This is a genomic window from Bacillus cereus group sp. MG1 (assembly GCF_040460035.1).
GTDB classification, from domain to species: Bacteria; Bacillota; Bacilli; order Bacillales; family Bacillaceae_G; genus Bacillus_A; species Bacillus_A cereus.
In genome coordinates this window covers 115,343-230,685 of record NZ_JARVGY010000002.1, presented here as the reverse complement: position 1 = coordinate 230,685, position 115,343 = coordinate 115,343, and the positions used below count along the sequence as shown (strand labels likewise).

The window sequence follows — 115,343 nt, the reverse complement described above, 5'->3', positions numbered from 1 at the left end:
TGATTTAAACAGATTTAAAAAATCCGTAAAAATGTTCATAAACGAAAATACATCCGAACTAAATAAGAAGTATACACTTAATCTCATCGCCATCATGCTAACGAAAGAGAAAATCATACTCCCAGTTGCCCACTTCATCCATTGACCATTCTTTGTAATTAACGCCATAACCATAACGATAACACCTAATATGAATGAGATAGAAAAAATATTTACTCCTACTTTAAAAGCTGGTGCATACATACCCTCAATTTTTTGTATAATTGATGACCCAAATGAATCGTCTTTTCCTGTCGCTTTTTTTCGATTATTTAATCCTTCTTTAAAAGATGACGAAACATCATTTCCTTTTAATTCATTAAAATCCACTTTTACAGATGCATGAGCTGTATGTAAAGGTATCAGTACTACGATCATAAAAACAAATATACATAAAACACCAATCATCCTTTTTTCTCGCTTCACAACACATCACCCGCTAATTTAGGCTTAACGCTCTTTAATTTGATTTCATTTCCTTCCGCAACGTAACGCAGATCTGCTGAATAATAAATATTCGCTTTTGTATATGCTCCCATAATCGCATTTGCAATTTCTTCTTTTTCCACTGCTACATATGTTTCATTTTCATTGTAAAACCCAATTTCAATTCGATTAATATTATTATTTAATACTGTTATATGTAACTCTTTTAAGCTATTCAAACGATTTCCTAAACCACAAACTAGCTTAAATACTTTGCTCGCAAGTGTTGGTGGCTTAACATATGTCGTATTAAAATGAATAGTTTCATCATCTATAACACCATCTTCCTCGACTGCGCATGTCATAATGAAAGAATGATTTTGTTTTTCAATTTCTTGTAGACTTAACTTGCGATCAATGACATATTTCAGACTTGTTGATAGATCTTCTATATATTCATCTAAATCAGTATTAAAAATTTTAACCTCTGAGAATTCTGGGAAAATCATGTAAGCGTGCATGTTAGAACTACTTTTACTTACACGTAATACCTGTACCTGTTTCTTTTCATAGCGCACCGTCTGTTCCAATTTTTTTACTACATTGTTGCTTATATGATCTATTATCATATTTCATCAACCTCCAGTAATTTTAATAAAATAATTTTTTACAATCTCATGTATATAAAGCATTGCAATATTTGCTGAGGTCTCGAAACTCATATTTTATGATTAATAATCACTTTAATCTTAAAACATCTTAATATTACAATGACGTACAATTTTTCATTATAGTCGAATATTCTTATATGGTGAATCGTTCTGTTTCACTCATTTGTATAAAGATAAAAAGATATTTTATCCTTATACAAATGAGTGAGACATACTGTATTTCACGCTATTTATCTAAGAAAATAAAACTAGGAAATAGATTTTATATACGCACTAGTTATCTATGATTCCATTCAAATAATGTATAAAAATTAAGCAAATTCCCTTCAAATTCTAAATATATTCATGCATTTCTCCTTTTTTTTTTAGAATTACAAACTATCAGAAGTACATATCAAAACAGACCAATAAATACCATTGTAAACATGATTTTTACTCTCTATTCTGTAAATTAACTGTACTCAAACTATTCATCTTTGAATCTATTTTTTCATTTTTCTTCTACTTGTTAATTTTGAATAAAGTTCTGTCCCTAAACTATTTTCTATACGCATAATTTTTCTTACCAGATTTCTAATTGCAATAAAAAAGGAAGATCCAAGTATTCATATCACTTAGTTCTTCCTTTTCCCCTGTATAAACTACCATCACATAATTTACATCGTATTTCTTCATTCGTACTCTCTAATAACTTATCTATATTAATCAATATATCATCCGGCTCTTTAGAATACTCTTTTGGTTCAACTAATACTATTCAAACATTATTTTTTTCGTTTTTCATGTTATGAATCATAAATGATCCCACCTGCAACTTGAAGACAACATAAAAAGGAATTCTTCAAGTCGATTAAAAATGTGCATAACAAAATAAGCTATATATGCACTAATCGGCTCAAAGAAGCCCTTTCACAATTGAAACAAGAACACAACTTGCTTCTGCAACTCAACCACAACACATAAGGCGTGGGAATAAACGGAATTCAACGAATAACAATATACCTATATATTATACAATTTAGATTTTGGTATCAAGAATTTTTTTTATTATCTTTAGTTATTTATCAGATGTTGTAAAATTAATAACATTTTCTAATAAGTTAATCCCAAGATCAGATATTGTAATATTAATAGAAATCCTCAGAAAGTTTCATTAATAACGATAAATAAAAGACGCCAACTAGCGTCTTTTATTTACTCTTCTATATTTTGGTTTTTCAATAACTTAAATTTCTACCTATAAAATGTACTCCTCGTACCATTTAGCTTTTTTAGTTTCCATTTTACTCTCTTTTTCTTCATCTCACTCTTGTATTTCTTCGTACATACGCTGCCTTTCTTTGTTAACAGCTCTAACTTGATCGTAATCGTAGTCAATCGATTCCCTTTCTTCTGTTCTACGCTGTATTTCTTCGTACATACGCTGCAGCTCCTTGTAAGCTGCATCTCCCTCATCGTAATCAATTAATTCCTGTTCTTCGCCTCTAATTTGTCTTTTTCGCTCTTCTCTCTTTTGTTGTAGTTGATATCTTCTATATGCCTTTTTATCAGTAATTTTTTCACAGTCGTGCGCTAGCTCCTTCGTTTCGTCATGTCCATGTCCGCAAAAATCGTTTGGAATTATAGCACTAGATTTCTTAACAGATTCAGGATTAGAGTCTTCATGTTCTTTGTTTGCCTTCTCCTCTTTAACTACAGTATTACTAAGACCATCTTGCTCTTTGTTCGTTACATTTCTATTAGAATCAAACTTTATAGTCATTGAACCGTGTCCACCGTGACCTAAGTATATGTAGATAGAGAACAATTTAGTTGTTTCGCTGGATCCAGGCTTTCCTGCTATCTCTATGACTTTGTCCGCAGACATTCCAACTTTGATTCGATTATACTGTTCTAGTGATACTGTTGATCCGTCTTCATGTACATCTTTATAATGCGGATATTTGTCATTAGTTTCCTCATCTTTATTCTTAGATTCATCCACTTGTTGTACCTTTTTTTTCTTCTCAGGTTCTTCTGTACCCTCTTTAACCTTAGGCGGATTGGACTTCTTCTCTTCGATCTTAGGGGGATTAGACTTCTCCTCTTCGACCTTTGCGACTTCTATAGAGTCTTGTTTCTTATATGGCTTGTAATCCCCATCTTCCTTTGCAGAGCAGGCGCTGAAAATTGATACAGATGTTGCACTTAATAAAAGTAATTTCTTTAATAATTTCGTATTAAATTTCATAATATTATTCCCCCTTTACATATATTAAATTGCCACCATGCTTCCTCCTATAAACGTTATCCTTTCCCTTCGCACATAGACTCTTATATAACTTTGCGTAAGCCTCTTCGATATTCATTACAGATCACTTTTTGGCTGTAGTACTTGTACACCCCCATAACATTTCAAGTTGATTAGTGTCACCAAAAAGTTACCGTCTTTTTCATTATTCGCACTCTATTTTTATCAAATGTCTTAACTGCGTATCTTATGCTACGGAAAGAATCATATATTAAATGTACTTCGTTATTTACCTTACTCCATTGACATTCCCACGGCTAAAGCCGCAAGTCCTACACCTTACGGTGTAACGGATGGGATTCTTGAATGACTAAGCATTCGCAGTCCATTTCTGTTTTGAACAGCCTTCAAGATGAGGGTGTGCCATCACCCCTCCTAAGACAGACCATATAGGTTCTTAGGCTGATTGACTATTACCGCCAATCACAGTTGCGTAGCGGATATTCATCGCCCCAACGATATCACGATGTTTCTTAAACCCACATTGACACTTGTATTTTCTGTCTTGCGCCTTGTTCTTTTCAGAACATTTCGGACATGTTTGACTTGTATAAGAAGGATTCACATATTCGACCTTTATGCCAACTAATGTCGCTTTGTACTCGATGAATTGTGCTAAACGATGGAATGACCAAGTGTGTAGATTCTTTTCGTTTTTACGGCTTGTTCGTGCCGTCTGTCTAATGTTCGTTAGTTGCTCTAATCGAATGACAGAAATATTATTATCCGTTGCAAAATCAACGATTCCACGACTTACTTTGTGGTCTTGGTCTTGCATCCATCTTTGTTCTTTATCATCAAGTTGACGAAGGGCATTCAGTTTCTTAGCTTCTCCTAATTTCTTGCGAACACTGCGAAACTTACGTTTCATAAATTTGTTTTGCCTACCGTTCCCGAAGAAACAAACTTTATCATCATCTGTGATGGCTACCGCAGGAACTTTGAGACCTAAGTCTACTCCTAAAATCTTTGTTCCCGTTTTTTCGTTTGTAGGAATCGTGACAGATATTTGAGCAATCCATTTAGCAGATTTCTTCGTGATACGAAGTGTGCCTAACTTGTGCTTCAACAATTCGAAATTGCGATTATATTTGTCGATTAATAAAGCGCGAACCTTTAAACGAGTTGACTTTCCATTTACCATAAACGGAATTGAAATGTGTGTGAAGTCAAATGAATAGTTTTGGTTATTCCATACACAAACAGGTCTTTTTAGAATCGGAACGATTTTGTATTTACTCTTTTTCACCTTTGTAGAAAACACACTTTTCGCATCTTTAATTGCTTGATTTTTCACCGCACTTGGGATATTGGCCTCAATATCCTTTGTACTTTTCTTCGTGCTTTTCTTTGCTTCAACCATTTCAGATACAAGAGCATTAATGACTTTTATATACTCGTGGCTACTTTGTTCCAATAGCATGATTTGTTCTTTTGTTGGAAGCAATTTAACTTTAACCGTGATGGTTTGTGGCACAAGTTTCACCCCCTCGTTTTTTGATTTTCCACATAATGTTTTATTGTCTCACTTGATACACTTCCAGCAGTAGAAACAAAATAAGAACGCGTCCATAGGCTCGGCAAGTGTTGAAGATGTGAAAATTCTTCTCTCAAACGTTTTGATGTCACTCCTTTAATTTTTGCCATTGTATCAGCAGGACTAAGTGTTGGTGGTGTATTTAAGAACAAGTGAACGTGGTCTTTGTCGCATTCCATTGCAACAATAGAAATATCCAATCCTCCCCATATTCCTTGAACCAACTCCTTGAAACGTTCTTCTACTTTTGTGTTAAGAAAACTCTTTCTTCTGTATCGCGGGCAAAACACAAAATGATAGTTAATTAATGACACGGTTGTTTTGGTTCTTCTATAATCATTCATCATGTTTACGTTTTGTATCAGTTAGATTATAAAACTGCAATACGAAAGATAAAAAAATAAAAGGTACCAACATTTTGATACTTAGAGTGCCAACCTCACTTTCATCCCATGCCTAAAGGCGAGGGGCTTTCTCGTTCGGGAAGGGCTGTAATTACCGGCCAAACGTTCAATAAGTGATATGTAAATTTTTTTACCTTTTCACTATATGAATTACTTTATATTACATTATAATAATGTTATTTCAGTCTTTTAGAAAATATTGTTAATCTATTCAACGTTGATTTAAAGTTGTTAAAAAACGAATAAGTGGAATTCTTAACGAATAGAGATGAAATTTCGTTTGCTAATTCACGTAATTTTCACACATTAAAACGCTGCATGTTAATATTTGTTATATAATGAAACCAAGCCTTAAGTAAGATAGTTTCCCTGTTACGAGTAATGAGATAGTTTGTTTCACCTTTTTATATTATCTAAAAAAGAACTTGTAGTGATGCCTACAAGTTCTTTTTGCATTTTTTATCATTTTAATCAAGGAGACACCTACCAAAATGAAGGTGAATCAAATGATGATTAATAAAGCCTATAAATTTTGAATCTACCCACATCTAGCACGAGCAATTCTAGGCAACAAAGTTAATGTTATCTCTTTTCTATCAAGCGAAGGTTTTATAGTACCCTCAGAACGAAATTTTGTGCTAACTTTTACCCATCCAGCTCATTTTTTCGTTTTAAAATATTTCAAAATATGAGCTGGATGGGTACGTATAGTGACCTCCACTTAATTATCAGAAAAACCTTAGCCTCTAATTGCATACACGCTAATTACGATGATTTCCCAATTCCAGCACCATAATGAATCTCTCCTTCTCCTCTTTTCATCAGTATTGATAGGTAATAGATGGGCCAGTCACAAAAACAGGTTGTGAAGAAAGTCTTCTTCACAACCTGAGAGTAAGTTATATATCCAAATATGACCTGTTCTTTTAAGTATTTAGTCTTTTATAATCTGTTAAAATCGATATAACTAGAGTCATAATAAATCCACTGACCTGTTCCAATTCTTAGCCAACCATTCTTTTCTTCATATACTGTAACTTTTTCGCCTTTACTTGTCTTTCTAACAATAGAATAGTTTGTACCTGACCCGCTTCGAACATTTACCCCAATACCATTAATTTGAGCCGTTCCAACTACCTTTTCAACACTGCCATTTTCAATTACTTGTAGCATATTTAGAATGAATGTTGCTGTTTCACCACGAGTTGTTGTTCCTTTAGGGTCGTATTGATTTTCACCCTTACCTTTGACAATACCTAAGCCATACAATCTTTGTACATCTTCTTTATAGCTAATTTGGTCTTTGTCTGAGAATGGTAGGTTTACAACTGGTCCCCATATACCTTTATACTGTAAAGCCTTGTTTACAATAATTGCTGATTCTTCTCTTGTAATAGGTGTGTTTGGGTCAAAATAACCATCTCCTCTACCTTGAATGATACCTGCACTTGCAGTACGTTTAATACCATCTCGTAAAGTTGAATTTGCATCGTTTAGGTCTTTAAATGAAGCATCTCCAGCTGGCAGGTTTAGAGATTTAGAGATTAATTGAGCAAATTCGGCTCTTGTTATCGCTCTATTGGGTGCGAAAACTCCGTTTCCTTCCCCTATCATAATACCCCTTCTATTTAATTCTCGAATAGCTTCTTCATACCAACCTCCTGTAATGTCATCTTTTGGTTGATAAAGATTATTATAATATCCCTCAACGCTATTTACGAATACATCCCATTGCCCATTATTAATCATGTTAGCAGGGCAGATTTTACCGCTCCATTTTTGGTGTTTTACAATGTTATTTAACGGTACACCAGTTTCTTTCATTAAATAAGCTACAAGTTTCTTAGCGTTATCTACTGCTTTACTGTAGTTTCCGTCACTGTTAACTGCGATTTCAATTGCAATAGATTCTCTATTACCTGGACCATCACCGTCTCCTGCGTGCCATCCGTTCTCGTTTAATGGTAGATGTTGATAAATCTCTTTATCGTCTACTGTAAAATGCCACGATGCAGCTCGGTCCGTGTTACCTACTGCTTGGTTATATAGATATTGAGCATGGTTTCTAGCACCTGCTCCTACACTTGTATTATCAGTCTCATGAATTGTAATATACTTTGGACTCATGTAGTTTTGAGGACGAATATTATCGTTACCTGCTGGAACAATCCATTCAGTGAATGGAACACCGTTTATTGTACTAGAGGTGCTAGGTGATATGGGAGACAGACTACGTTTTGTTCTGTTTGAATTGTTAGGAACAGTTAATGTACCTGTTTCTTCATGAATACCTTCTGAACGTTGAAGACTGTCTGTTTTTTTCTTGTCGACAGTACCTCCACCACGTCCATCTACCCCTTCAAAACTAGCTTCAATACTTTTTAAAGCTTGTTCATCTGATGTTGTTTTACTTTGTTCCTGAACGTTTATAGGTTGCTTACTGTTTACTGATTGTTGTTCCTCTGCGAACGATACCAATGGTGAAGATAATACCGTTAATCCTGCCGTGAATGCTACTACTTTTTTATTAAATTTAATGTTCATTTTGAATTTGGTATACCTCACTATTTTAATAGATATACCTTCCTCCTCATGCTTCTTTTAGTGTGAATAATAGTTTAAATAATGGTAGCCTGAACCCTCAAAATAACGGATTGATTTTACATTTCATATGACAATCCGACATCTATAAGTCCTACTTGAAATGTCAATACTTTAGAATTATAACACAGCACGGTTGCAGTCATCCCAGGACTCTTACAAGTAATCTCCTAATCTTGTACATAATGATAGTATGAATCTAAAAAAGGGGCATTATCACATCGCTATCAATCTAAGGTTTTACACTACCCATAAAGTAAAAAATACGTTATCCTTTCTGTGGAATTATAGGAAAGGATGGCATATTTTTTCTTTATGACTCTTTCGATTCTTGACGAACTTCAACCGATTGCTGAAGAATTACAGCAGCATATGTCTCCTCATGTTCTATAAAACCTAGTCAAAGAAAAAGGATTTGTACAACGAAAAAGTAAATATCAAGCACAGGAGTTAGTTGCTTTATATGTATGGCTATTATATACCAAACGTACATTCAATGGATAGTGACGTAACACTTTATGTATGTCGAACAATTAAGATAGCTCCTTGCCATCCCTTTTTCAAAGCCAATTCATCTCCCACCTACTCACTAGGCTTTGACCCTTCACGCTCCTTGAGGAAGGAGTCTTCTTGGCTAAAATGATAAATTATACTATTAAATTCTTAACAGTTATTATTATGGAATCGACAATTGCAACAAATTTTCTTCTCTAAATCTCTGCTTAAAGTGCTGGGATTTTTATTTTTGCACGTGCATTTCCTTTTCTTCTTCACACGTTTCAGATAACACCAATAGTAAAGATTAGGTCCTTCATGTCCCATTGATCGTCTATACAGAGTTTTAATTAACTTGCTACATTCCGGACGTTCTTCTATATCATATTTCACGATATTTCCACCACTTAATACTACACATGCGGCTTCCATTACATACAGCATCCCAACTTATTCTTTTATTATTTTGAAAGTACTGTTGAAACGATTGAAGGTTAATATAAAAACATATTATCTTTAAGTCCACTTATAAAAATAAGTGGACTTTTTTATATAAAAATTATTAGAATTTTCTGTATTGATTTTCTAAAGTTTTATTCAGAGGTTATTATTATCATATTCAGAATTATATAAAAGTGTCAAAAAGATAGATATATGCAAAAAATGGAATATGTGAAATTAGGGATGGGGAGTGTTATTTTTGAAAAAGAAAGTTTTATCTTCAACACTAGCTTTATCTATGGCTTTAGGGACATTTGCGACATTAGGTACGCCACGTACATATGCAGCAGAGCAAAAAATTCAATACAACCAAGAATTCCAGACACCATCTTATATGGGGGAAGAGTGGAAAGCGCCGAAAGGACTAGATAAAAAAGAAACGGTGTTCGAGTATTTAAAAAGTAAGAAAGAAATGTTTAAATTAGCAGGAAATATGGAAAAGCACTTTGAAATTGTATCTGAAGAGAAAGATGAAAAGACAAATACAACGCATGTGAAATTAGTTGAGACGCATAACAATGTGCCCGTTTATGGATCGGATCAAACGATTGCACTTGATGAAAATAACAATGTAAAAGCATTTTTTGGACAGGTTGTTCCTGATGTGGCTGGTAAAAACATCCCCGCTGAACCCAACATCTCACAAGAAGAAGCTGAGAAAATTGCAAAAGCAGATATCGAGAAAGAAATTGGAAAAGTAGAGGATTACGATAGTATCAAAAAAGATTTATTTGTATATGAGAAAGACGGCAATTACTACTTATCATATTTAGTAAAAGCTTCTATTTCTAAGCCAGAACCAGGATATTGGCATTATTTCATTAATGCGACAAATGGAAATGTTATCAATAAATATAATGCAATCGATCATATGGAAGGCTTCGGTTATGGCGTACTCGGACAAAGAACTTCATTTAAAATTGAGCAAAATAAAGCAGGTTCATATCATTTGTTGGATGGTACACGAGGGAATGGAATTCATACTCTTGACGCAAGAAATTCCTCTGTACCATGGCTGTATGAGGAATGGGAAAGATCTCGCTTCACAGGTTGGGAAGTAGTAAGTGAATCAAAAATGTTCCAGGATAAAGCTGCAGTTGATGCCCACGTAAATACAGCAAAAGTATACGATTATTTCAAAAAAACATTTGACCGTAACTCGTTTGATAATAAAGGGGCAAAATTAATTTCAACTGTTCATGTCGGCGATCAATGGAACAATGCAGCTTGGAATGGAAGTCAAATGCTATATGGGGATGGGGATGGCGAAATATTCTTACCGTACTCCGCAAGTTTAGATGTTATTGCTCATGAGTTAACGCACGCAGTAACAGAGCATTCTGCGAATTTAGTATATGAAAACGAACCAGGTGCATTGAACGAATCTATATCTGATATTTTTGGAGCGATGGTAGACCGTGATGACTGGCAGCTTGGTGAGGATATTTATACACCAGACACCGATGGGGATGCGCTCCGCTCTTTAAGTGACCCAACATCAATTTCAATTCCACCAAGTCCAATGCATGATTTTCCAGATCATTACCCAGATCATTACAGCAAGCTTTACACTGGTGAGTTGGATTACGGTGGTGTTCATATTAACAGTAGTATAAACAATAAAGCGGCATATTTAATTGCTGAAGGCGGAACACATTATGGAGTATCAGTAAAAGGCGTTGGCCGCGAAGCAACGGAGAAAATTTATTATCGTGCACTTACAAAATATTTAACAGCAAATTCGAACTTTAGCATGATGCGTCAAGCTGCAATTCAATCAGCAAAAGATTTATATGGTGAGAACTCGAAAGAAGTACAGGCAGTAACGAAGGCTTATGATGCAATTGGTGTAAAGTAAGATTTGAACTACTCACCACTTAACGCCCTTACGGACTTTTTGAAGTGGGAGATTCCTGCGAACACCGGTGTATCCACCGGTTATCTTAGCAGGCTCTACCCGTAGTCCCTACGGTGAGAACATAAGTATTTTGTACGTTAACGCACCACACTCCCTACTTTAGCTTGGTTTTCGCAACTTCGGCAAGCATGGGGCGATAGAACGTTGAAGATTTTACGGTTGCAACGTTTTTCTGCAACCAACCTCATATCTTCAGTTTTCGAAGAGCAATCTGTACAAGTAAATGATAGCAAACATGTTGGCTTATGCCAACCGACATTCATCTCCCACCTAAAATTGGTGTTTCACACCTTCACATTTTTGAGGAAGGAGTCTTCTGTCGGAAAACGATAAAAAAGATCTGATATTATTATGTCAGGTCTTTTTTATATCTTATTTTTTGACACCTAAACTCACTATGAGAAACTATATATATGTAAAATGATAAAGACATTCATATAGCTAGGACCCTCAGCTTGATAATATGGTAAAATGAACTCCTTTTGCAGCATGAACAACACAGTTTGACGGCATATGTGAAATCATTAAGGAGGAAAACAAATTAACTCGGCCGATAAAAGAACTGATTGAGAACATGTTATTATATTCTTTATTATCTGAAGTAAAAATACTAATTACATATTAATAAGATGGTTATTTTCTCTTTAGCTATTTTAAAGTTGTTGGTATTGACCAACAAAATAGTGCTGCTATATATATATGTCTTATTCATATTATTTTATATTTTAAATCTATATCTTTTTGCTCCAAATGTCCTTCAGTAAGTTCATCAATCTTATCTACATGTTACAAAATCTTTTCATTATGAGTAATAATAATTTTGGTTTAAGGAATATGAAATAAATTATTAATTACATAATCTGCTGTTTCCCCATCTAAATAATAGTAGGTTCATCTAAAATTAAAATGGGATATTTTTCAATAATACACATAATATAACTAATATTTGTCCATCCGATAAATTCATTCAATCTTCGGATATAACAACATCATTTATTCTTTGAAATTGAATATAATTACTTAGATTTAATTTTTGAATAGAATTTTGTGTTTTTAAATGATTATATCTAATATCGTAATAATCTAAATTCCCCAAAATCCCTTCTAAAGAGCACTTCATCTTGAAGCATTAACCCGATTTTCTTTCTAAATTCATCACTCTTCTATTGTTTAACATTTTGCCTATCTATTAAAATATCACCATTATCAGGATCAAGTATTTTTAATAGCAAATCAACTAAAGGCGATTCCCCACTACCACTTTTTCCAGTAATCACAATACTTTCATGTTTATTAATATCTAAATTTAAATTTTATCATTTTAGCCAAGAAGACTCCTTCCTCAAGGAGCGTGAAGGGTCACAGTCCAGTGAGTAGGTGGGAGATGAATTGGCTTCGAACAAGGGATGGCAGGAAGCCATCTTAATTGTTCGACATATAGAAAGTATTACTCCACTACCTATCGAATATACGTTTGGTGTATAATAGTCATATACCGAAATGGAGGTGAATTAAATAATGATGAATAAAGCCTATAAGTTTCGTATCTATCCAAATCAAGCACAAGCAATTCTAATTAACAAAACGATTGGGTGTTCTCGTTTTGTATTCAATTATTTCCTATCCTTATGGGATCATGCATACAAAGAGACAGGAAAAGGCTTGACCTATGGTACATGCTCTGCCAAATTACCTGCCATGAAGAAAGAGCTTGTTTGGCTAAAAGAAGTGGATAGTATTGCGATTCAGTCGTCTGTTCGCAACCTTGCGGATGCTTATACGCGCTTTAAATCTAAGAAGAACAACGTACAATCTTATACCACAAAACAAACAAATGAAAACATTGCCGTTGTAGGGAACAAAATAAAGTTGCCGAAACTAGGCCTTGTTCGATTTGCCAAAAGTCGCGAAGTAGAGGGACGTATTGTAAATGCTACAGTTAGGAGGAACCCTTCTGGTAGATATTTTGTGTCACTATTAGTTGAAACAGAAGTACAAGAACTTCCAAAAACACATTCTTACATTGGAATAGATGTAGGACTAAAAGATTTCGCTATTTTGTCAGATGGAACACACTATGAAAATCTGAAGTTTTTTCGATCATTAGAAGATAAGTTGGCGAAAGCACAGCGTGTGCTTTCTAGAAGAATGAAAGAATCTTCTCGCTGGAATAAACAACGAGTAAAGGTATCTAGAATTCATGAATACATATCAAATACTAGAAAAGATTACTTGGACAAAATTTCAACTGAAATCATCAAAAACCACGATGTTATCGGTATAGAGGATTTGCAAGTATCGAATATGTTAAAGAATTATAAGTTAGCAAAAGCAATTAGTGAGGTATCTTGGTCGCAATTTCGATCCATGTTAGAATACAAAGCAAAATGGTATGGCAAACAAGTCATTGTCGTATCGAAAACATTTGCTTCCAGCCAATTATGTTCTTGTTGTGGATATCAAAATAAAGACGTTAAAAATCTAAACCTACGTGAATGGGGCTGTCCTTCTTGTTGTACACACCATGATAGGGATATTAACGCAAGTATCAATCTAAAAAATGAAGCGATAAGGCTTCTAACCGCAAGGACTGCGGGGTTAGCCTAATCAATTAGAGTTCGATAGAACTCTTTACTTAGGAATCCCTCACTTCTAAACGAAGTGAAAGTGGGGTTAGTTCAAAACTATTAACTATAATATACCCTTTCAAGAAATTTTAAAAAGGTTGAAGTAGCCAAAAAATATTTTCCGGAATAATTAGATTAATTTCTCTTTTTTGTATATTTATGTTAAATTATTGTTATCACTACAAATTTATTGAATAATTTTAATACTCTCCCCTTTATACTATGGTAATATGTTTTTCACAATACATATTACCACTATAATTGCAAACATATATAAACCCATATTTAGAATTTTTAAGATTCTTTCATAGCATTAAGATATTTTTTACCTTTTAGTTTGTTTATTCTTAATTTTTAAACTAAAATAATATATATTGGTAATAATTAAATAAAATTCCAATAATTATAGGAAGGAGAAAATTATGAAGAGCATTGTATTATTTGATGGTGATTGTAATTTCTGTAATCAGAGTATTCAATTCATTATTAAGAGGGATCCTAAAGGATATTTTCAATTTGCATCGCTTCAAAGTGCATTAGGTAAAACATTATTAAAAAGGTATGAAATAGACGAAACAATAGACAGCATAGTATTAATAGATAAAAATAATAGTTATATTAAATCAGATGCCATACTAAACATTTGTAGAAATTTAAAAGGTATATGGAAGATTTTCACTCTTTTTATATTAATTCCAAGGCCGATTCGAAACTTTTGCTATGAAAAATTCGCAAAAAATAGATACCGATGGTTTGGTAAACAAGAACATTGTATGTTACCGTCACCAGAAGTAAGAAAAAGATTTCTGGATTAATTCCGAAAATCTTCAAACTTTATATTATATTGTTAATCTTATCAAAATAAATACGCTATTCTTTCTTGCAAATTAAAGGAAGGAATAGTGTTTTTTTAACTTTTTTTACAATATTTTCAAATCCTACTTTACTCTCTAATTCTCCGTTATATCCCAGCGTGGATGCTCCTGTAATATAGTCAATTTCTACGAACTTATAATATTCTATCCCTAAAAAAATATCTCTAGAAATTACCGAAAGTGAACAAACATGTTTTTGTTAATACATATCCACCTTTTTACCCCTTAAGTCACCTTCGAACTTTACATGGAACAAAAAAGAAGAGAGATTTCTCCCCTCTTCACCAACAAAGGGGATTAAAATGTGTGTGAAGTCAAATGAGTAGTTTTGGTTATTCCACACACAAACAGGTCTTTTTAGAATCAAAACAATTTTATATTTACTCTTTTTCACTTTTGTAGAAAACACACTTTTCGTATCTTTAATCGCTTGATTTTTAACTACACTTGGAAGGTTGACTTCAATATCCTTTGTATTTTTCTTCGTGCTTTTTTTCACTTCAACCATTTCAGATACCAGTGTATTAATGAGTTTAATATAATCAGAACTACTTTGTTCCAATAGCCTAATTTGTTCTTTTGTCGAAAGCACTTTAACTTTGACCGTGACATTCCCAGCCGTAATAATAAAATAGGAACGTGCCCACAGGCTTGGCAAAAAGCACGAGATGAGAAAACTATTCTCTTAAACGCTTCGACATCACTCTTATTAATCACCTCAATAGTGTATCAATATTATAATAGGAATAGCATCCAAAAATCTCCCTAACAATATAAATCCTCCCTCTCCAATTCCCCTTAATCTGAGCAATTGGTACATCCTTACTGTTCTTTTTGTTTTTATCATCACCTTTTCAAATCATCTTCATATGTTGTATATAGATATCTCCTTTCGAATTGCAATGATGCCTCTTTCAAGTCCTAATGTACGCCGTACAAAGAGCACTTTTGAAAAGTGCTCTTTGTACTTTGTAATACACTCCCTCTATAATAAAGTAATTTTAATGTATGAATAATTTACAGCTGCCTTGTAGTATGAATTGTAACTATTTGCACACACTATAATTGGAAGGCTTGAATCATTGTCATTGAAAAATGTTCAGCGCTTCCGCTCCTTAAGAGAACAGTCTACGCAACTGTTCTCTTTTCCTTTTTTACAAAAAAAACAGGACAAGCACAGTTAACTACGCTACGATTAATTGCATTGCAACATTCTCATCGTTTCCTCAACAATTTCTCAATATTTTTCAAGGACAATAGCACACTTCCTCAACCTTAATAATATCTTAATATTAAATACTGCAAGGAGGCGCTAGAAAATGACTTGGTTCATTATTTTAGGATTTATGCTTATTTTAAGTATAGGCGGCTTTCACCCACATAGTATTCATATCATTTTCAAAATAGATTCAGATACAAAAGCTATGCCAAATTGGTCTTTCGTTAATAAAATAAACTTTCGAACATTTAAAGAGTTGTTAAAAAACCCAAACAGGAATAAATTCAAAAGCCTTACCATAGGAGAGCTGTTTATCCCTTTAAGTCTATTCAATAAATTATTTGGCAAAACATTAATTTTTTTAATCCTATTCTTCTATTCTCAATTCTTAAACTAAATATAATATGAGATGAGTAAAAGAATAGCAGTCGCCGACCATAACAAACAACAGACCACCTATTACAGACGGTCTGTTTTAAAACAAATTGACTATATCAATAGAATAAGGATACCTTAATTATTCAGAATATTCTTATTATTAGTGAAAAAAATCGTAGTTTCATATAAGCTATCTATTTCCTGTTATTATCAGATTAAGCCTTTACAGAGAAAAGGGGGATATTATGACTGTTCAAGAAAAAAGTAATAAGCAATTGATGGAATTATTAAATGAATGGTATGAAAAAATTCGTTTATATCATGTAAAAGAAGCAAAACAAACACATCTACAAGTAAAAGAAAGCTTAAAAGTAATAGAAACTGATCCATATTTATCATTTTATTACTCACTACTAGATTTTAGATATAAAGTCTTGGTAGATGGAGTGAGTATTACAAAAGATTCCTTTAAGAATATAGAAAAACTCCCTAATATCGAAGAGGAATATTTATTTTTATCTTATTATTATTATTTCTTTAAGGCAATCCACTTTACAATTATAGCAAATTATAATGAAGCGAAAACACATTATGAAAAGGCAAAGAAACTTTTACCCTATATACCTAACGAAATAGAAAAAGCCGAGTTTGAATATAGAGTTTCAACTTACTGTTATCAATCTTATCAACCATTTAAAGCGATTCAGCATGTAGTAAAGGCCAAAGAAATATACCTAGACCATGTAGGTTATGGAATCAATATTGCTTTATGCGACAATGTATTTGGTTTAGCATGTATAGATCTAAGAGAATTTGAAAAAGCGGAAGAATGTCTCAATACGGTTATTGATGTTTTTAATAAGTATGATGAAGAACATTTATTATTAAGAGCACGTTACAATTTAGGCTGGTTATATAATATTCAAGATTTATATCCATTGGCGATCCGACAAAGTTCTGAAATTATAAATAAAATACCGAATCATTTTAAAGCATTATTTGTCTTAGCAAGAGCATATTATAAATTAGAAGGCATTGAAACAGCTAAATCATATATCGAGCAAGGAATAAACTATACGAATAAAGCAGGAAATGAGGAATATAAGCACCGTTTTGCAGTATTAAATGAACTACTCACAGAATTACCTAGAATTAAACTAGAAAAAGTAGTGACTGATGCAATTTCTTATTTTGAAAAAGAAGAAATGTGGGATTGTGTAAAAGAATATGCAGAGGTTTTAGCACTTCAATTTTATGAGGCAGATAACCATGTTAAGGCAAGCAAATATTTCTATATTAGCAGTAATGCTGGTAAGAAACATTTGAAAAAAGGAGCGTTAAAGTGATGAAAAAAATAAAAAAGATTGTATTAAGTATGGTAGTAATAAGTGCATTAGCATGTGGCATGAAAAGTTTACATTCACCTCAACAATCTTCTTCTAATGGTGGAGATACACCAGCACCAACAATACCTAGTGTCTCTGTAGAAGTATCTATTGATTAATGTAATACATTATTCTTGGTTTTAAAATCAGAAAATTCAATCTTTTAATAAAAAACATTGAATACAATGGATAAAATATTGAACCCTTAGTCCGAAACAGATTTGTTTCGGACTATTCTCGTTACTATAATTATACGTAGAATAGTAGACTAAAACTTCCACTTAGTCCTGTTCTGTAATTTCTTCTCTTTTTGAAGTAAGTCCTTTAACTTTTTTAAATAATCGATTTCCATACGCAAACATTCATTTTCATCTTTTAATGTCCCTATACCCCCTTTAATAGTTGCATTATTTAACTTTGATCTTATCTTTTCCATAGCTGGACCCCCTTTCTTCTTTTTATATTGGAATTCTACGCCTTTTAAATCATATATTTCCCTTTACCTACGAACTATTCCAATAAATTCTTTAACACAAACAATTAATTTATTTCATGTGTTTTTATTTTATTTCTCAAAATTTGAGATATATCTTTTGAAAAACCCCCTGTATTCCTTCCATATTTATCTCTCCTAAATAAATCGTAATACATATTATACCCAACAAATTTATAAGCTTTAATCTTATTTTTAACAAAGCCTTCTTATTTTAAATAGACATAACACTTCATACTGTCAACTCCCCCTATATTGATAAATATGAAACATCTAATTTATTTGACATTTCAATGACTTATGACAGGAAAATATATACATTAAATTAAACCTAATGTATCTTTGGTTTGTAAGTCGTAGTTAGTTGGCCAACTTTCAATACAATTTAATACTTAAAAATAAGGAGGATTTAAAAATGAATCAAGTATTAAGGAAAAGTAAGAAAAAAATGATGTATCTAGTCGGCTCACTTCTAATTTCTCTATCAATGTTTTCAACTACAAGTTTTGCAGCTACAGAAGGTGCTGTAAAAAGTGTTACAAATAGTAGTTATACTGGAATTACAGCTGATATAAATCTACCAAAATCGGTTGTTGTTAAGGATGGATATGTGAATTGGTACTTAGGTATTGGAGCATCTAAAGTTGAAGGTGGTATTTCAAAAACACCAAGTGGATATAAAGTGTTTCTTAATTCAGGATATAATGAATCAGGTCAAAACAATAAGTATTGGAACACACAATATGATACATCAATTAAAGATGGTGATCGAGTAAACATTAAAATAATTAATAACGGCAATGGTACGGTTACTATGTATGTAAATGGAATCCCTAGATATGCAAATCAGCCTGTATATGGCTCATTTTCTCAATACGAACCAGTAAAAATGGTTCAGGGCGTTGAAGATACTGGACGTAATTCTTTTAGCCAAGCTAGTTTTTCAAACGTACTTCTAAGAACAGATACATCTGGAGCTACCTACAAAAGTTGGAACGGTTCAATTTCTTCCTCATTTTCTAAACACGGTACTTATGGTAACAGTTTCACAGTTTATTCTCAAGTGCCATTAAGCGCAAGTTTACGCTAAAATTGTTCTTGTATACGAATAATTTTGTGAAAAAGGTAGCTGTACTTTTGTACAGCTACCTTTTTCATATGGTGAATTTTTAATAGATATTGTATCAGACATAAGTTACATTCTTCATATTTTAACTTCTTTGAATTCAATAATACTTAATCAGCTTGTCTTATTACTTCACTTAACGTATCGAGATACAGCTTATAGCAACTACAACACGCTTTATTATTAATAATACCACTCTTCTTAATTTAACTTTAATTCCATTGCATTGATTTTTTAATAATAAATATACAACTTAGTAATGATAATAGATATACAATAAGAATAATATACAACTGTTTTGGTTCAATGCTATCGATATAAAGACTCATAATTGGATATGACCAAGGAAACAGTATCCAATAGTTTGTATGCGAGATAAAAAAGCTACCCAACCCGCCTATAACCCCTACTAATAATGAAAGTAACGGGATTTTATAAAATATTATATTTATTAAAAAATGTAAATTCACAATAGTTAAAGAGCTAATCACCATAAAAAGTATAGAAAAAATTAATCTTTGATAAACAGTCCCAAGATTATCAACCGTTAATACTATAGGTATACTAGTTATGACTAAAGCACATATTAAATAACCAAAAGTAATTATTAAGCAAAACAAAAACTTATTACTTAATATAGTTTTTAAAGTGATTCCGTGATAAATAGCAGACATATATCCTTTTCTTCTGAACTCGTTTACAAAAGAAAATGACACTAATAGACCTATTGCAATAGGTAAAAATAATCTACAAAAAAGACTTAGAATCGCTATATGCATGAAAACGCCATCTTTTGATTGAGATGATACAGTTAGAAAGATTTGAAAACTAATTGGTATCAACAGAAATACTAGTAACAGGATATACAATCCATTATGAAGACTTTTTTTATATTCACCTAATATACCCACTTATTTCACCCTTTATTATTCATATGTATAATATTTAAAACTCACAGCTAATAACATAATTCCTAAAATATAGATTGAAGAACTTGCAAGATATATTAAAATAGTTGTTTCTTTCATCATTACATCACTTACTATATTCAATGCATAAAATATTGGAAATGTCTTTGTGAATACTACAGGAAATAATCCATAAGTTACGCTAAAAAAAATCCAAATAACTGACAAGGACGCCGCAAGAATTCCCTTTTTTATAATCAAATGAAAAAGTAATTGAGAATATGGTATTGCTAAAGATAGAATTGTACAAAGCATCAACATTTTCAAAAAATAAAGTATAGATATTTCATATCCATTTATAAAAATATAGATACCCATAACTGAAAAATTTAAAATATTAAAGATTAAATAAAACAGTATAAACAATAAATTTTTAGCTACCAATAATTTAAATTTTGAAATTGGCTTTGTATAGATAATGGCCCAAGTACCATATTTATTTTCAGAAGAAATGATAAAATACCACATACAAGCAGAAAAAATGCTTAATGTTAGTGTATTAAAGTTTACTGTAATTGCTATAAGATTGGTAGATTGAAACATATCGGGATTATTCTTGTTAAAAATAAAATAACTTATACACAAAAAGCTTGATAATAATGAAAAAAACAAAGAAAATAACAATAATTTTCTCCCACCAATTTTCCTCATCTCACTATTCACACTTTTAAAGATAAATTGCATTATGATAGTAACTCCTTTTGTTTAGTTAAAGATAAAAATACTTCCTCTAATGTTAGCTTTTTAGGGCTAACTTCAAAAATATCTATATCATTTTCAATTAATATTCTGGTTAAATTAGGAACACTATTTTGATCTATCATTAGTTTGAATACCCCTTCTTTTTCTATGCTATAAGGTATATCCTTTGTATTTAAAATCCTTTCTGTGGCAGTAGTGTCATTAACATGAACAATATATTCTCTAGAAGTAATAATACTGTTTAAATTCCCTTCATAGAGTAAGTTACCCTTATGCAGTAATGCTATGTAATCTGCTATCATTTCGATTTCAGCTAAATTATGACTAGAAATAAATATTGTCTTCCCCTCATTTTTTACTAAATGAAGTAATAAGCGCCTTATCTCGTGTACTCCCTCTGGGTCTAATCCATTTGTCGGCTCATCAAGAATTAGTATTTTAGGATCATTAAGAATAGCAAAGGAAATACCTAGCCTTTGTTTCATTCCTAAAGAAAAATCTTTCACTTTTTTATCTTTTGCTTTATATATTCCTGTAATTTTTAATACTCTGTCTATTTCATCTAAAGGCTTATTAATCATTTTTTGTACATAGGCTAAATTTTCATATGCTGTCAAATTAGGATAGTAGGTAGGTGAATCAATAAAACAACCCACATTTTCAAATAATTCTTCTTTCCAATCTTTGATATCTTTATTATTAAATAATATCGTTCCTTTATCTAATGGAATTAATCCTAATAGCATTCGCATTGTTGTTGTTTTTCCTGCACCATTTGGTCCAATAAAAGCATATAAACTTCCTTCAGGAACAGATAAGTTTAAATCCCTTACAATGGATTGATTGTCAAAAGACTTTGTTAAATTTTTAGTTTGGATTGCTAATTTCATTTTGTTCCTCACTTTCTTATTCTCAAATAAAAGTAAGTATCTATTAAATTCTTGATCTATTAGATATTCTATTTACCCTTTACCTAATGTTTGCAATTTGGATTTAGAAAATATTTCTCGTTGTTTTAATTTTTTATCAGTAAGTTCATAAACTCTATCTACACGCTCTAAAATATTTTCATCATGAGTGATAATAATCTTAGTGGATGGTATGGCAAATATATTTTCAATAACAGCATTTGCCGTTTCCCTATCTAAATGGTTAGTTGGTTCATCCAAAATAAGAATCGGATATTCTTTCATGAACAATCGTAACATAGCCAACCTTTGTCTTTGGCCACCGGAGAAATTTGTTCCTCCCTCTGAGATTAAAATATCATTTATACTTTGAAATTGAATATAATTACTCAGATTCAATTTATCAATAGACTCCTGGATTTTTGAAGGATCATAATTTATATCAAAGTAAGATAAATTCTCAGATAAACTTCCTCTAAATAAAACTCCATCCTGAGTCATTAGTCCTACATTTTTTCTTAGTTCCTCACTGTTCCAATCTTTAATATCTCTATCGTCTATTAATATATTACCCTTATCGGGAGTATGCAATTTTAATAATAAGTTAGCTAAAGTGGACTTACCACTGCCACTTTCTCCAACAATAGCAATACTTTCGTTATTTTTAATGTTCAAACTTAAGTTTTCTATTATTTTTTTGTCATCAAAACTAAACGAAATATTATTAAATTGAATCGATCCTCTAAGAATGTTTACTTTAGTATCCGATCCATCTTTTTCTAGTTCCTCTTCCAAGATATCTAAAGTTCTTAATAAAAGTGGTTTAACTGAATTCCAATTTAAAATTGATCCTATAATTGTTGAAACCGGAGAAAATATAATACTAGATATAGCAATAAAGAAGAAAATATTACTTAAATCCCCTTCTCCTTTACTAAAATTATAAAATCCTACAGCAAGCATTATGATAATAAATATTGTTGATAGGGAACTATTAAATGATTCTAAAGCATTTTGTTTTAGCGCTCGTTTATGTACTGTATCTAAGTATTTATTATAATCTTTTTGCCATACAGATTTAATTCTAGAAAAAATCCCTGTAGCCTTTACATAATACATCGCTTTTAATGATTCATTAATTTTCCCTCTATGTTCTCCTAGGTAATACGTTTCGACTAAATTAGCATTATATATGAATTTCCCTAAGGAAATATTGATAAATAGGGAACTAGCAATAAAAAACATCAATATTAAAGTATAAAAAGTCTCAGTATATAATAGATACATCAATAATGGAATGATAACTACTATTGATATAATCATTTCAATTAGATCCTCTAAAATATATCCTCGTATTGATTCTAGGCTCATGATTCTTACATTTAAATCCCCTGCATGACGTGTAGTAATTTTTTCTATGGGGGTATTAAACATATGCTCAAAAACTTTTGTTGTACTTTTTCTATCAATTTCTTTCTGAAAGTTTACTTTTATAATAGAAGTTATAGATTTTATCCCTATAACAACGATTAAACTTCCCAAAATAATTAAAAGGTATCTTACATCCACTTCCTTTGAAGCATTCAAAATATCCATAAACTTTTTCAAAATAAAGGGGAAAGCAAGAATTGAGATTTGTGCTAACAATGCTAATAGTGCTAATAAAACAATCTGGCTAGGAGATACAAAATGATCAATATATCTAAGTAATATATGTTTTTCACGCCTTTTAGTATTTGGCTGTATATCTTTTTTGTTTTCTATTACTAGGATATAGTCACAGAACATTTCCTCAAAACTTCTTATATCAATTATCATCGGCCCTGCCTTAGGATCTACAATATAAAATTTATTTGCTTTAACCCTTTCAATAATTACAAAGTGATTAAAGCCCCAAAATGCTATCATCGGCTTTTGTATCCTTTGTAAATCAGTTATATTTTCTATCCTATATGCAGTTGCAGAAAGTCCATACGATTTACTAACTTTTTTAATATCCAACAAACTCCATGCCGATTTTTTATTGATAATTTTACTATTTCTAATTTCCGAAGCTTGTACTGCTGAACCATAATAATGCATAATCATTGCTAGACAACTAGGCCCACAATCAAAAGATGTCATTTGCGGTATAAATTTAATTTTCTTCCTTAACATATTTATCACCTATTCTAGGCATTAAAGTATAAAATGCTATTTAGTTTATTATCCTCTAACCTTTGTAAAAAATACAAAATACTTCCTAGCCCTGTAAATAATGCGATTTTATGAGGATTAAAATCTTCTATATCAAAATTATTCAAAAAGTTATTTGTTACTTTCATAACAATTTGTTTTTCATTGCGCTCGAGCATACCTCTATTTTCTAGCTCCAATAAAAAGTCTAGTTTCCCCATTAAACCATGACATAAACAATAATCACTATTTTCATGTAATGTACTTAAGATTTGTTTTTTAAAAAAAATTAAATCTGATTGTATATCCTCATTTTGATACGATTCTAAAATTTTAATTCTCGAGATTCCCATTCCACTAAATCCTTTACACCAGCTATCTGTATACTCATATTCACTCATACTCATTTTCTCACTTTTATGTATACCATGTATTACTCTATCGTACTTATTTGTTTTTAATATGCCTTTTAACTTATAAAATGCGAGAAGTTGTCCTGATAATCCATGAACAAACCCCTTTAATGAATCCTCTAAATTTAGAGTATCGTGAGCTTTCCAATATACAAATTCATTATGTGTTTGCATATTATTGACAATGTAGTCACCGAGATTTTCAGCCACTTTAAGCAATATTTTATAATTAGGATTAATTTGATAGAACTTAACTGCCGTTAAAATTAGACCAGCTGAACCCCCTAATATATCAAAATGCTTATCGCTATATTTACCTTTTTCAATATCAGAGTTGACATCCATAAATATTTGCAATATCAATCTTTCATCGATAGATGTTATATGTGGTAAATTTGTTAAATAGTAAGAAATAATTGCATTAACACCATTTACAAAACCATAATTATTTTTATTTTTGTTTAATATTTCTTGCAGGGCTTTTTGTTCAAGTTTATTTATAATTTCAATCTGATTAGGATCAGCATTATTTCTCAATAATGAACTTATTCCCAATAATCCATCATATATTCCACTATTCAAATGGTTTATCTCAAGCTCCCCTTGCCAATTTGTTTTTAATCCAATAAAATCTACAGCACCGTCTTTTGATATATAACTGCCATCAAGAATTTTCCCTGTAATTGCTTCCTTTATTTTATTTGTAGGTAAATTAGTTCGAAAATTAATTGTTTCCTTTACTGTATTCAGCTTATATAGATTGTCATTTTGATTAGAAAGGGATATTTCTATAATTTTTCTTTGTAATAAAAAGTCAGCATATGAAATTTTTTTAAATTTTGTTTCTAGATCTATTTCATTATTTGATAAACTTTCGCAAGACTCCCATTCATACTTATTAAAGAAATATGGAACATCATAGGATAATAGTGCCTCTATCTCTTTTTGAATAATATCTTTCCTAGTAGCCAAGTATATGTTTTTTTCAAGAATATTCCGCAAATATTTTATAGTCTTTAATTTATTCTCTAATAAATCCGGAACATTTAGTCTATCTAATAAAAGGGTATAGACTTTTGTATTTCGATATACTTTTCGATAATTCCATTTAGAAACACTATTTTTTAATATACACATATACTCCTCTTTGTTTTTTAAAACTGAGTTATATGCATTCTCAAAACCTTTAATAATATCATCTATATAATTATCATACTCGTATATATCATCGTTAAGAAACGGTAAATTCTGAACCGTATCTTCTACTATTGTCTCTTCTCTTATTTCAATTGGATTCGATGTAAATTCATTTTTTATTTTAATTGTTTTTACCAAAGACTTCATTACTCTCCCAATTGCACTGTAATCTCTTATTACCTCCCTACCTCCACTAAACCTTATAGGTAGCATTCTAGAATTTAATACTGAATTAGATAATATAAAACTACTGGTTTCTTCAGTAACACTTGGATTTAATGTACTTCCTAATGTCTCAAAATCAATTATGACTGGTGAGGATTGTTTAGCTATGATATTTTCATTATGTATGTCACTTCCATTAATCAAATACATTACCGAAAGCACTACACCTAAATTATAATAATAATCTTTAATTTGCTCATTAGATTCACATGATTCATGATTAATGTATTCCATATATCCATAATTTCTTTTATTAACTACTTGCGGAATAAAGATATCCGTATTTAAATCTTTATTCAGTTGATTAATTAAACTATGATATAGTATAGAATTTTTCAAATCGACTGGTTTTAAAATTACCTTATTATTAAATTTATCTTCTAAAAGAATTGTTCTCTTTCCATTATTATGGTAGTCACCTAGGTTAATAACTTTTTCTACATGCATAATATTAAAACCCGACATTTTATGAATTTCTTTTTGATCTTTTTCAAGAGCACCTTGCAACCAAATCATATAATTTATTTCATTTTCAATGATTGTAAAAATTTTTTCGTTTAATACGGGTAATATTTTAAAAAAATTCATATAAAATTTTTTAAAATGAAAGAAGTTCTTTGTAAAATACTTATATTCTTCATTGGTATCCATTCCTCTTAAAGCATTTTCTACCCTAAGTTTATTTATGTATACAATTAAGGATGGCCTTAATACTTGGTATAGTCTTTTTTCTAAATCAAACATTATCGATTCAGAAACCTTCTCAAAATTACCAAAAAAATCAATTTTATTTATTATCATATTTTTAAAGAATACTACATATGTTTGTATTATTTTTTGAAAGTTATAGTTTTCGTCATCCTTAATGACATCATTACATGAAAAACCCTCTAAAAAGATAACAAAATTTTTTTCTAGATATTCTTTTGTTACTAAAGAATGTGATCCATTATCTATTGTATTCAAAATTCCATGTGAATTATTTTTCATAATAACCTCTTCTTTTTATAGGTAGGAGAAACAGTTAGAAATTCATTCTCATTAAAGAGAGTAAGGCCTTTCGCCTTACTCTCTTTAACTATTAGTAGCATTTTTTACAAATTCTTTGTCCCATAATCGTGACACATGCTACAGGCACATTCCAAGGACAATCTTTAGTTAAAGTTTCAACCCAACCAGGTCCTGCTCCACCAACTAATTGTTCAATCTCTTCATCTTCTACGACTTGTAAATATTTTTCAGTTTCCATTTCAATACCTACCTTTTATTTTTTTGAAAATGATGTTATAAATTCAATAATTTACCACAACATTATCTAAAAACAATATACCATTAAATGTTAATAAAAAAAAGATATATTTATAGAAAAATAAAATAATAGGATATTTAACTATATTAATATAATTAAAGGAGACTCACTTACTATATCATTAAAATTTAAAGGCTATTTTCCAAGTTAATATTTTTAAAATTTTATAAATTTATTAATAATCAATGCTGTTTAATAATTTAAATAATTCTTCTAATACCTGAATAACGATTAAGAATATTAATTAAACTTGTAAAAAATAGATTTTCAGAAGATATAGCTCAAGAATATTTTACCATAAAATAGGATAATCAATTCTTTTTTTAATAGTATAATGCTTCGTCAGAAAATTTTAATCATGAATTGCAAAAAGCATGTTAAAAATAAAAAGATGAAATTGCAAGTATATTCACTTCACAATCCCATCTCTTCTAAAAATTGTATATCATCAACTCTCTTGATCCTCGCAATTCTACCAAATTAATAGCAACACATTATGTAGATATAGGTTTATACTATTCTACATTTAAATACATGTAATATTGCCTATACTTTGTTATTTTCATGTGAAACTAATTCACTATATATCTCTTTCTCTATATTTTTCAAGAGAATTTCCAACCTATTTTTTGTAGCTAGATTAAAATGTGGATTTAATTCTTTTATTATAAATTCAAGTATCTCAAAGCTTATGTAATCTCCTAATTCAAGTGAATATTGATCACCCAAGAAAGTTTTTAATTTTTTAGAGATCTCCACTTTATCTTTTTTGGTAATATTTACCCCATCCGATAACAAACCTCTCTTAGATTAGTCTTAAATACTAATTCAAAAAGTTTTTATAACATAATAAAAATATTTTGGAATTAATATAAATCATATAATGAAATTTTTACAAATAAATAAAAAATATACATCATAATCATTAAACAATATATTAAGCATCGTAAACATATATTGGCTCGTCATAAAGGCGTAAACATTTTGACCAATTTCCACATAACGTTTCCCATTCACCAGCAGGATATACTTCCGTACGCAATATATGAAGTGGTATACGTAAATTCAATAACCGACCACTAAGCGTCGTACGAGTAACTCCCGCTGGCATTAAAAACTTTGCTTCAATTACCTTTTTCAGTTCCATCAACGAGTATTCTGGATAACTCATCAATATTTCATTTGAATGAGGCCAGACCTCAGTATCATTTGAATGACGGCGTACCGTATACTCATGTTGATATAAGCTGACAATACGATGCCATATCTCTAAATGATTAAATAAATCGCTATTTAAATCCCTTGCATATAAAAAATGTACTTGTTTATTTGCTTCTGTAATTTTTGCAAGCAAACGTTTATTAGCAATAATCTTACCTGACCAAATTATTGTAGGTTCTTTCTTTAAATTATTTACCCATTCCCCCATTGGTAATAAATGATTCCAAGCACGAATTTTTATTTTTTCATCAGGTACTACCTGTACAGCAACGCGTTTACAACCTAATGCCATCATAGCCTTCATACGATGGGCACCATCAAGTAACAGATAATTACCATCACTAAGCTCAGATACTAAGGGAGGATTCCGTAAAACACCTTCGCTTTCCATTACACGACAAATTTGTTCCAATCTTTTGTGTTCATATGATTCATGAAAGCGAATTTGCTTGGGATGTAAGAGATCTAAGGCCGAAATAATTTCACTCATAAAAACAGCTCCTCAAATAATTACATAAATTCTAAGCTTATCAAATAACTAATTTTCTATAATGATTAGTCGTGTTTACCGATATTTAGCAGCTATTAGACAATTATTTCAAACTACGTTTAATAATTTTACTAGTCTTCTAATAAAACACCTATTTCCTTTTCCCTAGCCCTTTGATAGTAATAAGCAGCAATGGCTACATCAAAAATGGCCATACCCATTGGATTAAATAATATTGCTTTGTCATAAGGGAAGTTTTGCAGTGCTCCTCGGATTACAACGTCAGCAATTGATACTGTATCTTCTTTTTGTAAACCTCTTTCAAGGTGCATCCTTTCAACATCAGTTTTTTCACGACAGACTTCTTCCCAATTATCAACAACTAGGGATTTTGTATATTCTAAGATATCAGGCTTAAAATCACGAAGAGAAACATTGAGTAGTAGCGCTCCATCTTTAGGTTTCTTATCAATATAACCTTCTGCAGAAACAGTACAAGTAATAAAAATATCAGCATCATTATAGGCTTCTTCATAAGCATTAACCTTTTGAGTTTTAGAATAAATATCCTCAGGAATTAATTCGTCTTTAATTCCATTGATATCATATAGGTAAACACTTTCGATTTTATCGCCTAATAGGGCAGTTACCATCTTTAAATGCATCTGACCAATAGGTCCAAATCCAATAATTCCAACTTTAACATTATTTAAATCTCTTAACTTGGCAAACTCTCGAATCATTAACCCTGTTACAGAAGCTGTTCGTATTACACTGACCATTGCTGTATTAAGCGTCGCAAATGGTTTTCCAGTCATAGCATCATTTAATATAGTAACTGAATGAGCACGTTGAATACCTTTCTCAATATTCTTCGGAAAACTAGCTATCCATTTGATTCCTGAAACCTTAAATTCTCCTCCAATATAAGCTGGCATAGCAATAATTCTATTAGCCGGATCATCAAAACGTAAGTATGGCTTAATTGGCTGAGAAAAATCTTCTGCATCAAGACTTTGTACTGCCTTTGAAATGACATTTATTGTTTCTTCCCAATTAACACCCATTTCATTGATATGTTTAGTATTTAAATACATCATAATTGCTTCCTCATTTCTATATCATTTTTATAAAGAAACTAATTGGTCTTCTACTGATTTTTTTGTATTAAGCCATTCTACCCATTCTACGTTGTAAATAGTTGATGTGTAAGCTTGTCCATTATCAGGACACAAGAAAACAACATTAGGTGTATTTTGAACATCCCTATTTTCAAAATACTTTTGGATTGCATAATATGAAGTCCCTGATGATCCACCAGCAAATATTGCATGTTTATTAAATAGCTCATAACAACCTGCAACAGTATGGACCTCCGGTACAATCATTACATCATCAATCAATGCTTTTTTAACCATACCAGGTATCATACTGGCACCAATTCCTGGTATGTACCGTTTACGAGGCTTATCACCAAAAATAATGGACCCTTGACTATCTACCGCAATAATTTTAATATTAGGGAATTTTTCTTTTAATCGTGTAGATACCCCAGCGATAGTTCCTCCAGTACTCACTCCAATGAAGGCATAATCTAACTGTTTAAAATCATTAGATATTTCTTCACCAATTCCTTGATAATGGGCTTCAAAGTTATCAGCATTATTATATTGATTTGTCCAGTATGCATTAGGAATAGTATTTAAAAGTTCTTCCACCTTATTTAAACGCGTTAATAAATAGCCACCTGTTTCATCTCGTTCATCCACTTTAGCTACTTGATAGGAAGTTGCTCTCAAAAAATTCTCATAACTATCATTAATATTTGGATCAATAACTGGTATGAATTTCAGGCCGATATACCTACAAAGAGTAGCAAGAGCAACCGCAAAGTTACCAGATGAAGATTCGATAATTGTAGAATTTTCAGTCACTTCACCGCGACTTATTGCTGATTTTAAAATATGGTGAGCAGCACGCACTTTAACACTATTCATTAAATTGTGATATTCTAGTTTTGCATACAGATTAATCTTTTCATGCTCTAATTTAATCATAGGTGTGTTGCCGATTACCCTTTCTAAACTCTCTAATTTCTTGAGCATAATTTGCTTCCTTTCTTGGTTAAAATCTAAAAAAATAATTAAAGATAAATAGTTGTAAATGTTCTTTCGAATGTATTTCAAATAGAACTTATACCTGAAAGACAATAAATGCTAGATTCTTTAGTATCGATAAGCTAAGCACCATTCAAGTACTGCCATAGCACTATTTAGCTTGTTTTCGGCCTGGGTAAATACAATACTTTTCGGTCCATCAATAACTGTTGCTGCTACTTCTTCCCCCCGGTGTGCTGGGAGGTCATGCATGAAAGTAGCTTCCGGATATAAAGTCAAAATTCTCTCTGTCACTGCAAATGGATTAAAGGCATCTTTCCATAAAGGATCTATTTTGCTTGTCCCTGTTGTTTGCCACCTTGTTGTATATACAACATCCACTTCACTAGGTAACATTTTTATATCATGACATTCAATAACTTTAGCACCAGATAATCGTGCATATTCTTTTGATTTTTCAAGCACACTTGGAGACACTCCATAACCAGCAGGTGTAAAAAGATATAACTCCGTACCTGGAAAACGAGATAAAGAAAGAGCTAGAGCTGCAGCACTGTTATTACCTTCTCCCATATATAAAACCCGTAATCCAGCTATTTCACCAAATTTTTGTTTCATTGTTGTTAAGTCTGTTAGCGCTTGTGTTGGATGTTCTTCCGTACTCATTGCATTAATGACTGCCATACGACTTTGAGATGCCAGCTTTTCCATTTCCTTTTGACTATCTGCAGTTCTTGCTACTAGTGCATCCAGCATTCGCGAAAGTACTTGAGTAGTGTCTTCTATAGACTCCCCTGTATTTTCTTGCAAATCATTTGGACCATACGTTACAATTTGTGCACCCATCTTTAATGCTGCAACAGAAAATGCCGATCGAGTTCTAGTCGATGTTTTACGGAAGTAAATCCCAATTATATTTCCCGCTAATATTTGATTAGGTTGTGATTTACCTGTGGCAAACTCTACCCCACGAGTTACAATTTGGTTAATATCACTATCAGTAAGATCCTCAAGAGTAATTAAATGTTTTCGAATAGCCATTATTATATTACCTCCCTTTTGAATAATTGCATGTAACAAAAATGTATTTACATATGTATGTAAATAAAAACTACTAAACAGCTAAAGTAAAAATAATAGATTGGAAATATAATTCATGTGGATCCATTACCACACTTTTCTATAATTTTTTTTAAACTAATGTATAGCAGTTGATATATAGCCTATATGAACTCGAATACTATTTTTACTCAGAAATACTTACATATAATTCTATTGTTAGTCTATATTCCTATTTTTTATGATATAGCTCTGCTGAATATATTACACACTACAACACTAAAAATATACTCAAAATACAGAATTTTCAGCTTTCTCAATTCTTTCATCAATTTTCTGTCAATTCATACTCAAATTATCTTTTTTACTAATAATATACATACAATGTTGGCTGTTTCTTTTATAGCCCACTTCTAAAAAATCCACCCATTCAAAAATAACGTTTTCCGGATTGTCAGTTAAGATACAAATTACTGCTGCAGTCATTAAAGAGTCCTCTTTAAAAGAGATATACTCCTTCTACTGGCTCGCTATTTTTAGTTATGATAACCTCTTAATTGTTACAGCTATAACGCTAACAATTGTTATTGCAACCATTGATCTAAGTAAACAAACAATGAATGACATACTAATATATACACAAAGTAATCTATTAAGCGTAAAATGATTGCATCTCCAGCAAGTTTAATTACTTATTCAGATCTTTGCTTTTATAATTTTCAAAATTAAATTTCCGAAAATTTTCTTTCCTTAAGGAAATATCGATCATTTTAAACTATGTAAGAATGCTTATCTTCTATAAAGTAATTACACAAATCAACAAAGTCAATTTCAATTATTGATTCTGGAAAACTATCTAAAGAAGCACAACAAGAAAGCTTATAATCTTTACCAATAGTAAACTTTTTATAATAAACCTCATTAGATAGCATGTCACCATAAAATATTATATTTTTTTTAATAACAAAAGAGTTTAAAGGTATAGTTAGTCCTTTCCCTATCCATTTAACAAAGCTTTCTTTTATAGTCCATAATTCATAAAACACATCTAATTGTTGTTCTACATTTAATGAATTTAAATAATTAAATTCTTCCTCAGTAAATATATTTTTAATCATTGTAGTATCCATGGGCCGGACTTTTTCTACATCTATTCCTACTTCTTCCTCATGAATAGCTCCAACAACCCAACTTTCGGAATGCGATATATTAAAATGAAAATTATTTAACTCATCCACATAAGGCTTTCCGTATTCATTGTATTTATATTTAATATCTTTATTTTCTTTTGAGAAATTTGTAATAATTAAATATCTTATTATAATGTCTCCAATTAAGGCGCTATATTGGTCGGGCTTTCTTTTATATTTCTGTATTTTCATCTGCTTTTCTTTTGAGACCAAACTCATAAGTTTCTGCATAATGTTATGTTCTATATTTCCTGGCACACGTACCTTATATATATTCATTATTTCCTTCCCACCTAACTTCTTATATAAATATAAAAAACTCTCAATGAATAATTCCTATTTATTTTTGATTAGTAAAAAACATTTTCAGAGGATAATATTCTATTTTACATTCATATTTTCGACTTATTTTCTAACCTCTTTATGTCTATTATTGAATGGGCTCAAAGAAAAAAGTCTCATAATATGTTATACACGAATTTATGAGACTTTTAGAAAACTAATAGTGTACAATTTCAAATAATATTTCACCTATTTACATGTGCTAATAAGAGCATTTGTTTAAAACTCATTTTTATACTCTTTACCAACTCATGAATATGCGGTTTCTCTAACATACTCAGATGGGAACCTGGCACTTGCAAAGCGTATACTTCCCCTGATGTATATTCATTCCATCTGTTATAATCTACTAGTGGGTGAATGTCATTAATAGATGCATTAAATAGAAAGATATCTGCTTTTATTTTTTGTTTACAATTATATTTTAGGTATGCATATCTATTAGCTATCATTACTTTTAACTTATTCATCATTGGATCTTCAAAATTTTGCTGACAACTATTTTTATTCAATGTAAATTTTTTCAGTAAAGATTCTATTAATTGTTCTTCACTCATTTGCTCAAAACTAATTTTCTCAATCCCTAACTGATCATTGAATTTTTCCAATTCTTCAAAGGCATTCTTAATATTTAAACTAAGAATCTCCTTACCTTGTTCAATAGGATGAACATCAAGTAAACCTAGAAAACTAACTTTATCACCTAGTTCTTCTAATTTTCTAGCCATTTCAAATGCAACTATTCCTCCAAAAGACCATCCTAATAAGGCATATGGCCCTTCTTTTTTTACTTGTTTAATCTCTTCTATATATCTTACCGCCATTTCCTCTACAGATAAGTTTGAAAATCTATTATCATCATATCCTATAGATTGTAACCCATATACAGTCTTATCCTCTCCTAATTCTCTAGCCAAATCATAATAGTTTAATATGCCCCCTCCTTGTCCATGAACAATGAACCATTGACTATCCTTGTTTGTCCCATTTTGAATTGGAATTAAACACTCACTGTCTATTCCTTTATTCCTACTTATTACATCACTTAATTGTTCAATAGTAGCATTTTGAAATAATAAACTTAATGGCAGTTGCACATTAAACATTCTCTTGATATTTTCGAATAACTTTAATCCCTTAAGAGAATGACCACCTAATTCAAAGAAATTATCATTTATACCAATATTATTTACGCCTAATATACTACTCCAAATATCAATTAAACTACTATCTATGTCATTTCTTGGTGGTACATAATTACTATTGTCCAGTGTATTTAGCTTCGGTAACTTACTTCTATCTATTTTCCCATTTTGTGTTAATGGTATATTGTGAATTGGTATGAGTTGTTGAGGTATCATATAATGTGGTAACTTTGTTGCCAAATATGCTCTTACCTCTGGAATAGGAATATCTTTTTCTGTAACTACGTATGCACATAAATACTTTTCCCCAGCTTCATCTTCTTGATCTATTACTACGGCCGTTTTGATTGTCTCATATTTTAACAAACTCGCTTCTATCTCACCTAGTTCTATTCGATATCCCCTTATTTTTACTTGATGATCGACTCGGCCCAAGTATTCAATGTTACCATCAGGTAGCCACCTTGCTATATCCCCTGTTTTATATAGTTTCTCACCTCGTTCAAATGGATGATCAATAAATTTATCTGCTGTTAATTCTGTTCGATTGATGTATCCTCTAGCTAACCCTATGCCAGAGATACATATTTCACCTGGAACACCTATAGGTTGTATCCTATAAAATGAATCCAATATATAAATTTTAGTATTTAACAATGGTGAACCTATCGGTACGTTTTGTGTTGTAATTTCTTTATTACTCTCATATCGATAAGATGTACAACAAACTGTAGCCTCTGTAGGTCCGTATCCATTTAATATTTGGAGGTTCCCCCTAAATAGATGATCGTATTTTGCGAGTAATTCTGTTTTAATGGGTTCTACTCCCACAAGTAGCTTATTTAACACTATCTTCTGGTTATCTCTAACAAAATAATCATATATTTCATTTAATAAAGTAGGTGGAATATATGATAATGTAACCTGTTCTTCAAGAATAACTTGTACAAGTTTTGATACATCAAACTTCTCACCTTGATAAATAGTCATTCTTGCGCCATATATCAATGGGACAAATATCTCAAAAATAGTAACATCAAAAGAAATACTACTTGAGAATAGAACGTTATCAGTTATCCCTATATCTTGAGAGAAATCTTCATACATTGCACACAAAAAATTAGTCAAGGATCGATGTTCAATCATTACTCCTTTAGGTTGTCCTGTAGAACCTGATGTATAAATAACATACGCTAAGTTGTGAGGTTCTATCATCATTTGCATGTCTTCTCCTGGTTCTTCTTCAAAAGACATATCCATTAGATCTATTACATTACCTTGGAATTCTATCCCCTTTATAATAGAGTTTTGATGTACTAATACATGTGAACACCCACTGTCTGTCAGCATATATTCCACTCTTTGTTTTGGTAAGGCGGTATCAATTGGTAAATACGCCCCACCTGCTTTTAAAACACCTAATATACCTATAACCATCTCGATGGATCGTTCCATCATCACACCAACAATGGATTCTCTTTTAACTCCTTGGTCTAATAACCTTCTCGCCAACTGATTAGCTTTTATATTTAATTCATTATATGTAATTCCTTTTTCATTACATACAACGGCTATTTGATTAGGGTTCCGTTTTACTTGTTCTTCAAACATTTTATGCACTAATAAATGATTAGAATTTGAATTCTCTTTTTTGTTAAATTCATTCATAATACAATGTTCTTCTTCTATAGATAACATATTAATATTACGCAATCGTACTCTAGGGTTATTAGTTACTTCCTCAACTATATTTGTAAAATGTACCATTAACCTTTCTATTGTCTCCGCTTTAAATAACTTAGTACTATATTCTACTTTTAAATGAATGTTATTATCTATTTCCGTTGCTACTAATGACAAATCAAATTTTGAAACTGACTGCTTAAACGGATACGGTGTAAATTCTAATTCACCAATAGATATTGGATTCATATCCATGTTTTGAAAAACAAACATGGTATCAAATAATGGATTTCTACTTGTATCCCTATGCAAGTCTAAACCTTCTAATAGTTCTTCAAAAGGATAGTCTTGATTTTCATAAGCTTCTAATGTATTGAGTTTTAATCTACTCAAAAACTCAATAAACTCATCGTCATTTTCTAGATAATTTCTCATTACCAAAGTATTAATAAACATACCAATCATATGATTAGTATCAGAATGAGACCTTCCAGCAATAGGCGAACCTACAATAATGTCTTCTTGACCTGTGTATCTAGATAAAAGTATGTTATAAATGGCCAATAAAATCATATATGGCGTAGTACCAGTTTCAGTTGCTAGCTTATTTACTTTAAAAGTTAAATCTCTTCCCAAATTAAAAGAACAAACATTACCTTTAAAGCTTTGTATAGTCGGTCTTTGAAAATCGGTTGGAAAATTTAAAACCGGGAGTTCTCCTTTTAAAGTTGTTAACCAATAATTCTTTTGTTCACTAATTAGATTCTTATAGTAAGGTCCATTTTGCCACATCACATAGTCTTTGTACTGCACTCTCAATTTTGGAAGCTCATTTCCTTTATACAATTCTACAAACTCTTTTATTAATATCCCCATTGATAAACCATCAGATATTATATGATGCATATCTACTACAAGGATATGTCTTTCTTCTGCTATCCTTAAAAGCAACACCCTTAATAATGGAGGTTTTGATAAATCAAATGGACTTATAAACTCATGTATTAAATAATCCGCATCTTTTTCATTTACATGAACGTATTCAATATTGAAATCTACATTAGGCTCAATTTTCTGCACTAATTCCCCATCTAAAATTTGAAAAGAAGTTCTTAATATTTCATGTCTCTCAATTAAAGATTGAAATATATTTTCAAACTTATCTTTACAAATATCCCCTTCTACTTTAAGTATTGTGGGCATATTATAAGTTGTATTTGTACCATCTTCGAATTGATCTACTATAAACATTCTCTTTTGTGACGTAGAAGCTAAATAATACTCTTGTTGTTTTACAGGTTCTATGGAAATATAATTACTTTTTTCCATTTCTAATATACATTTTGAAAAATCAACCAAAATAGGAAACTTAAATAGGGATTTAATAGATAATTGCACATTAAATTCTTTATTAACGATAGAAATTAGCCTAGCAGCCTTTAATGAATGACCACCTATCTCAAAAAAATTATCCCGTATTCCTACCCTTTGTATTCCTAATACATCTTTCCAAATCTCAACTAATTTTCTTTCTGTAGAATTTGTCGGCTCTAGATGACTAGATTTCAAATTATTTATAGGTTGAGGTAATTTTTTTCTATCTATTTTTCCGTTTTGTGTTAACGGTATGTTTTGAATGGATATGATTTGTTGAGGTATCATATAATATGGTAACTTGGTTGCTAAATATGCTCTTACCTCTGGAATAGGAATATCTTTTTCGGTAACTACATACGCACATAAATACTTTTCTCCACTTTCATCTTCTCGCTGTATTACTACGGCGGTTTTGATTGTCTCATATTTTAACAAACTTGCTTCTATCTCACCTAGTTCTATTCGATATCCCCTTATTTTCACTTGATGATCAACTCGTCCCAAGTATTCTATGTTACCATCAGGTAGCCATCTCGCTATATCTCCTGTTTTATATAATTTCTCACCATGTTCAAATGGATGATCAATAAATTTATCTGCTGTTAATTCTTTTCGATTGATGTATCCCCTAGCTAACCCTATGCCAGAAATACATATTTCTCCTGGAACACCTATAGGTTGTAGCCTGTGAAATGAATCCAATATATAAATTTTAGTATTTAACAATGGCGAACCTATTGGTACGTTTTGTATTGTAATTTCTTTATCCCTCTCATATTGATAAGATGTACAACAGACTGTAGCCTCTGTAGGTCCGTATAAATTTAATATTTGGAGGTTCCCCCTAAATAGATGATCGTATTTTGCAAGTAATTCTGTTTTAATTGGTTCTACTCCCACGAAAAGTTTATTTAACGATATCTTCTGATTCGCCCTTACAAAATAATCATATATTTCATTTAATAAGGTAGGTGGAATATATGCTAACGTGACCTGTTCCTCAAGAATGACTTGTACAAGTTTTGGTACATCAAACTTCTCACCTTGATAAATAGTCATTCTTGCTCCATATACCAATGGGACAAATATTTCAAATATAGTAACATCAAAAGAAATACTACTTGAGAATAGTACATTATCACTTATCCCTATATCTTGAGAGAAGTCCTCATACATTGCACACAAAAAATTAGTTAAGGAACGATGTTCAATCATTACCCCTTTGGGCTGGCCTGTAGAACCTGATGTATAAATAACATATGCCAAATTTTGAGGTTCCATCGTTATCTGCAAATCTTCTACTTGTTCTTCTTCAAAAGGAATATCCATTAGATTTATTACACTACCTTGAAATGCTACTCCCTTTATAATAGAGTTTTGATATGTTAGTACATGTGAACACCCGCTGTCTGTCAGCATATATTCCACTCTTTGTTTTGGTAACTCGGTATCAATCGGTAAATACGCCCCACCCGCTTTTAAGATACCTAATATGCCTACAATCATCTCAATAGAGCGTTCCATCATCACACCAACAATGGATTCTCTTTTAACTCCCTGGTCTAATAACCTTCTCGCCAACTGATTAGCTTTTATATTTAATTGTTTATATGTAATTTCTTTTCCATTACATACAATCGCTATTTGATTAGGATTCTGTTTTACCTGCTCTTCAAATAATTGAGGAGCTGTTACAGTCTCACAAAGTAATGTTTTATGAACTCTAGTCGTATGATTGAAATCAAATAATATTTGATTCTTTTCTGTTTTAGGCATTACATCTAGATCCATTGCAGATTTATTTGGATCTTTCATTAATATATCTAAAATATTATATAAATGATTAACTATTCTACTAACTAATCCTTCACTATATAAAATAGAATTGTAATCCACTTGAACCTTTAACTGTTCTTCATTTTTCATAAACCTAATAACCATATCAGAGTTTATTTTATCTGTACTCTCATAACAATGAATATCATCTAACATTACTATTGTATTTAATAAGGGAAGATTATTACTCTCTCCATCTAGACTTAATAATTGAGTAAGTTTATTAAAAGGAAAATGACAATGTTCATTTGACTCTAAAATTGTTTCTTTAATTTTATATATTATTTCTTTAAAATTATCTTCTTGATTTATTTGAGTACGTAATAATAAAAAGTTGTTTTGAAAAACCGTCTCTTCTTGACCTTGTTTAAAAACTGGCATTCCAATTACTACATCATCCTTATCGGTATATCTACTTAAGAGATATTTCACACCTGATAATAAAATAGTGTACAGTAACATATCAGAATTATTGCTAATTGCTACAGCTCTCTTCGCAATATCCGATGGGAATTGACAATAATAACTTTCTTTAGAAGCCTGAATATTATTTAAAGACAGACAATCACAAGGAAATCTACTTAACTCAACATCACCTGATAACTTGTCTAACCAATATTCTTTTTCTTTTTTAAATTTTTCACTAGATAATAAAACCTGCTGGGTAAATTTATCAAGCATTTTTTCTTCCCACCATTCTCTATGATATTGATACTAAATACTACATATTTAGTGGTTATGTTCCCCATAGACCTATCCGTTTTATCATGAGGGGGCACAATCATACTCGTCATTGGGAGTCTTCTTCCTCAGTAATAAAACTCCCAATGACGACCAATTAGATTGCTACTTTAACGATAGAAGTTTCACATAAAGCATAGAAATGCACTTTTCTCTTACTCAGATACATCTCTTAATTTTTTCACTTCACAGATTTTACCCTATCTAGTATTTTCATAATTAACTCGCCCACGATGTCAGCTTGATGTAGTAAAAACATATGACCACCATTAACTGTTAGAAAATGAACCTCATTGCCCCATTCTACCCACTTCTTAGCCCCTTTTACTGTATAATTAGAGTCTGTTGTTCCACTAATAATATATAGGGGCGCTTTCAACAATGTTGTGTCATCATTTATATAATTCTCAATGGCACGAAAGTCTGATCGAATAACTGGAAGGATATAGTTTAAAAGCTCCTGATGTTGTAATACTTCATCCGGTAATCCTCCCAAAGACTTTATATAATCTATAAAGTCTTTATCATCTAAATGATTTGTTTTTCTTCTTATTTCCGGTGGATTCATAGCAGAGATAATAACATTTTTAGGATTTATGCCCTTACTTTCTAAAATTTGAGCCATACGGTGAACTATAATTCCTCCCATGCTATGGCCAAATAATGTAACCTCTCCCTCTAAAATTGGTTGCATCTCCATTAAATATAAATTAACAAGATCATCTATGTTATCAACTAGTGGAGAAAGATTAGGACCATGGCCTGGAGGATCAAATGAAATAAGTTTTATATCTTTCGGTAAATAATTCTTTAAAGGTAAAAAAGAATTCGAATAGCCCCCAGCATAAGGAACACAAACCAAATATTTGTTACTATTCAATCCTGGCGATAAATCTTTAATTAATTTTCTCAAGTGACTTCTCCTTTATTAAATAAAATTTTCATCAAATAGTTGTTTAATCAAACAAATTATCAATTTCTTCATCACTAAGGTTTAAGGTTTCAAAATCTGATGAAGTAAATTCTTTTGTTTGCATTTGACAACAGGATTGGATATATGTCTGTAGTCGTTCTAGATAATCTGAAAATAAATTTTCTACAAAATTCTTTTGAAAATGACTTGTACTAAATGTCACATGAATTTCTAAGCTTTTATTCTTAACCATGGCCACAATATCCAATAATGCAGTAATATGATTATCTTTTGATTGTTCACTGCCACTTTGATAATCAACAATAGTAAACCATCCATCCCCGAGAGAATTATCTATCTCTCCTAAATAGTTAAAACGAATTATATTTTGAGTTAAATCTTTGCAAGAAGGAAACTTCTCTTTAAGAATTCCATATCCAATTCCCTTATTAGGTCTTTTACGAACCTCTTCTTTAACACTCTTTATTTGATTAGCAATATTATGTGAAACTTGTAATACAATAGGATACATCGTTGTAAACCACCCTACTGTACGTGAAATATCAAGATGCTCAAATAATTCCTCTCGACCATGACCTTCTAACTCAAATTTAATTTGATCTTGGTTTGTGTATTTACCTAAATTTTCTGTCAACACAGCAAGTAACAACTCCATTGGTTGTGTATTGTAAGGCACATTTGCAGTAGTTAATAGTTTTCTTGTATCATCTGCATTCAATGTAACGGTAAGAGTAGTACAACTTTCAACAGTACTATTTTCTTTTTCTCTATTAATTTGAAAATTATTATCTAGCGTGTTATCTATGGATTCCCAATAATCTAATTCAGCACGTACTAAATTAACTCCTCGACTATTTAAAGCTTCAGACCAATCTTGGAAAGAGTTAGTTTTTAATGGTAGCGATGGAACTTCTCCTAAATAAAAGCTATTCAAACATCGGTTTGCATCTTCAATTAAAATACGCCAGGACACAGCATCAACAATAAGGTGGTGTGCAGTTAATAATAACAACTGTTGATCATTTGAAAGCTGGAATAAGGCCCCTTTAAATAATGGTCCTACATTCAAATTTAAACTTCCTTTTAACTCTTCACCTTTTATATGAACCTGATTCAAAGCCATTTCAATTGGAATTTCAGACAAATCAAACATGGTAACCTTAGAATCAACAATGGACATATCTTCGTCATAATAGAAGTAATCCTGCTTATCCTCATACCTTAACCGTAACAAATCATGATGATGCATGATCGTATTTAACATCTCATTAACATATTCTTCTTTAACCGGCTTCTTCAAAGACAGTAATACCGATTGATTCCAATGATGCGGGTTCTTAAACTGTTGATCAAGGAACCAACGCATAATAGGAGTAGGCTCTACCTTTCCTGTTACCAATGTTTGTGAGACTGTAACATCTTTTTGTTTAACTAACATTGCTGCCAATTCACTTACAACTGGATAATTTAGTACATCTTTAACTCTAACTTTCCATCCCAGTTCTTGTAATCTAGCGCTCACTTGGATCGCTTTAATAGAATCTCCACCTAAATGATAAAAATTACTATGCAATTCGATTCTATCAGTCTGTAATATTTCCTTGAGAACTTCACTAACCATTCCAGTAACATCTTCATCTACTTCTTCTAAATGAGTATGATTAGAACCGTTATTTAACATCGGATCTGGCAACGCTTGACGATCTACCTTTCCATTGATAGTAAGCGGTAGCTGATCCATATAGATAAAAAATGAAGGAATCATATAACTTGGTAGCATATGCGAAATAAAACTGCGTATTTCTATATTTTGAACACTGTCTTTCAAAACAATGTAAGCAACTAGATGATTTGAATTATCCTCACCTTGCCAATTCACCACTACTACATCTTTAACAGACTTGTGTTGTAACAGTGCATTCTCAACTTCCCCTATTTCAATACGATATCCTTTAACTTTCACTTGAGAATCCATCCGTCCTTGATACTCAATTAATCCATTTGGCAACATGACAGCTAAGTCACCACTTCGATACATCTTCTCACTCGAAATAAATGGATTGGATAAAAAACGTTGCGCTGTTAAATCCGGACGATTTAAATAACCTTTAGCTACCCCATCACCCGATATATAAATTTCTCCTTTTACACCAATAGGAACCGGCTGAAGATTCTTATCCAATAAATATATTTGAACATTATCAGCTGGTGTACCAATTGGTACGGATGCTCTTCGATCTAGATCTGGATCATAACGATGAATCATACATCCAACCACAGTTTCAGTTGGTCCATATTCATTAATTATTTCAACTTTACCGCTAAAAAGATCATATATCTTTTCGGCTACTGAGGTTTTCAAATCCTCTCCACCCACAATCAATCTGCGAAGAGATGAAACTCTTGGGGGTGAATAGTTATTTAACAATGCTAAATGTGAAGGCGTAACTTTCAACACTGTTACTACATTTTCCTTGAGTATTTTTGACAAAATAAACTCATCTTCATTATCATGATATATTACTAACAATAAACCACTTATTAAAGGAGTGAATATTGAAGTTACTGTTAAATCAAAAGAAACGGATGAATATAATGCAAAAACATCATTTTCACTACTAATATAGTTCTTTTTAGCCCAGGAAATATAGTTAACCAATCCACATTGAGTGATTACAGTTCCTTTAGGATTCCCCGTGGTTCCAGAGGTATAAATTATATATATTGGATCATTTGGTGCATTTACTAGGTTTAGATTGGCATTATCTCCTTCATAAAGTTTCTGATCACATATATTAATTTTCTCACCTAAATATTCTAAATTACCCTCATTTGTATAGTCAGTTAAAAGTAATGTTGTGCCGCTATCATTCAAAATATAACGAATTCGGTCCTCTGGGTAGGAAGGATCTATAGGCAAATATGTACCTCCAGCCTTAATAACTCCCCAAATTGCAATTACTATCTCAAGTGAATGTTTAGCTAGTATACCCACGACTTGACCATTTTTGACTCCTTTTTCTCGTAACTTTCTTGCTAACTGATTAGATTTCTTATTTAATTCAAGATAAGTCATTGATCTATCAGCATGTTGAATTGCTATTTTTTCTGGTGTCTGTTTTACTTGTTCTTCAAATAATTCTTGAATAGTTTTTTCTTTCGGATACACAACAGCTGTATTGTTAAATTTCTCTAACATAAACTTTTGCTCATCATCCGATAACAAAGATAATTCTTTTATCGATTGATCTTCATTACGTAAAACTTGTTCTATTAAAGCTAAAAACCTTTCATGCATACAATTGATTTGATCTTCTTCAAAATCCGCGACTTTATAATCATATTGAATTTCTAAACCTTCATCTGCCCATTCCTTAATAACTAACTGCAATGAATAGGCTTGGTAACCACTGTAAAACTCCACGTTTTCTAAAGAAAATCCATCAATAGTATTTTTAAGTTTTGTATTATAGTAATTCACACTATATTGAAATAAACCATCGTATCCTTTACTAGTCAATTGCAAGTCTTTTACCAATAAGTTATAAGGATAACGCTGGTGAAATAGACATTGTTTTATTTCATGATTTACTCTTTTAATGAAAGATAGAACACTCTCATCTTCATCCACATTTAATCGTAACGGCATTGTGCTAGTAAACATACCTACTATTTTCTTTTCTAGTACACCGGAACGATTTAGTACAGGAGATCCAATGATTATGTCTGATTGATCATACATTTTATGAATATAAATAAGCATAAAGGTTGAAAATAATGTATTCATAGATATTCTATGTTTTTGTATAAAAGACTGTAGAGCAACCGATTTTTCTTTTTCAATTAAAAATATCTTTCGTTTCCCTTCTAGAGAATGAGATGTTTTTGATAAAAAGAAATCTGGCAGATTCATAAATTTCTCATTCCAATAATTCTTATTTTTTACGTATCGAGGGGATTCCAGATATTTCTCCTCTGCTTGTAAATAAGACAGATAAGTAGATTCAACCGTATCATTTATATGCTCATCATTCTTTAACTTAGAGTAAAAATCGATAATTTGACTCGTCATAAGTTGGATTGTCCAACCATCAGCTATAATATGATGAAACTTAACAAAATAGGAGCTTTCTACATCACTTATTTTCAAGAGCACAAATTCAAACAGAGGGCCTCCTTTAAGTGGAATTTGTTTTTGAAATTCATCCTGGGCCCATTTTCTAGCTTCTAAACTTGGATTATGATGATTAGAAAAATCAATTAAACGTATTGGTGTAGGTTCAAATGGTGATATATATTGGTGGGGTTCTCTATGTTGTTGAAAAATCCGTAGACGTAAACCATCATTTTTCTTAATGAATAATTGAATTGCTTTTTCTAAAATTGTAAAATTAATTTCCCCATTAATAAGAACCATCCCTCCGATGTTATACATAGATGTGTTTGGATAAATTTGTTCATTATACCAAACTCTTTTTTGTGGATGCGTAAGAGAATGCTTTACAATTGTTTGTTGCATATTTCCACTTCCCCTCTATCCACATCCGTTGGTGTTTCCGGAAATTGTATATTAATATAGTGAGGATAAGGATTTATATTCTCAAGATTATGTTCTAAAATTAATATTCCATTTTCGTTGCTAGTTTCCTTAAATCCAGCTAATCGGTACGTAACAAACATCATACGGTTACGGTCAGTCTGTCGAAACTCAGCCAAAAAGCGTTTACCTGCCTGTTTTGTCCTTTCCATTAGATATGTGAGGAGTATAGTACCAACGCCACGGGACATTACACGACAAGACATGAGAAGAAGTTTTAGGCAGTCGGCTTCCTCCGTCCTTTTTACAAGTGTTAAACCAATCTTCCCATAGGAGCCATATTTGTCTGATAACTCACAAACTAATAATAAATAATCTGGATGATTACGATAATAGTTTAATTCATCATAATCATAGGTAATACCAGTCGAATTTAATTGATTCGTACGTACTGTTAACTCCTCTGCACGCTGCAAATCTTCCTCACGAGCCTCACTAATCACAAAATTCATCCCAAGTGAAGCTAAAAATTCTTCTTTTGGGCCTTCATATTCTTCTTCATCCTTCGTTCTCTTAAGATTTTCTAAATACATCAGTCTTCGACGACGTGAATCTTCTGTAATTCTTTTTGGTTGTAGTCGTGGCAAGTCTAATAACGACTTATATTCATTTACATGTATACACAGAATATCATTATGAACACTCTGTACTTCTTCTAATTCAAAAGGTTGGTCATCAATGAACGCAAAAGTATCAATACCTATGTTTAAATTTTTTCTAATTTTCTCAATGGAACTAGATTTAGAGTTCCAATGAATCTCCGGATATAAAAAATACTCTTCTATTCCAAATTCCCGTAATTTAGCTATTGCATCTTCGTAGTTATTTTTACTAGCAACTGATTGCAGTATTCCACGTCGATCTAATTCACATATAATTTCATAAATTCCAGGTTTTAAAGTAACTGTACCACTCTCTAATAAAACACCATCCCAAATTGTACAATCTAAGTCCCAAACAACACATTTAATTTCCTTACTCATGATAATGCCTCCTTTGTTTTATTCATTTTCACAGTTCCCATCTCCATCACTATAAGCTTATCTGCCAAATGAAAATATTGATCGTCGTGAGTAATAGCAATAATACATTTACCCTTCGCTCGCATTTGAGGTAACAATTCTTCATAAAAGAAGCGTCTATAACCAGGATCTTGATCCGCTGCCCATTCATCAAATAAAAGTATAGGTCGATCTTCCAAATACGTAACCAGCAATGCCAACCTTTTCTTTTGTCCAGTTGATAGTTGCGTAGTAGTAAAGCGCCCATTCTCAATGCCAACCTTGTCACTCAGTTGGAGAAGTTCTAAATAATGATCGATTTCTGCTTTCATTCCTTCTGTATTAATTCCATATAGCCTATCAAAAACATGAAAATCACTCAGGATAGCTGAATAGTATTGATTCAATTCCTCTGGAGCTATTTCTTTTCCATTTAATAAAATGTTACCTTCATTAGGTTCATATAACCCAGTAATCAGTTTTGATAAAGTAGATTTTCCACTCCCATTACCACCAGCAATAAAGACTATTTCTCCAGAATTAAACTCCATGTCTATTGGACCAATACCAAAACCAGTAAAATCTCCATCTTTATTCTTATACTTATAACTTACATTTTGTAGCTGCAAACAAATTGGCACATCTAAGTACTCTTTTGTTGTCGCGATTTGCTCATTTGCCTTTATATGATCTACACTCTTCACCATTTGTTGAATACGTTGCCAAGAAATACGTACATTTACGAGCTGAGGGATACCGCCCAGTATTTCATTAACTGGACCTGTCATATACAGAAAAACGATTACATAGTTACTTATCGTCTCTTTCGGCATATTAACAAAAATTTCTGGAAATACGAAAACTACAATACCAATAACAAAAATGAATAATAGTTCTCCCAGAACAAACACATTTGCAAATTTAATATCTCCTATCGTTCGTTTAACACGATAGTTATTACAGCTTTCATTCATAACTTCTCGAAAATCGTTTCGTTTTCCAGTATGAAGCCTAAGCTCTTTGAAACCATGCCTTAGATCACCAATCAAACGAAAATATACATTCTGAATATCTCTTGTTTCATTCCAAACTTTATCTGCTTGTCGTCCGATCAAAGAATATACCCCTGCAGTAATAAAGATGATACACAAGGATAGTAAAAAGGCATACATATTCATTACACCAAGATAGAGAAAACAAAATAGTAACGTTAATAAACTTGTTCCAGCAGTAACTAATAGATTGAGAGAACGAGAGATAACTTCCGTATCGTTATTTAATGTCGCCTCTATTCGGCCCTTCTCAATCAACTCCAATTTGTAATAAGGAGTCTGTAACAACTTATCTGTTAATTCCATCCTTTTTTCATAAACTAGCTCGTTTGTATACGATACAATGCTAGTTCTAATAATACGTTGTGAAAAGATATACATAACGATTCCAAGTACAAAGTAAAACAACAAGCCATTTTCCAAATTATTTGATCTAACAAACGTTTCATTAATCACAAAAATGAGAAAGGCATTACCAAATCCTGATATTAATCCCAAAACAATTAAAGTCAAAAGCGACTTTCCCTTTTGTCTTGGAAAACAAAGATTTAAGAATGTATGGATAACATAGGCCAAACCCACCCCAGCAATTGCATATATTGCAAGTACAACAGTTGAAGGAGCCCAAACTTTTATAAATGCCCACGGAAGCCCTCCAAACAAGAGATTTGGTAGTTGATAAAGTGCATAAATCATTAGCCCATATATCGCAACAACTAATACCATATGTAACCATGTTTTTCCCGTTGGTAATATAAACTTTCTTTTTCTAAAAATAATCTCCCTGATTAAATGAAATAACATGACCAATAACGTTAGTAAACACAAAGATGAGATCACAAATAAGGCTGTTCCTATTTGATCCGTTTTCTTATATTCATCATAGAGTAACGGTTTAACTTCTTTATCTATCATCATATTTAAAAGACTGCTACCGATATAGTAAGTGTAATTACTATTCAGATTTGCTAATACTACGACCCCTATCTGTTCCTCATCACGGAAACCAATATACGATGAATAATTTGGGTTACTTCCACCATGTGAAATTTCCCCTCCACCACTTTGATAGACCTCCCATCCAGCTGCATATGAAGCTCCATTGCTATCTGGGGCAACCTTTCTATTCGCTTTATGAGAATCGTTAATCAATTCCTCCGGAAACATCCTAGGCTTTTCAACCCCAAGCTGTAATTTTAACCATCTTTCCATATCATTTATATTTGAAATAAAATATCCAGCCGGTGTATTCCCCCTATAATTAGGAGCGTCATAGGGTAATGATTGTAAGAAATTACGCTTGTAACCTTGGGCCATGTTATCTAATGGGACCATCTCACGTCCAGCGTATGTACTCAATAAATCCAACTTTGATAGCACATGATCTTGAACATATCTTTCAAATGATTGATTAGTTGCCTTCTCGATTACTAAGCCTAATAGATCGTAGTTAACCGTAGAATATTCAAAACTGCTACCCGGCTCTCGGTTTAGTCCTATTGGCATAACATTTCTAATCGTTTTCTCAATAGAATCTTTGCCATTGGTTATAGGAATATATCCAATGGCCTTTTCCGGTATTCCACTAGTATGGTGTAATAAGTCATAAAGTGTAATTTCATAAGGTTTTCCTTTATACTCCATTTCAAACCATGAAACATATTTAGTTAAAGAATCACTAAGTTTAATTTTCCCTTCTTTTTCTAGCTGCAATACAGCTAATGCCGTAAAAGCTTTTGAAGTAGAACCTAGCTCGAAAAGCGTCTCATTCGTAACTTGACGTTTTTTGTCTGTATTGGCATAGCCATAATTCTTCTTATAAATCGTTTCGTTTCCTTTTACAATTACTACTGAAAGTCCAGGAATACCCGCTTGAGATATTTGTTCTTCTATATGCTTCTGTATTTTCTTCTCATTAAACTGTACCGTTTCCTGTGCTTCTACCTGTCGATAAGGGAGTCCTATTAAAGTCATTAAAATGATAAACTTCAACCATATGTTTAACTTCATATTTTTAGCCCTCTTTTAGTTAACTTGGATTAACTTTTCAATTTTCTTTTTAAATGGTTGCACAACATTTTGACCAATACGTTCAATTTCATGCTCACTAATCTGAGAAGTAATAAGAAAATAATTTGCCCCTATTTCCCAAAAATCGGTTAACGTCGAGATGACTTCCTCATAGCTACCAACAATAGAAATTGAATTAGATGGGTTAACTAAACTTAGACCTCCCCAAAGATGATCATCTATCCACATACTATCTTTTGTAATTAAATCTTTGTATCGGCGAAGTCCAACAGAATCTGCATTATCTAAAAATAGCTTAGTCATCCGCTTTAAGGCTGCTGGTGTTCTCTCAAGTAATTCATATGCTTCTTTATATGCTTCTTCCGAAGTCTCACGAGCAATGATGTCTACTAAAATAGCACCTGGAATTTTCTCGCGCCCATATTGCTTAGCGTAATTATTAACTGTTTGATAGTGTTCTCTAAGACTTTTGCGGTCTGTTGCATAAAGTATATAAGCATCACCATACTCTGCAGCTACTCTCATTGCCTCCTCGGAGGACCCCGCTACAAAGTAGCGGGCACTTCGAGAGAGATCTTCCTTTGGATAAATATCACTATTTTCTACTTGATAAAACTCACCTTTATAGCTAGTTACTCCTCGTCTTAATTGTTGTAACAGCTCAATATATTCTTTTGTCCTAGCATATCGAACATGGTGCGGTTCTGGTAATCCATCACGCGCAAGGACAAGCGAGGCACTTCCAGTTACAATGTTAATATCTGCACGATTACCAATTAAACTATTTAAAGTATTCAATGCTTTTGCTGTTACGGTAGGAAGCATCTGGTTTGTATTTTGCGCAACCAAAATCTTTACAAACTCCGTATTCATTCCAATCATAGACGCTGCTATCATTGGATCAACAGATGTTGGTGCAATGGAAACCAATACCGAGTCAAAGTTATTCTTCTCAGCTCTTTTAGCTTGATTAACATATTCCTCTAGAAGTTCTTTTGTTTGTGGTGTTGGAATAACAGGTAATCCCCAGCAAAACTCAACTTTTGACGGAACTACTTCTTTATTAATCATGTTGTTCCCCTCCCTTTACTACTTTCTACTTTTTAAAGCAGATAATGTATTTTTCATAACCGATTTCGCTTTCAATAACTCTTTTTTATTTGTTAAATTGTTATTTACTTCTTGATTACTTAAATATTTAGCAAGAGATTTAATTGACGTATGCTCATAAAGAACAACTATAGGTAAGTCTCGTTTAAAGGCCTCTTTTAATTTCACATTAATACGAACAAGATCTAAAGAACTCATTCCTAGATCGAAGAAATTATCGTAAATTCCTATTTCTTCGATTCCAAACATATCTTTTAATAATTCGTATAATTGTTGTTCAATTTCATTAGTTGGTGGTCTATACGTTGTGGAAACATCTAAACGATTCTGCTTTAATCTATTCTTACTTCCTTTTTCCAATAGTTCATTATAATAGTTGGCACCATTTAAAAGTTTCCAATGTAAATCTATTGGAGAAACCACGACTTGTTGTTGATTTCTATTGATGATACTACGGAATACTTTTAAACCCTCTTCTACAGTTACACCATCATGTAATACACTTTCCATATCCATATTAAATTGCTTTGCCCATATTTCAGCCGACTTAAGTGACATACCCACCTCTTGCCAATCTGGCCAATTAATAGCTACAGTGAACACTCCATCATGAGCCCGCTTATAAAACGCAAATGCATCTAAAAATTCATTCGCTGCATTATAACCACTCTGACCAAATTTCATATGATACGCCACATTACCAATTGATGAACATAATACGAAGAAATCAATTGGTTCATCTTTTAATAAAGCATCGAGTACTAGTGTACCTTTAATTTTCGGAGCTAAAATTTTATTATTAGATTCTTTTTCACGATTCATCATAATACCTAGATAATCAGCGACACCTGCTGCATGAATTACGCCATTAATAGAACCAAAACGAGATTTAGCCTTATCAATTGCCTGTTTCATATCATCTTGATTGGAAACATCAGAACTTAGGATCATGTATTCTGCACCTTGAGACTCCATTGTCAACAAATCAGAAATAACTCGGCTTACACGCTCGTCTTTATTTTCTAAGTACTGTTCCCATTGATTACGAGGTGGGAACTCTGAGCGGCCAATCAATATAAGTTTGACATTTTGTACTCTATTAGCTAAATCTTTTGCAATTTCAAATCCAATTCCACCAAGTCCACCAGTAATTAAATAAACGCCACCCTCTCGTAATCTATCAATTTCTACATCTTCTTCCTCAAAAGGACTTTGAATAATCGTTTGCGCCCATCGATGACGTCCTCGATAAGCTACAACTATATCAGTAGAATCCACAAAACTCTCCATTAAACCCGCTTCTTCAAACATTTGTTGAGAATCTGTATCCATATCAATGGTACGACATTTTATATTTTGAAACTCAAGATTGCATATTTTTGAAAAGCCTAGAATTGTAGCTTGCTCTGGCTTTAAGTTCAGCTCTGTACCTGTAACTTCAAACATACGGTCAGTAAAAATGTTTAACTGTAATGCTCCCTCATAATTAATTTTCCCAATTGCTTGTGCAATATAAAGTAACGAATAATATCCTTCATCCATTGATCGTTCAATTCTCTCTTGATCGAGAATAACCTCATTAACTGGATTAAAGCTCCAAGCATGTATAATCTTATTTGGTAATAAATCTTTTTGTTCTAATTCTGAAAATAGCATTTCATAATGCATTTTTTGAGATGGACATATCGTATATAAACCGTCGGATTTTTCAGAGAAAATACCACCTGTTTTAACTTCAATTACATCATGACCTTCTCTTTTTAATTTTTCTATCAGTCGATTGAATCGATTTAGATGATCATTGAAAATAAGCCATTTATATTTTTGTTCTTTCTTTATTTGTATAGATTTTAATGTTTTGCGTTCCCAAGAAGGCAAATAAAACCAGTCTTTAATATTAGCCTGTTTATTATGGCCTCTTGTTTCCTGAGTTAAACTCTGAGATTGAGTATTAAAAAATGGATCAGCTTTAAATCGTTTTTTCATGAAAGGATACGTTGGTAAATCTAATAACCTTTTATTCTCACTGTTATTAAAAGTATTCCAATTTATAGTTCCACCTTGCATCCATAACCGTCCCATTTGCTTGCATAAATGCTCGAAGTCATTTGATTTATCCAGAGGATGACGTAACATGTTTAAAGCCAATTGATCTTTACTTCTATTTAAATGTTTTAATACAAAAGTTGATAATGCATTACCTGGGCCAATCTCAAGGCAAATTACATTTTTCAAATGAAAAATTTCAGATAATCCCTTTGAAAATTGAACAGTACTTCGTAGATGCTGTGCCCAATAAGAAGGTGATGTGGCTTGATTTGCTGTAATCATTTCACCTGTAACATTAGATATATAAGGTATTTTAGGACTTGATAGTTTTATATTTCCTACAGCTTGCTCAAATGCATCTAGAACTTCATCCATCATTCGAGAATGGAAAGCATGCGAAGTAAATAGACGCGTTGTCTTTACTCCATGATTTAAAAGTAATTCCTCAATCTTATTGATTGAAAGTACAGTACCAGAAATTACTGAATGTTGAGAGGAATTTACAGCTGCTATATCTACATCATCTGTTATATAGGTTTGTAATTCTTCAACAGATAAATTTACACTTAGCATAGCGCCTTCTGGTACGCTATTCATTAACTTCCCTCTAATCATTACTAAATGTAATGCATCTTCATAAGACATTACTTCTGCTAAACAAGCTGCTACAAACTCACCAATACTATGGCCAAACATGACCCTTGGATAAACTCCCCAATTCATTAGAAGCTTGGCTAATGCATATTCAATAGTGAATAGTAGAGGTTGCGTCATTGAAGTTCTATTTAACTGTTCAGTTGCTTTATCCTCTGTCTCCTTTGTAGGATACAAAATATTTTTCATATCTATATCTAACCAATTTGAGAGTAAGGCTAAACCTTGATCAACGTGTTCACGAAATACAGGTTCATTTTCATATAAATCTCTACCCATATTGATATACTGTGATCCTTGACCTGAAAAAAGAAAGGCTAAAGGTCTACTCTCCATTGCGTTTGTTTTCTCTAGTCCCGTATCACCAAGTTTTTCTATGGCATCCTCTATTCCATTAGCAACTACAGCAGTTCTGTATGGAAATTCACGACGACCTTTTTGTAATGTATAAGCTGTATCAGATAGTGATATCTCTGGATTCTCCTTCAAATGCAATAATAGATCGTTAGTAGCTTTATCTAAGGATTCCTCTGTTTTTGCTGAAACAGTTAATAAGTTACAAGATTGTTTTTCAAAATTCTTAGCATTGTCAGGAACAGACTCTAACACTATATGTGCATTAGTTCCACCCATCCCAAACGAACTAACACCCGCTCTTCTTACTTCTTCTTTCCATGGGATAAGTTCCGTATTTACACGAAACGGATTTTTTCCAAAATCAATGCTAGGGTTTGGGTTATTATAATGAAGGCTCGGCGGAATTTTCTTGTTTTTCAAAGCTAAGACCGTCTTTATAAATCCTCCAACTCCTGCTGCAGCATCTAAATGTCCAATGTTCGTCTTCACTGATCCAATTAAAACTCTACCTGGTTCTTGCTTACCAAAAGCTAACTTCAATGCTTCTACTTCTATAGGATCACCTAGTTGCGTACCAGTACCATGAGTTTCTATATATGAGATTTCTTCAGGCTTAACGCCAGCTATTTCATGAGCCGATTTTATAACAGCAGCTTGTCCATCAACCCCTGGCGCTGTAAATCCAGCCTTATTGGATCCATCATTGTTTACTGCAGCTCCCTTAATAACTCCATGTATTAAATTTCCATCTCGAAGAGCGTCCTCTAACCTTTTCAGTACTACAATGCCAGCACCATTTCCACCCACTGTTCCTTGAGCATCCTTATCAAAAGCTCGACAATGACCATCTGGTGAGAAAATCATACCATCTTCATATAAATATCCTGTTTTTGTTGGATAAGTTATACTTACTCCCCCGGCCAAGGCTATGTCGCATCGTCCATCGATAAGATCTGCCCATGCGTTTTGAATAGCAACTAAGGAGGTAGAACAAGCTGTTTGTACTGTAATCGCTGGTCCTTTTAGATTTAATTTATAAGCCAATCGAGTAGCAAAGAAATCTTTTTCGTTTAACAACATTGCTTGGAAATCTTCTAATGTATTAGAAGATTCACTAGCAATAGAACGAAGCCAGTGGAAATTTGGTGATCCTCCAACATAAACTCCTGTATCCATATGAGAAGAATTAACCTCACCTGCTTGTTCTAGTGCTTCCCATGCGCATTCATGAAGTATTCGCAGTTGTGGATCCATCATTTCAGCTTCTTTTAGACTGTAATCAAAAAATTCATTATCAAATGCATCTACATCTTCTAAATACCCTTTAGATTTTATATAATTAGGTTTTTGAATCACTTCTTTTGGTATGCCCATCTCACTAAGTTCTTCATCTGTAAATGTACGAATGGATTCTATCCCTTGTTCTAAATTTGACCAGAATTGCTTAAGATTAGAAGCGCCTGGCATACGAACCGCCATACCAACCACTGCTACATCATTTTTATTCATAGATAAAAGATTTTCTTTCTTAACTTCTTCAGGTTGGTGTTCCATAGTATTATCACTTCTAAAGTAGGAAGCTTGATCATGAACCGTTGGGTATCGGAATAACATAGGCATTGTAAGTTCTTTTTCAAACTTGCTTCGTAAACGAGAGAACAATCGAACCATTTTTAAGGAGTTCCCTCCAACATCAAAGAAATTATCATACAACCCTACTTTTTCTACCCCCAAAACTTCCTTCCAAACATCAGCTACCGTTGTTTCAAGCTCATCTAGTAAATCATTTGGTTGTACTAACTTAGTAGGCTTAGGCAAAGCACGACGATTAACTTTTCCATTCGTAGTTAATGGCATTTCACTTAAAAGTACAAAATACATAGGTATCATATACGAAGGTATTTTGTCAGTAAGATAATAACGTAATTCATTTTGAGATATATCTTGATCAGTTAGTATATAAGCACACAGTTCTTGTTCCTCTCCAAAAGCAATAGATAAAACTACCGCTTCCTTCACATCCGCATGCTGTTGTAAATGATGTTCTATTTCTCCTGTTTCAATTCGATAACCACGTATCTTCACTTGATGATCACTACGACCTATATACTCCATTTCGCCATTTTCAAGAATACGGACTAAATCTCCTGATCTATATAATCTTTCACTTGGATTATAAGGATTCTGTATAAAACGTTCACTGTTTAGTTCAGGACGATTTAGATATCCCCGCGCAACTCCATACCCTCCAACATAAAGTTCCCCTTGCATTCCCTTAGGTGTAGGATTCATATGTTTGTCAAATACATAGCACGAATACGTAGGAAGAGGCACGCCTATAGCACTAAGATTATTGTGCATTTCTTTTTCTCCAATTTCCTTATAAGTAACATGTACTGTTGTCTCAGTTATTCCATACATATTTACTATGACCGTATTAGGTGAACGCTTAAACCAACTTTGCAGTAAACCTGGCTTCAGCATTTCCCCTCCAAATGTAAGTAACCTAATTTTAAAAGCAAGTTTAGGCATCTCTTCAACTACTTGTTGAAAAACATAGAATGCAGATGGAGTTTGATTCAATACCGTTACTCCCTCATCTGCAATCAACTGAGCAAGTTTATACGTATCACGGATTGTTTCTTTTGTTGCCAGGACAAGACGTCCACCATAAGTAAGTGATCCAAATATCTCCCAAACTGACATATCAAAACAGAAAGAATGAAATAGTAACCACACATCATTACTAGAGAATTTAAAACTATTTGGTTGATGCATGACAAGTTGTATTACATTACTATGTTCAATCATAACCCCTTTAGGACGTCCTGTTGTTCCAGAAGTATAAATGACATATGCTAAATTATTTGGGGCAACATCTACTCTCTCGAAATCTTGCATCGGTGTCTTATTAAGTTCTTCAATAAAAAGTATTGTGCTATCAAATTTAACTTTATCCTCAAATAAATTTGAGGTTATTATTACATTTGAACCACTATCTTGAAGAATAAAATCAATGCGTTCCTGCGGATAATCAGGATCAATTGGAACATAAGCCCCACCTGCTTTTAAAATACCAAGTAGAGAGATAATCATATTAAATGAGTAATCCAACATTACAGCTACTGGCGAATCTAAAGTTACACCTTCTTTTAGAAGAGCAAATGCCACTTTATCCGCACGCTCATTCAATTCTCCATAAGTCATCTCACTATTCTCAAATGTAAGTGCCACTCTCTCAGGATGCTTTTCAGCTTGCATCTCAATTAATTGATGAAGTGTTGTGTGTGGGAATGTAGCACTTTGATTTTGACCACCTTGAAGCAAAAACTTTTCTTCTGCCTCATCTAACATCTTAAGAGTTTGTATTGGTTGTCCTTCATCTAAAAGCATTGAATCTAATAGTTGTATAAAATGGTTAGTTATACTGGTAATAATGGATTCATCAAATAGATCTTCAGGCCACATCATTGCAAGTTTAATAGAATCGAAACACTCTATTGAGACGGTTAAATCATAGTTGGTCATTTCATTTACTTCATAACCTGAAATTCTTACACTTTCATCAATTTCTTTCAGCTGTTCTATATCAAGAGGATAATTCTCAACTACCATAATAGTGTCAAATGACACGTTTAAATCAACAATTGGAGTCGTTTCATATTCAGTTCTTCTTTGGACATCACTTTGAATTCTTTGTAAAAGATCTGAAACAGTCATTCTCCCATCAGCACTTACACGAAGTGGTGGTGTATTTATAAATAAACCTACCATTTCACTCAGACCGTGCATTGGAATTGAACGCCCGGATACTGTTGTACCGAATATTACGTCCTCTGAATTTTTGTACCTTTGTAATAATAGACCCCAGGCTGTATAGAATAATGTAGCCAATGTTACACCTTGATTACTTGCAAAACTTCGAAATCTATCACTTTGCTCTTTATCTATCTCTTTTACATATGTTTTTGCTTTTTTTAGTTGATTAGAATTTTTATTGGATAAATTTATTTGTTCAGTTAATTCATTTAAATATTGTTCCCAAAAAAGCTTTTGTTTTGATTTATCTTGTTTTTGTTGCCATAGTATATATTCTTTAAATTTCTTTTTATTTATAGATGATGGTACATCTCCCTTTATTAACTCTCGATATACCTTAATAAACTCTTGTAAAATAATACTATTACTCCAACCATCAAACAAAATATGATGATGACGTAAAACCATTTCATATTCGCCTTCGTTCAAATGGCACAGTTCGATAGAAAAGGGAACTGTTTGTAAATCAAAGCTTTCTGTATCATTAGATACTTTGCCATCACTATAAATAATGTTCGGAGTATGCTCTTTTAGTATAAGTTGTACAGGTTGTTTAACTTTTTCCCATCGAAAAATTGTACGCAGCATTTCATTTTCCCGCGTTACATAATTCCACGCCTCTTCAAACTTTGGAATATTAATTTTTCCAGTTAAGCAAAGTCGAAGTTCTTCATGATATAGCTTTCCTTCGGGTTCTTTCAAATAATGATAAAGAATACCTTCCTGCACTGATGTAAGGGCGATTACATCTTCAATATCTTCTTTATGAATCTTTACTGCTTTCCTCATTAACAGAACCTCCTACAAGTGTGGTATGGTGTGAATATTTATCGGAACCTAATAAGGCAAGTGCTTTTCTATCTATCTTTCCGCTATCCGTTAATGGCATTTCATTTACACGTACAAAACGGTTAGGTATCATATAATCTGGTAAAAATAAGCGAAGATATTTTTTTAACCTTTCTAACTCAATATCATTTTCTGACTCATAGAAAGCTATTAACTTAACTACCATCTCTGATTCTTGTCTTACAATTACCGCACATTGTAAAACTCCTTCACAAGACATTAAACACGATTCTATTTCCCCTAACTCAATACGAAGCCCATTAACTTTAACTTGAAAATCAATTCTTCCATGAAACTCAATATTCCCATCCGATCTTATTAAAGCTAAGTCACCAGTTTTATATATACGGGTATCAAGGGAATATTGTACAAACTTTTCTGCCGTTAATTGCGGCCTATTTACATATCCACGTGCTAATCCTATACCTGAGATACATAATTCTCCTATATGGCCTTCCGGAAGTTTATTACCATATTTATCAACAACAAACATCTCAATATTCTTAATTGGTCGCCCTATTGGAACGCTCCCTTCTGTAATCTCATGTGTCGGACAATCATAAGCAGTCACATCAATGGTTGCTTCAGTAGGTCCGTACAGATTAGTAAGAAGTGTACCATTAGAGAAATTTAGCAACTTATTAAAACGGTTTACATGTTGAGACAGTAGTGCCTCACCACTAACAAATACTTGTTTCAACGATTTTATTCGGTTAGTTTCACCTGTCACATCAAGATAGTGTAAAAATGCACTTAACATAGATGGTACAAAATGCATAATTGTCACGTCATTACTTTCAGTTGTCTCAATAATAGCCTGTGGAAACTTCTCCATCCCCGGCGCAAGAATACATACTTTGGCTCCAACTATGGCCCACCAGAACATCTCCCATACGGATACATCAAATGTATAAGGGGTCTTTTGTAATATAGTATCCTTTGAACTAATTGGATAAGCCTCTTGCATCCACTCAATTCGATTTATTAAGGCCGAATGCTCAATCATAACACCCTTAGGTTTCCCGGTTGAACCGGAAGTGTATATTACGTACACAAGATCAGAGGGTTTGTTAATACACTCTAGATTTTCACTCTTTCCTTCATAGGAAATCGAATCTAAAGCCAACATATCAGCCTTCAAACTATCTTGAAAACGATGTAGGATTTGCTTTTGCGTAAGTATTAATTTAGCACCGCTATCTTCTATAATGAATTGTAATCGTGATGATGGATGATTCGGGGAAAGCGGAAGATATGCTCCGCCCGCTTTCAATATCCCGAAAATTCCGACAACCATTTCGATAGATCGCTCTACCATAATACCTACAACTGTATCTGGACCAACTCCACCTTCACGTAAAAGACGAGCTAATTGGTTACTTTTTTCATTTAATTCCTTATAGGTTAATGTTTCTTTTTTAAAGATAACAGCAACCTCATCTGGCGTACGGACTACTTGTTCTTCAAACAGCTTTTGTATACATGTACTCATCCGGGTTGTATCACTCCTTTAGTTACAGGTATTTTTTCAATGGCACGTTTCGCTTTTTTAGCAAATCCCTTACCAAGTAATAGCTGATGAATCTGATTACTCCCCTCAACGATCTCCATTGTTTTGGAATCTCTAAAGCACCTTGATATTGAATAATTATCATTACAACCAAGTGCTCCCATAATCTGTACAGCATTCGTTGAATGCCTTGTACCTGAGCGCGATGCAAAATATTTTGCAATCATAATCTTTTCAGTAGCATCAGCTCGATGTTCATTTTTGGCCTTACAAGCTTCTAAACTAAGGAGTATAGAAGCTTCTAAATCTACTCCCATATCCGTAATCATATGTGAAATCATGCCATGATCAATTAGAGAGTTACCAAATGCACTTCTATGTAATACATGATTCCCACAGATTTCTAAACAAGTACGTAATACACCAAGAGCAGCAAAGGCAATTGAAATACGCCCAAATTCTAAAGCATACGGTGCAAGGTAAGTAAAAGCAAATCCTGGTCTACCAATGATATTTTCTAAAGGTATTTCTACATTATTGAATTCAATTTCTGCCAAATATGCAGCTTTAAATCCAAGCATGTCTCTTATATGAGTAACATTTACACCCGCACTATCTTTTGGTACTAAACAGGCAACTGGTTGTTCACCATTTAGTTTTCCAAATACCAAAAACACATCAGCAGCTGCACCAAAAGTGATCCACTTCTTCACTCCATTAAGTATTAATTTATCCCCGTGTTGATCGAAGTTCGTTTTAATCATATTTAAATCTGATCCTGCTCCAGGTTCAGTAAGGGCTAATGCAGCTATTTGATTACCAGATGCAAGTAATGGTAACCACTGATTTTTTTGATTTTCTGTTCCCCATTTTAAAATCGTTTCTGTTACCATCGTATGGACATTAAATAATCCCGAAAGAGAGACACTACCTCTTGCTATTGCTTCAGTAAATAACCCATACGTTACATAATCCCATTCTAATCCACCATACTCTGCTGGAAGTGTTCCACCTAAATAACCATTTTTAGCACAAGTCTTTATTATGTCTGATGGAATGCCCTGTTCAATCTCCCAACTATTAGCGTAAGGTTCTATATTTTCATAAACAAAATCCAAAAAATTCTGATACATTTTATATTGAGATGGCTCTAAGTATTGTTTCATGTCCATTACCGAACCATTTGCTTATTTCTTATAAAATTACCAATAGAATTTACAGACTTATAGTTATCCATATCTAAGTCATCCATAGTTACCTTTATGGCAAATTCCTTTTCAAGAAAAGTCATCAATTGGATTGCAAATAAAGAATTAACTAATCCTTCTTCAAAAATCTCAGTATCATCATTAAATTCAATACCTACATGATCTTGAATATACATATGAATAATTTGTTCTAAATTTTTATCTTGCATTTTATACACCCCTATTTGTAATTTTTAATTTTAATAAGCGTAAAAACCTTTACCACTCTTTCTACCACATTCACCTGCATCCACCATCTTTTTAAGTAATGGACAACATCTAAACTTTGGATCTTGATATTCCTCATAAAGTACATTCAAAGAATGTAATACTGTATCTAACCCAATTAAATCTGCTGTTTCTAATGGACCCATTGTATGTCCAAAGCATTTTTTAAATATATCGTCTACCTGTTTAGGCGTTGCTACACCATCCATTACAACCCAAGCCGATTCATTCATGAATAAGTGGGAGATACGGTTAGAAACAAACCCAGTCTGATCATTAACCACAATTGCATCTTTATCTAATTGTTTGAGGAAAGATTGAGCTTTTTCGACCGTTTCATCTGAAGTTAAATACCCTCTAATAACTTCTATAGATGGTTTCATATATACCGGATTCATAAAATGCATTCCTATTATTTTATCTGGACGCTTTGTTACTCCTCCTACTTTTGTTATTGAGATACAAGACGTATTGACTCCAAAAATTGTATCCTTTTTACAAATCTCATCTAATCTTCTATAGATCGGCTCTTTAATTTGCCAGTTTTCTGGAACATTTTCTACTATATAATCACATTCAGCCACTTCATCAAGATTAGTAGAGCTACTTATTAACGAAAGTACTTCTTCCTTATGCATTCTAGGAAATGCTTTATTAATTAGAGGAGCAAAGCGAACTGTCTCTAATATTTTCTCTTCCGCTATTTCTAACTGCTCTTCTGTAACATCAATTAATACCGTTTCTAGACCATGCAGCACTAAATCTACTGCCATGCCGATCCCCATTGTTCCAGCACCTACAATACCAATTTTCTTGAACATTTATCCATCATCGCTCCCTTAATATATTTATAATTTATATCTAAAAACTTTTACATTGAAGAACTCTTTGCAGGTAACGTTTTTGTTCTCTCTCTTTAATCTGTTTTTCAGTAAGTGCTGTTTTCATCATTTGGATTGCTTCTTCTACATCACTTTTCTCCACTGAATACCCCGAATTAATTTTTTCTTCCAATTGACTTTGGACCTTTTGAAATGGGAGTACTACCTTTTTCTGATAATCACTTAAATCTGTATTATAATTTTTTGTACTTACAACTACAGTTAAACACCCTGATATAACTTCTTCATAATCAGATTCTTGTAATGTAAAAGAATTTTTTGTATTTAGGATATCTTTCTCCCTTTCATAATTAAATGTCGATATAGCAGGGTTAATAGCTTGCAGAAGATACTTCAAGACTTCCTTTGGTCCCATTTCAATAGCTTTCATAGACCCTTGATTCATTAGATAGTGAATCATGTCCAACCATTTCACAGGCTTTATTAATTGTAAGTAAAGGTTTTCTCTTATATTTTCTACACCTTTATACATTGAACTATCATGATTCGCTATGACAGGTACTAATGGCTGTTTCATATCTATATTTTCTAGTACACTCTTATATTTTTCAGCAGCAGGTTGCATCATAGGAGAATGAAATGGCCCACTTAATTTAAGGGGGATTGCAATTCCCCCATGCTCTACTACCATTTCACAAGCTAACTGAACCGCAGAGTTTGTACCAGAAATTGATGTTTTATTTGGAGTGTCATAAGCCGATATATATACTTCCTGTCCCTTGGTTAACAATTCTGAACAAATACCTTCAACAATTTCTGGAGCAAGATTGTTAACCCATGCCATAGTTCCATCTATAGTCAATGCATAGCTACTCAAAATCGTACTACGTTCTTGTACTAATTTTAAGGTATCTGAAAATGCAATTGCTCCAGAAGCACATAGAGCTGTATATTCTCCCAAAGAATATCCAATCATTGCCTCTGGTTTATTGCCTATTTCCTGTTCAAAAACTCGAAAAGCTGCCATGCTAGTTGTTACTAAAGCAGTCTGTGAATTTTGTAACTTTTCAAGGTCAGCTTTGTATATCTTCTCCATACAAAGGGAAGCCATGTCTATTTTTAGAGTGTCACTTGCTTCTTCAAATATCTCACGTGCTACAGGGAAGTTTTCATAAAGGTACTTACCCATTCCAGAATAATGGGATCCTACGCCAGGAAACATAAATACAATATTCATCTTTTTATCTCCCTTTTTTTCATCTTAAGCTATCTTCAACTCTATCTAATAAAGCTCGTCCCTCTTCAGTTTTTCTTAAATTCACTAAATCAACTACATAGCGAATATCTGATACATCATTCCATCCTAAATCCAGTGCAAGATTCATATGCTTTAACGAAAGATCGATTCTATCAATTAATGAATAACCACATGAAAGTAAAAAATGATGCCATGCATTTAAATCTCCTATAGTACGAGCTTTTTGTACAAACTCACTAGCTTTATTAAAATCTGAATAGTATCTTAGTTGATGGTATGCGGTAAAAACGAAATTATCTAATTCGTTATAAGGAAACACATAAGCTGTATAGGTTTGAAGATTTGTGAATCCAACTTTTCCCGCTAGTTTAATAGATGGAATACGAAAATCCTCTGTCTTCCAATGTGGTGTTCTTCCTTGTTTTAAACAGTCATCCAAGAATGCTCTTGCAGCCAACCAAGCATACCCTTTACCTCGCTGGAATAAATCATAAGTATTAATTCCAATTTCCACATCAGTATCTGTTGCAAAAACCGATAAGCAACTAGTTACAACTTGTTCATGTACCATTACTACATAACCAAATCCATTTCGGATGAAATCCTGAGTTGACTCCCAAAAATCAACAATATCATCCCGTACCATTGCGAACTTTTTATCTGATAACATGTCGATTGTAATGCGTTCCACCGTTACCTCATCAGGCATATTAGGTTTAGATAACTTATTATAAGACTCCGGATCAAAAGTAAATGTTACTCGAGTGTAAGGTTTAGGAATAAACATTTGCAATTGTTCCTCGACAACCTGTTTCCATTTTGATTCGGGTAATAATTCAACCTGAAAAAAGTCATCCCCTATCTGCTGAGCCTCAGGTGCAATTACTTCTTTAATAAAAGTTGGTAGACTTGAAACAAAATTACTTGTAGGATCACCTAATAAATAAAAAATTTCTTGTTCTGCCCATACAAGTGCACATCTAGGGTTATTAGGATTATCCACATAAATATGTCCCTTATTGTAACCATGAGCTATACCATTAAGTATTGGATGGTTCTTATAATCAACGAGAAGTGGAGATATTTGTTTGAATTCATCCTTTTCTTTTACCAATTCATAAATCATATTCTTAAAAGTCCTCCCTTTTGAGAACAAGTGTGAAGTGCATGCTGCGCAATAATTGGCTGAAGTACCTGCGAGGTACCTTCAATAATTTCTAAAACCTTTGCTTCCCTAAATAAACGCTCAACAGGATATTCTCTTGAAAACCCGTTTCCACCAAACACTTGGACAGCGTCTGTGGCTACCTTCATAGCCATCTTTGAGGCAAAATATTTTGCAATGGTTGTTTCAATTACAGCATCAGTATGTCTATCCTGACGCTTTTTCCCAGCCTCTTGGCATAACGAACGAGCTGCTTTTATATTTACACTTGCTTCTGCTAAAATTGTTTGAATTGCTTCATATTCACATATATATTTATTTCCTTGTTTTCTTCTTCTTGAATAAGCTACCATTGCTTCTAGTGCTTCTTGAGCAATGGCTACTCCCGCCCAGGCAATACTATATCTACCATGATCAAGAGCTGTGTTAACTACATAACTCCATCCACCCCCAATTGGTCCTAACAAATTTTCAGCTGGTACCTTTACATCTTGCAAATGAATCTCAGCTATATGCGAGGAATTACTTGCTAACAGTTTACTCATTTTATTTGTAGAAACACCCGTCATTGACCGTTCAACAATAAAAGCGCTAACTTTCCCCTCACTAGACGCAAAAACTAAAAAACAATCCGCAATGTCAGCAAAAGAAATCCATTTTTTGTGCCCATTAAGAATAAAATGATCATTAACTTGTTTATAGGAAGTTCCAACCGCTTTTGCATCAGAACCAACCTCTGGCTCAGTTAGGGCAAATGAAAATAATAGGTTCCCCTTTGCCATCTCAGGTAACCATTTTCTCTTTTGCTCTTCAGTCCCCCACCTTTTAATTGACTCCCCTACTAAAGATACATGAACTGTAAGTAATTCACGAACCGAATTACAAGCTTTACCAATGATTTCAGTAAGACGACCATAATCTAAAGAATCAAGAGAAAGCCCACCATATTCTTTTGGTATCGTTGCACCCAATACACCATAACTTGAGATTTCTTGTATCACATCATAGGGAAGCTCTTCATTACTTTCAAACTCACTTGCTCGAGGCCGAAGCTTCTTTTCCGCAAACTCATCAACTACTCCCAGAATCTGTTCTGCATTACTCATACTGTAAAATTCCCATTCTTCTTTTTGTTAATTAGATCAACCATATTATTAATAGTAGAAAAGTTAATAATATCAAGTTCATCATTATCTACTACTATATCAAACTCCGTTTCTATGAAATTTAACATTTGCATAGCAAAGAGCGAATTTACATAACCTTTTTCAAATATGTTGTCATCATTAGCAACAATAGTTTCCTCTGCATTAAAAATAATAAGATTTTTTTTAATGTATTGACGTATTTTTTCATGATTATCCATGTAATTACTCCTTCTGAGACCTGGGAAATCAATTAAACTATATCCCAATTAAAATCAGTCTCTATTTTTATTTTTTCTTTCTCCTGAGTCGCAGATAAAACAAGTTCTTTTTCCTCACTTGTTAACATTTGAATATCTTTTAGACTAACATTAGGATGAGTTGTTATTTCTTCTAATAGAAGGTTAAATCGCCGTCCAAATTCTACTATTGTTGATTTATCAAATAAAGATGTAGCATATTCAAAAGTGAATTCATATATATCTTTATTTTCTTCAGCAATAAGAGTTAAATCAAACTTACTTGTTAGTGTATCTGTGTTTGTTTCCGTGCTAATTTCTAATCCATCCACAACTGTATGTTTTTCATCAGAATTTTGTAATACAAACATGACATCAAATAAAGCACTTCGGCTTAAGTCTCTAGAAAGATCTAATTTTTCCACTAACTGATCAAATGGATACACCTGATGTTCGAAAGCTTCTAACGTATCGTTTTTCACTTTTTTCAAGTGATTAATAAAAGATTGATCTGGATTTATTTGATAACGTAATGCAATTGTATTTACAAACAGCCCCATAAGAGGTAACAGATCAGCATGCGGCCTACCTGCAACTGGTGATCCTATAATGACATCCTTTTGTTCCCCATGCTTGTACAGAAAAATAGTGAAGGTAGCCATAAGTAACATAAAAGGTGTCGTATCAGTTTCTAGTGCTATTTTTTTTATTTTTCGAGTAATTTCCTTGTTTACTTGGAAATTATATTGTTCACCCTCAAAACTCTTTACAGGTGGTCGACCTCGATCATATGGTAATTCAAGAACTGGTATATCCCCTGAGAATAATTCTTCCCAGTATTTCTCATGGATATCAAATTCTTTAGAAGATAATAATTTTTGTTCCCACGCAGCATAATCTTTATATTGCAAACGATTTTCCGGCAATGTTTCCCCAGCATATAGGGCCTTAAAATCATTCATAAATATACTTAAAGACACGCCATCTGTTATGATGTGATGAAGGTCAATTACAAGTAAATAACTATTATCTTTTAACTCCTTTAGTCCAGCCCGCATTAACGGAACCTTAGAAAGATTAAATGGTTGCAACCATTCTTTATACTCTCCCTTTATCATTTCTAGCTCAAATGTTACCTGTTCTAATACTCTCTGTACTAACTGATCCCCCTGCCACTCAAACTGTGTTCTGAGTATTTCATGGCGTTTAATAAGCTTTTCAAAGACTAATTCTATCCTTTTCCAGTCCACCGTTCCTTTAAGAATAAAACAACTTGGTACATTGTATGTCATCTGTGCCCCATCCATCTCTTGTAATAACATCATTCTTTTTTGAGTCGATGAAACCGGGTATACCTCAGATTCCGGTACTATTTCTATATCTTGCAACCTATTTTCTTTTGAATTTTTAATAAAATGACTTAAAGTGCTTATTGTTGGATACTCAAAAAGATTTGCCAATGATAATTGCACGTTAAATTCTTTCCATATTTTAGCGTTGATTACAGTGGCATGAAGGGAATGACCACCAAGTGCGAAAAAATTATCTTCCACACCAATACAAGGATTACCTATAACTTCTTTCCATATATCAACTAGCTTTCTCTCCATATCATCGAGTGGTTTTACATAATTAGTAGTCTCCATCGATGGAAAAGAATCTATAATTACATTCTTTGTATTACCTTCTATAACAGAAAAAAGAAATGTCATTATTTGTTCAGCTAAATTTTGCTCGTATTCAGCAGCATGGTGAATTTTATCTGAAATGTTTACTATTCCTTCTTTAGTTACTGATTTTGTTAAGTGCATTTTTATCAATGATCCACGAATTACTCCCCAATTGGCAGCTGCTGTCTTCATAGATTCAGCGATAGTTTGGAAGTCAGAGTGATAACGCTCACCAAGAAACGAAAGCATTTTTGAAAACTTCACTCGGCCATCTACAACTTGACCTAAATGTGAGAATAACGGAACATCATTAAAGTCTAAATATCCATCTGTCTCTTTATTTAAATCAAACCTACTTATTAGTTTCGTGGCAAAAAGGTGCATTTGTGAAAAAATATGTTTTTCATCTTTTATATGTTTTATCCAATTTGACAAATCGGTTGTAATCGATTGTATGTCTGTGATTTCATCTTCAGTAACTTTTAAAGTACTTACTTTTTGATAACCCTTATGAAAAAGTTCTGTTGAAAGTTGTGCATTTTTAACCATAAAATATGGATCGGTAATAATTAAACAGTCTTCTTCGGGCTCATATCCTACAATAACAAATGAATGAACAATATGATTTTTTAGATAATTCTCATCCCAAGGAAGCCAGTATGCATTCATGGTTACCACCACAGGAAATCCCGAGTATAATTGTTCTAATATAATTTCAAATCCTTCATCGGATGAATCTGTATCAAATATAGTACTTTTTATACCATGATATTTTTCTAAATCACTTACAAAATAACCAGACTCTGTATATAAACCATCCCCTAGATTTCCATTATCGACAGGAGAAAAACCAAAATCCCATAATCTAGCGTACATTAAATAATGTTTACGCTTAAACCAATTAGCTAACGTAGCAATTACATCATCAATACAATTCTGTTCAGAACTTTTACAAGGCTCTACATCATATAAGATTGAAGAAGTATAATTTCCCATTTACTCACCTCTATATTTTTACCAACAGGAAAAACTATTGTAATTTGGTTATTTCTCTATACTAAGTTGACAGAGATATGTATATCTTCTTTAAAAAGCTATCAATTATTATTAACGCATTTCATATAAAGAATCTTATTTCTCGAATCACTTTTTTTTTAATCATTCTATAATAGGGAGGAGAATTCCCTAACTCATAGTCACCAGAATAAACACTAACATTCTAGAAAGCTAAGAGGGAAAGCTCCTTTAATCCCACAGTATAGCAAGTGTAAATTTAAACTCTTAAAAGTCGTGTTTACAATATGAAGTAATACTAATTATTTTTCTTTTCTGCTATATAAGCAGCTAGTTGTTTAATATTGCGTTTTGTATATGCAACTAAGTCGTCCGTATTAAGATTCTCGTTTTCTAAAGCAAGATCAAGCTCAATAGCTAGTAGAGAATTTCCTCCTAAGTCAAAGAAATCATCCTCTACACCGACAGCTTCAATCTTCAATATACTTTTCCATATTTCAACCAAACGAGATTCTAACTCATTACTAGGAGACATCATACTCTCCTCCTCATTCTTAGGTAAAGATCTAGGTGAAGGTAAGGAATGTCGATCAACCTTTCCACTTGATGTTAATGGTATGTTTTCAACTTCAACAAAGAAAGTAGGTATCATATAACTCGGAACTAATTTCGCAAGATGCAATTTCAAATCAGAAATGGATACAGGTGATTTTGCTACGAAATAAGCTACAAGTTTTTTCTGCCCATCTTCATCTTGAATGTCTACTATCACTGCTTCTTTAATTGCATGATGTGAAGATAAAGCATCTAAAATTTCCCCTGGCTCAATTCGATATCCTCTAATTTTTAATTGTTCATCATTTCTACCGAGGAATTCTATATTCCCATCAGGTAACCAGCGTGAAAGATCTCCTGTCCTGTACATTTTCTCCCCTTTTACAAATGGGTCTGGTAAAAACTTTTCTTCAGTTAATCTCATTTGATTTACATATCCTCTTGCAAGCCCTTCTCCCGCAATATACAGCTCTCCTACCGCGCCAATAGGCTGAAGTCTCTGTTTTTGATTAAGTATATAAAGCCTTACATTCGGAATAGGCTTTCCAATAGGAATAGTATTATAGTTTTCACTTTCTTGAAGTGAAAATGTACTTGCGATAACCGTCGCCTCAGTAGGACCATACATATTTTCTATTTGAGTCGATAGTCGATGCTTTTTAAATTTATTAACCACCTCATGTGTCAAAGCTTCACCCGCAAGTAATATATACTTTACTTTATTTAAAACCTGGCAATTTTCATTATTAAGTGTATTTACGAATGCTCTAAACATAGACGGTACAAAATTTAATAATTTTACATCATATTTATCTATAGTTCTTAAAATTGCTCTTGGGTTTCGATGTTCCCCATTGTCCATTATTACTAATTTACTACCTACTATGGTCCACCCAAACAACTCTAGAACAGATACATCAAATATATAAGGTGTCTTTAGTAGATACGTATCTGATTCATCCATAGGATATAAATGAGACATTGAGAATAAGAAATTCACAATACTACAATGTTCAATCATGACTCCTTTTGGTCTACCTGTAGAACCGGAGGTGTATAAAATATAAGCTAAGTGATTTGGTTTTCCAGTAACCTCCAGGTTACTTGTATCACCAACGTACAAATTTTCTTGCTTTAAATCAATAATCTCTCCTACAAATGGAATTTCACCTACGTATTTAGATTCTGTAAGTACAAATTGAGGATTACAATCCTCTAAAATATGTTCCATTCGACGCTTTGGATATTCAGGATCAATTGGTACATATGCAGCTCCAGATTTTAGCGCAGCAAATATAGCTATAATCATTTCTACGGATCTTTCCACAACGATACCAATTTTAGTTTCCTGATCTACACCTTTTTGTCTAAGAATACGAGCAAGCTGATTTGCTCGATTATTGATATACGAATAACTGTACGGTATATCATTTGAAATAACTGCGATTTCTTCTGGTTTAATTTCAACCTGATCCTCAAAAAATTGATGAACTAATTTACCCTGAGTAAAATCTAATTTTGTATTATTAAGTTCATTTAACATCCTTGTGGATTCACTTTTACTTAAAACATTAACGTCTTCAATTTTCGCTTCAGGATTAGCTACCATCCACTCTAGCGTATTTATAAAATGCATCATAAACCGCTCTATAGTTTGCGGATAATATAGTCCTGTCGCGTATTCCAATTCTAATCGCAGACCCTCTTCTTCCGGAAATACTTCTATACTCATATCTACCTTTGAAGCTTGATGCTTAATTTCGTATGATTTAAATGTAATATCTTTTATTTTTTCTGATGTTCTTCCGATATTCTGCATTACTAACATGACATCAAATACAGGATTTCGATTAGTATGATAAGCCATGTCTAACTTATTTACTAACTCATCAAATGGGTATTCTTGATATTGAAATGCTTCTAGCGCATTTTCTTTTATTTCATTTAAGAATTGAATTATCGTCTTTTCCGCTTTAGGATGATTTCTCATAGGTAGAGTATTTACAAACATACCTATGATAGGCTCAAGATCATGATGAATTCTTCCTGCAATTGGAGAACCTACTATAATATCTTCCTGTTGCGTATACACATGTAATACTATATTTAGTGACGAAAGAAGTACCATATATAAAGTAGCTTCTCTTTCATCCGCAAAGGATTTTAATTTATTAGAAAGTTCAGGTGTTAAATGGAATACTAATCTATCACCTTCAAAAGTTTGATTTAGCCCACGTGGCTTATCGGTTGGGAACATAAGAATTGGTAACTCACCTTTAAACTTCTCTACCCAATACTCTTCAATTTCTTTCAGCCCTTCATCATGTAAACGGTTGGTTTGCCAATTGGCATAATCTTTGTATTGTATTTTAATAGGCTCTAAGGCTTTGCCTGAATATAAATCTATAAACTCTTTTTCTAACTTCGCTAAAGATACTCCATCTGCTATTATGTGATGAAGATCAAATAGTAACAGATATTGATTGAATTCTAATTTCATTAAACCGACGCGCATAAGTGGAGCCCTATCTAACTGAAAAGGACGAACAAATTCCTGTATTAGCTCTTCAATTGTTGATCTATCAGATTTATATAAATGTTCAATTCTAATATCTAAACTATCATGAATAAATTGAACTGGTTCACCTTTAATAAATTGGAATGAAGTTCTTAATGATTCATGACGTTCTACTAATTCTTTGACACATTGTTCTGCCTTTATAAAATCAAACTCACCTTCTATTAACATTGCACCTGGTATATTGTAGGCAGTTCCTATTCCAGCAAAGCGGTTTAATATATATAATCTTTTTTGTGAAGAAGAAGCTTGATAAAATTCTCTATCAGGTACGATCTCAATTTGAGAATAATTTTTCTTCCCTTCATATTTCTCTATATACTCCGCTAATAGCATAATTGTAGGCCTTTGAAACATTTCACGTATAGGTACATCTACACCTAAACGTTTATATATGTGTGAAACAACAGAAGTAATTTGTAATGAATTACCTCCTAATTCGAAAAAGTTATCATTCACACCTATTTTCTCTATTCCAAGTACTACTTTCCATATCTCAGAGAGCATTTGTTCAATTTCATTACGTGGTTCAATAAATAAAGCTGTGGATTGCTCCCAAATTGGATCTGGAAGAGCTTTCCGATCTATTTTACCGTTTGATGAGATTGGAAACTGCTCAATCGGGATGATGTATGCAGGAATCATATAAAAAGGTAAATACTCTCTAAGGAATTGGCGTACCTCTTCTACTTTAGCTGAAGAATTCATAACAACATATGCACATAAAACCGGAGCATCTTCTCCCTCTTTTTTACGTGTAATTACAATAGCTTCACCAATTTCAGGATATCGTAATAGTTGCTTTTCTATTTCTCCCAATTCAATTCGTAATCCACGAATTTTGACTTGATCATCCATACGGCCTAAATATTCAAGATTTCCATCTGGTAACCAGCGTGCCAAATCTCCAGTACGATATACCTTGTCATCTATAATAGAAGAACCCTCTTTGTTGATTTGTATAGGAACAAATTTCTCCATAGTTAACTTAGGTTGATTTAAATAACCTCTTGCTAATCCTTCTCCTGAAATACACAATTCCCCAGGAATTCCAACGGGTTGTAATTGTTGATTATCACCCATAATATAAACTTTTTGATTAGCTAGAGGTCTTCCTATTGGTAATTGATTCATAAATTCTAACTCAGCGTGCTGAACATGATAACATGTAGAATCTACAGTTGTCTCTGTAGGTCCATAAGCATTTGTTAAATTTGGTCGGCAGTTTTCATTAAATAAACCAAGGAACTTCCGTGCTAATTTCGGTGGTAATTCCTCTCCAGCAATAATAAAATGTTTAAATGAATATTCTATTTTTTTATCTATAAAATTATTTAATAATCGAAGATGCATCGGCGTTCCATCCGCGATATTTATTTGCTTTTCTTGATAAAAATTAATTAGCTTCTGCCCATCAGTTCTTGCTTCCTCTGGTACTATAAATAAACTATTTCCTAATAAAAGCGCACCAAACATGTTTTGTACTGAAGCGTCAAACTCAAAAGGTGAAACTAACCCGATTCGCATAGAGGAACTATATTTATCATATATTTCATTTTTTAACCCGAATATTAAATTTACAACACTACGATTTTCAATCATAATTCCTTTAGGATTACCTGTTGTTCCAGAGGTAAAAATAACATATGCCAAATCGTAAGGTGTACTTACTGAAGGGAAACTAACCAATTCTGTTTTAAGTAGTTCATTAAAACTTACCATACTACAATCCTGGATTTCCCTTGTAAAATCTTCACTAATAACTTCTGGTTTTACTATACAAAGTGGAGATTTACATTCTTTTAGCATTGCCTCTATCCGTTTATACGGCAAATATATGTTAATAGGTAAATAAGCAGCCCCACTTTTTAAAATACCTAGCAATGCAATTACTGCATCAATTGATCGATCCATCATAAGGCCAACAATGTGTCCTTTTCCAATTCCTTTTTTATGTAGAGAACTGGCAACCAGATCTACCTTTTCTTTTAATTGAGCGTATGTTATTTCTCTTTTGTCATCAGAAACAGCAAGTTTATTTGGATTATGCATGACTTGTTCTTCAAATAACTGTATCACCGTTAAATGATGCGGGTAATCTAACTCAGTTTGATTAAATGTGATTAACTCTCTTATATCATTATCACTAACCCAATCTAAATCTATATGCGGCGTATTCGGTTGTAGTAAAGCTTGCTCTAACAAGTCTATAAAATGATGACCAAATCGCGTAATAGTAGATGTTTTGTATAGATGTTCATTAAAATACATATCACCTTCTATACACCCATTTACTTGACGGAAAGAGAATATAATCTCAGCATTGCTCTCTCTTAAATAATTTAAATCTTGAATTTCCTCTAGCAAAATTGCAGTACGGAATGGATAATTACGCCCCTCTGGAAGGTAGTTACTCAAAACCGGTTGTAAACTTTCCAATGGGAAATTTTGATTTTCTAAAGCATTAACCATTACTGTACTAACATGCTGGAGAATTTGTCTAAATGTCATATGTTCCTCAAGACCATGTCTTAAAACTAACAAAGTATTAATAAGGTTAGTATCACTGTCTTGTTTTAAAACAGGTGTACCAATGCATATATCTTGCAATCTAGTATATTTATTTAACAGTAAAGTAAGTCCAGCAGTAAGAATCATGTGCAATTGAAGATCTGATCCATTTGCTAACTTTAAAATCTTCTCGGACAATTCCTCTTTTAGTTTTATGCTAACATTTGATAAATTCACCTGTTTGTTTGATGTCCGGTAATCATAAGGGAAATGGCAATCAGCCAGTTCCCCTGATAAGTTTTCTAACCAAAATTCTCTTTCCTTTATTCGTTCATTTGCGGCAATTACTTTATCTTTATTCGCTATTCGTTCAACCATAGTTACTCACTCCTGACAATAATCAATTAAAAGTTAAAATCCCCAAAATCTACTGATACCTTAACTGGTTGCAGTTCTTGAATTTCTTGTTTAAATGAAATATCTTTTAATAAAATTTCAGGATGATCTACAATTTGTTCAAAAATCTCAACATAACGCTCACATAACTTTTGAACCGTGTCCCTAGTATATAAAGAGGTTGCATATTCCATAGTCAGTTCAATTGTATCTTCCAATTCAACCACTCTTAGCAATAAATCCATTTGCGCGCGCTTAAAGTCGTGATCATATGTCTTTAGTTCTAAACCATCGATAAACATATGATCTGCATCCATATTTTGCATAACAAATGAAACATCGAAAAGTGGGTTCCTATTATACGTTCCTTGAAGTCCTAATTGATTAACCAGGTCCTCATATTGACATTTTTGATGTTCAAACGCTTGTAAGACCTGTTCTTTTACTTCAAATAGGAATTGAGTAAACCTTTGTTCAGCTCTTGGATAGTTCCTTATCCCTAACATGTTTACAAATACTCCTATAATATCTTGTAAATCCGCATGTGGGCGACCAGTAATTGGTGAACCAATAACAACATCCTCTTGGCCAGTATATTTACCTAGCAAAATATTATATACAGAGAGCATTAGCGTATATAATGTAGTTTCTTCTTTTGCTAATAAACGCTTAATTTTCTTGGTAACATTTGAATCAATAGTAAAGGATATTTTACTACCTTTTAGATCTAATATTTCAGGTCTTGTATAATCAGTAGGCATTTTCAAGACAGGTACACCATCTTTAAATTGATCTAGCCAATACTGTTCATGTTTGAGAGCAATTTCTTTTTCTTTTTCACTCTGCTGCCATTCTGAGTAATCCTTATACTGTATTTTTAAGTTTGGTAATTTCTCTCCTGAGTAAAGCGCAAATAGATCTCTAACGAAAATATCATAGGAAACTCCATCGGTTACTATATGATGTAAATCAATAATTAAAATATGTTTTTGTTCTTCCAATCTAATTAACCCTACACGGAAATATGGAGCATTATTAAAATTAAATGGGCGAATAAATTCATTAATTATTTGTTCCACTTCAGATTCAAAGCCCTCAATTTGAGTAATATGGAAATCAGCATGATCATGAATAATTTGTACCGGTTTATCATTTTTCATTTCAATAGTAGTTCTAAATATCTCATGACGCTTAATTAATTGAGTGAACGCCTTTTCTAAACGTTCAATGTTTAATTTTCCATTTAAAAGAATAACGGAAGTATCATTATAAGCTGTACTTTCTGGATACAATCGGTGTAATACATAAAATCTCTTCTGAGCTGAAGAAAGCTGATAATGAGATTTAGGTTCAGCTGGAACAATAACATCAAATTCACTCTTATCTGCCCTTGAAATATAATTTGCTAGTTTCTCAATATTTGATAGAGTAAAGAGTTCTTTAATAGGAACTTCAACATTAAACTCTTTATGAATTTTTGAAACAATAGTAATAGCCTTAAGTGAATCTCCACCTAGTTCCAGAAGATCATCATGAACACCAACTTCTGAAACTTTAAATATATTTCTCCAAATTTTTGAAAGCTTTTCTTCTACCTCATTACGAGGTGCTACATATTCAGTCAAGAGTTGTGGTCTAGAATGGTATAACGTAGAATCTAATTCTTCTTCCTTCTCATCATTGAAAGAATTTAATAACACCCATTGATCAATACGCGCTTGCAGTTCTCCTGGAGAATGAATCAGTACTTCCCCTTGTTTCCATGACAGTGCTATATTAAAAGCCTGAACTCCTTCTTCAGGTGTCATAGATAATTCATGTACACTTGCACCTATCTGCATATCTTTTTCTTCATCTTCCCAGTATTTCCAATCACTCCAATTGACACTTATCCAAGGCAGGTTGGAATAACGATTTATATATTGTGCAAAAACATCCATGTATATATTTGAAGCAGCATATGATACATAACCTAATCCACCTAAGACCGCTGAAATTGAAGACATTAGAACACAAAAATCTAAATCTTTATTTCGTAAGCACTCTTCTAAATTGAGAAGACCATAAATTTTTGCAGAAAATTGTTCCTCACAGTCCTCTTTTTCAAGTTCCTGAATTAAATTAAAAGTCTTTCCACCAAGAATACCTGCACCATGAATTACACCATTAATCTTTCCAAATTTTTGTTCTGCCTTATGAATTGCTTCGTATAGTTGTGATTGATCTGTAACATCAGCAGCAAGTACATAAACTTTAGATCCCGTTTCTTCTATCTCTAAAACTTTACGAATTCTTTCCGAATACATCGTATTTTCCTTCAAATGCATATCCCACTCATCACGATTTGGCAGACCTGTACGTGTAAGAAGAACTAAGTTGGCTTGTACAGTTTGAGCCAAGTGTTTCGCAAGAATTGTACCAATACCTCCGAGCCCTCCTGTAATAAGGTAAACTCCATTCTTTCTTAAAGGCAGTTTCTCTTTAGCTGGTTGTTCTAGTTGTAAAGGCTCGTAAGTTTGAACAAATCTTTTATTTCCTCGATAAGCAATCATCTTATCATTCGTATTTGAAAGACATTCTTCTACTAATTGATTTATTAGCCTATTCTTCAATTCTTTGTTTACAGGTAAAACAACATCAATACTTGAACAAGAAAGATAAGAATACTCTTGCGGAACAACTAATGACGTTCCAAGTACAGTTGATTTTTCTGGAATTAATTCTTCATCACCAATCACTTGTTGAACACCATTTGTAATGATTTGAATTGAGATTGAATCAGAGATATTCTTGTCTCCTAGTGCCTGAGTTAAGTAGAACATTGAATAGAATCCTAAGTTTTGTTTACAATTTACATATTCAATTGAGGCTTGTCTTTCCTCATCCGTAATTCCCCACATATGAACTATTCTTGTAGGTAAACCACATATTTCTTGTACTTCATCCAATAACTTAACGTAATCTGTACGCTCTTCAGGATTTATAATGAAGCGATCGTTATTCTCCTTATTAAAACCAAAACCAGGTTCTACTGTAACTACTCTCTGCCCTTTATTTAATAAGTCCCTAACTAGTTCATTACCTAATCCTTCTTGATCTACAAAAACAATCCATGTCTCATTCACATCATGATTTGATTCAATCAATGTAGAACTTTTCCATTGCGGCGTATAGAACCATTCAGAAATGTTGTTATTCTTACTAATTTTAGATTGCTTACTATTAAGCTTTTGACCTAAATCATACGGATTACCTTGTAATTTATAAGATATTTTATTGAAAGAATACATTGGTAATGGGATACGTCTTCTCTTCTCATCTTTATAAAATTGTTCCCAATCTACAGAAATACCTGTTACCCACATTCGAGTGATGTGACTGAATAAGAAATACATATCTGATACATCTTGTTGAACAGATCGAACCGTATTAAATATTCTTTCATTACCATTTTCATAGTCTAAAAGGCGACTAGTAAGCCTACTAAGGTCATTTCCAGGACCAATCTCTATGAATAGACTTGTATTGTCCCTATTCAACTCTTGAATTCCATCAGAGAATCGAACAGTTCCACGCATATGTTTTACCCAATAAACTGGGTTTGTTGCTTCTTCAGGTCGTATCCAAGTACCGGTCAAGTTTGACAAATAAGGTATTTTAGGTTCTCTAAGTGTCAATGTACTCACATAGGAGGCATACTCGTCCAGGATTGAATCCAGTTCGTGTGAATGTGCTGCTCCTTCTATTGTTACTCGCATACACATTAAACGCTGTTTCTTTAATTCATTCTCAAAATCTACAATCGCTTCTTCTGTCCCAGAAACTATACAAGCTGGACCATTAACTACTGCTAAAGAAATGGTATGTTGATATTCTTTTTCAAAAGAATTAATCAAATGAATTAATTCCTCTTCTGGAAGTGGAACGCTAAGCATTACCCCTGCAGGAAGACTACTCATTAGCTGACCTCTTTTTACAACCAATTTAAGTGCATCTTCCAAAGTAAATACTTCTGCTAAACAAGCAGCCACATATTCGCCAAAAGAATATCCAATCATTGCTTCAGGTTTAATTCCCCAACCCATTAATAGTTTCGCAACTGCGTATTCAAACGCGAAAAGAATTGGTTGACTAAATTCCATTCTTTTTAATTTTTCCGTGGCCTCATTAATACTGAAAGTAGTTGGGTATAACACTTCTTTCATGTTTACATTCGTAACAGATTGAAGGATTGCAAAGCATTCATCCATAGCTTCACGGAAAATTGCCTCTTGTTCGTATAATTCTAACCCCATGTTTACATATTGCGATCCGTTCCCAGAAAATAGGAAGTTAATTTTAGGATGTTCCTCTTTTACATTTGCATATTGTACTCTTCTTCCGTCTGGCTGGTTTAATTGTTCAATCCCTTCTTGAGTACTGGTACAAACTAAAGCTCTCCTATGCTTGAATTCCTTACGTCCAATTTGCAATGTATAACTAGCGTCTGCCAAATTCAAATGAGGATTCTCTTCAAGGTGATTTCCTAAATTCAAAGTCATACGATCCAAAGCATCTTTCGATTTTGCCGAAATCATTAACATCTGGTATGGTCTACTATTTGAGGTTGCTTCAAGTTTTGGTGCCTCCTCCAAAATAATATGTGCATTTGTACCACCAATACCAAATGAACTAACACCTGCACGTAATGGTTTATTTTCCTCTTTCCACTCATTTAATTGTTGATTTACATAAAACGGCGTGTTTTCAAATCCAATTTGCGTGTTTGGTTTTGTAAAATTCACACTTGGCGGAAGAACCTGATCTTTCATCGCAAAGACCGTTTTAATTAGTCCAGCAACACCGGACGCTGCATTTAGATGGCCCACATTTGCTTTAACAGATCCAATTGGTACAGATTGTTTTTCATTAGAGTTAAACACTTCACTAAGCGCCTTGATCTCAATGGTATCTCCTAGTTTAGTAGCAGTTCCGTGTGTTTCAATATAGGAAATGGACTCAGGTTCTACATTTGCTTCATGTTGCGCCATTTTAATAACTTCTACTTGGCCCTCTACACTAGGTGCAGTGTAACCAATTTTCCGATTCCCATCATTATTAATCGCCGTTCCTTTTATTACTGCATGTATAGTATCCCCATCATTTATAGCTTCCTGTAAAGGCTTCAGAACAACAATCCCAACACCGTCTCCAAAAAGCATTCCATTTGCATTTTCATCAAAAGGACGACAATGACCATCTGAAGAAAATAGCATTCCTTCTTGGTAGGTATAACCTGCTTTTTCAGGTTGAGTTAATGTAATTCCTCCAGCTATAGCAATATCACAATGCCCCTGTAATAATGCTTGGCATGCATTATGAATAGCCACCAATGATGTTGAACATCCCGTAAAGATATTCATACTTGGTCCTTTTAGGTTAAATTTGTAAGAAATTTGAGTGCTTAGCGAGTCTTTGTCGTTAAGTAACGAAATTAAAAATTGTCCAGCTGGTTCATTTGCCTCTGAAAGAGTAGATAACACTTGCCAATATAAGTTAGGAGATGCGCCACTATATACACCAATTAGGCCCGGGTATGTCTCAATATTATATCCAGCATGTTCAAGGGCAGACCACGCACATTCATGAAATACTCGTAGTTGCGGATCCATTAATGATGCATCTTGAGGTGTATAATCAAAGAATGGAGCATCAAAATTATCAGTTCCCTCTAAATACCCTTTCGCTTTAACATAATTAGGGCTTTTTACTTCCATAGGATTCACACCAGATTCAATTAACTCTTCATCTGTAAAAAATTGAATAGACTCTGTTCCAGACTTTATATTATTCCAGAATTCATTTACATTCTGTGCTCCAGGAAAACGTCCATCTATTCCTATAATTGCAATATCGTTATCTTCTTTCGTTTTTCGATTAAATCGTTTTGTATGTTTAACTTGATTCTTTTGTTTATCTCCACTTAAGTATTTCGCTAAAGAACGAATACTTGGATACTCAAACATAACTCCAATTGAAATCTGTTTTTCTAATCTATTAATTAATCTCTCATGAATTTGAATTATATGAAGTGAAGTTGCACCAAGATCAAAGAAATTTTCATTTACATTTACAGTATCAACACTGTAAAACTCTTTCCAAATCCCTATAATTATTTCCTCTACTTCATCTTGATTTCTGAACTTATCTCCCGTTTTCGTTTGAGTTTCCAATTCAGAAATTCGTTTACGAGAATTCAGATTAATCCATTGATCAAAACGTTTATTTAAATCTCCTGAAGAAATAATTACCTGATTTAAACCACTTAAACCAAGCACACATTGGAATGTTTTTTGTCCTTCCTCAGATGTCATTTCAAGCGCTTCTATACTTTGAGCATTGAATATTTTATTAACCTGTTGAGCTCCCGTATACTGCCAATCTCCCCAGTTAATACTAGTCCATCGATTATTAGATGTATTACTCACTTTGTCTGAAAAACTATCTAAGTAAAGGTTTGCTGCTGAATAGGCTACAAAACCTAATCCACCCAAAATAGGTGAAAGTGATGAAACAAGATAACAAAAATCAAGATCATAATTACTCAATAACTTATCAAGAACTATCACACCATGTACTTTAGGAAGAAATTGCTCTTCACATTCAATCCTACTTATCTTTTCCATTGGACACTGAGCTGATTTAACACGTAAGACACCTGCAGCATGAATTACTCCATTTATGTGACCAAAATTAGCCTCGGCCTGATGAATCACGTTTCTCATCTGCTCTTCATCAGCTACATCTGCAACAGCTGTCATTACTTTTGCTCCCAATGACTCCAACTTCTGAATATGGTTAATACGTTGACATAATTGTTCATTTTCAATCTGTGATTGAAGAATTTCATCCCATTCTTCACGATCAGGAAGAGCTGTTCTACTAACTAATATTAGTTTAGCCTTTACTGTACGCGCCAAATATTCTGCTAATTTAAGGCCTACTCCTCCCATTCCACCAGTAATTAAATAAACCCCTTCCGATCGAATATTCGGAATTTTTGAAGCTAATTCATTTTCATTTATTACTAGCATTTCACTTACTTTTTCATCAGGTATAGGCTCATAGATTCGAATGTAACGAGTGTTATTTCGAATCGCTATTACAGTGTCAATAATGTCCGTTTGAATCTCAGAATATAAGTTTGATATTAATGCTTCTTCATTATCAGACAACATAAAATCTACACTACGGCATCTAATATTTGGATACTCTTGTGGAAATACTTTTATAGGAGCCAAAAGAGTAGATTTTTCTGCAATAATAGACTCGTCTCCTACTACCTTTTGCATATTATCCGTCATAACATTTATATTGATAGGATAAAGTAAATTAAATTTACTAATTGTCTTTGCAAGTGATATTAATGAATAGAATCCAGTATCTAAGGTCTCGATACCTAAATCCTTATTATCCACATTCCATAGGTGAACAATCTCCTCTGGTAAACACTCTTGTTTTTGTAGCTCATTAAATAACTGATAATAATCTTCTTGTTCAGTAGGGCATATTGTAAATTCATTTAAACTAATCTTTTTATATGAAGGACCCACACCGACTGTTATAACACGATGTCCATCTCTTTCAAGTTTTTCTTTAAGAGCTAAGCCTATATGCTCATTGTCTAAAAATAACAACCAACTTTTAGTAGATCCTTTAGTTACATCTACAATTTCTTTTTCCATCCAACCTGGAGTATAGAACCACTCAGCTATATTAGAACGTTTCTTTATCGACGTTTCTTCACTATTAGTTATATTTTGCTGTTCAGCTGGATCTATCCAATATCGTTTTTTCTCAAAAGGATAAGTTGGTAAGGCAATACGTAATCTATATTCCTCTTCATACAGTTTACTCCAATTAATTTCTACCCCTAACTCCCACGCTTGTCCCAATACCTCTAACAAGTCGTTTTGTAAAATAATCTGATTATTATTAATTTCAGAATTTAACAACTCTCCAATATGTACAATCACAGAATTAGGATCTACATCCTTAACTTGTGTTAGAAGTTCTACTTTTTCTCCATGCGTCCATTCTGTCTGTAACTCTGTATAGTTCTCAACTAATTGATTCAGGACATCTTCTGGCTTAAGAGATTTATTATAAATATCTGAAACCATTCCAACTAAGCCTGTACCAATAATGTTAGAAGGACGTACATCACATTCAATTAATACATCAATAATCGATTGCAAGCAGACGAAGAAGGTTAAATCTTCAACCAAGCTATCATCTGTTCCTTTAAAGAATGCTTCTTTCAATGCTTTTCCAGTATACATTTGGGCATCATTCATATTACGCTCAAATACTTTTAAGAATAATGGTTCCTTTTGGTATAGTTCTTTTACATTCTCAATAATTGATGAGTATTCGCTAGGTAACACAAATACCAAATCTGGATTTTCTTGCGTTTTCACGTGAAAATCTTTAACTGTTTTTAAATTGTCTATGGCGCTATCTATATCCTTACATAAGACCGCTCTTCTATACGAAAATGATCGACGGCCAGTTTGCAATGTGTATGCTACATCTGCTAATTCAACATCTTTATTAGATTCCAGATATTGAACCATATTTACTGTAGCATTATTTAAAGCTTCTTTTGATCTAGCAGAAAGAACCATTAACTTTTTCTCTCTAGTAGAAGCAGAACTTTTAACTTTAGGCGCTTCTTCTAATACAATATGAACGTTAGTTCCACCATATCCGAAAGCACTCACACCTGCTCGAAGAAGATCATTATCTTCACTTTGCCAATTCACCAAATCAGTATTGATATAAAATGGGCTATCTATAAAATCAATTTTCGAGTTAGGGCGCTTCACATTTAAAGTTGGCGGGAGTTGTTTATGTCTCATAGATAAAACTGTCTTTATAAGTCCCGTCACCCCTGCAGCTGTATCTAAATGACCTACATTACTCTTAACAGAACCAATTGCACAAAAAGATTTCTTGTCCACATCTTGAAACGCTCTCTTTAGTGCCTCTACTTCAATAGAGTCCCCTAATGGCGTTGCCGTCCCATGCGTTTCTATATAACTAATAGTAGAAGGATCAACTTCAGCAAAACTATGAGCTGCTTGAATTACTTCAGCCTGTCCCTCAACACTCGGTGCAGTATAGCCTACTTTTCGACCTCCATCATTATTTGCTGCTGATCCCTTAATTACACCATAGATTGTATCCCCATCAGCAATCGCATCTTCTAATCTCTTTAGTATTACCATACCTACACCATCACTAAAAACTGCACCCTGGGCTTCTGCATCAAAAGTACGTACTTTGCCATCCGGTGAACTTGTCATTCCTTCATGGTATTTATAACCATTCTTTTTAGGATACGTTATAGATACTCCACCTGCAGCTGCAATAGAGCATTCTCCAGTTAACAATGATCTACATGCAAGATGAATGCTCAAAAGGGATGTAGAGCATGCTGTATATAATGTAAAACTCGGTCCCTTAAGTCCCAGCTTATAGGATGTAAGCGTTGAAATTGCATCTTTATAGGAAAGAGTACCTGCCTCTGAAAACTCAACCACACTATCACTGTTTAATAATGGCGTGTGCTTCATCCAATTAAAATTAGTAGATGCTCCTACGTATAACCCTATTAATCCTTCATAATCAAATGGATTATAACCTGCCATCTCTAATGCTTCCCATGTTGTTTCCTGTAACATACGGATTTGGGGATCCATTATTTTCGCTTCTCTAGGTGTATAAGCAAAAAAGGATTCATCAAAATATTCTACTTCCTCCAAATACCCTTTTGCTTTCACAAAATTAGGATGTTGTAAAACATCTAAATTAACACCTTCTTTAATTAACTCATCTTCAGTAAATGTAGAAATTGAATCAACACCATTTTTTAGGTTATCCCAGAATTGGTTTATTTCATTTGCACCTGGAAATTTACCTGCCATTCCAATAATCGCTATTTCCAAACCAGTTTTACTATCATCTTGATGCTTCATTTTCACTTTCCTCCTATTTTGTTTAATTCGGATTTTCTATGCTTTACATACTCTTAGCTACAATACTTAGAGCTAATACTCCTATTTCATAAACTTAAGCAAAAGAAAAAACACATGAAATTACCCATAAAGTAGCTAAAGTGATTTACATACCTGACAGAAAACAAAAAATTTTAATTACGATTTCTATTACTGGATTTCAATGATATTTTGAGCAATCATTTTTATTCTAAAAACCCAATACTTTGGTAATAATTCTGTTAATATTACACTTTATGTAGTTAGTAACATATTCACAAGAAGTTTTCTTTAAGAAATTAATTTGTAGAGTAATAATTTTGTAGGGGATCTATGTTATAAAATTAAGCATACTTTTTCCAATATCATATAGAAAAAAACAAAAAAGTGACATACAGTGAATATTGAGAAATAAAATTCATTTATTCCATATCTAACCAAAATAGAACGAATTTTCAATTTTAAATTAGATTTTCTTGCATTTATAATTGCATTCTCTATAAATCATCTATGGTGAGCTTTTAAACTTTAAACATAAATGAAATTATATGTGAAATTTTTTAATTTAGATGAGGATCTATACGTGAATCCATTTCAGAGGAATTACATATGCTACAGATTTAATATTCTTCATAAAGTTATATACATAAACTAAATTCCTTCAAACGTTTTAAGAAAATATTGAGTATGAACATCGTTAGTGGAACGGTTCCTACCGAAGCCAAACTTATTTCTAGGATTGCTGACTTACAATTATGCATTGTACGACTCCTAAGACAGACCAAATAAGTTCCATATGCTACAGTACTGTTTATCCTTCCGTTATGTTTCGCTATGCACATACAATATTTTCATCTTATACCCATAACTAATGTCCTGCAGACGCTTTATATTATCTTCAAACCCACTATTTCACTAAACTGTAAAATTAAAACCACTAAATTTCCGAATAAACTGAAAACTCATGAGAAATTGACAAGAAATCTCAATAAGATCTTTTCAATATATCTTAACTTCAATCTCATGGAATCAGGACTCAATAATGATGCTATACGGGGGAATGTTCTACTAAATAGAATTACTAAAAGAGATATCTATAGAGAACCCAGATCTTAAAGAGAATACTTTAGATTTTGTTGAAGAAGTAGCGCAAAATGTAGAGCAAGGTGCAGCTGTAAACCCCTCCCTTCTTAGACGGGATAAAGCGGCTTTAACTGATATTAACTCAATGGGCGTTCATGGCTCCCAAGTTGCAGCTAAGATTGGCCAATTCATTAGTATAATAAGTGAATCTATTTCATAATTTTCGTTTTTTAAATTCTATTTTATTGTTAAGAATTAAAAAACGGTTCAAGAACAAACATATATAAATTTAAAAGCACCCATGGTGGGTGCTTTTTGCTTTACTATGAAATAAGTATCCAACTTGGAATATCACTTTTTGAGAAAATTCAACTACAACAGTACAACTAATTTTATATTTTTTTAATTTGTAAAGCCATCATTAAATAACCAAATAAAATGCCAGTGATATTAGTATGCTTGCTTAACATTACTAGGTTCTATGAGTTTAACATTTTGTATGTTTTGTAAAACTGATTTCCACTTTAATCTTTAAACATGTTTAGAAGTTTGCACCTTCTGGGATAATAAAAAAATTATTAACTGTATTTTCATATATGTTAGTAGCGATTTTGAATTCAAGATTACATATGGTAAAATAATAATGAAATTACATATAAAGGGAGATTGATATTATTGCCGATTTCAGAAAAAATAGTCATTTCCAAAACCGCGAGGGACTTATTTGTAAACCGAAATAATAGAGCATTATTAATTTACAGTCAGCATCCAAAAGAAAAATTTCCAATCTTATATAAATTGGCAAAAATCCATTTAAATAGTAATGCTAGAGACATTGATAAGGTATTTGAAACCCTTCAGCGGAAAGAAATATTATTATTAAATGAAATGCTAGGTAATGTTATTAACATATGTAGGAACGAATGGATTGGCGACGTTGATCCATATGCAATTATTGAAAATGAAAAGGAAAGAAAAACTTGCTCACTATGTAAACAAAAAAATAATAAATTAGTTTTTCATATAAAAAATAAATTTAATGGAAGAAGAATAAATGTTGGTAGTTCATGTATTAATGATTTTTCTTCTTTAGAATATCCTTCAGGGGTATCTAAGAAAGAAGTAATGAGAAGTGCAAATCAAAAATATAAATTGCAGAATTTAATTTTCATGTTCCCTGGTATTGAGGGCATTGTTAACAATTGGGAAAAAGAATTAGAAATTTATGAGATACTCATCCCTCACGAAATAGAACAGGAATACTTGGAAACAGGAGAAAAATTAAGGAATTCATATGATAATTATATTAACGGGAAAGTTAATAAAATAGATGCTGGAACCATAAAAAAATATTTAAATGACAGAAAAGAATTTTTGGCTAAAATGAGTAAATACGAAGAACTCAATAAAAATCAGGATTTTATTGTAACAAGGAAAATGGTAAATTGGTTACAGCGCAGGCATGATTTTAAAACAATTGAGATATTAAAAATTAAAGGATATATAACAAAAGAAAGTGCATATAAGGTTTTAGAACCCAATTTTATAGAGTCGTTAATACCAAAATTTAATCTACATTTTCAAAAAAATAATATACAAATCGTAAGTTATAATAAAGAGTATTCTTATTTTAAAATAAAGCCTTTCTATAACCTTAATTTTCATTTAAAAATAAGCTGTTCTAAATTAATAAGGACTTTTAGTTCATTAATATTCGATAATAAACCAAACATAGCTCCTAGTTTAAAAAATATCTTTCAAACTGCAGAATTATTTTCTGAGGTTGAACAAGAAATTGTGATTAATGAGCTGAATAGAATTAAATCCAATATAACTATGAAGTTACTTCATTTTGGGTATGATTACGACCATTTTGAATATAATGAATTAGACTTATTTGATAAGAGAATTAATAAATTTATCGTAGTAAAAATGAATAAATTCCTTGAAGAATTTAAGGGTGTCGCTTTTGGTCTAATGAATCCCAAGGAAATTGAAAAATATGTAGATTATGAGTTAAGTGGTAATTCAAAAGCATACACTCATGAAGAATTGTGGGCAATCCGTGATAGAAGAGATGATACGATCGAAGAAAACTAGAAGAAAGCAAGATATGTAGAATTCCTCATACAAAAAAAACAACTATTTTTTTTCTTCATCCTTGATTGAAGTATAAAAACAAATTTAGAAATATGCAATATTGCATAAAAATGACCTGTTACTCTTGCTATAATTTTAAATGTAAACTGTTGCATCCAACATTTTATAATTTTCTATATTCATTAATATAGAGACCCTAATCACAGGAAAAAGGGAAGAATATTGGTGGTTCTTCTCTTTTTCCTTATTTTTCAACTGTTGAAGCATATATTCTATAATATAAAATATGTTTATTAATGAAACCTGTTAAAGTACAAACTTTTAATTGGCAAACGAGAAATAAATAATTCATTATTATTTCTGCTATATTTAAAGGGCTTTTTTCTAATACAATAAGAAAAACAAAAAGAACTTGTAGAAATCACTACAAGTTCTTTTTGCTTTAAAGCGAATACACGGAACACATAAAATATCTCATTATTCATAATGGGGAAACCATATTGATTACGGCTTGATTCCATTATATAACAAATATTAACATCTAGAGTTTTAATGTTTGAAAATTATGTGAATTAATAAAAAAGGTCCACCTTTCCTCTAAAAATCTCATTTATTAATTTTATATAAACCGTTTTAAATCAACGCTGATATCATAATAAATGAATAAAATGTATACATAAATAAATAGAGAAAAATATAGGATTCTTATAGAAAGATATATATTTATTCGTCTCTCTTCTCTCTCTTCAATCATCATCTCTCTTTATATAGATGTCTCAAATAGAGATTAATATGTAATTTCTATATAACAAAGAAAAAAAGAGTAAACTAATACTCTCTTGTCCCATCATAAAAAAAGTTTGATTATTAAACCGCTAATTAATTTACATTTATCTTTGTTAATCTCGAACTTAACTTTCAATTTCCCCAAATTGAATTTTATTTTCATGTGTCCTACTCTCCTTTTCGATTTGAGAATTCATTTTAGTTAATCGGACACAGACATATAATTATTAAGTTGTTAGAGCATTTTTTATGCAAAAACAGTGTTTTAAGTGTATACTTTTTTCTATTTATACGAAATGTAAAGAGATAGTATAACTCAATGATTCAAAAAAATGAAAGTAAACAAATGGGTAAAAGTTTACATTGGAGTTTTCAATCATTTTATAACTAATTTTGTAATAAATTTCTCGATATGGATATACTTGTTAATTATAGTTTAAATATTCAAAATTAACAAAAAATAAATTATAATAACAATATGATGGTTATCCTTTTGTTTACTCCTTGTGCTAAAGATAAGATCGTGTTCCTGGATCTTATCTTTTTATTTTTGAATTTTAGATAAAAAAAGAAATCCTTAATAGCTTAAGGATTCTGCAACAAGAAATTTAATCTTCTGCTTTATAAATGGTCAATAATCCTTTGCCACGGAATCTATCGATTCTAAACTGACAGCAAACTTTCTATTTACTATATGATAATGTCACTTCAGATTCTTCTCCTGTAACTGTACAAAATCAATGTTTAAATTAATTAATTTTTCATTGTAATCAACCAAACAGAGTGTTTATTACTGAGCTTTACCCCTGATGAATTATCTGGATGGTTGGCATAATAATGGATCCAAGCTAATCTTGTATAACCTTCTACTAAATGATAAGGTGTTTTGTATCCTGAAAATTGTCTGCTATCTAATACAATAGGAGGGACACTCCATGTACCTTCGTTAAGCCAACTTTTTACTACGGAATTAATATGACCATAAGGACTTTTTTCAATTTTCCCATTAATGTTTTTTAATTCTCTGATAACTGGAAGATAACGTCCTTCTTCACCATATTCCCCAGGTTTTATTTGCAAAATAGCCTCAATATCCCACGTTTCTTGTTTGAAAATAACAGTAGTAAGATCAATATCTAAATATTCTTCTAGAACATCATGTTCATCAATAAAGGCGAACAACCACTGCTCAGCAACTTCCCTTGGAACAGGTACTCCACTTTCTTTTGCTCTCAATAGCCATCTTTCAAAACTCTTTTCATCTTGCCAATCTTTTTCATTCTTCTGACGACGTAATTTATTCCAAATACTATGCATTTTTACTCTCCTTGTTTCTTAGAAAGGAGCAAAATCAACTGCACTCCCTAAAGTGTTCGACTTCATTCTATTGTAACAGGCTTTCGCCATGCATGAGAAACATGAAGATCCAAAAAGTACACTTAATCCTCGAGCGACATCTCATACCGAGAATCGTTTCCGTACCCCAACTAGGGTATATTGAAATATAACTAATTACTTGTATAACTTATTTTATTAATCGATATTACATTACTAAAGGATGGCTCATATCAAAAAAGACACCTAATAATTCCTTAGCGTACGAAATTCGCGTTTTGTTGGTAGAACCTCTACATAATGAGCACAAAAAATGTGAGAGTATATTCACCCTCACATGTGTTTAAATTATTACTCAGGATATTTAGTTTGTTGTTCCATATGTTTTGCAACGTTAATTAAGGGTTGCATCTCCTTTAAAAAAGCATTTACATCTCTAAAGGAATCCATAAAATAATACTCATTAAACTCATCATAACAGCTAGTGAGTTCAATTATAATTCTAGGTGCATTCTTGTACTTAGGTTCAAGATAAAGCGTATTACATCGGCAAAGAATCGTAAATAATTCGTTAATTTTCCCACCTAGAATAAAGATAGCTTCATAGTTATCATCAAATGATACAATATGGCTAGCTTCATATTGAAACCGTCCATTTCTAAATATAGTTCCTGTAATTTCTCTATGCCTTATTGATGTTTCCACTGTCATAATCATCACCTCAAAGAAGTGATTCTATGCATGGCTGCTAAACACCTTTTACAAGATGGGTGTTTTTGCTCATCCTTCGAGAAATCAAGACTAAAATGAAAAATAAACAGAAAATATAAGGCTCTTACTTTGTGGATATGACCACAAAGTAAGAGCCTTATTTCATTAAATTTGTTCATACATTTTTCCTTGTAGTCTTTTGTTTTCATCCTTTAATCGCCTATTCTCGTACTCTACTTCCTTGATTCGATCCCGTAATAATTGAATCATTGCATCTTTATTTTCATCACTCATTTTCCGTTTTTCGAATTTTGGAGATACAGCTCGTTGCTGTTGTTTACGAAGCGTTTCAATTCGTTCACGAAGGGTAGTATGACTATACAAGTAAGACTTGGACACTTCTGCGAAGTCGGAGACAGAGTTGAAATTAATACGTCTATTCTCTTTAATCAGTTGTCTAATTGCTTTCTCAACCTTTTGTAGGGTTTCTTCTCGCTTCTTTTTAGCCAAGGCTACAATAGCATCTGTAGATCGTTTATGTTTCATGATGATACACCTTTTTCTTTAATAATTTGAGCATCAAAGAGAATTTTTTTAGCACTCTCCCCCCGATGAGACTTGCCTTCGACAAGTTGGTTTCTAATTTTGATGAGGTTATCCAATTGTTCCTTGGTTTTCATGGGGTTACAACATAAGGACAACCTTCCTTCTTCGAAGCCAGGCAAAACCCAAGTGGTACTCTTATAGCCTCGATATTACTGCGTATATATTCCCAATGGATCAAGTCTTCGTCCATGGCCATTTCATTTACTTGACCATTATCTAAATTTACACGAAGGAGAGGTCCTTTTTTCTTTTGTGCCTTTTCCCATTCTCGTCTCAATGTATCATCGGCTATCTTAGCATAGACTAGTGTCATTTCTGGTGTAGAGTGGGCAAACCATTTCATAATGTGAGTAAGATTCATTCCTAGATTAATCAGCTCCACACCTTTGGTGTGCCGAAAGGCATGGTTTCGAAAATGATAGATACTTTCATCTTGATCCACAATGTTGTATCGTTTAGCCAAACGATTTAATGCTCGTGATATATTCCCACTACAAAATGGGTTCCCCTTACGTTTTCCTTTTGTATGAACGAATAAGTATCGATCAGGATTATTTTCTATAGTTGACATATCTTTAGTTTGTTCAATGACAGCTTGAATAATTAGTGCTACATCTTTATCTATAGGAATACGATGTTGTTTAACATCAGTTTTGGGAATATCTCCTTGAAGATAATAGTTTCTGTTCGTATCAGTAATTAAGCAATTATAGTAACGAATATTGAGTATATCACTTATTCGCCATCCTGTAGCCATAAGTAAAATGATAACAGGAATATATTTCTTATCGCTATCTTTCATAGGGGGATTGAGTTCATCAGGATTATGACTTAATAACAATTCTAACTGACTCATTACTGAGTCAGGAATATATTTAATCTCATTTTCATTCCATCGTCTTTGTTTTGGGAAATCTTCCTTGAAGAACAAAGTGAAAACAGGTGTAGTAGGTGCTTTAGGATGTTCAGTACGTTGTAAGTAATCTATAAATACTTTTACTCCATACAAATAATCCGCTTTAGTTCCTTCAGATAAATGGCCCAAATTATGGTTAACGTATAATAAATATTGTTCAATATGTGATCTTTGCAAATCAGTGATACCGTTCCAATTAGGATAATATTTTTGTAAGAACACTATAAAGTGTTTGATTCCTCTTAATATTGTTTGCAATGATGAAAAACTACGTGAAACCGTTGTAAACTTAGCATACTTTTTAACAGCTTCCCTATAGGATGGATGAATATCATGAAATGATATTCGATATTCAGCTTTACTTTTAGAATAGCGTACATTAGGAATATTTCTTACATCCCATATATCTTTTTCAAACTCTTCTCTTATGTCATAGAAATCAAACAGAAATTGATACGCTCGATTAAAAAAAGCAATAGCTTTACTTGAAATCTGTCCTTTTGAATTTGTGATGTTGACATTCCTATTAATTAAATAACTTTTGTATTTCATAAGACCACGTTCATATGGTATCTCTATAAAACTATGGATGTTAGGATAATGTTTGTTTAAAAAAGCAGCTAAATGTTTAAACGTAAATGAATAACTTAATAGAGTTCCAATAGTTACACTTCTATTTAATATTTCTATTGCAAAGAAATATTTTAACTCTTGTCGAATATAGAAAGAAAATGATGTGAAATCTATTCTTTTTTTATTTGATCGCCAAGATTCTTTGCTATCATATACTTCGAAGAAGTTATCCCTTAAATCCCACACATCGTTTATCCGATACCCCTGTAATAGCTGCAGTAATTCATCTTTTTTCTCTAATGTAACCTTCGGTTTATAGGATGTATTACTTACTATATTCATGATTCTCCTCGTCGTTCATCTTTTTTCTTCATTGCTTTCTCCCAATCTTCTTGTATATCTTCCATTGTGGGATGGACATACATTTGCATAGTAGTCTGTATATGAGCATGTCCAGCGCGCTTCTGAAGCGTTTCAGGTCTCATTTCTCCTGTCTTCCATAACTCCGTTATGTTGGTATGACGAAGCATATGAGGAGTTACTTCCATTTTAGTTTTTGTTTTCAAACGTTTGAAAAGGGACTGTACGCTTGCATAATCAAGTGGAGTTCCTTTCCGATCCCCTGTTAGTTTGATGAAAACAAAATCTGAATCTATCTCATCTGTATGTATCTCTAAAATATACCGCCGGTATAAATCAGCCAATTCTTTTGAAATATCTAGAGTCCGAGGACTACATACCGTCTTAATCTCAGCGCCATTAATCAATTCTCCACGATCCTGAATATGTATTTTTCTAATCGTAGGGACAATATCGGATAAATGAAGTGAAAGTGCTTCACCAATCCTCATGCCAGTTTCATATAAAAGAACCAGTAGAAACTTATCTCTGGTGTTACAACAAGCATCAATTAAGATTTGTACTTCATCCGGGGACAGTACTTTTAATGTCTCTTTTGAAACTTTTAGTTTGAGTATCTTAGTATCTTTCATTTTATTCTTAAAGGTATGATGAAGAAATCCCTTGAAATTCCCCCTTGAAGCTGAAGATTGCTTTTTTAATCGTTCTGATAAAGTTATCGAGTAATCTTCATGCCTCATAAGATAATCATAAAAAGCATAAATCTTCTTTATCTGAAAAGACGTTTTCTTAAAGTACTTTATTTACGTTATTTTTTCAATATAGATATTTAGTAGATAAAGAAAAAAAAAGGAGCATTCCTGTTCGTTTAATACGTTCAGAACGCTCCTTAATTATAGTCTTGTTTTCCCGAAAAAGGGGAATAAGACAAAATATATCAAATAGATGTTATATATATATCTATACAAGATAATGGTACTGCAATGATTCAAGGAATAACCCGCCACATCTTAAAAATTTTCCATTTAAAGAAGAAATCTATCAGGAAATATGATAGGTTTTTTATTTTATTATATAAATGATTAGAAATGTTTATATAAGTAGTTAATTATGCTAAGCATCCAAGATACGATTTATCCTAGAAGGGGTACGGCAACGATTCCTTCATTATGAATATATAATATTCCTTATTTCATCGGATAAACGATAATTAATTTTCAACTGAAAACCAAAAATCCTTAAAATTTCTTCGCCATGTTTTTTCATGTTTTCATCTTGAAATCTATATGCATCCTTCTCATAGGGTAAACTTAGATATGATTCAAGATCCCCATCAATCGTATCAATCTCTTTCTCATCTTGGAATAGATTATTTTCAAATTGCCATGCATGACGAATCTCATGATACAGATTACCAATTAAATTAATGACTTCTGTAGGATTTCCTTTTACATCTTGAAAAAGGAATAGAAAAATTTTAATTTTCCCCTCTTCCCAAATGGTTAAGCCCGCCGTTTCTATTTCACCATTTAATATTTGTTCATAATGTTCTCTCTCTAAATCTGGCTTATTATCACGCTCTTTTTGAAGCTTTTCTCGGGTCTCATAAAAGTATATAGTGAAATTTAAAGACATATATTCTTCACCTAATAGCGCAATACATTTTTTAATTTTTATTTCTAAGCTCTTATTTATTTGACGTATATTTAATCCCACAGCTATTCCTCCCAAAATTCCTATCCAATTATTCTAATTATAACAAATAGTGTTCTATTATATTTTTTAATAAACAAATATTTCTTGAGATTTACCTGTTTACAAAGGTATATCTTTACAAACAGAAAGGGATTATGTACGAAACATTAGAATATCAAGTTTATAAAGGTGATTAAGTTTATTTTATAAACGTTTTTTCAATGAATACTTTTACAAACCTTCATTCTTAATTAACTCCAATGTTGTATTCAAAATCTTTTCTTTCGTTGATATGAATACTTATCTTTCAATTTTTATATCCTTACACCACATTTCTAATTCCATAGGAGGCATAATTATATTACAGGTATATAATTTCAAACCCTCTTTTTCTACTTCACCGATTTCAATATTATGAAGAAAATATGGTAACTGTTCATATGTAAATGTTTTTATTGGTTTTTCTTTTACATATCCCATACTATGTTTGAAATCTATTCTATAGCAACCGCTAAATTGAAAATCTACGTCGCCATTTTCATCCTTATAAGTTAGGTGTACCTCATCACCAAAGTAGTCGCATACTAATTTAGTAACCCATGCATCACAATAGTGTAACTTTTTAAATTCTGCTTGTATTCTCTGTACGTTCATTTTCGACCTCAATTCTTACTTTTTATATGGAATATGAGCATCCGGACTTTTATCATCTACTATACTACCGTTTACATCTAATGGATTTTTGTTCTCATCATATAAATATACATGATCATATTTTGTTACTTTATCTGGTGAATCTATCCTCATCCTTATTGTACCATTACCATTTCGAACATGAACAAACTCATTATTCTCTGCATATTTCCATCCTTCTGGAAGTTTTTCTAATATTTCTTTTTTAGACATATTGGGAAGGAATCTTTTCCGTATCCCTAAATTATCTTTTCAGGAAAAAGAACCTGCTTTCCATGGAAAACAGGTTCTTTTTCATAATTACTTCTCCGCTATACATACTTTTATTTTTTGTGCTCAAATAATTAAGATTTTCAAACAAAAAATTCCGAAGTGAAATCCTTCTTCTCTTTTGCTCAAAATAGATAGAGTATACTACAACAGTATTGGTTCTTTAATTAATGTTAAATACTCTATACTCATAGCATAATTTAATAACAAATTGATATACTCTTGATTTGGCTCTACACAGTGTATATTCTTCAAATATCCTTGCGTGTATAAACAAGAAGGTATAGCTACTGATAGCTCTTCTACAGATTCTAATAAAGGCATTATGAGCTCTAAAGCTTTCTGTTCATCAGTAGTTAAATTCGTATTAAAAAACTTCTCTATATATTCTTCTTGTTTCATTAACAGGATATCGTATCCAAAAGCTTGTAAACTATTAATAAATTGTTCCCATTTTAGCTGAATTGGATTACAAATATGCATGGTTTTATTTACTGTATTGGCCTTATAAGATAATTCAGTAATAGCTAAACTTCCATAGTCTACAGGCGTTAAATCTACATACGTATTGACGTCAGGAGCTATGCTAGATAGGCATATCCCTTTTAATAATCTATAAAATGCGTTTTCATTAATATTGTATTGAAATTTACCTGTTTTAGAGTTACCCACTAAATTCCCCACACGGTATATTGTGGCACGAACTCCTTTTTCCATTGCTTCTCTGACCATTTTCTCGCCTTGAAACTTACTTTCTAGGTACAAATTATCTAAATTTTGCCCTCTATCAAAATTAGACTCAAAGAATTCAAATTCTTTTGGGTCGCTTTCAGCCTGACCTACTACACTTAAAGTCGATATATAATGAAAACGTGCATTTGTGTTCTTAGCTAATTCCAATAAGTATTTTGTAGACTGAACATTTACCTTTTGAAAATGCTCACGTTCTCCATAGTGTCTAACTTCTCCACCACAATGTATGATTGACTCTACCCTATTCTTTAAATGGCCCAATTGCTTTAAATCTAGACCTAGATTCATCAAAGATAAATCTCCTTCAATTAACTCTACTTTCTCCTTCAACTTTTGGAGGATTTCTTTACCGAAATAAAACTCCATTCTTTCTTTTAACTTTGCACCAATTACTTGATCCTCATTTTTTCTTACTAAACAGTAAATAGTCGCAGATGGCAACTGTAATAACCGTTCTAAAATATGTGCTCCTAAATATCCTGTTGCCCCTGTAAGGAAAACTGTTTTTGGATAATTAACCATATCTAACTCACATTCTTCTAATTTAGTTCTTTCATAAACAGGAGTCGTTTTCGTTTCATTTTCCATACATGCTACATTCATATTTTTCTCTTTCTTGAACGAAATATCTTCCTTCTCTTCAATATGAGAGGCTAATTTTTCTATGGTTCTATACTTAAAGAAATCTTGAATTTTCAAGTTAGGGTATAACGGTTTTAATTTGACTAATGCTGGCATAACTTTTAAAGAATGTCCACCTAAATTAAAGAAATCATCTTTTAAACCTATAGATTTTACGTTTAGAACTTCAGACCATACCTTTGCAATGTTTTTTTGTACTTTAGTTTGAGGTTTAAGTTTACACTCATCTTTTTGCTCATGACCAAACTCTATTTTGGGCAGCTTTTCAAAATCAATTTTACCGTTCGCCGTTATCGGTATTTCTAACACATGAGAGTAATATTTAGGGACCATATATTCTGGCAATACATTTGATAAATGTAAAGCTAACTTATTTTTCTCTATCCCTATACCGTCCACTGTTTTATAATAAGCTTGCAGTAACATTCCATCTTCCGTTTGTGTTACTACAGCCTGACTTATCCCCTCAAGTTGTAACATTGCATCTTCTATTTCACCTAATTCAATTCTGTGCCCTCTAATTTTAACTTGCTTATCTTTTCTCCCCATAAATTCTATATTTCCATTTGGTAACCACCTTGCTAAATCACCTGTTCGATATAATCTTTTACTATTATCTTCTGAAAATGGATTTGAAATAAATGCCTGTTTTGTTTTTTCTTCCTGCTTCAAATACCCTTGGGCCAATCCTAAACTTTCAATATATAATTCACCCATAGCCCCTACCGGACAATGTTGCATATACGAATTCAATATATGAACCTTTGTATTAGAAATAGGAATACCAATTGGTATGCTTCCTAAAAGATTATTTTCGCCTTCTAAAACTGGTATGAAATAATACATTGCTGAAACGGTTGCTTCAGTAGGGCCATACTCATTTACCAGCTGTACTTGGTTTTTAAAAGTATTTTGCCAACTTCTAATGGCATTTGTTGATGCAGCTTCCCCTCCCATTATTATAAATCTTAAAGAACGTATCTTTTCGCTATCCAGTTTAGTTAATGAAGTCGATAATTCATTGAAGAATACTGTTGGTAAGTCAGAAATAGTTGCTTGAATTTCTTGAATGGCTTGAGTATATGCGACAGTTGAATAGCGCTGTTCATCACTTAATACATATAGTTCCGCTCCATTTAACAAGGTAGAAAAAATTTCTGATACCGAAGAATCGAAACTATGGGAATAAAACTGTGTTACTTTATCATTTGGAAAGATCTGAAATACTTCATTTCTCCATTCAACTAAATTTAATACTCCTTTATGCGTTAATAATGTACCTTTTGGTTTTCCTGTTGAGCCTGACGTATAAATTACATATGCCAAGTCATCTGGTTTATTTAAAATTTTCACATCATCATTTATAGTCGTACGATATATATCCTCTATTATTGAAACCTTATAATCACTTACATACAAATGATTTTTGAATTTGTTACTCGTTATAATTCTACATGCCTCACTGTCACAAACTATATAATTTATTCTATCTTCAGGGTATTTTACATCGATTGGTATATAGGCAGCACCGGCTTTTAATATTCCAAGCATAGAAACGATACTATTCATACTTCTATCTAAAAATATGGCTACTTTATCACCTCTTTTTATACCTTTTTCGAGTAAATGTTGAGCTACTTGATTAGAGCTCATATTTAATTGTCTATATGTTAAAGATTCCGTTGCAGTCGCTATAGCAATCCGATCGGGTTGTCTACCTACTTGCATATAGAATTGCTCTTGTATATTTTGAAAATAAGGATAGGGTCTTTCTGTATGATTTACGTTTTTATATAAAGATTCTTCTTCCTGTGATAGAAATGAAAGATTTTCATATGCCACTGTTCGTCGATGAATAAAGGCGTCCAGTATAGTAAGTAAATTTTGAGTAAACCTATTAATTGACTCTTCCTTGAAAAGATTAATATCATACTCAAATGAAACCCCTACATAATCCAATCCTTCTTCAACAGCTAAAGAAATGTCAAACTTACTAATATCTTGTTTATTAGGTAACAACTGAAGCTTGTATGCATCATGTTGCTGCAGAATATCTTTCTGATAACTAAACATAGTAGAAAAGATCGGGTTATTTCCAAAGCTTCTATCAGGATTTATTTGTTCAATTACTTTATCAAATGGGTACGATTGGTTTTGGAAAGAATTCAAACATTTTTCTCTCACTACTTGTAATAGCTGTGTTAAATTTTTCACATCATTTAATTGTGTTCTAATTGCTAGGGTATTTACAAAAAATCCTTGTATTTGTTCAAATTCTTGATGATTCCTTCCAACAACTGGTGTACCTACAATAATATCTTTTTGATCCGTTAGATAATGTAACAATTGAATATACGCTGCCAAAAATAGCATATACATAGAAACATTCTCTTGTTCACATACTTGTTTCAAAGACTCTTTCATTTCATTATCTAACTTCATTTCAAATACTGTACCTTTATTTGTACTTTGACGATTCCTACTAAAATCTAAAGGAAGATTTAATATAGGAAGAGGTGCTGCCAGTTCGGCCATCCAATAAGATTTTTCTGTATCCCATCGACCTAAATTTAACTGTGCCTGTTCCCACTCTGCATAATCTACATATCGATTAGAAATAGTTGGCAACTCAGGATTTCTACGTTTAGCAAAGGCACTATATACCCTCATTAATTCATCTAATAAATTCCTTACACTCCACTCATCTGTAATAATGTGATGTAAATTGATATATAAATAAGACTTTTTCTTATTCAGATTAAAAATTCTAATTCTAAAAAGAGGGCCCTTTTCTAAATCAAATGGTGTATGATCCGTTTGATTTATTGTTGTACGTATATATTCTTGTTGTTCTTTTTTAGACATATGTTCAATCTCATCGTGAATCAAATCAATCGCTATTGAGTTTAAGATGACTTGTCTAGGCTCCCCATTTCTTTCAATAAACACTGTTCGTAGCATCTCGTGTCGTTCAACTAAAAATCTTATAGTGTCTTGTAGAATATCCTTATTTAAACTCGGCTCAATATATATGTGTAGTGGTGTATCATATACTCTATTAATGGCGTTATACTTATTTAAAAACCAGATTCTTTTTTGAGCACTTGATAACTGATAACTTTCCTTATCTGCGACTTTTAATACTTGCATCTCCTGTTCTTCCCTATCATGATTTACTGCCATTAATTTATCGATGTAAGCAGATAGACTTGCAATCGTTGTATGCTCAAAAATATCTCTAATTTCAATTTTTAGATGAAACTCTTTTTGAATTTGATTTAACACTTGCACAGCAATTAATGAATGTCCCCCAAGTTTAAAAAAGTCATTATCTCTGCCGATTCTATATTTCCCTAAATTTAAAATCTCTGTCCATGTTTTTGCCAATCTTTTTTCTGTTTCACTTATCGGTGGAACATATTGCTTCTGCATGTTTGCAAGTAAAGATGGGATTTGTAATTCTAATTTTTTTCAATCTAGTTTCCCACTTGGTGATACAGGAAAACTTTCAAGGTGAAATACATGATTTGGCATCATAAAATCTGGTAAACTTTCGCTTAAGAATGTTTTTAATGCCTCTTGTTTTAGTTCTGTATTGTCTTTTGATAAATAAAAGCTAACGATTTTGTCGTTTTGATAAGTGAATACTACAGCATCTCTCACTTCTGGATGTTTAAATAATGTTCCTTCAATTTCATCCAGCTCAATTCGATACCCACGTATTTTTACTTGATTATCTTTCCTTCCGATAAATTCTAAATTTCCATTCGGTAAAAGACGTACTAAATCTCCAGTACGATACATCTTTTTATCGTAATTATAGGATTTATCGAAAGAAATAAACGCCTCTTTTGTTTTTTCCTGTTGATTTAAATATCCGTTGGCAACTCCATCACCGCCAATAAATAACTCACCTACTACACCTGACGGACATAATGTATTGAACGGACTAACCACGAAAACTTCACTATTAGCAATTGGTTTACCGATTGGGATATTAGAAATTTCTTTTTGTATCTCACGATTTACTTCATACATGGTTGCACATACAGTAGTTTCAGTAGGACCATATGCATTAAGAACTGGAATCTTTAACCCTAATTTACTTTGCCATTTACGAACTGATTCAGCAGGTAAAGTTTCCCCTCCTACAAATACACGTTTTACAGAATTTAATTTAAGTAACATTTCTTTTGGCATATCAGCTATTAATTTAAAAAACGCAGTTGGTAAAACCACATTTGTAATACCATTCTTTTCAAGAACATTTATAAATTCCTCTGCTGAACGTTTTTCGATTTCAGAAATTAAATACATTCTTCCTCCACATAGCAAAATCGGAAATATTTCCATAATGGAGGCGTCAAAAATGATCGTTGCAAATTGTAAAAACACATCCTCTTTTCCTAAATGAAATGTATTGATTACTGAATACGATAAATTAACTACGCCTTTATGTGGTACAACGACTCCTTTTGGCAAACCTGTTGAACCTGACGTGTAGATAATATAAGCTGCATCTTCTATGGTATGTGTAGACGCAATATTTTCTATAGAATTAGCGTAATGAAAATCTTCTAGATAAATTGTATGGATCGCAAACCGTTCAACCAATCCCCTGAATTCTTTCTTCGTAATAATCATTTGACTTTCGCTATCTTTTAAGATGTATTCTATTCTTTTTTCAGGAAACTTTGGATCAATTGGTACATAAACTCCACCTGATTTTAAGATGCCTAGAATCCATACAATGGTATCAATCTCTCTCTCCATTGTAATACTTACACGTTGTCCCTTTTTCAAATCATTTTCACGTAAATAATTCGCTATTTGATTTGACCTTTGCTGTAATTCATAATAGGTAATGGATTTGTCCCCCATTGAAATCGCTATTTGATTTGGCGATTCTAATGCTTGTAGATTGATTAATTGATCTAATGTTTTTGAATTAGGATATGTAAGAGCATTTGAGTTCATCTCTTTGTATAGACGATGATCTTTTTCTAAAAGCAAATCCAATGAATGAATAGGTTCATTCACATTCTTCATTAATTTTTGTAACAAATATATATACCTTTCGACTAAATCACTAATACTATCTGGTTTATATAATGCTGAGTTATAGTCAACCTCAATTTTATTCTCTGTTTCCCCTTCGTATCTCATTATTCTCCAGGTCATATTAAAAGGATTTACTCTTTTACAATTTGTTAAAACTGTTGACTCCATATCAGGAATTTTTAATTCCGGTATCTTCATCGTATTAAATGCTGTGGAATATACCATATTATCATTTGTATTTTTAATTAGATTTAAATCTTTTACTATATGTGAGTATGGATTATGTTTATACGTAATAGCTAGATGAATAGATTTATTCACTTTATTAAGTATTCCCTTAAATGTTTCTCCCTTTTCTATTGTTATACGTATAGGTACTGTATTAACAAAATAGCCAAAAGTATTTCGTTCTTCTGTATGTGGTCTAGTATTAATTGGAATACCAACAATTATCTCTTCAGCATTTGTCATTTGATGAAGCAAGGTACAATAAGTACTTAACATTACTCGATAAATACTTATATTATTTTTTTTAGCAAAACATTGTATTTGATAAAATAAATCTGAATTAATATTCTTACTTATATTTTTATCTGTATATCTTTTTTCATTCATTTTATTAAAATCAATAGGAAACTCTGTAGGAGTTAAGTCACCTTGTAAATAATCTTTCCAATAAGATAATCCCTCTTTATATATTGCACTATCAATAAAACTCTCCTCATACTTTACGAGGTTCTGATAAGGAGATTCAAATTCTACATTCGTCTTCCCTTGAAGTAATTCACCATACGTATTGGATAATTGTCGGATGAAAACTCCTAAACTCCATCCATCGTAAATAATGTGATGAAACATTAAATGTAAAATAAATGTATCTTCGCTGAATTTAATGATGTGGAATTTAAACAAAGGCCCCTCTTCTAAACTAAATTTCTCATTCACTATAGATTCTAAGAAATTTTTAAAAATAGATTTTTGTTCTGTGTTTTTAAAAGCAGTTAAATCCTTAATTGGTATATCAAATTCTACATTCTTTCGAATTAATTGCTTTATTTTTTCATCCCTCTTCTTAAATATTGTACGTAGCGCCGGATGAGATTGCACTATTACGGTAAGCGCTTTCTTCAAGACCTCTATTTGAAGTTTCCCTTTTAACTTTATTATAATCGGTTCATTGTTCATTCCTTTTTCTATTTCCATTTGATGAGCTATCCATAATGCTTCTTGGCCTACCGTTGCATCCAATTCTTCTACAATTTCATATTTCTTTTGTATTTCCTTCATATGAATTTCTCCTTTTATAAATATTTAAAAACGGATAATATTTACAGTTACAACTATATGTACATATTCTGTAATTTGTAAATCTATATTTTCCGACTAAATTCAACATTTATTTCGCTTATTGCATAGTTATTAAAATTATGAATAAAACTCATATTTATACTGTAACAGTTCATACTTTTATTCAATTTAAGCATAAAAAACCATTTCACTAATAATTCTAATTTCTTTTTATACAGTAATCTTACATATTTTATTAAAGGAAATAGTCTAATTTATACTCCAAAAATAAATTCAAGAATATTCCAACTGGTCACTATATATACTTCTAATAACATAAACTGTAAAGGAGGAGTCCGTACATAATGGAATATAGATTATTAGGTAACACCGGGTTAATAGTTTCAGAGATAGGATTCGGTTCGTGGGCGATTGGTGGAGATGAATGGGGAGCAGTAAAAGATAATGAATCACTTGATGCAATTGAAAAAGCAATTGACCTAGGGGTTAATTTTATTGACACTGCTGATGTTTATGGATTAGGTCATAGTGAAACGTTAGTTGCAAAAGCCATAAATAATCGCAGGCAGGATATAATTCTTTCTACAAAAGGTGGATTAATTGGTCATCATTATGACCCAAATCAACCAGCCGTTTATGGAGATCCTCAAAAGATCATTAATGCGTTTGAGGCTAGTTTACTACGGCTTAAAACGGATTATATAGATGTGTACTTTTGTCATATTTGGTGGGATAAACCGGAAGAAACAGAAGCCTTTCTACAAGCTTTCCAAACCTTAAAAAAATCTGGAAAAGTGAGAGCTGTTGGCGTTTCTACTAATGATTTAGATTATATAAAACATTTTAATCAGAATAATGATTTAGATGTCGTACAATTCGATTATAGTATTTTGAATAAAGAACCTGAAAAAGACATCCTTCCTTATATTGAAAAACATAATTTAGGTGCTGTGATAAGAGGTCCACTTAAGATGGGAATTTTAACTGGAAAATTTAATCATGAAACTCAATTTCCAGACGATGATTTAAGAAAAGATTGGCCAAAAGAAAAGTGGTTTAAAGATAGCTTAAACAAAGTAGAGAAATTACGTTCACTTGTACGATCAAATCGAAGTTTAGCGCAAGTTGCTTTACGTTATGTTTTAAGTCACCCTGCCGTTTCAGTTGCTATTCCTGGTGCAAAAAATGCTACTCAGGTTGAAGAAAACTCTTCCCACTTAACTCGTCCATTATTATTAGATAATGAAATTGAATTCATTAAAAAGCTTTGATCAGCTCGTTATTCTCCCATAAAAATCAAACTGATTTAGCTACCAAATCCATACCATTACTTCTTCTCCACTAGAACATACCTTTAGCACTTCCACCCTATTTTTTTATCTTTTTCCAACAATATCTACAGTTTATAAGGTAGTTGAGCTCTTATATTCAACTACCTTATAATTGTTTTACATTATATTAAAATATCTACTACATTAGTTGAATACATGCTAGAGTATCATGCAAACTAAAAAAACAATTAATTCAGAAATATTTTTAGAAACTTCATTATCTCACAATTACTTTTTTTGAAATTAATCAAAAAATTTTTCTTTACTTTAAATTCCATAGTTCATATAACCTTCTATGGAATTACATTTTTTTCTAAATAGCTCCTCATTTCTAAGCATTCTAAAGGGCAATTACAAATTATTACACCCTTATGTTTAACCAAGTAAAATAAAAATCCAGTTTTTCACAAGGAGAAGTGACTGCATGCAAGATATTTTAAAACTATTTCCAAGCGTTGACGGAAATGAAGAAAAACAACAACTATTATTAGAATCTATGCAGAAAATAATTAAAAATCTTGACCAATTAAAAAATGAAGAGCGAGCTACTTTAGGTAAATGTGAGGAAAAATCAGAAGGATACTACAATGACTTAATTCACCAAAGTCATATTCCACTAGCTGGAATTACTATGTCTGAGGTTATAGAAGAGCTAAACCAATTTATGAATGGTCATCCGTATCCAAATAAATATTACTTGTCTAACGCTGTACCACTACCAAGTATACCTTCACTATTAGGGGTAATAACCATGGCCCTTTTAAATGGTAATGGCGTTTGGGATGTATATGGTCCAGGGGCAGCAGAAGCAGAAGTGAAAGTGGTATCCATGCTTTCAAAACTGATAGGTTATAATCCACAAAATAGCGGTGGATATACCACATGGGGTGGACAAGGTTGTGTATTTTCGAGCTTACGTTTAGCAATTTCTAAACAATTCCCATTAGCAAAAGAACATGGTGCTCCACAAAATGTATATTGCTTTGCTTCTGAAAATGCACATTATAGTTTATTAAAGTCAGCTGAAGCAACTGGCATTGGGTCAAATCACTTAATAAAAGTGAAAACTGATCCTTATACAAATTCTATGGATATAGAAGATTTAGAGGCTAAAATGATACAAGTTATTAAAAATGGCGGTATCCCCCTTTATATTCTAGCTACTATGGGGTCAACAGATACATTTACCATTGATGATATAAAAAAAATTAAAGAGAGCGCTGAAGCAATACAGAAAAAATATAAATTAAAACCTATTTATATCCATGCTGATTCTGCAATGGGCGGATTCTATAGTTTCTTTAATAATTATAGTTTTGAAGAAAATCCACTCTCATTTGAATCTAATGTAAAAAATGCCTTACAATACGTACAAGATAAAATGCAATATATGTCCCTTGCAGATAGTGTATGTTTTGATTTTCATAAATTAGGACAAACACCTTATACTTCAAGTATTTTAATCGTAAAAAATCATACTGATTTACAACTGATGGATATTGAACAAGATGATACACCTTATCTTGGTAATAGATCATATGGGAGTTATCATACAGGATATACTTTAGAATGTTCACGAGCTGGTAGTGCTATTCCAATGTATATCAATCTATTAGCCTTTGGAATTGAAGGATATCAAAAACTACTAGCAAATTATATACATGTAAATCTATTATTTAGAGAAAAGTTGGGCAAGGCCCTGCCTCAAGTCGCAATCACAAATGATTTTACATATGGACCAATTACAACTTTCCGTTTCTATATGAATGGAGATGGCCAAGAAAATTGGGAAAAAGAACGAATAGGCCTTGCAACAAAAGAAGAGATTGAGGATACAAACCGATTAAATATAGAACTATTTAATTACCTAGGAGAAAATCGTGATCAAGTATTTTTTGGTGATACAACTCGTTCTTGTGTAGTAGATGTAATAAACAGTTATGATAGAAATCCGATTTCTACATTGAAATTCTTTTCAATCTCTCCATATACAACTGTTGAATGTATAGATGAGATCGTAGAATTTCTTTATAAACATATTTCGATTGCTACTAAACAGATTCATTCATATGTTTAATAACCATTTTTGTTAGCGCTTTAATAATTAAGCTTAACTAAATGAAATAAAATTTTTAATCCTTTTAATTACTATTAACTATATCAGGAAAGAGGAAAAACATATGAATATAGAGCTACTAGATACACACCACGTGAAAGAGGCAGCACATTTACTTGCACATTCTTTTGTGAATAATGAACCTCTTGTAAGCAATTTACAAATTCCTTTTGCTTCTTTTCACAAAATGTGCGAAGAAATGATGAAACAAGCTGTATCTCAAGCTATGTCATTTGTAGCAATAGAAAATTTTCAAATTGTTGGAGTTCTTTTAACCAAAAAAGTAACCCAGCCACTAATAGATACAGAGAAAGCGATTGAACTATGCCCGCAAATGGAACCTATTTTTCACCTTTTAGATACATTAGAGACAGAATCTATTGAGTTTTCTCATTTAGATAAAGAAAAATTGGTCTATCTAGATATGGGCGCTTGTCATCCAGATTGGATGGGAAGTGGTATAGTCACTACCCTGCTTTCACATGCCATTCAAGAAATAAGTAAAAGAGGTTTTGATTTTATTGCTGCTTGTACAAATAAAATTTCTCAAAACATCCTAAAAAAACTGTTTACGACCTATGAAATGAATGAAATAGTGTATAGTAATTTTCTTTATAAGGAAGCATACCCATTTGCTAATACAACAACTTCCTTAACAGCTCAATTACTATATATACCTCAATCTCAATTTGTCATTAAAGCTATATAAATTTTTGAAGAAAACTAGCTGTACTTTTGTGCAGCTGCTTTTTTATATAGAGTAAATAAGTAGTAGATATTCAAGTTAACATAAGTGACACTTTTCACACTTTAACTTCTTCGAATTCAATAGCCACTTTCTCAGCATGTCTTATTTCTCTGCTTAACCTATCTAAAGATCTCCTTCTATTTATTTCAACATGTTTCATCATGCTTTAATTTCATATGCTCCGTTTTTTCATCTATACAATTAACTTAGACACTTCTCCCTATTTAATGACTAATCTTTTACTTTTTAAGTAATGATTGATACACATCTTCCCACCCTTAAGTACTTGAAAATTCCCACCTAATAACCCCTTAACAATCCCTGTAATTCTTACAATTCTCTTTCATTTTATTTATCTATTCATTCATCCCCCATATCCTTTATCTACCTAATCTTCCCCAAAGAATCCAATGTAAAATTCATGATAAAAGAAAACAACCGTATCATATGTAAATTATTTAAGGAAAAAGAGTGAGAATTACTGGATTCCCCTTTCTTTTGATCTTTTTTAGAAGCTCTTTAAAGTCTAATTCTATTACATTCCTGCTAGGTAACCTGTCTACTAATCATTAACAATTTGTATAGCTATATAAAGACTCTACTAATTCATTAAAGGAATCTCCTTCCCCCTATCGAATTAATGTAGAGGAAAGGAGAGGAATACATGGAAATTCTAGGATTAGATCCTCGCGCATTAGCGACTTTAGGTGCACTTGAATACACCAATCGTCGCAATAAATTAATTGAAGACTCGGAGAATAACATATACGAGTGTAAAGAAATAAAAGAAATACTTCAATCACTCCCTAAAGAGAAGCAGATTGAGGTTCTTGAGAATCAAGCTCACTTTGAAGCTGTGGCAAAGATGATTGAACAAAACAATTTAATTCTTTTAGAACAGATGAAAGCTCTACAGCTAATTCAGAAATAACAAACTTATGATTGATTAATTCTACATATGCTTCCATAAATAATGTATCTTTATTTATACCATTAGCCTCTGTTTTTACAGGGGCTTTTGTTATGCGTTGATTTATATTTTGAATTTGAATGGTTTCTTTCACATGTACGAATAGATCTTCTAATAAACCTGGTGTAGACTCTAATTCTTGTTTTTCAATTTCCTCTGTGACAGCACTTATAAATTCCCATAGTACTTTTGCACCTAATAGTTCTGCTAATCGTTTTTCACGTATTTCAAATGTTTTCATGTTCATGCAAATACCCCCTATAATTTATATATAATGATAAAAACATTATATTTTTATGTAAAATTGCCTAATACATTTTCTAAGCTTACATTTCTAAAAAATCACAACATCATCTTAAAAGTCTAACATTATTCAACACACTTCGTGTTGTCCCGAATCAAAAAAAATTGTTTGGACTGTAACACCATAGAAATTAGCTAATTTTATTTTTATATTATCTCGTGGGATTCTCTGTCCATTTTCATACATCTGTAATGTACTAACACTGATTCCCACAGCCCTTGCCACCTCTTCTCTAGATCTTCCATTTCTTAAGTTAATTAGATTTTCAGCTACTCTTTCATAATTCATACATTCTCACCCCTAAAGACACATTTCGTGTTGTTAATTAAAATATAAACCGCACAATTTGTGTTGTCAATAAATTATAATTATCAACTTTTAAAAATTTTAATTATTTAACACATAATGTGTTAATATATTATCAGGTGATAGAATGAAAACGTTTGGAAATATAATTCGTGATTTAAGAAAACAAAAAGGCATTACACAAAAAGAACTTGCCCAATTGCTTCAACTAAGTGAAAGTACAATTGGTATGTATGAACGCAATGAACGTCAACCTGATTACAATACCTTGATACGTATAGCAGATTACTTTAATGTGTCTACTGATTTTCTTCTAGGGCGAGATTTTAATGTTAAAGAGAACAGAAACGGTAAAGAACTAGATCAATGGTTAAATGATATAAAACTTGCTCCATCCCAAAAACGTGAAGAATTAAAACGTTTTTGGAATTTTATAATGCAGGAAGAAAAGTAATAAATTAAACCCCACCTTTACAGTGTGGAAGTCTTGAGTTCAAGCCCTTTCCGGGCCCATATATTACAGTAAAATAGCGTTCTATTCAAAGTTAGAGCGCTTATTTTTGTCCGATAATTTATTCATTAATTTAGCCGAAATATTTGCGTTACGCCGCCAAACTGTATGAAATGGAGGCCTCCTATAAATTTGTTTCATTTTCCATATTTAAAGTTACCACCCTTCTTTTAACATAAATTACATTAGTTTTTTTCTAGATATGTATATATGTATGTATTGAATTTACTTCTTATAGCTTTTGTTATTTAAAACATCGTTCTAAGGTATTATCTGCAACTAAAAAATAGAAGCTTAAATTATATATATATCACCACGCTAGAAGGTGAAATTTAACTCTATACAAATCGAAATAAATTTAAGTAACAAACAATTTTTTATAATTGTTTGTTACTTGAATGATATATAGTGATTCAATCGAGAAATTCATAAAAAAAAACGTTATTCTTTCCTATTTAGCTTATTTAGAAAGAATAACGTTTTTTTACTTTGGGATAGCAATGTGTGAAAACAGCCCTCTTTACTACACAAAGACAACTATAAAGATAGCCCCATAAATAATACAGTAATCACATAAGGTCCCCTCATACATGTCTTTTTTATTTTTTTGAGAAATGCTGCAACAAAATCTTTTAAACACTAGGAATCAATGCTCTTTAAAAATTCATTTTCTAATTCTACTATATTTTTTTTACGAGCTTTTATTTTTCTTACGGGCACCCCAACATACATATACCAATCATCTAAACTTTCTTTTACCATACTCATCGCGCCAACTGCCGCTCCTTCTCCTATTACTACATTGGGAAAGATAATAGAATGAGCACCAACAATGGCATGCTTTTTTAAAATAACTTTTCCAGCTTTCACATTTTTAAATTGATGTGGAACAGTCGGTCCCATTAATGTATTTCCGCTAAAATCATCAATTGCTGCATATACAATTGTTTTTGATGAAATATTTGCAAAATCATGCATTTCAATCCCCATTTCTCCTCCAAATAACGCTGTATATGCCGCTATATGCGAATAACTTCCAATTGTAATTTTGCCACTTAAAATGCAAAAGTCATCGATTCTTACATTATTTCCAACAGATATAGCACCTGGATTATATATGCTGGTTTTTTTACTTATTAATACATTTTCCCCGACAGATAGAAAGCCAATTTCGCTCAACTCTTCTTGACTATAAAAACTATTCATCTGTGGACACCACCTTTTGCATTAAACACATTATAATTTTCTCTACGATTTCTTTTGTCATTCCTTCCCATAAAGGTAGACTAATTATTCGTTTTTCTATTTTATTTGTATTTGTTAAATCTGTAGACTTATATTTTTTAAAGAAATCTTGTTGATGACAACATGGTGAAAAATATGATCTAGCTTCTATCTTTTGCTTTTTCAACTCTTCTATTATCTGCTTATTGTTAATTTTTTCTGAACAGAGAATAGGCATAAATTGATGAATAACTGCTTTTGTCTGTTGAACTTGCCAGCCTTTTTTTATTAATCCCGTACTTTGTAATAACTGTTTATACCATTCAGAGATACGATTTCGTTCTTGAATTTTTTGATTCCATTTATTTATCGTTGTAATCCCAATAGCTGCTGCATATTCAGTCATTTTACAGTTAAACCCCATCATCGTACATTCACGATTATGATCAAATCCAAAATTACCCATTCTTTTAATTTGATTTATCTCCTCCTCATTATGGCTGTATATCATACCACCTTCACCAATTCCGAAAGGCTTTGTTGCATGAAAGCTATATACAATCATTCCACTAAAATTCTGACCGTAATGTATACCCTCATGCATTAATCCAAACCCTGGTGCCGCATCTACAACAACTGGAACACCCTTTTTCTCTAATTCTTCATAGTCTTTCAAGTCCATCCATGATCCGAATGTTGCATATGGAACAACAACTGCAACCTCTTCTTTTAATTCTTCTATCTTATCCAAAAGTACCGTTTTATCCATACACCAATCATCTAATGAAATATCAATAAAATAAGGCTCCAAGCCACACCAAATAGCTGCCAATGGAGTAGCAGGGAATGTAAAACTAGGCATAAGAGCATACTTTCCTTTTTTTCTTTTCTTACATTGAATTGCCGCCATTAACCCTAGCGTTGCGTTTGCTACTGTTGTAACTGCTCCCCTGTTCTGAAAAAATTCCGACATAATTGTTTCTTCAAAACGTTGATTTATAGGTCCATAATTTGTATATATGTGGGATATATCAATTTGCTCTAATTTATCTAAGTACTCGTTTGCAGGTACAATTGACGCACGTAAAAAAGGAATATTCTCCATATGCATCTATTCCTTTCTATCATTTTCGGACAATATAGAGCATATCCGTTTCAGATAATCCGAATTTCCTAGCAATTTCTATTCCTTGTTTCTCAGCTATGTTATACAATTCTACCTTAAAGCCCGCATCTGTTAATCGTTGAATAAATCCCGATCGATTATAAATCCTAACATGATCTTCTTGACCAAAGGCTAATTTTCTCAATAATGGCGTTACAATAGATTTATCCTCTATAATAAAATCTACATTCATTACGATTGGCACTTGAATAATTCCCCATCCATTTGGCTTTAGTACCCTATATAATTCTCGCATTGCTTTTTCATCGTCAGGCACGTGTTCTAATACATGGCTACATAAAATAACATCAAAGGTATTATTTTCGTATGCAATTCTCGTAATATCAATTTCCTCCATTAAAGAATCCTTCGGTTCTAAATCCCCACATATATAAGTAATGTTTTTAAACTGGTTAAGCCATCCTCTTACCTTCACTTCAGGTGCAATATGAAGCATAGTATAATTCCTACTTAACAAATCCGTTTCTGTTTCAATGTACGCACGATACAACCTGTCACGATCCATCGAATAGCAAACTGGACAGATACCTGTATCTTTATTCCACATCTCAAATTCATATTTTAGAAAATCATAATGTGCTGGCCAAGGAGAAAAACTTTTAAATTCTTGATTGCAATATTGGCAATAACAAATATTTTTCTCAAATATATGAGTAACTAGTTTAATTAACCCGCTTTTTATCTTTTCATTATAAATTTGATCTAGTTCTCCACTTCTTACTGCATCCTTCAGTATAAATCCCGCATTCTCCAAACAATAAGATAAGCTCTCTTTATAATCTTGTTCAGTATTTAAAAACCCACTATTATGTGCATCTGTAATTAATTCAATCCATTCTTCAATTGTCATTAATATAAAGTACATTTGTTTTTGATTTTGTCCACTATGTTGTCTAAAGTAGCTAAGAGGTTCCTGTATATAAACTACTTTTCCTTTCCTCATCATATCTAACCAAGTTGCAATGTCATTAATAGAAGAATACGCTTTCCCCTTAAAATAACCAAATTTCCCTCCAAAAAAATTGCGATTAAACAAAACCGTTGTCGGTTCTCCAACTACGTTTTTCAAGTTTTTCAACATATAATTCCCTAGTGTTTCCCCTTCAAAAATTGTAGTTTCTGTGGCAATTTTCATATTCAATGTAGAGGGGGGGAATACCTCTCCATTCTCATCAATCAGTTCACGGTACGACGTCACAAATGCAATGTTTTCTAATTCAAAAAAGTATTTCATCATTCTCTCAATCTTTTCAAGATGAAATAAATCATCATCTAATAAAAAATTTATATATTCACCAGTAGCAAGCTCTATACATTGATTAAAATTTTCAGCCACCAATGGATTTTCATTTTTAACATATGTTATACATTCATGTTCTTTTAAGTATGGCTGGATCATTGTTTTTACTTCATCATTTGTACTATCGTCAGAAATTATAATTTCAATATTTTCATAGGTTTGATTCAAAGCACTTTTGAGGGCTAATTCTAAGTAATGAGGTCTATTGTAGGCAGGAATTAGTATACTGACTTTTGGGAGGTGCGAGTTGATATTCATACGCTGTTTTTTCTTTTCAATATTTATTTTCTTTAGCTTGATTTGTTGATAGTAGTCCAATGAATATAATATGGATGATGGAACAATTCTTCTTGCATAGTCTAGAAAATTTGTAATAGCTCTGTCTAACTCCTCTTCGGAGGATAAGAAACCATATTTTTCTCCAGCTATAATAATACTATGAGAAAAATCCTCTAACCCATCCATCATTTTATTAGATTCTTTTAACTGCTGATTTGAATGTAATCGAAAGTAACTGAGTGTCTCCGCTATATATACTGCTTTCCCTTTACTCAGTAAGGATAACCATGAAGCTACATCTACGTTGCAAAGATACCGCCTTTTATCAAATACACCATACGGCTCTGTTAAATCACTTTTACGAAATAAAACCGTTGTCGGTTCTCCTATATAATTCTTTTGATTCATAATCACCATTTTTCCTAATTGTGACCCATCTATAATCGTATCTGTATAAAATAAACGCATCGTTGAATAAACATCTGGCAATAGGTTTCCTTCTGCATCCATTACTTGGCGATGGGATGTTACAAGCTTAATTTCATTATCTAGGTCATTTAAAAAGTATTTCATCATTTTTTCAATTTTATTTACATGAAATAAATCATCATCCATTAAGAAGTTTATATACTGACCTTTCGCTTTATGCAATAACATACGTGAGTTCTCAAATTGTCCAAGAGTTGACCTATTTTTTATATAAATAATATTTGAATGATCATACAAGTACTTTTGTAACACTTTCTCTGTTTCGTCGTTTGTACTATCATCCCCTATTATAATTTCTATATTAGGATACGTTTGTTCTAATACACTACATAAAGCTTTTTCAAAGTAGTGTGGACGATTATACGTAGGAATTAATACACTTACTAAAGGCGTTTGATTTATTTCCTTTTCATTTGTACCATTTTCCATTCTATTCCTCCGCCTTTTTATTTATTTTCACTTTTGAAATAGACATGCTACTACAAATCTATTTATTAGACGAACTAGATCTGAAAGGTATTGCGAAAAATAAATAGCTTTAAAAACAGCATCTATGTTGACATAGTGTAGAATAAACCTGGATAACTTTTTTCGTCCCATTCTATTTATTTGTAAAATGCGGCATTCTTTTTTCAATAAATGCCTTTACCCCCTCCTTCACATCCTCTGTTTGAAATACTTTTCCAAAGTAACGCGCTTCAATCTCAAGCCCTTCTTGTAAAGGTACTGCTGCCCCTTCGCGAATTGCCAACTTCA

At 32.2% G+C, this 115,343-nt stretch carries 64 protein-coding genes and 6 pseudogenes (2 of these 70 running past the window's edge); 14 read left to right on the top strand and 56 right to left on the bottom strand.

The annotated features are described in order from the left end of the window. The 6 genes from QCI79_RS28940 to QCI79_RS28915 form a co-directional block, all read right to left on the bottom strand. On the bottom strand, nt 1–465 hold the 5' portion of the coding sequence (locus QCI79_RS28940; RefSeq protein WP_021728274.1) for a hypothetical protein. It extends 171 nt beyond the left edge of the window; 465 of the gene's 636 nt are visible here — the first part of the coding sequence; it begins with the start codon at nt 463–465; the stop codon falls past the left edge of the window. After that, nucleotides 462–1,094: a hypothetical protein gene (locus QCI79_RS28935; protein ID WP_021728275.1), complete on the bottom strand. Its 633-nt coding sequence runs from the start codon at nt 1,092–1,094 to the stop codon at nt 462–464. Before QCI79_RS28935 ends, QCI79_RS28940 begins: the two co-directional genes overlap by 4 nt. 1,345 nt (nt 1,095–2,439) lie before the next feature. Further along, entirely contained in the window at nt 2,440–3,366 is a 927-nt protein-coding gene (locus QCI79_RS28930) for an outer membrane protein assembly factor BamE (RefSeq protein WP_021728276.1), read from the bottom strand. 457 nt (nt 3,367–3,823) lie between these two features. Then, nucleotides 3,824–4,903 carry an RNA-guided endonuclease InsQ/TnpB family protein gene (locus tag QCI79_RS28925; protein ID WP_048556268.1) on the bottom strand — a complete coding sequence of 360 codons (1,080 nt, stop codon included), beginning with the start codon at nt 4,901–4,903 and terminating at the stop codon, nt 3,824–3,826. A 5-nt stretch (nt 4,904–4,908) separates the two neighbouring features. After that, nucleotides 4,909–5,310: an IS200/IS605 family transposase gene (tnpA, locus tag QCI79_RS28920; protein WP_042991618.1), complete on the bottom strand. Its 402-nt coding sequence runs from the start codon at nt 5,308–5,310 to the stop codon at nt 4,909–4,911. 999 nt (nt 5,311–6,309) lie between these two features. After that, nucleotides 6,310–7,911: an S-layer homology domain-containing protein gene (locus tag QCI79_RS28915; protein WP_031303240.1), complete on the bottom strand. Its 1,602-nt coding sequence runs from the start codon at nt 7,909–7,911 to the stop codon at nt 6,310–6,312. Nucleotides 7,912–8,283: 372 nt separating this feature from the next. Here QCI79_RS28915 and QCI79_RS28910 point away from each other — a divergent pair. From QCI79_RS28910 to QCI79_RS28900, 3 genes and pseudogenes are all read left to right on the top strand, one after another. Then, a pseudogene (locus QCI79_RS28910) lies at nt 8,284–8,442 on the top strand (IS4 family transposase); the annotation flags it as partial. 721 nt (nt 8,443–9,163) lie between these two features. Continuing rightward, nucleotides 9,164–10,822 (top strand): M4 family metallopeptidase, encoded by a 1,659-nt coding sequence (locus QCI79_RS28905; RefSeq protein WP_021728307.1) that lies wholly within the window; start codon nt 9,164–9,166, stop codon nt 10,820–10,822. A gap of 571 nt (nt 10,823–11,393) precedes the next feature. Continuing rightward, nucleotides 11,394–11,690: pseudogene (locus QCI79_RS28900) on the top strand (YolD-like family protein). A gap of 355 nt (nt 11,691–12,045) precedes the next feature. Here the strand turns inward: QCI79_RS28900 and QCI79_RS28895 are convergent. Further along, a complete protein-coding gene (locus QCI79_RS28895; RefSeq protein WP_021729497.1) occupies nt 12,046–12,159 on the bottom strand; it encodes an ATP-binding cassette domain-containing protein in 114 nt (37 codons plus the stop codon). Between the two features lie 241 nt (nt 12,160–12,400). Between QCI79_RS28895 and tnpB the strand changes: the two genes are divergently transcribed. Together tnpB and QCI79_RS28885 are read left to right on the top strand one after the other, a co-directional pair. After that, on the top strand, nt 12,401–13,489 hold the full coding sequence (gene tnpB / locus QCI79_RS28890) for an IS200/IS605 family element RNA-guided endonuclease TnpB (RefSeq protein WP_042991616.1): 1,089 nt from the start codon (nt 12,401–12,403) through the stop codon (nt 13,487–13,489). Between the two features lie 442 nt (nt 13,490–13,931). After that, on the top strand, nt 13,932–14,324 hold the full coding sequence (locus tag QCI79_RS28885; RefSeq protein WP_021728638.1) for a thiol-disulfide oxidoreductase DCC family protein: 393 nt from the start codon (nt 13,932–13,934) through the stop codon (nt 14,322–14,324). Nucleotides 14,325–14,403: 79 nt separating this feature from the next. Here the strand turns inward: QCI79_RS28885 and QCI79_RS28880 are convergent. Continuing rightward, a pseudogene (locus tag QCI79_RS28880) lies at nt 14,404–14,508 on the bottom strand (phage holin family protein); the annotation flags it as partial. Nucleotides 14,509–14,670: 162 nt separating this feature from the next. Then, nucleotides 14,671–15,009 (bottom strand): annotated as a pseudogene (locus tag QCI79_RS28875) (RNA-guided endonuclease TnpB family protein); the annotation flags it as partial. A gap of 694 nt (nt 15,010–15,703) precedes the next feature. Between QCI79_RS28875 and QCI79_RS28870 the strand changes: the two are divergent. The 3 genes from QCI79_RS28870 (at nt 15,704) to QCI79_RS28860 (ending at nt 17,485) form a co-directional block, all read left to right on the top strand. After that, on the top strand, nt 15,704–16,000 hold the full coding sequence (locus QCI79_RS28870) for a hypothetical protein (RefSeq protein WP_021728636.1): 297 nt from the start codon (nt 15,704–15,706) through the stop codon (nt 15,998–16,000). Nucleotides 16,001–16,226: 226 nt separating this feature from the next. Next, the gene (locus tag QCI79_RS28865) at nt 16,227–17,327 is read left to right on the top strand and encodes a response regulator aspartate phosphatase (RefSeq protein WP_021728635.1); all 1,101 of its coding nucleotides are present in this window, start codon (nt 16,227–16,229) and stop codon (nt 17,325–17,327) included. Then, entirely contained in the window at nt 17,327–17,485 is a 159-nt protein-coding gene (locus QCI79_RS28860) for a Phr family secreted Rap phosphatase inhibitor (RefSeq protein ID WP_021728634.1), read from the top strand. The genes QCI79_RS28865 and QCI79_RS28860 overlap by 1 nt, the downstream gene beginning before the upstream one ends. A gap of 149 nt (nt 17,486–17,634) precedes the next feature. Here the strand turns inward: QCI79_RS28860 and QCI79_RS28855 are convergent, their stop codons facing one another. Beyond that, the gene (locus QCI79_RS28855) at nt 17,635–17,802 is read right to left on the bottom strand and encodes a hypothetical protein (protein WP_021728633.1); all 168 of its coding nucleotides are present in this window, start codon (nt 17,800–17,802) and stop codon (nt 17,635–17,637) included. A 472-nt stretch (nt 17,803–18,274) separates the two neighbouring features. Between QCI79_RS28855 and QCI79_RS28850 the strand changes: the two genes are divergently transcribed. Beyond that, nucleotides 18,275–18,949 (top strand): hypothetical protein, encoded by a 675-nt coding sequence (locus QCI79_RS28850; protein ID WP_021728632.1) that lies wholly within the window; start codon nt 18,275–18,277, stop codon nt 18,947–18,949. 248 nt (nt 18,950–19,197) lie between these two features. On the opposite strand, the gene QCI79_RS28845 is transcribed toward QCI79_RS28850, so the two are convergent. The 31 genes from QCI79_RS28845 to QCI79_RS28695 form a co-directional block, all read right to left on the bottom strand. Then, a complete protein-coding gene (locus QCI79_RS28845; protein WP_021728631.1) occupies nt 19,198–19,896 on the bottom strand; it encodes an ABC-2 family transporter permease in 699 nt (232 codons plus the stop codon). A 15-nt stretch (nt 19,897–19,911) separates the two neighbouring features. After that, nucleotides 19,912–20,637 (bottom strand): ABC transporter permease, encoded by a 726-nt coding sequence (locus QCI79_RS28840; protein ID WP_021728630.1) that lies wholly within the window; start codon nt 20,635–20,637, stop codon nt 19,912–19,914. Further along, nucleotides 20,637–21,545 (bottom strand): ABC transporter ATP-binding protein, encoded by a 909-nt coding sequence (locus tag QCI79_RS28835; RefSeq protein ID WP_021728629.1) that lies wholly within the window; start codon nt 21,543–21,545, stop codon nt 20,637–20,639. Before QCI79_RS28835 ends, QCI79_RS28840 begins: the two co-directional genes overlap by 1 nt. 72 nt (nt 21,546–21,617) lie before the next feature. After that, complete coding sequence (locus QCI79_RS28830) at nt 21,618–23,720, bottom strand: peptidase domain-containing ABC transporter (RefSeq protein WP_016090586.1); 2,103 nt, start codon at nt 23,718–23,720, stop codon at nt 21,618–21,620. A 14-nt stretch (nt 23,721–23,734) separates the two neighbouring features. Next, entirely contained in the window at nt 23,735–26,563 is a 2,829-nt protein-coding gene (gene lanM / locus QCI79_RS28825) for a type 2 lanthipeptide synthetase LanM (RefSeq protein ID WP_021728628.1), read from the bottom strand. Nucleotides 26,564–26,654: 91 nt separating this feature from the next. Then, the gene (locus QCI79_RS28820; protein WP_016090584.1) at nt 26,655–26,822 is read right to left on the bottom strand and encodes a type A2 lanthipeptide; all 168 of its coding nucleotides are present in this window, start codon (nt 26,820–26,822) and stop codon (nt 26,655–26,657) included. 606 nt (nt 26,823–27,428) lie between these two features. Then, entirely contained in the window at nt 27,429–27,680 is a 252-nt protein-coding gene (locus QCI79_RS28815; protein WP_000947505.1) for a DUF2164 family protein, read from the bottom strand. Nucleotides 27,681–27,819: 139 nt separating this feature from the next. Then, nucleotides 27,820–28,593, bottom strand: a complete 774-nt coding sequence (locus QCI79_RS28810) for a ParB N-terminal domain-containing protein (protein WP_001289608.1) — start codon at nt 28,591–28,593, stop codon at nt 27,820–27,822. 131 nt (nt 28,594–28,724) lie between these two features. Then, nucleotides 28,725–29,693 (bottom strand): 2,3-diaminopropionate biosynthesis protein SbnB, encoded by a 969-nt coding sequence (sbnB, locus tag QCI79_RS28805; protein ID WP_021728937.1) that lies wholly within the window; start codon nt 29,691–29,693, stop codon nt 28,725–28,727. A gap of 27 nt (nt 29,694–29,720) precedes the next feature. Beyond that, nucleotides 29,721–30,698, bottom strand: coding sequence for a 2,3-diaminopropionate biosynthesis protein SbnA (gene sbnA, locus QCI79_RS28800; RefSeq protein WP_000914207.1), 978 nt, complete (start codon nt 30,696–30,698; stop codon nt 29,721–29,723). A 120-nt stretch (nt 30,699–30,818) separates the two neighbouring features. Then, entirely contained in the window at nt 30,819–31,751 is a 933-nt protein-coding gene (locus QCI79_RS28795) for an ornithine carbamoyltransferase (protein WP_001007708.1), read from the bottom strand. A gap of 357 nt (nt 31,752–32,108) precedes the next feature. Beyond that, nucleotides 32,109–32,255: a hypothetical protein gene (locus QCI79_RS28790; protein ID WP_000123021.1), complete on the bottom strand. Its 147-nt coding sequence runs from the start codon at nt 32,253–32,255 to the stop codon at nt 32,109–32,111. A 284-nt stretch (nt 32,256–32,539) separates the two neighbouring features. Then, nucleotides 32,540–33,238 (bottom strand): 4'-phosphopantetheinyl transferase family protein, encoded by a 699-nt coding sequence (locus tag QCI79_RS28785; protein WP_021728626.1) that lies wholly within the window; start codon nt 33,236–33,238, stop codon nt 32,540–32,542. 248 nt (nt 33,239–33,486) lie between these two features. Further along, the gene (locus tag QCI79_RS28780) at nt 33,487–40,023 is read right to left on the bottom strand and encodes an amino acid adenylation domain-containing protein (protein WP_021728625.1); all 6,537 of its coding nucleotides are present in this window, start codon (nt 40,021–40,023) and stop codon (nt 33,487–33,489) included. Between the two features lie 241 nt (nt 40,024–40,264). Continuing rightward, complete coding sequence (locus tag QCI79_RS28775) at nt 40,265–40,996, bottom strand: thioesterase II family protein (RefSeq protein ID WP_021728624.1); 732 nt, start codon at nt 40,994–40,996, stop codon at nt 40,265–40,267. Between the two features lie 43 nt (nt 40,997–41,039). Continuing rightward, nucleotides 41,040–45,536: a non-ribosomal peptide synthetase gene (locus tag QCI79_RS28770; RefSeq protein WP_021728623.1), complete on the bottom strand. Its 4,497-nt coding sequence runs from the start codon at nt 45,534–45,536 to the stop codon at nt 41,040–41,042. Next, complete coding sequence (locus tag QCI79_RS28765) at nt 45,518–46,597, bottom strand: HAD-IIIC family phosphatase (protein ID WP_000031545.1); 1,080 nt, start codon at nt 46,595–46,597, stop codon at nt 45,518–45,520. The genes QCI79_RS28770 and QCI79_RS28765 overlap by 19 nt, the downstream gene beginning before the upstream one ends. Beyond that, entirely contained in the window at nt 46,594–49,677 is a 3,084-nt protein-coding gene (locus tag QCI79_RS28760) for a cyclic peptide export ABC transporter (protein ID WP_021728622.1), read from the bottom strand. Before QCI79_RS28760 ends, QCI79_RS28765 begins: the two co-directional genes overlap by 4 nt. A gap of 15 nt (nt 49,678–49,692) precedes the next feature. Continuing rightward, nucleotides 49,693–50,769: an LLM class flavin-dependent oxidoreductase gene (locus QCI79_RS28755; protein WP_000608549.1), complete on the bottom strand. Its 1,077-nt coding sequence runs from the start codon at nt 50,767–50,769 to the stop codon at nt 49,693–49,695. A gap of 18 nt (nt 50,770–50,787) precedes the next feature. Beyond that, nucleotides 50,788–58,476: a hybrid non-ribosomal peptide synthetase/type I polyketide synthase gene (locus tag QCI79_RS28750; protein WP_021728621.1), complete on the bottom strand. Its 7,689-nt coding sequence runs from the start codon at nt 58,474–58,476 to the stop codon at nt 50,788–50,790. After that, on the bottom strand, nt 58,451–60,028 hold the full coding sequence (zmaJ, locus tag QCI79_RS28745) for a zwittermicin A synthase ZmaJ (RefSeq protein WP_002099041.1): 1,578 nt from the start codon (nt 60,026–60,028) through the stop codon (nt 58,451–58,453). Before zmaJ ends, QCI79_RS28750 begins: the two co-directional genes overlap by 26 nt. Then, nucleotides 60,025–61,218 (bottom strand): acyl-CoA dehydrogenase family protein, encoded by a 1,194-nt coding sequence (locus QCI79_RS28740; RefSeq protein ID WP_016090574.1) that lies wholly within the window; start codon nt 61,216–61,218, stop codon nt 60,025–60,027. Before QCI79_RS28740 ends, zmaJ begins: the two co-directional genes overlap by 4 nt. Beyond that, nucleotides 61,218–61,463, bottom strand: coding sequence for an acyl carrier protein (locus QCI79_RS28735; protein WP_001152970.1), 246 nt, complete (start codon nt 61,461–61,463; stop codon nt 61,218–61,220). Before QCI79_RS28735 ends, QCI79_RS28740 begins: the two co-directional genes overlap by 1 nt. Before the next feature lie 30 nt (nt 61,464–61,493). Continuing rightward, a complete protein-coding gene (locus QCI79_RS28730) occupies nt 61,494–62,342 on the bottom strand; it encodes a 3-hydroxyacyl-CoA dehydrogenase family protein (RefSeq protein WP_000473347.1) in 849 nt (282 codons plus the stop codon). A 40-nt stretch (nt 62,343–62,382) separates the two neighbouring features. Then, nucleotides 62,383–63,600: an ACP S-malonyltransferase gene (locus QCI79_RS28725; protein WP_001028177.1), complete on the bottom strand. Its 1,218-nt coding sequence runs from the start codon at nt 63,598–63,600 to the stop codon at nt 62,383–62,385. 19 nt (nt 63,601–63,619) lie between these two features. Continuing rightward, complete coding sequence (locus QCI79_RS28720) at nt 63,620–64,747, bottom strand: GNAT family N-acetyltransferase (RefSeq protein WP_000638851.1); 1,128 nt, start codon at nt 64,745–64,747, stop codon at nt 63,620–63,622. Beyond that, nucleotides 64,744–65,892 (bottom strand): acyl-CoA dehydrogenase family protein, encoded by a 1,149-nt coding sequence (locus tag QCI79_RS28715; protein WP_021728620.1) that lies wholly within the window; start codon nt 65,890–65,892, stop codon nt 64,744–64,746. The genes QCI79_RS28720 and QCI79_RS28715 overlap by 4 nt, the downstream gene beginning before the upstream one ends. Beyond that, nucleotides 65,889–66,152: an acyl carrier protein gene (locus tag QCI79_RS28710; RefSeq protein WP_000368639.1), complete on the bottom strand. Its 264-nt coding sequence runs from the start codon at nt 66,150–66,152 to the stop codon at nt 65,889–65,891. The genes QCI79_RS28715 and QCI79_RS28710 overlap by 4 nt, the downstream gene beginning before the upstream one ends. Before the next feature lie 32 nt (nt 66,153–66,184). Further along, nucleotides 66,185–68,836 carry a condensation domain-containing protein gene (locus QCI79_RS28705; protein WP_021728619.1) on the bottom strand — a complete coding sequence of 884 codons (2,652 nt, stop codon included), beginning with the start codon at nt 68,834–68,836 and terminating at the stop codon, nt 66,185–66,187. Between the two features lie 316 nt (nt 68,837–69,152). Continuing rightward, nucleotides 69,153–74,876 (bottom strand): non-ribosomal peptide synthetase, encoded by a 5,724-nt coding sequence (locus tag QCI79_RS28700; protein WP_021728618.1) that lies wholly within the window; start codon nt 74,874–74,876, stop codon nt 69,153–69,155. A 26-nt stretch (nt 74,877–74,902) separates the two neighbouring features. Further along, a complete protein-coding gene (locus QCI79_RS28695) occupies nt 74,903–84,913 on the bottom strand; it encodes a type I polyketide synthase (protein WP_021728617.1) in 10,011 nt (3,336 codons plus the stop codon). 1,776 nt (nt 84,914–86,689) lie between these two features. Between QCI79_RS28695 and QCI79_RS28690 the strand changes: the two genes are divergently transcribed. Then, nucleotides 86,690–88,114 (top strand): hypothetical protein, encoded by a 1,425-nt coding sequence (locus QCI79_RS28690; protein WP_021728616.1) that lies wholly within the window; start codon nt 86,690–86,692, stop codon nt 88,112–88,114. Nucleotides 88,115–89,653: 1,539 nt separating this feature from the next. Here the strand turns inward: QCI79_RS28690 and QCI79_RS28685 are convergent. The 9 genes and pseudogenes from QCI79_RS28685 to QCI79_RS28645 all read right to left on the bottom strand — a co-directional run bounded on the left by QCI79_RS28685 (nt 89,654) and on the right by QCI79_RS28645 (nt 103,802). Continuing rightward, nucleotides 89,654–90,217: a hypothetical protein gene (locus QCI79_RS28685; RefSeq protein WP_021728615.1), complete on the bottom strand. Its 564-nt coding sequence runs from the start codon at nt 90,215–90,217 to the stop codon at nt 89,654–89,656. A 369-nt stretch (nt 90,218–90,586) separates the two neighbouring features. Continuing rightward, nucleotides 90,587–90,946, bottom strand: a complete 360-nt coding sequence (locus tag QCI79_RS28680) for a hypothetical protein (protein WP_021728614.1) — start codon at nt 90,944–90,946, stop codon at nt 90,587–90,589. Nucleotides 90,947–91,111: 165 nt separating this feature from the next. Further along, entirely contained in the window at nt 91,112–91,492 is a 381-nt protein-coding gene (locus QCI79_RS28675) for a DUF6262 family protein (RefSeq protein WP_000681129.1), read from the bottom strand. Between the two features lie 130 nt (nt 91,493–91,622). Then, complete coding sequence (locus QCI79_RS28670) at nt 91,623–93,383, bottom strand: tyrosine-type recombinase/integrase (protein ID WP_353842262.1); 1,761 nt, start codon at nt 93,381–93,383, stop codon at nt 91,623–91,625. Further along, nucleotides 93,380–94,174 (bottom strand): annotated as a pseudogene (locus QCI79_RS28665) (tyrosine-type recombinase/integrase); the annotation flags it as partial. The pseudogene QCI79_RS28665 and the gene QCI79_RS28670, both read right to left, overlap by 4 nt. A 394-nt stretch (nt 94,175–94,568) precedes the next feature. After that, the gene (locus QCI79_RS28660; protein ID WP_021728613.1) at nt 94,569–95,117 is read right to left on the bottom strand and encodes a hypothetical protein; all 549 of its coding nucleotides are present in this window, start codon (nt 95,115–95,117) and stop codon (nt 94,569–94,571) included. Between the two features lie 279 nt (nt 95,118–95,396). Beyond that, on the bottom strand, nt 95,397–95,750 hold the full coding sequence (locus tag QCI79_RS28655) for a hypothetical protein (RefSeq protein WP_021728612.1): 354 nt from the start codon (nt 95,748–95,750) through the stop codon (nt 95,397–95,399). A gap of 15 nt (nt 95,751–95,765) precedes the next feature. Then, the gene (locus tag QCI79_RS28650; RefSeq protein WP_021728611.1) at nt 95,766–96,002 is read right to left on the bottom strand and encodes a hypothetical protein; all 237 of its coding nucleotides are present in this window, start codon (nt 96,000–96,002) and stop codon (nt 95,766–95,768) included. Between the two features lie 201 nt (nt 96,003–96,203). Then, nucleotides 96,204–103,802 (bottom strand): annotated as a pseudogene (locus tag QCI79_RS28645) (non-ribosomal peptide synthetase). A 365-nt stretch (nt 103,803–104,167) separates the two neighbouring features. Between QCI79_RS28645 and QCI79_RS28640 the strand changes: the two are divergent. From QCI79_RS28640 to QCI79_RS28630, 3 genes are all read left to right on the top strand, one after another. After that, nucleotides 104,168–105,094: an aldo/keto reductase gene (locus QCI79_RS28640; RefSeq protein WP_021728610.1), complete on the top strand. Its 927-nt coding sequence runs from the start codon at nt 104,168–104,170 to the stop codon at nt 105,092–105,094. Between the two features lie 484 nt (nt 105,095–105,578). Then, nucleotides 105,579–107,231, top strand: a complete 1,653-nt coding sequence (locus QCI79_RS28635) for a pyridoxal phosphate-dependent decarboxylase family protein (protein WP_021728609.1) — start codon at nt 105,579–105,581, stop codon at nt 107,229–107,231. Nucleotides 107,232–107,334: 103 nt separating this feature from the next. Further along, nucleotides 107,335–107,979: a GNAT family N-acetyltransferase gene (locus QCI79_RS28630; protein ID WP_021728608.1), complete on the top strand. Its 645-nt coding sequence runs from the start codon at nt 107,335–107,337 to the stop codon at nt 107,977–107,979. Nucleotides 107,980–108,824: 845 nt separating this feature from the next. On the opposite strand, the gene QCI79_RS28625 is transcribed toward QCI79_RS28630, so the two are convergent. Both QCI79_RS28625 and QCI79_RS28620 read right to left on the bottom strand, forming a co-directional pair. Then, nucleotides 108,825–109,235 (bottom strand): hypothetical protein, encoded by a 411-nt coding sequence (locus tag QCI79_RS28625; protein WP_021729712.1) that lies wholly within the window; start codon nt 109,233–109,235, stop codon nt 108,825–108,827. A gap of 126 nt (nt 109,236–109,361) precedes the next feature. Further along, nucleotides 109,362–109,580: a helix-turn-helix transcriptional regulator gene (locus QCI79_RS28620; RefSeq protein WP_021728607.1), complete on the bottom strand. Its 219-nt coding sequence runs from the start codon at nt 109,578–109,580 to the stop codon at nt 109,362–109,364. Between the two features lie 145 nt (nt 109,581–109,725). Between QCI79_RS28620 and QCI79_RS28615 the strand changes: the two genes are divergently transcribed. After that, nucleotides 109,726–110,052, top strand: coding sequence for a helix-turn-helix domain-containing protein (locus tag QCI79_RS28615; RefSeq protein WP_021728606.1), 327 nt, complete (start codon nt 109,726–109,728; stop codon nt 110,050–110,052). A gap of 696 nt (nt 110,053–110,748) precedes the next feature. On the opposite strand, the gene QCI79_RS28610 is transcribed toward QCI79_RS28615, so the two are convergent. From QCI79_RS28610 to QCI79_RS28595, 4 genes are all read right to left on the bottom strand, one after another. Beyond that, nucleotides 110,749–111,315, bottom strand: coding sequence for an acyltransferase (locus tag QCI79_RS28610; RefSeq protein ID WP_021728605.1), 567 nt, complete (start codon nt 111,313–111,315; stop codon nt 110,749–110,751). After that, the gene (locus tag QCI79_RS28605; protein WP_021728604.1) at nt 111,308–112,438 is read right to left on the bottom strand and encodes an aminotransferase class I/II-fold pyridoxal phosphate-dependent enzyme; all 1,131 of its coding nucleotides are present in this window, start codon (nt 112,436–112,438) and stop codon (nt 111,308–111,310) included. Before QCI79_RS28605 ends, QCI79_RS28610 begins: the two co-directional genes overlap by 8 nt. Nucleotides 112,439–112,457: 19 nt before the next feature. After that, entirely contained in the window at nt 112,458–115,016 is a 2,559-nt protein-coding gene (locus tag QCI79_RS28600) for a glycosyltransferase (RefSeq protein WP_021728603.1), read from the bottom strand. Nucleotides 115,017–115,188: 172 nt separating this feature from the next. Next, nucleotides 115,189–115,343 carry the final stretch of an enoyl-CoA hydratase gene (locus tag QCI79_RS28595; RefSeq protein WP_021728602.1) on the bottom strand. Its footprint extends 637 nt past the window's final position, so the window shows 155 of its 792 coding nt (coding positions 638–792); the start codon falls outside the window, past its right edge; it ends in the stop codon at nt 115,189–115,191.

Coding starts and splice junctions, on each gene's coding strand:
- QCI79_RS28935 (WP_021728275.1), bottom strand. CDS start 1,094: ATGATAATAGATCATATAAGCAACAATGTAGTAAAAAAATTGGAACAG.
- QCI79_RS28930 (WP_021728276.1), bottom strand. CDS start 3,366: ATGAAATTTAATACGAAATTATTAAAGAAATTACTTTTATTAAGTGCA.
- tnpA (WP_042991618.1), bottom strand. CDS start 5,310: ATGATGAATGATTATAGAAGAACCAAAACAACCGTGTCATTAATTAAC.
- QCI79_RS28915 (WP_031303240.1), bottom strand. CDS start 7,911: ATGAACATTAAATTTAATAAAAAAGTAGTAGCATTCACGGCAGGATTA.
- tnpB (WP_042991616.1), top strand. CDS start 12,401: ATGATGAATAAAGCCTATAAGTTTCGTATCTATCCAAATCAAGCACAA.
- QCI79_RS28885 (WP_021728638.1), top strand. CDS start 13,932: ATGAAGAGCATTGTATTATTTGATGGTGATTGTAATTTCTGTAATCAG.
- QCI79_RS28870 (WP_021728636.1), top strand. CDS start 15,704: ATGACTTGGTTCATTATTTTAGGATTTATGCTTATTTTAAGTATAGGC.
- QCI79_RS28865 (WP_021728635.1), top strand. CDS start 16,227: ATGACTGTTCAAGAAAAAAGTAATAAGCAATTGATGGAATTATTAAAT.
- QCI79_RS28860 (WP_021728634.1), top strand. CDS start 17,327: ATGAAAAAAATAAAAAAGATTGTATTAAGTATGGTAGTAATAAGTGCA.
- QCI79_RS28855 (WP_021728633.1), bottom strand. CDS start 17,802: ATGGAAAAGATAAGATCAAAGTTAAATAATGCAACTATTAAAGGGGGT.
- QCI79_RS28850 (WP_021728632.1), top strand. CDS start 18,275: ATGAATCAAGTATTAAGGAAAAGTAAGAAAAAAATGATGTATCTAGTC.
- QCI79_RS28840 (WP_021728630.1), bottom strand. CDS start 20,637: ATGCAATTTATCTTTAAAAGTGTGAATAGTGAGATGAGGAAAATTGGT.
- QCI79_RS28835 (WP_021728629.1), bottom strand. CDS start 21,545: ATGAAATTAGCAATCCAAACTAAAAATTTAACAAAGTCTTTTGACAAT.
- QCI79_RS28830 (WP_016090586.1), bottom strand. CDS start 23,720: ATGTTAAGGAAGAAAATTAAATTTATACCGCAAATGACATCTTTTGAT.
- lanM (WP_021728628.1), bottom strand. CDS start 26,563: ATGAAAAATAATTCACATGGAATTTTGAATACAATAGATAATGGATCA.
- QCI79_RS28820 (WP_016090584.1), bottom strand. CDS start 26,822: ATGGAAACTGAAAAATATTTACAAGTCGTAGAAGATGAAGAGATTGAA.
- QCI79_RS28810 (WP_001289608.1), bottom strand. CDS start 28,593: ATGAGTGAAATTATTTCGGCCTTAGATCTCTTACATCCCAAGCAAATT.
- sbnB (WP_021728937.1), bottom strand. CDS start 29,693: ATGATGTATTTAAATACTAAACATATCAATGAAATGGGTGTTAATTGG.
- sbnA (WP_000914207.1), bottom strand. CDS start 30,698: ATGCTCAAGAAATTAGAGAGTTTAGAAAGGGTAATCGGCAACACACCT.
- QCI79_RS28795 (WP_001007708.1), bottom strand. CDS start 31,751: ATGGCTATTCGAAAACATTTAATTACTCTTGAGGATCTTACTGATAGT.
- QCI79_RS28790 (WP_000123021.1), bottom strand. CDS start 32,255: ATGACTGCAGCAGTAATTTGTATCTTAACTGACAATCCGGAAAACGTT.
- QCI79_RS28785 (WP_021728626.1), bottom strand. CDS start 33,238: ATGAATATATATAAGGTACGTGTGCCAGGAAATATAGAACATAACATT.
- QCI79_RS28780 (WP_021728625.1), bottom strand. CDS start 40,023: ATGCTTGATAAATTTACCCAGCAGGTTTTATTATCTAGTGAAAAATTT.
- QCI79_RS28770 (WP_021728623.1), bottom strand. CDS start 45,536: ATGCAACAAACAATTGTAAAGCATTCTCTTACGCATCCACAAAAAAGA.
- QCI79_RS28765 (WP_000031545.1), bottom strand. CDS start 46,597: ATGAGTAAGGAAATTAAATGTGTTGTTTGGGACTTAGATTGTACAATT.
- QCI79_RS28760 (WP_021728622.1), bottom strand. CDS start 49,677: ATGAAGTTAAACATATGGTTGAAGTTTATCATTTTAATGACTTTAATA.
- QCI79_RS28755 (WP_000608549.1), bottom strand. CDS start 50,769: ATGATTAATAAAGAAGTAGTTCCGTCAAAAGTTGAGTTTTGCTGGGGA.
- QCI79_RS28750 (WP_021728621.1), bottom strand. CDS start 58,476: ATGAGGAAAGCAGTAAAGATTCATAAAGAAGATATTGAAGATGTAATC.
- zmaJ (WP_002099041.1), bottom strand. CDS start 60,028: ATGAGTACATGTATACAAAAGCTGTTTGAAGAACAAGTAGTCCGTACG.
- QCI79_RS28740 (WP_016090574.1), bottom strand. CDS start 61,218: ATGGACATGAAACAATACTTAGAGCCATCTCAATATAAAATGTATCAG.
- QCI79_RS28735 (WP_001152970.1), bottom strand. CDS start 61,463: ATGCAAGATAAAAATTTAGAACAAATTATTCATATGTATATTCAAGAT.
- QCI79_RS28730 (WP_000473347.1), bottom strand. CDS start 62,342: ATGTTCAAGAAAATTGGTATTGTAGGTGCTGGAACAATGGGGATCGGC.
- QCI79_RS28725 (WP_001028177.1), bottom strand. CDS start 63,600: ATGAATATTGTATTTATGTTTCCTGGCGTAGGATCCCATTATTCTGGA.
- QCI79_RS28720 (WP_000638851.1), bottom strand. CDS start 64,747: ATGATTTATGAATTGGTAAAAGAAAAGGATGAATTCAAACAAATATCT.
- QCI79_RS28715 (WP_021728620.1), bottom strand. CDS start 65,892: ATGAGTAATGCAGAACAGATTCTGGGAGTAGTTGATGAGTTTGCGGAA.
- QCI79_RS28710 (WP_000368639.1), bottom strand. CDS start 66,152: ATGGATAATCATGAAAAAATACGTCAATACATTAAAAAAAATCTTATT.
- QCI79_RS28705 (WP_021728619.1), bottom strand. CDS start 68,836: ATGGGAAATTATACTTCTTCAATCTTATATGATGTAGAGCCTTGTAAA.
- QCI79_RS28700 (WP_021728618.1), bottom strand. CDS start 74,876: ATGGTTGAACGAATAGCGAATAAAGATAAAGTAATTGCCGCAAATGAA.
- QCI79_RS28695 (WP_021728617.1), bottom strand. CDS start 84,913: ATGAAGCATCAAGATGATAGTAAAACTGGTTTGGAAATAGCGATTATT.
- QCI79_RS28685 (WP_021728615.1), bottom strand. CDS start 90,217: ATGCATAGTATTTGGAATAAATTACGTCGTCAGAAGAATGAAAAAGAT.
- QCI79_RS28680 (WP_021728614.1), bottom strand. CDS start 90,946: ATGACAGTGGAAACATCAATAAGGCATAGAGAAATTACAGGAACTATA.
- QCI79_RS28675 (WP_000681129.1), bottom strand. CDS start 91,492: ATGAAACATAAACGATCTACAGATGCTATTGTAGCCTTGGCTAAAAAG.
- QCI79_RS28670 (WP_353842262.1), bottom strand. CDS start 93,383: ATGAATATAGTAAGTAATACATCCTATAAACCGAAGGTTACATTAGAG.
- QCI79_RS28655 (WP_021728612.1), bottom strand. CDS start 95,750: ATGAACGTACAGAGAATACAAGCAGAATTTAAAAAGTTACACTATTGT.
- QCI79_RS28650 (WP_021728611.1), bottom strand. CDS start 96,002: ATGTCTAAAAAAGAAATATTAGAAAAACTTCCAGAAGGATGGAAATAT.
- QCI79_RS28640 (WP_021728610.1), top strand. CDS start 104,168: ATGGAATATAGATTATTAGGTAACACCGGGTTAATAGTTTCAGAGATA.
- QCI79_RS28635 (WP_021728609.1), top strand. CDS start 105,579: ATGCAAGATATTTTAAAACTATTTCCAAGCGTTGACGGAAATGAAGAA.
- QCI79_RS28630 (WP_021728608.1), top strand. CDS start 107,335: ATGAATATAGAGCTACTAGATACACACCACGTGAAAGAGGCAGCACAT.
- QCI79_RS28625 (WP_021729712.1), bottom strand. CDS start 109,235: ATGAACATGAAAACATTTGAAATACGTGAAAAACGATTAGCAGAACTA.
- QCI79_RS28620 (WP_021728607.1), bottom strand. CDS start 109,580: ATGAATTATGAAAGAGTAGCTGAAAATCTAATTAACTTAAGAAATGGA.
- QCI79_RS28615 (WP_021728606.1), top strand. CDS start 109,726: ATGAAAACGTTTGGAAATATAATTCGTGATTTAAGAAAACAAAAAGGC.
- QCI79_RS28610 (WP_021728605.1), bottom strand. CDS start 111,315: ATGAATAGTTTTTATAGTCAAGAAGAGTTGAGCGAAATTGGCTTTCTA.
- QCI79_RS28605 (WP_021728604.1), bottom strand. CDS start 112,438: ATGGAGAATATTCCTTTTTTACGTGCGTCAATTGTACCTGCAAACGAG.
- QCI79_RS28600 (WP_021728603.1), bottom strand. CDS start 115,016: ATGGAAAATGGTACAAATGAAAAGGAAATAAATCAAACGCCTTTAGTA.